The sequence below is a fragment of the Pseudomonas sp. TREG-RG-20F-10-E-6-01 genome (assembly GCF_022662455.1).
Taxonomy (GTDB): Bacteria; Pseudomonadota; Gammaproteobacteria; order Pseudomonadales; family Pseudomonadaceae; genus Aquipseudomonas.
In genome coordinates, this window is the sequence record NZ_JAKNQP010000006.1 from 57672 (window position 1) to 173014 (window position 115343).

93 protein-coding genes, 4 tRNA genes and 2 pseudogenes (2 of these 99 cut by a window edge) are annotated in these 115343 nt (G+C 61.7%); 47 read left to right on the forward strand and 52 right to left on the reverse strand.

Features of this window, described 5'->3' with window-relative positions; all coding sequences use genetic code 11:
* Positions 1 to 511, reverse strand: partial view of an aldo/keto reductase gene (locus L8K08_RS18380; RefSeq protein WP_242199235.1) — the 5' portion only. The gene continues 566 nt to the left of window position 1, outside the view; the window shows 511 of its 1077 coding nt (coding positions 1-511); it begins with the start codon at positions 509 to 511; the stop codon falls past the left edge of the window.
* A gap of 131 nt (positions 512 to 642) precedes the next feature.
* Here L8K08_RS18380 and L8K08_RS18385 point away from each other — a divergent pair, with 131 nt between their 5' ends.
* Both L8K08_RS18385 and fetB read left to right on the forward strand, forming a co-directional pair.
* Positions 643 to 1320 carry an ATP-binding cassette domain-containing protein gene (locus tag L8K08_RS18385; RefSeq protein ID WP_145165901.1) on the forward strand — a complete coding sequence of 226 codons (678 nt, stop codon included), beginning with the start codon at positions 643 to 645 and terminating at the stop codon, positions 1318 to 1320.
* Positions 1317 to 2108, forward strand: coding sequence for an iron export ABC transporter permease subunit FetB (gene fetB, locus L8K08_RS18390; protein ID WP_242199236.1), 792 nt, complete (start codon positions 1317 to 1319; stop codon positions 2106 to 2108). Before L8K08_RS18385 ends, fetB begins: the two co-directional genes overlap by 4 nt.
* Before the next feature lie 141 nt (positions 2109 to 2249).
* On the opposite strand, the gene L8K08_RS18395 is transcribed toward fetB, so the two are convergent.
* Positions 2250 to 2387 (reverse strand): hypothetical protein, encoded by a 138-nt coding sequence (locus tag L8K08_RS18395; RefSeq protein WP_242199534.1) that lies wholly within the window; start codon positions 2385 to 2387, stop codon positions 2250 to 2252.
* Here L8K08_RS18395 and L8K08_RS18400 point away from each other — a divergent pair.
* The 6 genes and pseudogenes from L8K08_RS18400 to L8K08_RS18425 all read left to right on the forward strand — a co-directional run.
* A pseudogene (locus L8K08_RS18400) lies at positions 2362 to 2589 on the forward strand (LysR family transcriptional regulator); the annotation flags it as partial. The gene L8K08_RS18395 and the pseudogene L8K08_RS18400 sit on opposite strands and share 26 nt — an antisense overlap.
* A gap of 104 nt (positions 2590 to 2693) precedes the next feature.
* On the forward strand, positions 2694 to 3326 hold the full coding sequence (locus L8K08_RS18405; RefSeq protein ID WP_242199237.1) for a glutathione S-transferase: 633 nt from the start codon (positions 2694 to 2696) through the stop codon (positions 3324 to 3326).
* 29 nt (positions 3327 to 3355) lie between these two features.
* The gene (locus L8K08_RS18410) at positions 3356 to 4276 is read left to right on the forward strand and encodes a LysR family transcriptional regulator (protein ID WP_242199238.1); all 921 of its coding nucleotides are present in this window, start codon (positions 3356 to 3358) and stop codon (positions 4274 to 4276) included.
* Positions 4276 to 5160, forward strand: a complete 885-nt coding sequence (locus L8K08_RS18415) for a LysR family transcriptional regulator (RefSeq protein WP_242199239.1) — start codon at positions 4276 to 4278, stop codon at positions 5158 to 5160. The genes L8K08_RS18410 and L8K08_RS18415 overlap by 1 nt, the downstream gene beginning before the upstream one ends.
* A gap of 80 nt (positions 5161 to 5240) precedes the next feature.
* Positions 5241 to 6176: a pyridoxamine 5'-phosphate oxidase family protein gene (locus tag L8K08_RS18420; protein WP_242199240.1), complete on the forward strand. Its 936-nt coding sequence runs from the start codon at positions 5241 to 5243 to the stop codon at positions 6174 to 6176.
* A 38-nt stretch (positions 6177 to 6214) separates the two neighbouring features.
* Positions 6215 to 6694: pseudogene (locus L8K08_RS18425) on the forward strand (sorbosone dehydrogenase family protein); the annotation flags it as partial.
* A gap of 42 nt (positions 6695 to 6736) precedes the next feature.
* Here the strand turns inward: L8K08_RS18425 and L8K08_RS18430 are convergent.
* Both L8K08_RS18430 and L8K08_RS18435 read right to left on the reverse strand, forming a co-directional pair.
* The gene (locus L8K08_RS18430) at positions 6737 to 8161 is read right to left on the reverse strand and encodes an efflux transporter outer membrane subunit (protein ID WP_242199242.1); all 1425 of its coding nucleotides are present in this window, start codon (positions 8159 to 8161) and stop codon (positions 6737 to 6739) included.
* The gene (locus L8K08_RS18435) at positions 8161 to 8955 is read right to left on the reverse strand and encodes a helix-turn-helix transcriptional regulator (protein ID WP_242199244.1); all 795 of its coding nucleotides are present in this window, start codon (positions 8953 to 8955) and stop codon (positions 8161 to 8163) included. Before L8K08_RS18435 ends, L8K08_RS18430 begins: the two co-directional genes overlap by 1 nt.
* 490 nt (positions 8956 to 9445) lie before the next feature.
* Between L8K08_RS18435 and L8K08_RS18440 the strand changes: the two genes are divergently transcribed.
* The gene (locus L8K08_RS18440; protein WP_242199245.1) at positions 9446 to 15715 is read left to right on the forward strand and encodes a non-ribosomal peptide synthetase; all 6270 of its coding nucleotides are present in this window, start codon (positions 9446 to 9448) and stop codon (positions 15713 to 15715) included.
* Between the two features lie 1059 nt (positions 15716 to 16774).
* On the opposite strand, the gene L8K08_RS18445 is transcribed toward L8K08_RS18440, so the two are convergent.
* From L8K08_RS18445 to L8K08_RS18455, 3 genes are all read right to left on the reverse strand, one after another.
* Positions 16775 to 18292: a glycosyltransferase family 39 protein gene (locus tag L8K08_RS18445; RefSeq protein WP_242199247.1), complete on the reverse strand. Its 1518-nt coding sequence runs from the start codon at positions 18290 to 18292 to the stop codon at positions 16775 to 16777.
* Positions 18293 to 18318: 26 nt separating this feature from the next.
* The gene (arnT, locus tag L8K08_RS18450) at positions 18319 to 19974 is read right to left on the reverse strand and encodes a lipid IV(A) 4-amino-4-deoxy-L-arabinosyltransferase (protein WP_242199250.1); all 1656 of its coding nucleotides are present in this window, start codon (positions 19972 to 19974) and stop codon (positions 18319 to 18321) included.
* Positions 19975 to 20161: 187 nt separating this feature from the next.
* On the reverse strand, positions 20162 to 20836 hold the full coding sequence (locus L8K08_RS18455) for a histidine phosphatase family protein (protein ID WP_242199521.1): 675 nt from the start codon (positions 20834 to 20836) through the stop codon (positions 20162 to 20164).
* Between the two features lie 277 nt (positions 20837 to 21113).
* Here L8K08_RS18455 and L8K08_RS18460 point away from each other — a divergent pair, with 277 nt between their 5' ends.
* From L8K08_RS18460 to L8K08_RS18475, 4 genes are all read left to right on the forward strand, one after another.
* The gene (locus tag L8K08_RS18460; RefSeq protein WP_145163684.1) at positions 21114 to 21782 is read left to right on the forward strand and encodes an ABC transporter ATP-binding protein; all 669 of its coding nucleotides are present in this window, start codon (positions 21114 to 21116) and stop codon (positions 21780 to 21782) included.
* A 1-nt stretch (position 21783) separates the two neighbouring features.
* Complete coding sequence (locus L8K08_RS18465; protein WP_242199251.1) at positions 21784 to 24246, forward strand: FtsX-like permease family protein; 2463 nt, start codon at positions 21784 to 21786, stop codon at positions 24244 to 24246.
* Complete coding sequence (locus L8K08_RS18470; protein ID WP_242199254.1) at positions 24236 to 25300, forward strand: lipocalin-like domain-containing protein; 1065 nt, start codon at positions 24236 to 24238, stop codon at positions 25298 to 25300. The genes L8K08_RS18465 and L8K08_RS18470 overlap by 11 nt, the downstream gene beginning before the upstream one ends.
* A 255-nt stretch (positions 25301 to 25555) precedes the next feature.
* Positions 25556 to 26998 (forward strand): hypothetical protein, encoded by a 1443-nt coding sequence (locus L8K08_RS18475; protein WP_242199256.1) that lies wholly within the window; start codon positions 25556 to 25558, stop codon positions 26996 to 26998.
* A gap of 46 nt (positions 26999 to 27044) precedes the next feature.
* On the opposite strand, the gene L8K08_RS18480 is transcribed toward L8K08_RS18475, so the two are convergent.
* Together L8K08_RS18480 and L8K08_RS18485 are read right to left on the reverse strand one after the other, a co-directional pair.
* Positions 27045 to 28145 carry an SMP-30/gluconolactonase/LRE family protein gene (locus L8K08_RS18480; RefSeq protein ID WP_242199257.1) on the reverse strand — a complete coding sequence of 367 codons (1101 nt, stop codon included), beginning with the start codon at positions 28143 to 28145 and terminating at the stop codon, positions 27045 to 27047.
* Positions 28142 to 28819: a sterol desaturase family protein gene (locus L8K08_RS18485; RefSeq protein ID WP_242199258.1), complete on the reverse strand. Its 678-nt coding sequence runs from the start codon at positions 28817 to 28819 to the stop codon at positions 28142 to 28144. The genes L8K08_RS18480 and L8K08_RS18485 overlap by 4 nt, the downstream gene beginning before the upstream one ends.
* A gap of 296 nt (positions 28820 to 29115) precedes the next feature.
* On the opposite strand from L8K08_RS18485, the gene L8K08_RS18490 reads away from it, so the two are divergent.
* The 6 genes from L8K08_RS18490 (at position 29116) to L8K08_RS18515 (ending at position 36074) form a co-directional block, all read left to right on the forward strand.
* Positions 29116 to 30039, forward strand: coding sequence for a substrate-binding domain-containing protein (locus tag L8K08_RS18490; protein WP_242199259.1), 924 nt, complete (start codon positions 29116 to 29118; stop codon positions 30037 to 30039).
* A 63-nt stretch (positions 30040 to 30102) separates the two neighbouring features.
* Positions 30103 to 31611: a sugar ABC transporter ATP-binding protein gene (locus L8K08_RS18495; protein ID WP_242199260.1), complete on the forward strand. Its 1509-nt coding sequence runs from the start codon at positions 30103 to 30105 to the stop codon at positions 31609 to 31611.
* Positions 31577 to 32569, forward strand: coding sequence for a ribose ABC transporter permease (locus L8K08_RS18500; protein WP_106578893.1), 993 nt, complete (start codon positions 31577 to 31579; stop codon positions 32567 to 32569). Before L8K08_RS18495 ends, L8K08_RS18500 begins: the two co-directional genes overlap by 35 nt.
* Before the next feature lie 26 nt (positions 32570 to 32595).
* Positions 32596 to 33675, forward strand: coding sequence for an alcohol dehydrogenase catalytic domain-containing protein (locus L8K08_RS18505; protein ID WP_242199261.1), 1080 nt, complete (start codon positions 32596 to 32598; stop codon positions 33673 to 33675).
* 3 nt (positions 33676 to 33678) lie between these two features.
* Entirely contained in the window at positions 33679 to 35211 is a 1533-nt protein-coding gene (locus L8K08_RS18510; RefSeq protein ID WP_242199262.1) for an FGGY-family carbohydrate kinase, read from the forward strand.
* Between the two features lie 137 nt (positions 35212 to 35348).
* On the forward strand, positions 35349 to 36074 hold the full coding sequence (locus tag L8K08_RS18515) for an SDR family oxidoreductase (protein WP_242199263.1): 726 nt from the start codon (positions 35349 to 35351) through the stop codon (positions 36072 to 36074).
* On the opposite strand, the gene L8K08_RS18520 is transcribed toward L8K08_RS18515, so the two are convergent.
* The 15 genes from L8K08_RS18520 to L8K08_RS18590 form a co-directional block, all read right to left on the reverse strand.
* A complete protein-coding gene (locus L8K08_RS18520; RefSeq protein WP_242199265.1) occupies positions 36071 to 37075 on the reverse strand; it encodes a LacI family DNA-binding transcriptional regulator in 1005 nt (334 codons plus the stop codon). The two genes, L8K08_RS18515 and L8K08_RS18520, sit on opposite strands and share 4 nt — an antisense overlap.
* A 58-nt stretch (positions 37076 to 37133) precedes the next feature.
* Positions 37134 to 37997, reverse strand: coding sequence for a LysR family transcriptional regulator (locus tag L8K08_RS18525; protein ID WP_106578889.1), 864 nt, complete (start codon positions 37995 to 37997; stop codon positions 37134 to 37136).
* Between the two features lie 964 nt (positions 37998 to 38961).
* Positions 38962 to 39237 carry a hypothetical protein gene (locus L8K08_RS18530; protein WP_242199268.1) on the reverse strand — a complete coding sequence of 92 codons (276 nt, stop codon included), beginning with the start codon at positions 39235 to 39237 and terminating at the stop codon, positions 38962 to 38964.
* Between the two features lie 92 nt (positions 39238 to 39329).
* Positions 39330 to 40730, reverse strand: coding sequence for an amidase (locus tag L8K08_RS18535; protein ID WP_242199270.1), 1401 nt, complete (start codon positions 40728 to 40730; stop codon positions 39330 to 39332).
* Positions 40727 to 41995, reverse strand: a complete 1269-nt coding sequence (locus L8K08_RS18540) for a Zn-dependent hydrolase (protein WP_242199271.1) — start codon at positions 41993 to 41995, stop codon at positions 40727 to 40729. The genes L8K08_RS18535 and L8K08_RS18540 overlap by 4 nt, the downstream gene beginning before the upstream one ends.
* A gap of 13 nt (positions 41996 to 42008) precedes the next feature.
* Positions 42009 to 42704 carry an ABC transporter ATP-binding protein gene (locus L8K08_RS18545; RefSeq protein WP_145163701.1) on the reverse strand — a complete coding sequence of 232 codons (696 nt, stop codon included), beginning with the start codon at positions 42702 to 42704 and terminating at the stop codon, positions 42009 to 42011.
* The gene (locus tag L8K08_RS18550; RefSeq protein ID WP_242199272.1) at positions 42704 to 43453 is read right to left on the reverse strand and encodes an ABC transporter ATP-binding protein; all 750 of its coding nucleotides are present in this window, start codon (positions 43451 to 43453) and stop codon (positions 42704 to 42706) included. Before L8K08_RS18550 ends, L8K08_RS18545 begins: the two co-directional genes overlap by 1 nt.
* Positions 43450 to 44460 carry a branched-chain amino acid ABC transporter permease gene (locus tag L8K08_RS18555; RefSeq protein WP_145163705.1) on the reverse strand — a complete coding sequence of 337 codons (1011 nt, stop codon included), beginning with the start codon at positions 44458 to 44460 and terminating at the stop codon, positions 43450 to 43452. The genes L8K08_RS18550 and L8K08_RS18555 overlap by 4 nt, the downstream gene beginning before the upstream one ends.
* Position 44461: 1 nt before the next feature.
* A complete protein-coding gene (locus L8K08_RS18560; protein WP_015884776.1) occupies positions 44462 to 45322 on the reverse strand; it encodes a branched-chain amino acid ABC transporter permease in 861 nt (286 codons plus the stop codon).
* Positions 45323 to 45390: 68 nt separating this feature from the next.
* Entirely contained in the window at positions 45391 to 46593 is a 1203-nt protein-coding gene (locus L8K08_RS18565) for an ABC transporter substrate-binding protein (protein WP_242199273.1), read from the reverse strand.
* Positions 46594 to 46832: 239 nt separating this feature from the next.
* On the reverse strand, positions 46833 to 47600 hold the full coding sequence (locus tag L8K08_RS18570; RefSeq protein WP_242199274.1) for an FCD domain-containing protein: 768 nt from the start codon (positions 47598 to 47600) through the stop codon (positions 46833 to 46835).
* 109 nt (positions 47601 to 47709) lie between these two features.
* The gene (locus L8K08_RS18575; RefSeq protein WP_242199275.1) at positions 47710 to 48471 is read right to left on the reverse strand and encodes an alpha/beta fold hydrolase; all 762 of its coding nucleotides are present in this window, start codon (positions 48469 to 48471) and stop codon (positions 47710 to 47712) included.
* Between the two features lie 103 nt (positions 48472 to 48574).
* On the reverse strand, positions 48575 to 49990 hold the full coding sequence (locus L8K08_RS18580; protein WP_242199276.1) for an efflux transporter outer membrane subunit: 1416 nt from the start codon (positions 49988 to 49990) through the stop codon (positions 48575 to 48577).
* Entirely contained in the window at positions 49983 to 51974 is a 1992-nt protein-coding gene (locus L8K08_RS18585) for a MacB family efflux pump subunit (protein WP_242199277.1), read from the reverse strand. Before L8K08_RS18585 ends, L8K08_RS18580 begins: the two co-directional genes overlap by 8 nt.
* Positions 51958 to 53130, reverse strand: a complete 1173-nt coding sequence (locus L8K08_RS18590) for an efflux RND transporter periplasmic adaptor subunit (RefSeq protein WP_242199278.1) — start codon at positions 53128 to 53130, stop codon at positions 51958 to 51960. The genes L8K08_RS18585 and L8K08_RS18590 overlap by 17 nt, the downstream gene beginning before the upstream one ends.
* 256 nt (positions 53131 to 53386) lie before the next feature.
* On the opposite strand from L8K08_RS18590, the gene L8K08_RS18595 reads away from it, so the two are divergent.
* The 5 genes from L8K08_RS18595 (at position 53387) to L8K08_RS18615 (ending at position 58588) form a co-directional block, all read left to right on the forward strand.
* The gene (locus L8K08_RS18595; RefSeq protein WP_277933685.1) at positions 53387 to 53869 is read left to right on the forward strand and encodes a sigma-70 family RNA polymerase sigma factor; all 483 of its coding nucleotides are present in this window, start codon (positions 53387 to 53389) and stop codon (positions 53867 to 53869) included.
* Between the two features lie 119 nt (positions 53870 to 53988).
* Complete coding sequence (locus L8K08_RS18600) at positions 53989 to 55326, forward strand: SidA/IucD/PvdA family monooxygenase (RefSeq protein ID WP_242199281.1); 1338 nt, start codon at positions 53989 to 53991, stop codon at positions 55324 to 55326.
* A gap of 81 nt (positions 55327 to 55407) precedes the next feature.
* The gene (locus L8K08_RS18605; RefSeq protein WP_242199283.1) at positions 55408 to 56628 is read left to right on the forward strand and encodes a putative DNA modification/repair radical SAM protein; all 1221 of its coding nucleotides are present in this window, start codon (positions 55408 to 55410) and stop codon (positions 56626 to 56628) included.
* A complete protein-coding gene (locus tag L8K08_RS18610; RefSeq protein ID WP_242199286.1) occupies positions 56625 to 57458 on the forward strand; it encodes a TIGR03915 family putative DNA repair protein in 834 nt (277 codons plus the stop codon). Before L8K08_RS18605 ends, L8K08_RS18610 begins: the two co-directional genes overlap by 4 nt.
* Positions 57459 to 57694: 236 nt before the next feature.
* Positions 57695 to 58588 (forward strand): GNAT family acetyltransferase, encoded by an 894-nt coding sequence (locus tag L8K08_RS18615; RefSeq protein WP_145163723.1) that lies wholly within the window; start codon positions 57695 to 57697, stop codon positions 58586 to 58588.
* Positions 58589 to 58725: 137 nt separating this feature from the next.
* Here the strand turns inward: L8K08_RS18615 and L8K08_RS18620 are convergent, their stop codons facing one another.
* From L8K08_RS18620 to L8K08_RS18640, 5 genes are all read right to left on the reverse strand, one after another.
* Entirely contained in the window at positions 58726 to 59745 is a 1020-nt protein-coding gene (locus tag L8K08_RS18620; RefSeq protein WP_242199289.1) for a branched-chain amino acid aminotransferase, read from the reverse strand.
* 225 nt (positions 59746 to 59970) lie between these two features.
* Positions 59971 to 61350, reverse strand: a complete 1380-nt coding sequence (gene lpdA / locus L8K08_RS18625) for a dihydrolipoyl dehydrogenase (RefSeq protein WP_145163727.1) — start codon at positions 61348 to 61350, stop codon at positions 59971 to 59973.
* A 3-nt stretch (positions 61351 to 61353) separates the two neighbouring features.
* On the reverse strand, positions 61354 to 62625 hold the full coding sequence (locus tag L8K08_RS18630) for a dihydrolipoamide acetyltransferase family protein (protein WP_242199291.1): 1272 nt from the start codon (positions 62623 to 62625) through the stop codon (positions 61354 to 61356).
* The gene (locus L8K08_RS18635; RefSeq protein WP_016974130.1) at positions 62626 to 63684 is read right to left on the reverse strand and encodes an alpha-ketoacid dehydrogenase subunit beta; all 1059 of its coding nucleotides are present in this window, start codon (positions 63682 to 63684) and stop codon (positions 62626 to 62628) included. It abuts the gene before it with no gap.
* Positions 63685 to 63686: 2 nt separating this feature from the next.
* Complete coding sequence (locus L8K08_RS18640) at positions 63687 to 64922, reverse strand: 3-methyl-2-oxobutanoate dehydrogenase (2-methylpropanoyl-transferring) subunit alpha (RefSeq protein ID WP_242199293.1); 1236 nt, start codon at positions 64920 to 64922, stop codon at positions 63687 to 63689.
* Positions 64923 to 65117: 195 nt separating this feature from the next.
* Between L8K08_RS18640 and bkdR the strand changes: the two genes are divergently transcribed.
* Positions 65118 to 65606 (forward strand): Bkd operon transcriptional regulator BkdR, encoded by a 489-nt coding sequence (bkdR, locus tag L8K08_RS18645; protein ID WP_078743488.1) that lies wholly within the window; start codon positions 65118 to 65120, stop codon positions 65604 to 65606.
* A gap of 126 nt (positions 65607 to 65732) precedes the next feature.
* Here the strand turns inward: bkdR and L8K08_RS18650 are convergent, their stop codons facing one another.
* Positions 65733 to 66596 (reverse strand): MBL fold metallo-hydrolase, encoded by an 864-nt coding sequence (locus L8K08_RS18650; protein WP_242199294.1) that lies wholly within the window; start codon positions 66594 to 66596, stop codon positions 65733 to 65735.
* Positions 66597 to 66706: 110 nt separating this feature from the next.
* On the opposite strand from L8K08_RS18650, the gene L8K08_RS18655 reads away from it, so the two are divergent.
* From L8K08_RS18655 to L8K08_RS18675, 5 genes are all read left to right on the forward strand, one after another.
* Positions 66707 to 67042, forward strand: coding sequence for a metalloregulator ArsR/SmtB family transcription factor (locus L8K08_RS18655; protein ID WP_016974127.1), 336 nt, complete (start codon positions 66707 to 66709; stop codon positions 67040 to 67042).
* A gap of 50 nt (positions 67043 to 67092) precedes the next feature.
* Positions 67093 to 68337, forward strand: a complete 1245-nt coding sequence (locus L8K08_RS18660) for an FAD/NAD(P)-binding oxidoreductase (protein WP_242199295.1) — start codon at positions 67093 to 67095, stop codon at positions 68335 to 68337.
* The gene (locus tag L8K08_RS18665; protein WP_242199296.1) at positions 68338 to 69144 is read left to right on the forward strand and encodes a sulfite exporter TauE/SafE family protein; all 807 of its coding nucleotides are present in this window, start codon (positions 68338 to 68340) and stop codon (positions 69142 to 69144) included.
* 314 nt (positions 69145 to 69458) lie between these two features.
* Positions 69459 to 71105 (forward strand): MFS transporter, encoded by a 1647-nt coding sequence (locus L8K08_RS18670; RefSeq protein ID WP_145163740.1) that lies wholly within the window; start codon positions 69459 to 69461, stop codon positions 71103 to 71105.
* Positions 71102 to 72247, forward strand: a complete 1146-nt coding sequence (locus L8K08_RS18675) for an HlyD family secretion protein (protein WP_242199297.1) — start codon at positions 71102 to 71104, stop codon at positions 72245 to 72247. The genes L8K08_RS18670 and L8K08_RS18675 overlap by 4 nt, the downstream gene beginning before the upstream one ends.
* 66 nt (positions 72248 to 72313) lie before the next feature.
* Here the strand turns inward: L8K08_RS18675 and L8K08_RS18680 are convergent, their stop codons facing one another.
* The 10 genes from L8K08_RS18680 to L8K08_RS18725 form a co-directional block, all read right to left on the reverse strand.
* Positions 72314 to 73219 (reverse strand): aldose 1-epimerase, encoded by a 906-nt coding sequence (locus tag L8K08_RS18680; protein ID WP_242199298.1) that lies wholly within the window; start codon positions 73217 to 73219, stop codon positions 72314 to 72316.
* Between the two features lie 94 nt (positions 73220 to 73313).
* Positions 73314 to 74594 (reverse strand): TRAP transporter large permease, encoded by a 1281-nt coding sequence (locus tag L8K08_RS18685; RefSeq protein WP_242199300.1) that lies wholly within the window; start codon positions 74592 to 74594, stop codon positions 73314 to 73316.
* 1 nt (position 74595) lies between these two features.
* Entirely contained in the window at positions 74596 to 75123 is a 528-nt protein-coding gene (locus L8K08_RS18690; RefSeq protein ID WP_145163746.1) for a TRAP transporter small permease, read from the reverse strand.
* 66 nt (positions 75124 to 75189) lie between these two features.
* Complete coding sequence (locus tag L8K08_RS18695; RefSeq protein ID WP_242199301.1) at positions 75190 to 76152, reverse strand: TRAP transporter substrate-binding protein; 963 nt, start codon at positions 76150 to 76152, stop codon at positions 75190 to 75192.
* Positions 76153 to 76203: 51 nt separating this feature from the next.
* Entirely contained in the window at positions 76204 to 77079 is an 876-nt protein-coding gene (locus L8K08_RS18700; protein ID WP_242199302.1) for an SMP-30/gluconolactonase/LRE family protein, read from the reverse strand.
* A 26-nt stretch (positions 77080 to 77105) separates the two neighbouring features.
* Entirely contained in the window at positions 77106 to 77930 is an 825-nt protein-coding gene (locus L8K08_RS18705) for an NAD(P)-dependent oxidoreductase (protein WP_145163752.1), read from the reverse strand.
* 197 nt (positions 77931 to 78127) lie between these two features.
* Positions 78128 to 79390: an OprD family porin gene (locus L8K08_RS18710; RefSeq protein WP_242199303.1), complete on the reverse strand. Its 1263-nt coding sequence runs from the start codon at positions 79388 to 79390 to the stop codon at positions 78128 to 78130.
* Between the two features lie 261 nt (positions 79391 to 79651).
* Positions 79652 to 80509, reverse strand: coding sequence for a copper homeostasis membrane protein CopD (gene copD, locus L8K08_RS18715; RefSeq protein ID WP_242199304.1), 858 nt, complete (start codon positions 80507 to 80509; stop codon positions 79652 to 79654).
* A gap of 3 nt (positions 80510 to 80512) precedes the next feature.
* Positions 80513 to 80878, reverse strand: coding sequence for a copper homeostasis periplasmic binding protein CopC (gene copC, locus L8K08_RS18720; RefSeq protein ID WP_242199305.1), 366 nt, complete (start codon positions 80876 to 80878; stop codon positions 80513 to 80515).
* Between the two features lie 18 nt (positions 80879 to 80896).
* Entirely contained in the window at positions 80897 to 81340 is a 444-nt protein-coding gene (locus L8K08_RS18725; RefSeq protein WP_242199306.1) for a GNAT family N-acetyltransferase, read from the reverse strand.
* Between the two features lie 143 nt (positions 81341 to 81483).
* Here L8K08_RS18725 and L8K08_RS18730 point away from each other — a divergent pair, with 143 nt between their 5' ends.
* Positions 81484 to 82104, forward strand: a complete 621-nt coding sequence (locus L8K08_RS18730; protein WP_145163765.1) for a TetR/AcrR family transcriptional regulator — start codon at positions 81484 to 81486, stop codon at positions 82102 to 82104.
* A 225-nt stretch (positions 82105 to 82329) separates the two neighbouring features.
* Here the strand turns inward: L8K08_RS18730 and preA are convergent, their stop codons facing one another.
* The 3 genes from preA to hydA all read right to left on the reverse strand — a co-directional run bounded on the left by preA (position 82330) and on the right by hydA (position 86557).
* Positions 82330 to 83604, reverse strand: coding sequence for an NAD-dependent dihydropyrimidine dehydrogenase subunit PreA (gene preA / locus L8K08_RS18735; RefSeq protein WP_145163767.1), 1275 nt, complete (start codon positions 83602 to 83604; stop codon positions 82330 to 82332).
* Positions 83604 to 84971, reverse strand: coding sequence for an NAD(P)-dependent oxidoreductase (locus L8K08_RS18740; protein ID WP_242199307.1), 1368 nt, complete (start codon positions 84969 to 84971; stop codon positions 83604 to 83606). The genes preA and L8K08_RS18740 overlap by 1 nt, the downstream gene beginning before the upstream one ends.
* A 146-nt stretch (positions 84972 to 85117) precedes the next feature.
* Positions 85118 to 86557 carry a dihydropyrimidinase gene (gene hydA / locus L8K08_RS18745; protein WP_242199309.1) on the reverse strand — a complete coding sequence of 480 codons (1440 nt, stop codon included), beginning with the start codon at positions 86555 to 86557 and terminating at the stop codon, positions 85118 to 85120.
* Positions 86558 to 87146: 589 nt separating this feature from the next.
* On the opposite strand from hydA, the gene L8K08_RS18750 reads away from it, so the two are divergent.
* Positions 87147 to 88634: an NCS1 family nucleobase:cation symporter-1 gene (locus tag L8K08_RS18750; protein ID WP_242199312.1), complete on the forward strand. Its 1488-nt coding sequence runs from the start codon at positions 87147 to 87149 to the stop codon at positions 88632 to 88634.
* A gap of 180 nt (positions 88635 to 88814) precedes the next feature.
* Complete coding sequence (locus L8K08_RS18755) at positions 88815 to 90098, forward strand: Zn-dependent hydrolase (protein WP_242199314.1); 1284 nt, start codon at positions 88815 to 88817, stop codon at positions 90096 to 90098.
* A 124-nt stretch (positions 90099 to 90222) separates the two neighbouring features.
* Here the strand turns inward: L8K08_RS18755 and L8K08_RS18760 are convergent, their stop codons facing one another.
* The 4 genes from L8K08_RS18760 to L8K08_RS18775 form a co-directional block, all read right to left on the reverse strand.
* Positions 90223 to 90681 carry a transposase gene (locus tag L8K08_RS18760; protein ID WP_242199316.1) on the reverse strand — a complete coding sequence of 153 codons (459 nt, stop codon included), beginning with the start codon at positions 90679 to 90681 and terminating at the stop codon, positions 90223 to 90225.
* 341 nt (positions 90682 to 91022) lie between these two features.
* Entirely contained in the window at positions 91023 to 92453 is a 1431-nt protein-coding gene (locus L8K08_RS18765) for an efflux transporter outer membrane subunit (protein WP_242199319.1), read from the reverse strand.
* Positions 92437 to 93603: an efflux RND transporter periplasmic adaptor subunit gene (locus L8K08_RS18770; RefSeq protein WP_242199321.1), complete on the reverse strand. Its 1167-nt coding sequence runs from the start codon at positions 93601 to 93603 to the stop codon at positions 92437 to 92439. Before L8K08_RS18770 ends, L8K08_RS18765 begins: the two co-directional genes overlap by 17 nt.
* Positions 93593 to 96814: an efflux RND transporter permease subunit gene (locus L8K08_RS18775; protein WP_242199324.1), complete on the reverse strand. Its 3222-nt coding sequence runs from the start codon at positions 96812 to 96814 to the stop codon at positions 93593 to 93595. The genes L8K08_RS18770 and L8K08_RS18775 overlap by 11 nt, the downstream gene beginning before the upstream one ends.
* Before the next feature lie 226 nt (positions 96815 to 97040).
* Here L8K08_RS18775 and L8K08_RS18780 point away from each other — a divergent pair, with 226 nt between their 5' ends.
* Positions 97041 to 97451, forward strand: a complete 411-nt coding sequence (locus L8K08_RS18780; RefSeq protein WP_106578850.1) for a hypothetical protein — start codon at positions 97041 to 97043, stop codon at positions 97449 to 97451.
* On the opposite strand, the gene L8K08_RS18785 is transcribed toward L8K08_RS18780, so the two are convergent.
* Positions 97448 to 97609, reverse strand: coding sequence for a hypothetical protein (locus L8K08_RS18785; protein WP_178119724.1), 162 nt, complete (start codon positions 97607 to 97609; stop codon positions 97448 to 97450). The genes L8K08_RS18780 and L8K08_RS18785 overlap by 4 nt on opposite strands.
* Before the next feature lie 211 nt (positions 97610 to 97820).
* On the opposite strand from L8K08_RS18785, the gene L8K08_RS18790 reads away from it, so the two are divergent.
* Positions 97821 to 98483 carry a peptidase C39 family protein gene (locus tag L8K08_RS18790; protein WP_145163786.1) on the forward strand — a complete coding sequence of 221 codons (663 nt, stop codon included), beginning with the start codon at positions 97821 to 97823 and terminating at the stop codon, positions 98481 to 98483.
* Between the two features lie 121 nt (positions 98484 to 98604).
* Here L8K08_RS18790 and pbpG read toward each other — a convergent pair whose 3' ends face one another.
* Complete coding sequence (pbpG, locus tag L8K08_RS18795) at positions 98605 to 99528, reverse strand: D-alanyl-D-alanine endopeptidase (protein WP_145163788.1); 924 nt, start codon at positions 99526 to 99528, stop codon at positions 98605 to 98607.
* 395 nt (positions 99529 to 99923) lie between these two features.
* Positions 99924 to 100778: a bifunctional methylenetetrahydrofolate dehydrogenase/methenyltetrahydrofolate cyclohydrolase FolD gene (gene folD / locus L8K08_RS18800; RefSeq protein WP_106578848.1), complete on the reverse strand. Its 855-nt coding sequence runs from the start codon at positions 100776 to 100778 to the stop codon at positions 99924 to 99926.
* Between the two features lie 275 nt (positions 100779 to 101053).
* Between folD and L8K08_RS18805 the strand changes: the two genes are divergently transcribed.
* From L8K08_RS18805 to L8K08_RS18850, 10 genes are all read left to right on the forward strand, one after another.
* A tRNA-Arg gene (locus L8K08_RS18805) sits at positions 101054 to 101130 on the forward strand.
* A gap of 32 nt (positions 101131 to 101162) precedes the next feature.
* Positions 101163 to 101238 (forward strand) — tRNA-His (locus L8K08_RS18810).
* Between the two features lie 56 nt (positions 101239 to 101294).
* A tRNA-Leu gene (locus L8K08_RS18815) sits at positions 101295 to 101379 on the forward strand.
* A 77-nt stretch (positions 101380 to 101456) separates the two neighbouring features.
* Positions 101457 to 101532: transfer RNA gene (locus L8K08_RS18820), tRNA-His, on the forward strand.
* Between the two features lie 567 nt (positions 101533 to 102099).
* Positions 102100 to 103410 carry a trigger factor gene (gene tig / locus L8K08_RS18825; RefSeq protein ID WP_106578847.1) on the forward strand — a complete coding sequence of 437 codons (1311 nt, stop codon included), beginning with the start codon at positions 102100 to 102102 and terminating at the stop codon, positions 103408 to 103410.
* A 91-nt stretch (positions 103411 to 103501) separates the two neighbouring features.
* Positions 103502 to 104137, forward strand: a complete 636-nt coding sequence (gene clpP, locus L8K08_RS18830; RefSeq protein ID WP_083357884.1) for an ATP-dependent Clp endopeptidase proteolytic subunit ClpP — start codon at positions 103502 to 103504, stop codon at positions 104135 to 104137.
* 112 nt (positions 104138 to 104249) lie between these two features.
* On the forward strand, positions 104250 to 105533 hold the full coding sequence (gene clpX, locus L8K08_RS18835) for an ATP-dependent Clp protease ATP-binding subunit ClpX (RefSeq protein WP_017136464.1): 1284 nt from the start codon (positions 104250 to 104252) through the stop codon (positions 105531 to 105533).
* Positions 105534 to 105722: 189 nt separating this feature from the next.
* Positions 105723 to 108119 (forward strand): endopeptidase La, encoded by a 2397-nt coding sequence (gene lon / locus L8K08_RS18840; protein WP_119739770.1) that lies wholly within the window; start codon positions 105723 to 105725, stop codon positions 108117 to 108119.
* 148 nt (positions 108120 to 108267) lie between these two features.
* Complete coding sequence (locus L8K08_RS18845; RefSeq protein ID WP_003174819.1) at positions 108268 to 108540, forward strand: HU family DNA-binding protein; 273 nt, start codon at positions 108268 to 108270, stop codon at positions 108538 to 108540.
* Positions 108541 to 108772: 232 nt separating this feature from the next.
* Entirely contained in the window at positions 108773 to 110647 is a 1875-nt protein-coding gene (locus L8K08_RS18850; protein ID WP_145163929.1) for a SurA N-terminal domain-containing protein, read from the forward strand.
* A 48-nt stretch (positions 110648 to 110695) separates the two neighbouring features.
* On the opposite strand, the gene L8K08_RS18855 is transcribed toward L8K08_RS18850, so the two are convergent.
* Positions 110696 to 111874 (reverse strand): MFS transporter, encoded by a 1179-nt coding sequence (locus L8K08_RS18855; RefSeq protein WP_242199326.1) that lies wholly within the window; start codon positions 111872 to 111874, stop codon positions 110696 to 110698.
* Positions 111875 to 111991: 117 nt separating this feature from the next.
* Between L8K08_RS18855 and L8K08_RS18860 the strand changes: the two genes are divergently transcribed.
* Positions 111992 to 112891, forward strand: a complete 900-nt coding sequence (locus L8K08_RS18860) for a LysR family transcriptional regulator (RefSeq protein ID WP_145163933.1) — start codon at positions 111992 to 111994, stop codon at positions 112889 to 112891.
* An 89-nt stretch (positions 112892 to 112980) separates the two neighbouring features.
* On the forward strand, positions 112981 to 113787 hold the full coding sequence (locus L8K08_RS18865) for a DUF2242 domain-containing protein (RefSeq protein ID WP_106578841.1): 807 nt from the start codon (positions 112981 to 112983) through the stop codon (positions 113785 to 113787).
* Between the two features lies 1 nt (position 113788).
* Here L8K08_RS18865 and aceE read toward each other — a convergent pair whose 3' ends face one another.
* Positions 113789 to 115343, reverse strand: the 3' portion of a protein-coding gene (aceE, locus tag L8K08_RS18870; RefSeq protein WP_242199327.1) for a pyruvate dehydrogenase (acetyl-transferring), homodimeric type. The gene runs 1106 nt beyond the window's last position; only the last 1555 of its 2661 coding nucleotides appear in the window; its start codon lies off the right edge, out of view — the gene reads right to left on this strand; its stop codon occupies positions 113789 to 113791.

Consider the following 115343-nt stretch of genomic DNA (forward strand, 5'->3'; position numbering starts at 1 on the left):
CCTTGCCCAGGGTTTTCATCATTTGCCAGGCCGTGAAGTTGCTGGTGCCGAAGTAGCGGATCTTCCCCGAACCGACCAGCAGTCGCAGCGCTTCGAGGGTTTCCTCGATGGGCGTCATGCCGTCCCAATTGTGCAATTGGTACAGGTCGATGTGGTCGGTGCCCAGGCGCTTCAAGCTGGCTTCGCAGGCGCGGATCAAGTGGTAGCGCGAGGAACCGGAGTTGTTCGGGTTCTTGTCCACCGGGCTGCGGCCCTTGGTGGCCAACAGGATGTCGTGGCGCTTGTCGCCCAAGGCCTTGCCCACCACTTCTTCGGCCAGGCCGTGGGAGTAGAGGTCGGCGGTGTCGACCATATTCACGCCGGCGTCGAACGCGATGTCGAACATGCGCTTGGCCTGCGGCACGTCCACCGCGCCGCACTTTTCAAACTCGGCGCGGCCGCCGAAGGGCACGGTGCCCAGGATGATTTCGGACACCAGCAGGCCTGAATGGCCCAGTTGTCGGTATTGCATGTCGCCTCCTGTTTACATTGCACGTGAAGGTGTGAACGACATGAACGGCGATAGTTTGAATTTTTTCATGAAATCTTCGTGCACCTGCCGCACCATTGCGCCCAACAGGATTTAAGAGGAACACCGCGTCCATGAGCGCACTGATAGAAACCCGCGCCCTCACGCGCGTGGACGAGCGTCGCCAAGTGGCCTTGCTTGAGCCGACAGACTTCACCCTGAACAGCGCCGACCGCGTGTCGATCACCGGTTCTTCCGGCTCCGGCAAAAGTGTGTTCCTGCGTGCGCTGGCGCTGCTGGATGCGCCCACCTCAGGGCAGATTCTGTGGAATGGCCAGCCCGTTGCCAATGCCGAAATTCCCCACTACCGCAGCCACATCAGCTACCTGTCGCAACGCCCTGCGCTGCTTGAGGGCACCGTGCAAGACAACCTGCGTTTCCCGTTCAGCCTCAAGACGTTGCGCAAGCGCCGCTTTGACCTGCAGGCGGTCACCACGCTGCTCGGGCATGCCGGGAAGACGGCGGACTTTCTGCACAAAAATGCCGGTGACCTGTCGGGCGGTGAAGCCCAGGTGGTCGCGTTGATCCGCACGCTGCAACTCAACCCCGAGGTGCTGTTGCTCGACGAACCCACAGCGGCCCTCGATCCCACGTCTTCCCGTGATGTGGAAGCGCTGATCGACGCCTGGTTTGCCGGCGACACCTCGCGTGCTTTCATCTGGGTGTCCCACGACCTTGACCAGGCCCAACGCATGAGCGCCATCCACCTGCAGATGAGCGCCGGCGTGCTGAGCGCAGTGGCCCAACCATGAATTATCAAAACCTCACCGCGCTGGACATGGGCATCGCCGCCTCGCTGATCCTGATCAACGGCGCGCTGTCTTTGCTGTTGCGCCTGGGCCTGGGTCGCCAGTTGCTGTGGGCGGCGGTGCGCACGGTGGTGCAGTTGTTGGCCATCGGTTATCTGCTGGGCTGGGTGTTCGAGTTTGCCTACTGGTACGTGGTGCTGCCGCTGATGTGCGCGATGACCTTGATCGCCGGCCTGTCGGCGGCCGGGCGTGGGCGCAGAACCTATCGCGGGCAACGGGTCGACAGCATCCTGTCGGTGTGGGGCAGCTCCTGGCTGGTCACGGCGGTGGGTTTGTTTGCGGTGATCCGCATCCACCCGTGGTACGAGCCGCAGTATGCGATCCCGATTCTGGGGATGATCCTTGGCAATACCCTGACCGGCGTGTCGCTGGGCATCGAGCGCATGACTCAGGAACTGACCTCGGGGCGCAACACCATCGAGATGATCCTGGCGTTGGGCGGTTCGCGCTGGGAAGCCGCGCAGGAAGCCATCCGCCAGGCAATACGCGCCGGGATGATCCCGACGCTGAACCAGATGACGGTGGTTGGCATCGTCAGCCTGCCCGGCATGATGACCGGCCAGGTACTGGCGGGAGAGAGCCCGGTGGACGCGGTGCGGTATCAGATCGTGATCATGTTTCTGATTGCCGCGTCGTCGGCGCTGGGCACGGTAGGTGCGGTGTTGCTCACCTATAGGCGGCTGTTTTCCACCCACCACCGGTTTTTGCGCGACCGGCTGCAAGAGCGCTGACACAGCAGCCAGCACCGCCCAAATGTGGGCGCTGGCTTGCCTGCGATAACGGTGTATCAGTCGCCGAATAAGCTGACTGAACCACCGCTATCACAGCCTCGCTGAAGCCCGACAGCGCCCACAGTGTTTGGCGGGAAGGCCTCAATCCAGATCCGCCACACCAAAGTCCAGCACCACCTTCATCGCCTGGGTCTTGTCCGCCGCCAGCTCAAATGCTTGCACCGCATCACCGAACGGCACGGTGTGGGAGAACATCGCCTCGGAGCTGGGCGAGTTCACCACCATGCTCGCGCTGGTGTCTGCCGGGTTGGGCGTGGGGGTGTTGCCACAACAGGCGGCGCGCGCGCTGCCGGCCAATTGCGTGTCGCGTCACCTCGAGCTGGGGGCGTATGAGGCCAGCACCGGACTGGCCTGGACCGAGCTGGACAGCGCGGTGAAGATCACGCTGTTCAGCCTGATCCTGGAATTATTCGCGCAGTGATTGTTTCGTCCGCTGAAATGCTGGATTGTAAATCCTGATGATTGCCTCGATCAGCGCAGCGGTGGAACATGCGGGGCGTCGATACCTCATCCTTGGAGCCTTTCATGTCCCAGCCTGCAATCAAACTGTATGGTTTCCCACTGTCCGGCCACTCCCACCGAGTGGAGCTGATGTTGTCGCTGTTGGGGCTGCGCCATGAATTTATTCTGGTTGACCTCAAGCAAGGCGCGCAGAAAGCCCCGGACTTTATGGCCCGCCTCAACCACTTCGGCCAGGTGCCGGTGATCGATGACAGTGGCACGGTGTTGGCCGATTCCAATGCGATCCTGGTTTACCTCGCCAACACCTACGGCGACGGGCAATGGCTGCCGAGTGATCCTGCCGGCCAGGCGCGCGTGCAGCGCTGGCTGTCGGCCGCCGCCGGTCAACTTCACGCCGGGCCGGCGGCCGCGCGACTGGCCGTGGTGTTTGGCGCCGAGGTCGACACCGTCAGCGCCATCAGTCGCTCGCACGCCCTGCTGAGGCTGGTGGAGCAGCAACTGGGCCAGAGCCGCTTCCTGGCCAGCGAGCAGCCGAGTATTGCCGATATTGCCTTCTACACCTACGTCGCCCACGCGCCGGAAGGCAATGTGTCGCTGGCCGACTACCCTCAGGTACGCGCCTGGCTCGCCAGCATCGAGGCCTTGCCAGGCTTTGTCGGCATGCCGCGCACGGCAGTGGGGCTGCAAGCGCCGTAAATGATCTGTGGCCAGAAGAGTGAGCGCCGATGGACCGATTTCATGAAATGCAGGTATTTCTCGCGGTCGCCGAGGAGGCGGGCTTCGCCGCTGCCGCACGCCGCCTGAAAACCTCGCCGCCCAGCGTGACCCGGGCCATTGCCGCCATGGAGCAACGCATCGGCACGCAACTGCTGGCGCGCACCACGCGCAGCCTGCACCTGACCGAAGCCGGCCAGCGCTACCTGGAAGATTGCCGACGCATCCTCGCCGAACTGAACGAGGCCGAGGACGCGGCGGCAGGCAGTTATTCCATCCCGCGCGGTCACCTGACGCTCACCGCGCCCGTGCTGTTTGGCGAGTTGTATGTGGCGCCGGTGCTGGGCGATTACCTGGACCGTTTTCCGCAGGTGAGCATCAACGCCTTGCTGGTCGACCGCGTGGTGAACATGGTCGATGAAGGCGTGGAGGTGGCCGTGCGCATCGGCCATCTGCACGAGCCGGGGCAGCAGGCAATCAAGGTGGGTGAAGTGCGCCGCGTAGTGTGTGCTGCGCCAGGGTATCTCGACCAGCACGGCAGGCCGGCGCGGCCAGAGCAACTGCGTGAAGCGAAGATTGTCACGTCGTCCTCCAGCCAGTTGGTGAGCGAGTGGCGGTTTATCGAGGGCGGCCAACCGCTGACCGTGCCTATCGAGCCGCGTCTGGTGGTCACGGCCAATAACGCGGCGATCAACCTGGCGCGGTTGGGTTGGGGCATGACGCGGGTGCTGTCCTATCAAGTCGCAGCGGCGGTGGCGGCGGGAGAACTGGAGATAGTGCTGGAGGATTTCGAGCCGGCGCCGCTGCCGATCCAGGTGGTGTTCCAGAAGAGCGCGCGGGTACCGGCCAAAATTCATACCTTTGTCGACTTTCTCACTCAGCGCCTCGGGCAGGACGCGGCCCTGAACCCGGCGCTGAAGCGGCGCAGCTGATGCAGCGTTATCGCGACATGCAGCTGTTTGCGGCGCTGGCCGGGCAACCGAGCCTGGCCTCGGCGGCCCGTCACGCACACGTCTCCAGCCCGACCCTGATGCGTGCGATTGCGCGTGTGGAGGCGCGCCTGCACGCGCAGTTGCTGCAACGCAGTACGCGAGGTGTGAGCCTGACCGACGCGGGCAGCGCCTACCTGGCCGACTGCCTGCGCCTGCTGGCCGCGGTGGACGCCGCCGAAGCCTCGGCCCAGGGTTTGCACGCGCAGCCTCAGGGCAACCTGCAAGTTTTTCTGCCGTTTCTGTTCAGCCGCTACGTCATGGCGCCGGTGTTGGCTGGCTATATGGAGCGTTACCCCGACGTGCGTCTCGTTGCCCGCTATCACGACTATTACCCCAACCTGCATGAAGAGGGGCTGGACGTGGCAATCCTGGTCGGTGAACTGCCCAGTTCGTCACTGATCGCCCGCAGGGTAGGGCAGGTGCGCCCGATTCTCTGCGCCAGCCCCGACTACCTGGCCGCTCACGGCGAGCCGGCGCATCCCGACGACCTCAAGCAGCATCGCCTGATCGCCAGTGCCGATCAGGTTGACTGGGGCTTCAAAGGCGGCTCATTGAAGGCGCGCGCACGCTTGAGTTGCACCACGGTGCAAGGCGCGATCAATGCCGCTGTACACGGTGCGGGGCTGATTCGCTGCCTCAGCTACCCGGTGCATGACCAGTTGGCGAGCGGCCAGTTGCGTCGCCTGCTACCGGCCTTTGAACCGCCGGCGCTGGCGGTGCACGTGGTGTACCGCGAAGGCCGCAACGCGCCGATGCGCGTGCGCAGTTTTGTCGATCACTGCGTGGCAGCGCTGCGTGACCATCCGGCGTTTCAGTTGGCGTAATGCTGGATTGCCAAGCGTGGGCATTCTCTCGATGGGCGACAGAGCGCAGCATTCACCCATCCAACACTGAGGTGTGCGCCATGAACCTGATCGAACCCTCCCCCTGGCATGCCGGCGAACGGCAGATGCAGCAAAGCGCCGGCGTTGCCGAGCGCATGGCAGTCGTGGGGCCCAAGGTGATCCGCGACCATTTGCCGGAGCAGCATCGGGATTTTTATCCGCTGTTGCCCTACTTGATGCTCGCGGTGGTGGATGCGCAAGGCATCCCTTGGGCGACGCTGCTCGAAGGCGCGCCGGGGTTTGCCCATTCACCCGACCCGCACACCTTGCAGATCGACAGCTTGCCGTCCAAGGGCGACCCGGCGCTGGCTGCGTTACACCGCGGTGCGTCCGTGGGCCTGCTGGGCATCGACCTCACAACCCGCCGCCGCAACCGCATGAACGGGCGCGTGGGCAGCCTTGGTCACGCTGGCTTTTCGGTCGAGGTGGTGCACACGTTCGGCAACTGCCCCAAGTACATTCAACAACGCCCGGTCGAGGGCATCGCGCGCCAACCCGGCACCTTGGTCGAGCCTCTGGACGGGCTGGATGACGCCGCGCAACACCTGATCCGCAACGCTGACACCTTCTTTGTCGCAAGCTACGTTGACGAGGAGGGCGCACGCTCGGTAGACGTCTCCCATCGCGGCGGCAACACCGGCTTCGTGCGCGTCGACGGCAATGTGCTGACCATTCCCGACTTCGCCGGCAATCTGTTCTTCAACACCTTGGGCAACCTGTCGGCCAACCCGGTGGCGGGGCTGTTGTTTATCGACTTCGAATCGGGCGACGTGCTGCAGATTGCCGGGCGCACCGCGCTGATCCTCAGCGGCCCCGAAGTGGCCATGTTCGACGGTGCGCAGCGTTTATGGACGCTGACCGTGGAGCATGCGGTACGGCGCCCGGCAGCGCTGGCGTTGCGCTGGCAGTTTGCCGAGTTCTCGCCGTTCAGCCTGGCGATGGGCCGTTGGCCGTGATTTGCAGCGCGGCCGGAGTGGTTGTCACAAGCCGGCCAAGCGCATGCTTCGGCATGGCGCTGGTGGGTGATGAGCTGTACATCGGCAACGCTGACGCGGTGGTCAAGGTGGCGTTACCTCGGGCCAGACCCACATAGACGCCACGCCGGTAAAGGTCACCGGGCTGCCGGCCGGGATCAACCATTACTGGACCAAAAACCTGCTGGCCAACCCGGACGGCACGCGGCTCTATGTGACGGTGGGCTCCAACAACAATGTCGGTGAAAACGGCCTCGACGCCGAAGAAGGCCGCGCCGCCATCTGGAAGCCTGGCTCCACCCAACTGTGGACAGTGGTCAACGAGCGTGACGAAATCGGCAGCCACCAGGTGCCCGATTACCAACGGCGTTCGCCGATGGCGTGTTTGTCGGTGAACAGGATTCGTGGAACCGCAACCCGTAGGCCGGTTACAAGGCGCGTTGCTGGTGGCAGACGATGTGGGCAACAAGGTGTGGCGGGTGGCACAGCGCACCCCTTGAACGCTGCACAAAGGATGTGGCTAGCCCACATCCAAACCCGCTTTATTTTGCCGTCGCCAGCACCGGCGTATCCCCCCACGCGCCACCCAGCGCCGTATACAGATTTACCTCCGCCACCAACTGTGCCAGCCGGTCGACAATCAGCGCTTGTTGCGAACTGAACAACGAGCGCTGTGCATCGAGAAACGTCAGGTTGCTGTCCACGCCGCTGCGGTAGCGGTGTTGGGCCAGGTCGTAATAGGCCTGGTTGGACGCTACGAAATCGCGTTGTGCATCCAGCTGGTCATTAAAGGTCTGGCGGGCGGCGAGGCCGTCGGCGACTTCCTGAAAAGCCGTCTGGATCGACTTTTCGTATTGGGCCACGGTGATGTCCTTTTGCAGTTTTGCGTAGTCGAGACTGGCGCGCAGGCTGCCGGCGTTGAAGATCGGCAGGTTGATCTGCGGCTGGAAGGTCCAGGTGCCCGAGCCGCCCTTGAACAACCCCGACAGCTGCGTGCTGGTGCTACCGGCGTTGGCCGTGAGGGTCACCGATGGAAAGAACGCCGCGCGCGCCGCGCCGATATTGGCGTTGGCGGCCTGCAACTGATATTCGGCCTGGAGGATATCCGGGCGCCGCTGCAGCAAGTCGGACGGCAACCCGGCGGGCACGCGCGCCACCAGCTCATCGGCGAGTGGCCGCGCGGGCAAACGCTCATCCACCGGCGCGCCCACCAGCAGGGCGAGGTTGTTCAGGTCCTGGGCAACCTGGCGTTCATAACGGGCCACGCTCGCGCGCGTGCTTTGCACTGCGGTGCGCGCTTGCACCACGTCCAGCGCCGAGGCCTTGCCCGCACTTTTGCTGCGGCTGGTGAGCTGCCAGCTGTGGTCGTCGGCTTCCAGGGTTTGCTGGGCCAGGGCCAGCAGTTCCTGGTCGGCGCGCCAGGTCAGGTACGCATTGGCGACGTTGGCCACCAGGCTCAACTGCGCGCTGCGTCGCGCCTCTTCGGTGCCCAGGTACGTGAGCATCGCCTGTTCGCTGAGGCTGCGCACACGGCCGAACAAATCCAGTTCATAAGCGCTGAGCCCCAACGTGGCGGAATAATTGGAAGTAATCGCAGACTTGCCGGTGCCGGTCACATCGCCCGGCAACTTTTGGCGTTTGCCGGCGGCTGTGGCGGATAGGGCCGGGAACAGGTCCGCACGCTGGATGCGGTACTGCGCCTGGAACGCCTCGACATTCAGCGCCGCAACGCGCAGGTCGCGGTTGTTGAGCAGCGCATTGGCGATCAACTGCTGCAAGGCCGGGTCGTGGAACACGTGCAGCCAGTCCTGGGTTATCGCCACCGTGCCCGAGTGCGCCAGGCGGTAAACCCCGCTTTGCGGGTACTGCGCAGGCACAGGCGGCGCTGGCCGCTGGTACTCGGGGATCAGCGAGCAACCGCCGAGCATCCAGGCCACGCCTAGCGTTGTGAGCATCCCTTTGTTCATCAGGCGCCAACCATCCATTTGGCCAGGCCATGCCGGCCACTGACGCCCAACTTGGCAGCGGCGCGTTTGAGGTAGGTTTCGATCGAGCTGTTTTTCACGCTGAGTTTTTCCGCCATTTGCGGCACGGTGCCGCCGGTCAACAGGCCCAGGCACACTTCCTGCTCACGCGCCGAGAGGGTGATATCGCTTAAGGACAAACGCTTGTAGAACTCGCGCTGCAGCTGCGACTGCTCCTGCGGGTTGTGCGCCGGCTCGATCTCGGTGTGCGGTGCCTGGCGCAGGATCTGCGCGTGCCGTTCCATCAACGGCAGCAGGGTGTCCGACAGGCATTTGAGAAACGACAACTGCGCCAGGGAAAACCCCGGCTGCGTCGGCGGGCGATAGAACGAAATCACGCAGCGTCGATTGCCCTGGCGCGACACCAGGTTGCACTGGTGTGAGCTGCCGCGTGGGTGCGCGCTGTTGGCCTTGGCCTTCATTTGAATCAGCAGCGGGTCTTGCATGCGCAGCATTTGCCGCAGCAGCGGGTGGTCCTTGATGGGGTGCAGCGTCTGCGGCGCAGACAGGTCATTTTTAACGCCGGCGCTGCCCAAGAGTTTGATCTCGCGCACGCTGTCGCGCAGCTCGTCGAGGGTCCATTCACTGAGGTCCACCAGATGAATCGGCACCCACTTGTCCACGAGGTGCAACATGTTGGCGGCGAAGTGCTGGTGGCCGCTGCTTGAAATCAACTCACCCATTTCGGCGTAGAAATGCGGGCTCTGTGTGTCGCCAATACTGCGGGTCAGACTCATAGCCATCTCATCCTTGATGTCGAAAACCGTCGACGGGGCGCCCTGGGTTTGTGAGGCGCGGTCCGTGCTCCTTGAACGTAATTCGGCGTTCGAGATTTTATTTAGCCATAGGGATTTGTCCTACGTATGCAGCGGAAACGAGGGACACAACCTGCCATAAAAACCACGTCATTAATTCGACGTTTCTGACAGCGCATTCCGCCCACGAAAAACCGCCTACGCTTTTTAGATTTAATTAACGTGCTGATTTATATGGAAAATATGTTTATTTAAAAGATTTTTTTAAGCATTGGTAGCGGTCACAAATAGCCAATTTCCTACAAGCGTTTAATCGATTCAGCAATGAACCCTCAGTCAAGGCCGTTTTGCGCCTTTGTGGTGTCCGGGTTTCGGGTGACAGACAGGCCCGAACCCCCATGCTCAAATCCGGCAATTTCGGCGAAATGGGCCCTCGCGCGGCCAGTGCCTGACCTCCCATGAGAAGGATCTTATGACGCATCTCACCCGCCAGCCGGCCAGCTTCCCCCTCACCGCTGCCCAACAAGACATTTGGCTCGACCAACTGCGTGTGGGCGACTCACCGCTGTACAACATCGGCGGCTATGTCGATTTCGCCGGGCCGGTGGTCCCCGAGTTGATCCAGCGCGCCGTCGAGCGGCTGGTGACCAAACACGATGCATTGCGCACCCAGCTGCATAGCGACGACCAGGGTCTGCCTCGGCAAATCTTCGTCCCTGCGATGGCCGTGGAAGTGGGCCAGTACGATTACTCTGCGCTGCCCGACCCGCAGGCCGCGACCCAGGCATTGATGCAGGCGCAAATGGCCCGCCCGTATGCCATGAGCGGTGAACCGTTGTTTCGTTTTTTCCTGGTCAAACTCGACGATGATCACTACCGCCTGGGAACCCAGGCTCACCACCTGATCCTCGACGGCTGGGGCTTTGGCCAGATGCTGCAATCCCTGGCGCGGCTGTACAGCGACCTGGAGCAAGGTCGGCAACCGGAGCCACTTGCGCCGTCCTATATCGACTTTATCGACACCGACCAGCGCTACCTGCAATCGGCGCGTTATGCCCGTGACCGTGCCTATTGGCTGGACAAATACCAGGTGCTGCCCGCGCCGCTGTTGACGCCTCGGCATAACGCGCAGGCGCCGAGCAATACGCTGGTGCAAGCGTTTCCGGTGGCGCTGCTCAACCGCATGGAACAAGTGGCCAACCGCTATCAGGCCTCGGCCTTTCATGTGTTGCTGGCGGCGATGTACGTGTATTTCACCCGCACCAGCCAACGCGAAGAGTGGGTAGTGGGGTTGCCGATTCTCAACCGCTCCAACGCGCGTTTTCGGTCTACCGTGGGTTTGTTCACCCAGGTGAGTGCGGTGCGTTTTCAGTTCAGCGAGCAATTGCCATTCAGCGCCTTGGTGCGTGGCATACGTGACCAGCTCAAGCAGGATTTCCGCCATCAACGCTTCCCCTTGAGCGAGATGAACCGTGAGCTGGGCCTGCGGCGTACAGATCGCGGCCAGTTGTTCGACCTGTCGGTGTCCTTCGAGCAGGACGACCACGACCTGCGTTACGGTCAGGTCCAGGCCCGCGCGGTCAAGGTTTCCAACCATCATGAGCCGCTGCCGATTGCCATCCACCTGCGCAGCAACCGTTACCAGGACACCGCGTGCCTGCACTGCGTTTACAACGAGGCGTATTTCCAGCACGACGACGTGAAAGCGATGGCGCAGCGCTTTACCTGGCTGCTGGAACAAGGCCTGGAAGACACCGCGCTGAGCGTGGGTGAGTTGTCGCTGGTCACGCCGGCCGAACAGGCCCAATTACTGCGTTGGAATGCCACCGCACAACCCGCCACCGAGCCGCAAACCCTGCACGCGCGCATAGAGGCGCAAGCCGCACGCACACCGCAGGCCATCGCGGCGGTGCACCAGGGCCAGCAGCTGACTTACGCCCAGCTCGATCAACAGGCCAATGCGCTGGCCTGGCAGTTGCTCGAACACGGTGTGCAGTTGGACGATCGCGTGGCGATTGTGGCCCGGCGTGGCCTGGACACCCTGGTGGGGTTGTTGGCGATCCTCAAATCCGGCGCCTGTTATGTCCCCGTGGACCCGGCCCATCCTGCCGAACGCCTGAACTACCTGTTGCACGACAGTGCGCCCGTGGCGGTGCTGACTCAGCAGGATTTGCTGCATCGCCTGCCTTTGCTGGACGTGCCGGTCATCCGCCTGGAGCACCCGGCCGTGCACCTGGGCGACAGTCCGCGGGTCGCCGTCACGCCTTCGAACCTGGCCTACGTGATTTACACCTCCGGCTCCACCGGGCAGCCCAAGGGCGTAATGGTCGAGCACCATACGGTGGCGAACCTGGTGGACTGGCATTGCCGGGCGTTCGACCTGCGCGCCGGCAGCCACACGGCCAGCGTGGCCGGCTTCGGGTTTGATGCGATGGCCTGGGAAGTCTGGCCCGCGCTGTGTGTGGGCGCGACGCTGCACTTGCCGCCGGCACAGGATGACGCGCAGGACATCGATGCGTTGCTCAACTGGTGGCGCGCGCAGCCGTTGCAGGTGTGCTTTTTGCCGACGCCGGTGGCCGAGTACGCCTTCAGTCAGCGCCTGGAACACCCTACATTGCGTACATTGCTGATCGGCGGCGACCGGCTGCGCTCGTTCAGCCGAACGCAGACTTTCGAGGTGATCAACAACTACGGGCCCACCGAAGCCACGGTGGTCGCCACCTCCGGGCGTGTCGAAGTGGGCCGGCCACTGCATATCGGCGCACCGGTCGCCAACGCCTGCGTTTACTTGCTTGATGAGCAGCAACGCGCGGTGCCCATCGGTGTGGCGGGGGAGTTGTACGTCGGCGGCAAGGGCGTGGCGCGCGGTTATCTCAACCGTCCGCAACTGACTGCCGAACGCTTTCTCGATGACCCCTTCAGCAACGGCCGGATGTACCGCACTGGCGACCTGGCCCGTTGGCTGCCCGACGGCAATCTCGAGTACCTGGGCCGCAATGACGATCAGGTGAAAATCCGCGGCGTGCGTATCGAGCTGGGGGAAATCGAATCCGCGCTGGCCACGCACCCGGCCGTGATGGAAGCCGCGGTGCTGTTCCGTGAGGGGCAACTGCTGGCGTGGTATGTCGAACGCGCCAGCGTCACTGTCGAATCGCTGCGCGCCCATTTGCAAGCGTCGCTGCCTGACTACATGCTGCCGGCGGCCTACGTGAAGCTGGAGGTTTTCCCGCTTACCGCCAACGGCAAGCTCGACCGCAAGGCTTTGCCGGCGCCCACACACGCGGCTTTCGTGACGCGGTTGTTTGAGGCGCCACGCGAGGGCGTGGAAACCACCCTGGCGCAGATCTGGACGCAATTGCTGCATGTGCAGCAGGTAGGGCGCCATGATCATTTCTTCGAGTTGGGCGGGCACTCGCTGCTGGCGGTGCAACTGGTGCAACGCATGCGCGATGCCGGGTTGCGCGCCGACGTGCAGGTGTTGTTCGGCCAACCCACCCTGGCAGCGTTGGCGGCGGCCAGTGCCGGCAGCGACAGACAGGTGCCGGCTAACCGCATCCCGTCGGGCTGCACGCACATCACGCCAGACATGCTCGCGCTGGCCGATCTGGATCAGCCCGGCATTGATCGCATCGTCGCCGGCATTCCTGGAGGGGCGGCCAATGTGCAGGAAATCTACCCGCTGGCGCCGTTGCAGGAAGGCTTGCTTTACCACCACCTCACCGACGAACGCGATCCCTATCAGCAACATGCGCTGTTCAGTTTCGCCAGTCGCGCGCAGCTCGACGCGTTTGCCCAGGCGTTGCAACAGGTGATCAACCGTCACGATATCCTGCGTACCAGCCTGGCTTGGGATGCCCTGGAACAGCCCATGCAAGTGGTGTGGCGCGACGCACAATTGCGGGTTCAACCCCTGCGCGAACAGCATCAGCCGCTGGACTTGCGCCAGGCGCCGCTGATGGCCCTGGATTACGCCGAAGAGCCGCATAACCGGCGCTGGGTGGCCAAGCTGCGTTTCCATCACTTGGTCAACGACGCCACCTCGACCACCGTGCTGGTGGACGAAATCCGCGCGCACCTGCTTGGGGAGCAGGCGCAACTGCCGGTGCCGGTGCCGTATCGCAATGTGGTCGCACAGACCCGGGCGCCGGAACGACAGGCCGCCCACGAGGCGTTCTTCGGCGAGCGCCTGGCGGATGTCGACGAGCCGACCCTGGCGTTCGGCTTGCAGGAGCGGCAGGCAGACCGCGCTGAAATCGAGGAGTCCGAACAGCCCCTCGGCGACGCGCTCAACCAACGCCTGCGGGCCCAGGCGCGTGCCCTTGGCGTCAGCGCTGCCAGCCTGTTTCATCTGGCTTGGGCGCATGTGCTCAGCCGTGTCGCGGGCCGCGATGACGTGGTGTTCGGCACCGTGCTGCTCGGCCGTTTGCAAGCCGGCGAGGGCGCCGATCGCGCGCTGGGCATGTTCATCAATACCTTGCCGTTGCGCGTGCGCCTGGCCGGGCAAACCGTGCTCGATGCGCTCAATGACACCCACACCCAGCTCAGCGCCTTGTTGGCCCATGAACAGGCCTCGCTCGCCTTGGCCCAGCGTTGCAGCAGTGCGTCGCCGCTGTTCAACAGCCTGCTCAACTACCGTCACACCGACGCTGACCCACGCCTGAACCTGGTGCCGGGCATTGCGTTGCTCAGCAGTGAAGACATCCTCAGTTACCCGTTGATGCTCACCGTTGACGACGTTGCCAGCGGCTTTCGGCTCAAGGCCAAGGCGCCGCGCAAGGTCGGCGCCCAGCGGCTGTTGGCATACCTCGACACGACCCTGCACGGCTTGGCCGACGCACTCGAACACGCACCGGCCACGCCATTGCGCACGGTGCCGGTGCTGCCTGCCAGCGAGCTGCACCGGCTGTTGGTGGACCTCAACGCCACCGAAACCGGCTACCCCGAAACCCTTACCGTGCAGGCGCTGTTTGAAGCCCACGCGCGGCACATTCCCCATGCCATCGCGGTACAGGCCGGCGAGCGGCAACTGACCTACCGCGAGCTCAATGAGCGCGCGAATCAGCTGGCCTTCCACCTGCGTGAACGCGGGGTTGAGCCGGATTCGCGGGTGGCGCTGTGTGTCGAGCGCGGGCTGGACCTGGTGGTGGGTTTGCTGGCGATTCTCAAGGCGGGCGGCGCCTATGTGCCACTCGACCCGGGCTATCCGCGCGAGCGCCTGGCCTACATGCTCAACGACAGCCAACCGGTGGCCCTGCTGGTGCACGCCGCCACCCGCGACTTGCCGGGCGCGGTGTCTGTCCCGGTGATCGACTTTGACCAGAACGCCTGGAGCCAGGCGCCCAGCGGCAATCCGTCGGTGCCCGGCTTGAGCGTCGCCAACCTGGCCTACGTGATGTACACCTCGGGTTCCACCGGCACGCCCAAAGGCGTGATGATCGAACATCGCGGCCTGGGCAACCTGATGCACTGGGGCTCCCGGCTGTGCCCGAATACCGAAGGCGGCGCGTTGCTGCAACGTGCGCCGTTCAGCTTCGACGGCTCGGTGTGGGAGTTGTTCTGGCCGCTGGCCAACGGCATGCGCCTGGTACTTGCGCGGCCCGACGGCCACCGTGAACCGGCTTATCTGGCGCAAGTGATTCGCGAGCAGCAGATCACGGTGATCAAGTTCGTGCCGGCGATGTTGCAGCAGTTTCTCGAGCTGGAAGAGTCGGCATTGTGCGCCAGCCTCACCGACGTGCTCTGCGGCGGTGGCGAACTCACCGAAGCCCTGGCCCGTGGCGTGCAAGCGCGCCTGCCCAAGGTGCGTTTGCATAACGTCTACGGGCCCACCGAAGCCACGGTGGACAGCAGCGCGTGGACGTTGGAACCCGGCGATCCGGTGCCGGCCGTGCAGTTGCCGATTGGCCGTGCGATCAACAACACGCGGCTGTATGTGCTGGACGAACACGATGCGCCGGTGCCGATGGGCGTCAGCGGCCAGCTGCATATCGGCGGCGTTGGCGTAGCGCGGGGTTATCTGGGGCTGGAGCAGATGACGGCCGAGCGCTTTATCGACAGCCCGTTCGTGGCGGGTGACCGGCTGTACCGCACGGGCGATCTGGTGCGTTACTTGCCGGACGGCAATCTGGAATTTCTGGGGCGCAATGACTTTCAGGTCAAGCTGCGCGGGGTGCGCCTGGAGCTGGGGGAGATCGAGTCACGCCTGGCGGCGCATCCGGCGTTGCGCGAAGTGGCGGTGCTGATTCGCGATGAGCGGCTGGTGGCCTACTTCACCCTGCGCGCTCAGGCGCCGAGCCTGGAGGCCTTGCGTGCCTACGTGCTGGAGCAATTGCCGGAGTACATGGTGCCGGCGGCTTTTGTGCAGCTTGAGGTATTGCCGCTTAATCCCGCCGGTAAGCTTGACCGCAAGGCGCTGCCTGAGCCGGGGCTGGAGGCGGTGGTCAGCCGTGCGTATGAAGCGCCGGTGGGTGAGGTGGAAACCTTGATGGCGGGGATTTGGGCGCAGGTCTTGAAGCTGGAGCGGGTAGGGCGGCATGACCATTTCTTCGAGCTGGGCGGGCATTCGTTGCTGGCGGTGAGTTTGGTGGCGCGTATGCGCAAGGCGGGGTTGGATGTGGATGCGCGGACGTTGTTCAGTCAGCCGACTTTGGCGCAGCTTGCAGCGTGCACTGCGACACGGGTGGAGTGTGTGGATGTTGTGCAGACGGCTATTCCGCAGCTTGGGCGGCGTCGGCGGATTTGAGGGGTTGGTTTTTTTTGGGGGGGAGTACATATCCGTTGCTGCGGTAACGGCTTCGTATGGTTCCGCTCTTACAGCGGGTCACTTTTGGCAAACGCCCCAAAAGTAACCAAAAGGTCTTTGCCCCACCACTCGGTGCCTCGCTTAGGCTCGGCATGCCCTTACTCCGGCTTGAATCCGTGGGCCGCCGCGACGGGCCATCCATGGCCCAACGCGGCTAACCCGGCGTCCTGCCGGGTTACCCACGGATTCAAGCCTGCGTTCGGCCAGCGTGGTTGACGGGGCCTGTCAGATCACACGCAAGATCAAAAGCAAAGCACGGCGGCCTAGTAGCCGACCTGAGTGGTAGAAGCAAAAGCGGATCAAAAGCACAGCGACACATGATCCATCTGATCCACTGAGATCCAAATGTGGGAGCGGGCTTGCCCGCGAATGCGGTGTGTCAGTGACACATAAGCTGACTGACCCACCGCATTCGCGAGCAAGCCCGCTCCCACAATTTGACCGAGTTCAACTGCCAGCACCGCACTGCTTTGCTTTTCTGTGGGAGCTGGCTTGCCTGCGATGCAGGCACCTCGGTCCATCAGGTACACCGGGTTGATGCCATCGCAGGCAAGCCAGCTCCCACATTTGATTGAGTTCAGGTTCGAGAATCAGGTCGGCTGTCAGGCCGCCGTGCTGTAGATCTTGATCTTGATCTTAGGCGCCCCGTTAAACCACGCTGGCCGAACGCAGGTTTTGGAGCGTGGGTAAACCGGCAGGACGCCGGTTTAGCCGTGTTGGGCCATGGATGGCCCATCGCGGCGGCCCACGCTCCAAAGCCTGCGTGAGGGCACACCGAGCCTAGGCGAGGTGCCGAGTGGTGGGGCAAGAGCCCTTTGGTTACTTTGGGGCTTTTCCAAAGTGACTCGCCGTAAGGGCGAAACCAACCTCAGCCATCACCCAATAACGGATATACACGCCAGCTCAGCCAACTCACTGACTCACCACCAAGCGCACCAAGCCCGTCGCCTGTCCATGTTCAACGCACAGCTGAAGACCCGCAACGCCTGAGTGGGCCTGTCAGCGTGGCACAGGAATAAACGCCACGCTGCCGCCCGAACGTTTCTGGAACAGCCGCTCGCCATTGTCCGGCTGCGTGGTGATCACCTGATGATCCGTGCCCAGGTAGGCCAACGGCGTCGGGTCTTCCTTTGAGTATTGCGCGACGATGATCGTGTGTTGCGGGTCGAACCCCTGGCCGCTGGTTTTTTCCAGCCAGGCCATCAGGGCGGCGCTGTCGCCCTGGCGTGGGAAGTCCTGGGTTTCACTCACGTAGTAAAACGGCTTGCCGCCGTTTTGCAGGTACATCGGCACCTTGTTGTCGACTTCCACCAGCACCATCTGCCACTGATTCCACGGCGCGCTTTTCACCGCCTGGGCGTGCACATCCTCGGCGAATCGGGTGACGCCGCCGTTGCCGGTGGTCCAGGGGTAGACCACGCCCAGCACCAGCAGCAATACGCCGGCGGTGATGCCAAAAGCCTTCTGCCAGCGCGGCCAACGGGCCGGTTGTTGCTGCAGGCGCTCACTCAGCCACCAGGCGGCCAGCAACTGGGCGAAAGGCACCAGGGGCAACACGTAATAGCTTCGGCGGCTGCCGCTGGCGGTAAAGAACACAAACAGCAGGCCCAGGCCCCACACCAGCCAGCGCACGTTGGGCGGCGTTTGGCGCCAATGGCGCAGCGCCAGCCACAGGCCAAGCAACCAGCACGGCGCCCAGGGCAGGGTGTAGGCGCGCAGGTAGATCAGGTAGGTATAGATCGGCCCCATGTGGTCGAAGGGGTCGAAAAAGCGCACCACGTTTTCCTTGAACACCAGTTCAAGGCCGCTCTCGCCATAGGTGGGGGCCCCGTAAAAGTGGGACAACACGAAGGGAATCGAATAGAACGCCGCCGCGATCAGCATGGCCAGCAGCAGGCGCAGGTTGAGGTGGCGCCGGTAGCGGTGTTCGCTAAGCAAGTGCGGCAACAGCACCAGGCCCGGCAACACGAAGCCGATCAAGCCTTTGAACAACGACGTTGCCGCCAGCAGCAGGAAAAATACCGTGTAGCGTCCCTGTCGCGTGTCATCCGGCCCACGCCAATACCACCAGACCGCCGACAGCACGCCACACACGGTCAGCACATCGGCTGTGGCCACGCGGGCCCAGAACAGAAAGTAGAAGGTGGTCGCCAGCATCCAGCCGGCAATCAGCCCGGTGCCTTTACGAAACAGGCGCTCGCCGATCAGGTAGACCAGCCAGATGCTCAGCCAGGCCGCGATCACGGACGACAGGCGCAGCGACCACGGGCCGAGCCCGCCCATCAGGTTGGCGCACGCGGTAATCAGCCAATAAGAGGGCAGCGGTTTGTCGTAATACGGTGCGCCCTTGAGGTAGGGGTCGAAGTAGTCACCGCTTTGCAGCATCTGCAGGGCGATGTTGGCCCAACGGGTCTCCGGCCCCCACAAATCGCGACTGCCCAGACCCAGCAGCAGGAGTAACGCCGAGACGCCCAGCAGCAGCACCAGCGCGCCGCGATCGGTTTTCCAGAAATTCATCGGCGGCTCTCACGGTGGGCATGACGTCAAGGAAGTTTGGGATAGATGATCAGCAGCATGGCGCCCTTGCGATAGCGCTGGCCTCCGGGTGGCAGTTGCCCTTCTTCGCGATGTTCACTGGTGCTTCTGACGCGCATCAATACGCCGACCGAGCCTTGTTGGCGGGCTTCGCTCAGCCAGGGCTGAACATTTTCAAAGCTGACTTTGCGGTGCACCGAATCTGCGTATTTGAGGCCATAGCGCAGCTCGCCCTCTGTGTCGTAGAACGCCACATCAGGGCGGCGCAAGCGCCAGGACAAAGCCGAGGCCGAACCCAGTTCATTGCTGATCAAAGCATGGGTTTGTTGCAGTTCATCCAGATGCTCAAGCACGAACTGGTCGGGCATTTCGGTATCGGTGATCTCTTGCGGCATGCCGGCAGGCAGCAGCGCCACCAGCACGCCGATGGCCAGCGCAGGCATGGCCCACAGCGTCAGCGGGCGGAAGGCTTGCAGCAGATTCGCCAGGATCCAGCCCAGCAACACGATGAAGGTCAGCGACAGGCTGTACATCTCGGCGTGGCTGTTGCTGTACAGCGGTTTGTCGATTTGCAGGTAAATCAGGGTCGCCATCGCGCCGAGGCCGATGGCGAAATTGAACAGGCCGTTGATGCGCAGGCTGCGCGTTTTGCCGCGGTTGATCAGGTCGATCAACGCATGCCCCATCAGCAACGCCAGCGGCAGCAGGCACGGCATGATGTAGGTCGGTAGCTTGCCGTTGCTCAGGCTGAAAAAACCCAGCGGCAGCAGCAGCCACAAGGCCAGAAAAATAATCGCCGGCTGGCCTTTGTCTTTCCAGGCGTTGACCACGGTCGCGGGCAACAGCGCCGCCCATGGCAGGCACGCCACCACCATGATCGGCAGGAAGAACCACCAGGCCCTGGCGTGCTGGGCATTGTTGGAGGAGAAGCGGCGGATGTGCTCGTGCCAGAAGAAGAAGCGCCAGTAGTCCGGCTCCTGCAGATGAATCGCCCACACCCACGGCAGGCACAGCACCACCGCCACCAGAACCGCCAGCGGGCCATAGCGCAACAGTTCACCCAGGCGTCGCTGCCAAAGCATGTACGGCACGGCGATCAGCACCGGCAACAGCCAGGCCAGAAAGCCCTTGGTCATGAACCCCATGGCGCAGGCCACGCCCAGCATTGCCCAGGCGCCGAGCCGGCCGCGTGGGGTACGGCTGTCGAGCGCGAACCAAAGTGCAACCAGGCTGAGGTTGACCCACAGGGTGAATTGCGGATCGAGGTTGGAGTAACCCGCTTGCCCCGCCACCAGCCCGAAGCTCATGTAGAGCAGGGCACAGGCGAAGCTCTTGCGCTGGTCGTTCCACAGGCGGCGGGCGATAAGGTACGCGAGCAGAACGCTCAGGCCCGTGGTCAAGGCCGAGGCAGTGCGCACCCCGAAGAGGTTTTCGCCAAACACCCACTGGCCGATGGCGATCAGCCAATAGCCGGCGGCAGGCTTTTCGAAGTAACGCACGCCCATGAAATGAGGCGCCACCCAGTTGCCGCTCAGCAGCATTTCCTGGCTGATCTGGGCGTAGCGGGTTTCATCCGGGATCCATAAACCGTGCAGGCCCAAGGGCAGCAGGTAGAACACGGCGAAGGCCAGCAACAATAGCGGCAGAGGTTTCAAACGGGTCATCAAAACGTCGCTCCTTGACGTTTAACGGTGGAGTACTGAGGCATGTAAGTAATAGTAGAAAGAGTCACTAAGTTCACTAAGTCACTGAAAATATTCATGACGTCCTGAAGTAACAGGCGCAGTTAAACATGCCAGAAGAGGGCTGTCGGTTTGCTGAACATACAGGTGGGTATATGTAAAAAAGTGTCTAGAGTTGTTTCAGGACGGCGGGCCACGCGGAGTTGTTCATGATGCCCAGGGTCTCGAATTTGCCGTTGGCCTTGACCCGAACGAACAGGGCACTGCCGTACTCGGGAAACGCTGCGCGCGGGTAACCCAGAGTCTTTTCGAAGTCGGCAATACAGCCGCTGTGGGTGACAAATACGAGGTTGCGTCCGGGCTGCTTGTGGCTGAGCAGTTCTTCGCCAATGGCCGCGCCGCAGATCGCCTGCTGCCCGGAGGTCAGCTCTGCATTGCCGAACATGAAGTGTGAGGTCTGGGCCGTGCGCAATGCTGGGCTGGCGAGCACGTCGCTGCCTTCCATGCCCAGTTTGAGGAAGGCCTTGCCCAGTTCCTGCGCGCGTTGGGTGCCGACGATTGTCAGGCCTTCGGGGCCGCCGAAACAGGGGTTTGTCGAGCGGTCGCAGCGCTCTTCATGGCGCACCAGCACGATCAGGTCACCATCGCGCCAGCTGGGCAGCACTTGCGAGCTCAGCAAGCGATTGCCCACGCTCAGGTCACGCGGTGATGAGGGCCACAGCAGGAAGCCGGCGAGCAGCAGCGCGATGACTGCAAGGCCCGCCCACCACTTTCGCAACCACTTGATATAGCCGCGGCGCGAGCGCGGTTTGGTCAGGGTAAGGTCAACCACATCATTCACCATGGGCACTGTACTGCACTGTTTTTATTGAAGTAGGCGCAACGCTTCGACGGATGCCCGAAGTTAAGCAAGAGGCTGTCATAGGGCTGCTGTCTTTTCGCTGAACATCCAGCGGTTAAAAGTGGCCACGGCCGGCAACTAACGAGTTGCCGGCCCTTGGCGTGTGGTGGGCAATTTAGTGGGGCGAGGGTAGGCGGGCGGTGAAATCAATGTGAAAAAATTGCGTGGGCGCGACTATGAGCCGTTATTCTCGTTTGCAGTCTTTCACGTGAGCGCTCTTATGTTGCAGGTGCACGGTGTCCTTAAAAGCTACGCCACCCCACAGGGCCCGCTGACGGTGTTGGCGGGCGTCGATTTGCACCTGGGCGAACGCAGTAGCCTTGCGCTGATGGGCGAGTCGGGCAGCGGCAAAAGCACGCTGCTGCATCTGGTGGCCGGGCTCGACCGCGTGGACGGCGGCAGCATCCAGGTTGGCACACAGCGCCTGGATCAACTGACCGAGGCGCAGCTGGCTCACTGGCGGCGCACCGAAATCGGCCTGGTGTTCCAGCAATTCAACCTGATCGGCAGTTTGCGCGTCGAGGACAACCTGGCGTTCCAGGCGCGGCTGGCAGGGCGCTTTGATCCGCAGTGGCAGGCACAGTTGGTGGAGCGCCTGGGGCTGGGCGACTTGCTCAAGCGCTACCCCGAGCAACTGTCCGGCGGCCAGCAGCAACGGGTGGCGGTGGGGCGCGCGCTGGCCTCGCGCCCCGGCTTGCTGCTGGCCGATGAGCCGACCGGCAATCTGGACGAAGCCACCAGCGATGAAGTGTTGCAGTTGCTGTTGGACCTGCTGCGTGACAGCGCCACCAGCCTGTTGATGGTCACCCACAGCCCGCGCATCGCAGCGCGCCTGGACCAGCAAGTGATACTGCATCGCGGCCGTGTCGTGCCCGCGGACGCGCGTTGAGATGAGCGTTTTTTATTGGACGTTGCGCGCACTGCTGAGCCATTGGCGGCGTCACCCGGTGCAGTTTTTTAGCGTGTTGACCGGCCTGTGGCTGGCCACCGCACTGTTGACCGGGGTGCAGGCGCTGAACAGCCAGGCGCGGGACAGTTATGCACGCGCCAGTCAATTGATCGGCGGTGAGCCGCAAGCCAGCCTCAGTGCGCCGGATGCTGCCAGCTTCCCCCAGGCGCTGTTTGCCGAGCTGCGCCGTGCCGGGTGGCCGGTATCACCCGTGGTGCAGGGCCGCTTGCAGCTCAAGGGGCATGAGGACCTGCGCCTGCAACTGATGGGCATCGACCCGCTGTCGTTGCCCGGCGGCGGCGCAGTGGCGGGGCAGCGGTTGAGCCAGGCGCAAATGATCGCGTTTTTCAACCCGCCGGGGCGTACCTGGATCGCACCGCAAACCCTGGCGGCCCTGGGGTTGCATGAGGGCGAGCAACCGCTGACCGCGAGCGGGCAAGCCTTGCCACCGTTGCAGGTTCAGCAGGACATGGCTCCGGGCCTGTTGCTGACCGATATCGGTTTTGCCCAACCGCTGCTGGGCATGCCGGGGCAACTGTCGCGCCTGCTGCTGGACAAGGCCTTTGCCGCCGGTCATCCCACGCCACCGGCTGCGCTGCAACTCAAGCAGGGTGAAGACAACAACCTCGCGCGCCTCACCGAAAGCTTTCACTTGAACCTCGACGCCCTGGGCTTTTTATCCTTTGTGGTGGGGCTGTTTATTGTCCACGCCGCGATCGGCCTGGCGCTGGAACAACGGCGCGGGTTATTGCGTACGTTGCGCGCCTGCGGGGTCAGCGCGCGCATGCTGATCCTCAGCCTGGGCGTCGAACTCGGCGTGTTGTCGTTGCTCGGCGGCGTGCTCGGTGTCGCCAGCGGGTATCTGTTGGCGAGCCTGCTGCTGCCGGATGTCGCCGCAAGTTTACGTGGGCTTTACGGCGCCGAGGTGCCGGGCCAGTTGAGCCTCAGCCCGTGGTGGTGGATGGCCGGGCTGGGCCTGAGCCTCGTCGGCGCGCTGCTGGCCGGCGGCAGCAGCCTGTGGCGGGCGGCGCGCTTGCCGCTGCTGGCACTGGCCAATGCCCAGGCCTGGCATGACGCGCACGCGCGCTGGTTGCGACGCCAGGGTTGGGTGGCGGCTACCGCGCTGGTCATCGCACTGCTGGCGCTAGGGTTGGGCGACAGCCTGGCGGCCGGTTTTGTGTTGATGGCCGCCTTGTTGCTGGGCGCGGCACTCGGTTTGCCGGTGGTGCTCAATGGGCTGCTGACGGCGGTGCTCGGGCGTAGCCGGTCTGTGCTCGGCCAGTGGTTTCTTGCCGACTGCCGCCAGCAGTTGCCAGCCTTGAGCCTGGCGCTGATGGCTTTGCTGCTGGCTCTGGCGGCGAATATCGGCGCGGGTTCCATGACCTCGGGCTTTCGCCAGACCTTCAATAACTGGTTGGAGCAGCGCCTAACGGCGGAGCTGTACCTCAACCCGCAAAACCCGGCTCAGGCCGAGCAACTCGCGACGTGGTTGGCGCAGCAACCCTTGGTGCAGGCGGTGCTACCGACCTGGCAGGTTGCCGTGCAACTGCAGGGCTGGCCGGCGGATGTGTTCGGCGTGGTCGACGACCCGACCTACCGCCAGCACTGGCCGTTGCTGGAGGCGGCAAGCACGCCTTGGGACCAGTTGCTGCGGGGCGACACGGTCATGCTCAGCGAACAATTGGCGAGGCGCTTGAAGGTGCAGTTGGGCGATGCCGTCGCGATTCCCACGCCTCAGGGTGTCTGGTCGCCCAAGGTGGTGGGGATTTACGCCGACTACGGCAACCCCAAAGGCCATCTGCTGGTCAATTCACACCACCTGCTGGCGCATTGGCCAACGCTGACACCGGCTCGCTTCAACCTGCGGGTGCAGCCGCAAAAGGTGCCACCGCTGGTGCGCGAGGTGCAGCGCACGTTTGCCCTGGATGACAGCCGCATCGTCGATCAGCAGCAACTCAAAGGCTGGTCGAGCCAGGTGTTTGAGCGCACTTTCGCCGCCACCGCCGCCTTGAACAGCCTGACCCTCGGCGTGGCCGGCGTGGCGCTGTTTATCAGCTTGCTCACCCAGAGCCAGAGCCGACTGGGCCAACTCGCGCCCCTGTGGGCGCTGGGCGTGACGCGTCGCCAATTGATGTTGCTCAACCTGGGCCAGACCTGGCTGTTGGCGGTGCTGACCCTGGTGCTGGCGTTGCCGCTGGGCCTGCTGCTGGCGTGGTGCCTGGACGCGGTGATCAACGTGCAGGCATTCGGCTGGCGCCTGCCATTGCAGGTGTTCCCGTGGCAGCTTGCTCAGTTGTTGGGGTTGGCGCTGCTGGCCACCTTGTTGGCCTCGGCCTGGCCGTTGTGGCAGTTGTACCGCAGTCGCCCGGCGGATTTGCTGAGGACGTTTGCCAATGAAGATTAAAGCGTGGTTGTGGGCCGCCTTGCTGTTGCTGGCCGCGTGCGACAAAGCCCCCGCGCCGCCGGAAAGCTTCGCCGGCCTGGGCAGCGATGCGGCGGACTTTGCTCAGGTGGTGCCCGGCAAGGTCTTCAGTTTTCCCGAGGACCACGGCCCCCATGACGGTTTTCGCATTGAATGGTGGTACGTCACCGCCAACCTCAAGGACGCCCAGGGCAATGTGTTCGGCGTGCAATGGACGCTGTTTCGCAACGCGTTGAAGGCGGGGCCGACGCAACCCGGCTGGCACGACTCCACGATCTGGCTCGGCCACGCCGCCGTGACCTCCGCCACTCACCATTACGCTGCCGAACGCTACGCGCGTGGCGGGATCGGCCAGGCCGGCGCACAGGCGGTGCCGTTCAACGCCTGGATCGACGACTGGAATTTCGCGACCCGCCCCGGCGCCGCAAGCCCTCTGGCGCAGATGCAACTCAAGGCCGGCGGCGCGCAATTTGCCTACGACCTGCACCTGACCTCCAGCCGCCCACTGGTGCTGCAAGGTGACAACGGCTACAGCCGCAAATCCGATCAGGGCCAGGCGTCGTACTATTACAGCCAGCCGTTTTTCAACGCGGCCGGCACTGTCAGCATCGACGGCATCACCTATCAGGTCAGCGGCCCGGCGTGGCTCGACCGTGAATGGAGCAGCCAACCACTGGCGGCCAGTCAGACCGGCTGGGACTGGTTTTCCCTGCACCTGGATCGCGGCGAGCAGTTGATGCTGTTTCGCGTTCGGCAAACAGACGGCGCGGGCTATCTCACCGGCACCTGGATTGATCAACAGGGCCGCACCGAGACGCTGCACAACGCCGATATCCAGCTCACGCCACTGACCACCACCGCAATCGACGGGCGCCACATTCCGACGCGCTGGTCACTGAAAATCCCCGGCAAGCACCTGGATATCACCCCCCAGGCCGTCAACTCGAAGGCCTGGATGAACCTGAGCATTCCGTACTGGGAAGGGCCGGTGCAGTTTGAGGGCGGGGTGGGGTATCTGGAAATGACGGGGTATTGACGCGCCTTTGTGCAGGCGCTTTTTCTCTGCCGGGTAGGCAAGTTCCCAATGTGAGTGCGCGCCCCTGGACTTGTGCCCGGGCCGTATTGGTGTGCCTGGTAAGCCGACGGCCTGTGTTGGATCGGTTCAAACCGAGCGTGAAAAAACCCGTAAAAATACTGTACATGCATACAGTCATGTTCTACATTCCATCCCAGGTGACCGGATGTCACCGATCACCTGAGCTTCAATTTTTTAACTATGGATGGATAAAAAATGAAACCGACAAAAGCCCTTATGCTGGGCGCGGCCCTGATGGCCTCCTGCTTTATTTCGGCCTCTGCCCTGGCCGAGCCAACCCTTTCGATACTCACCCCCGGTACGGTCAACCAAGGCGTGATCGATGCGCTGAAACCGGGTGGCACGCTGACGCCCGTACCGATCCCGGACGAGCTTCTGCAAAAGCTGCTGGACGCCAAAAACGCCAAGGTAAAACCCGCTGGCAAGGCGGCCAAGTCCGCACCGTTCAACACTGCCATCGGCGAGTTGAAAAAGCCGAGCCAGGCCAACCTGAAAAGTGCTGCCGTCGCCGCCTTTGAGCCGCTGTTCCCGACCCTGGATATCAACACCCTCTACACCATCGACCAAGTGCAAACAGGCCAGGAGTTTCCGTACCACTTCAACCTGCCGCACAACGCCCGTGTATTGGTGCAGTTGATCAACCAGAGCGCGGGCGCCGATATGTCGCTGAGCCTGTTCCGCGATGACGGCCAGGGCAACCCGCAACTGATCGATACGTCCGATAACCCAGGCAATGCCGATGAATACCTGGGCGGCATCCTGCCGGCGGGTGATTACTACTGGTTCATGGTGGCCAAGACCGCCACCAACGCGCAGTTCAGTTTTGGCGTGGCGGTGGACACCAACATCGACGCCTTTGAGCCCAACGACACACCGGAAAATGCCTTTGCGCTGCCGGACTCGATGAACAAGGTGACCGGCAACCTCGACAACGCCAGTGACGTTGATTACTTCGACTTCAAGGCGGTGCGCGGCCAAAGCGTGAGCATGTACCTGGCGGGTGATGAAAATGGCAGCCGCAACCAGTGGCTCTTCGAGCGTTTCGACGGTGCCAACTGGGTCACCGTGCCGGCCGGTTCCACGTCGACCTACCCGAGCGTCACGCCGGGCACCACCGTCAAGGTGCGCGTACGTGCCAACCCGGGCGTGGCACAAGACCCGACCAAGCAGTACGCCTTGAGCCTTGGCTCTACGCCACGGTTGAATGCGTCGGATGTGAAGGGCGACAACATCGTGCGGGTGCCGGCCTCGATATTCTGGATGGCGACCCAGGCCGCGCGCACGTTGAACTGGACCACCAACTGGTCCGACTCCACGGGCGCGCCTCTGTTGGGGGTGACGCCAGTGCTGCGCGTGGACAAGCGCTTTGTGGGCGCCGAGTACCACTGGACCGACTTCAAGGCCAGCACCAACAGCGCCGGCACCTCCCTGGCCAGCGCCGCGCTCGGTGAATGCTTCGGCGATTACCGCGTGCAATACCCGGACAGCAGCACCGGCGTGAAATACAACTGGGACACCACCTTCAACTTCGGCGGCTGGCGTATCGAGCTGGACGAGTTCCCCGGTGTGGGGGTGGGCGGTGACAATGTGGCGTACGTGACCTTCGGGCACATCTGCACCCAGGACATCATCCACTGATCCATTGACGCAAGCATGAAGGGGCAGTCCATCCGGGCTGCCCTTTTCATTCGCGGGCCAGTGCCTGCTTCAGTGGCAGGCGCGCCATGCTCGTGCTCTTCAACGAGCCCAGGTACAACCAGTCGCCGTATTCACGCGCGGTGGTGATGGGCGAGTAATTGCCCGAGCTGCCATCCTGCAAGTTGGCGATGACCTTGCCGTCGGTGTCCAGCCCCAGCACAAAAGCCTTACGCTCGATGGGCTTGGGCACCACCATCAACGCCCGTACCATCACCTTGCGCAGCAACGGATAGCCGGCGAAGCCATCCAGCAACGGGTTGCGCGGCGAATACAGCGCGACCCAGAAGCGATCGCTGCCGTTGAAGCTGAGGTTGTCCGGCAGGCCTGGCAGATTGTCGATAAACAGGTCGTGGCTACCCACGTGCTCACCCTTGAGCCAGTAGCGGCTGATGCGGTAGGCGCCGGTTTCGTTCACCAGCACATAGTTCTCATCCGGCCCCAGCGCCACACCGTTGGCAAATTGCAGCTGGTCAAGCAACACCTCGGTGGTGCCGGTGGCAAAGTCATAGCGCAACAGCCGACCATCGCCGCCATGTTCAATCACGGCTTCACCATCCTGGCCATAGCCCCAGCGACTTGACGCGTCACTGAAATAGGCAAAGCGCCCGCTGGCGTCAACCGTCACGTCATTGGTAAAGCCAAACGGCAAGCCATTCGCGCTGTTGCTCAGCAGCGTGAGTTGGCGATTGGTATCCAGCGCGAGCAAGCCCTTGACCCCATCGGCAATGATCAAGCGCCCATCCGGGTGCAACGCCAGGCCGAGCGGGCGTCCGCCGGTGTTGGCCAACACTTCCAGGGTGTGGCTGTCGGGCGATGTTCGGATGATGCGCCCGTCCTGCAGGCCACTGATCAGAAACCCCTGGGCATCCAGCAACAAGGCCTCGGGCCCGGCGATGTCCGAGGCGCCGATTCTTTGCACCGCCTTGAGCCGCTGATTCTCGGCGTAGGTGCCGTCCGTCATCGAGGGCGCCTTGGGCGGGGCCCAGTTCACCGGTTGTACCTGGGTGGGCATCAACAGCAGAAAGGCGATCAGCGCAAGCGATACAACGAACAGCCCATGACGAAGATGTTGACGGCGGTGGCTCATGACTGTTCCTGGTTGTCGTGGGCGTTCGGTTCCCAGTGCAGAGTGCCGAACAGGTAATCCATCAGCGGCAGGACGATATTGAAATTACGCCTTTGCATCAGTTCGCGGCGGTGGTGCAGCGCGTGCAATTGGTGCATCTGGCGGATCCACGGCAGGCGTGCCACGCGGTGGTTGGCAGGCAGGTGTTCGCAGGCGTGGAACACCTCGTAGAGCAAGTAACCGAGGATCATGCAGCCGGCAAACAGCCCGGCGATGTTGGGGCTCAGGTGCTTGAGCAACAACCAGGCGGGGAGGGTGATGGCCAGGCTGTGCAGCACGATCAGCCACGCCGGGAACAGGATCACGCGCCAGTCCCGAGGGCTGTCGTAGGTCATGTGGCCGGGCGTGAAGAAACTGTGATGGTCGCCGGTGTGCCGCGCATAAAACAGTCGGGCGAGCGTGTGTTTGTGATGGCCGAGGTGGCGGTGCACGAGGTAGATGCACAGGTTGAAGAACACCAGGGTCAGGGGCACCGTCAGCCACTGCAGCGGAGTGATGCGTTCGGTGGAGGACCAGGCGAGGGTGATGCAGAAAATGCCATAGCCGAGGACGAAACCGGCGTGCAGCCATGGGTGGTAATGGCGGCTTATGGCCGCGCGATAACGGGTGCGGAAGGTCTCGGTAGGGTGGGCCATGGCGGTTAGCTCGGTATTTTTTTGTTGGAGGCTGAGCTTAGTTGGTGGTGGGGAATGTGCGAGTTTTTGCGCTGTGCAGGAAACCCATGTGGGAGCTGGCTTGCCTGCGCGGGCATCCACTCGGTGTGCCTGACACACCGAGGTGTCTGCATCGCAGGCAAGCCAGCTCCCACATGGACCGCGAACCCGAAGCGACCAGTGGGGGCTTGCACAGCCCTGATTTACTTGCTAGCTTCTCGCAAAATGTTAACGATAACATTTGCTCTAACAATAAAAACAAAACAGAGAATCACGCCATGAAAATGCTCCCCAAAACCCTGTGTTTACTGGCTGTCAGCATCACCCTCGGCAGCGCGGCTCCAGCCTTTGCCGACGCCGCCAAACCGATCCGCATCGGCGCCTCCTTCCAGGAGATCAACAACCCCTATTTTGTCACCATGAAAAACGCCCTCGAAGAAGCCGGCGCGACCATCGGTGCAAAACTGATCATCACCGACGCCCGTCACGACGTGTCCAAGCAGGTCAGCGACGTTGAGGACATGCTGCAAAAGGGCATCGACATTCTGTTGATCAACCCCACCGACTCGGTCGGCGTGCAATCGGCGGTCAAATCCGCCCACGCCGCCGGTGTCGTGGTGGTTGCGGTAGACGCGCAAGCCGACGGCCCACTGGATTCCTTTGTCGGCTCGAAAAACTTCGATGCCGGTTTCCAGGCCTGTGAATACCTGGCCAAGAACATCGGCGACAAAGGCAACATCGCGATCCTCGACGGCATCGCCGTGGTGCCGATCCTCGAGCGTGTGCGCGGCTGCAAAGAGGCGGTGGCCAAGCACCCGGACATCAAGATCGTGAGCATCCAGAACGGCAAGCAGGAACGTGACCAGGCGCTGACCGTCACCGAAAACATGCTGCAGGCCCAACCTACGCTCAAGGGCATTTTCAGCGTCAACGACAACGGCTCGCTCGGCGCCTTGTCGGCCATCGAAGCCAGTGGCCTGGACGTAAAACTGGTCAGCGTCGACGGCGCGCCGGAAGCGATCAAGGCGATCCAGAAGCCCGGCAGCAAGTTCATCGCCACCTCGGCGCAGTACCCACGCGATCAGATCCGCTTGGCCCTTGGCATCGCGCTGGCCAAGAAGTGGGGCTCGCAAGTGCCTGCCACCATTCCGGTGGACATCACCCTGATCGATCAGGCCAAGGCCAAGGACTTCAGCTGGTAAATCGCCCGGGCCCCACGTCACACGTGGGGCTTGAGGTCTCCTTCTGAATACGAGGTCGGCGGTATGAGCAGTCTTCTGAAGCTGGAAAATATCTGTAAGCGTTACCCGGGCGTGCAGGCCCTCAAGGGCATCAACCTGCAAGTGGAGCGCGGCGAGATTCATGCCTTGCTCGGGGAAAACGGCGCGGGCAAATCAACCCTGATGAAGATTCTCGGCGGTGTCGAGCATCAGGACGAAGGGCAGATCCTGATCGACGGCCAGGCGCAGCAGTTCGCGACCTACCGCGATGCGATCGCTGCTGGTATCGGCATTGTGTTCCAGGAATTCAGCCTGATTCCCTACCTCACGGCGGTGGAAAATATCTTTCTGGGCCACGAGTTGAGTAACCGCTTCGGCCTGCTGCGCAAGCGCGAGATGGTCGAGGCATCGCAAGCATTGTTCAAGCGCCTGGGCGTGAGCATCGACCTGCAGTGCGCGGTCAAGCACCTGAGCGTGGCCGAGCAGCAGTTTGTCGAAATCGCCAAGGCCCTGGCCCTGGATGCACGTTTGCTGGTGCTCGATGAGCCGACCGCCACGCTCACGCCCAGCGAAGCCGAGCTGCTGTTCGAGATCATGCGCGAACTCAAACGCCAGGGCGTGGCGGTGATTTTTATCTCCCATCACCTGGAGGAAATCTTCCAGGTGTGCGATCGCATCAGCGTATTGCGCGACGGCGGCAATGTCGGCGTGACCGAGGTGGCCGACAGTGACATTGATCGGCTCGTCGAGATGATGGTCGGCCGTCGCCTGGAATGCAGTTTTCCGCCCAAGCCGACCGATGCACGCGGCCCGCTGTTACTGGAGGTCAAGGACATCCAGCTGGTGCGCAACGGTCCGCATAACCACTTCCAGCTGCACAAGGGCGAGATCCTCGGCTTTGCCGGGCTGGTGGGTTCGGGCCGTACCGAACTGGCGCTGGGCATGATGGGAGCGCTGCCGTCGGTGAGCAAAGAGGTGTGGTTGCGCGGGGAGAAAATCACCCTCGACGACCCGGCGCAAGCCTTGGCCCACGGCATCGGCCTGCTGCCCGAAAGCCGCAAGAGCGAAGGCTTGATCACTGACTTCAGCATTCGCGAAAACATCTCCCTGAACAACCTGCCCAAGTACCAGAACGCCTCCGGGCTGATCGACAAGGCCAGGGAATGCGCCAGTGTTGAAGACCTGATGCGCCAACTGTCGATCAAAGCGCCCAGCGGCGAAAGCCGAGTGTTCAACCTCAGCGGCGGCAACCAGCAAAAGGTCGTGATCGCGCGCTGGATCAACCACCACTGCGACGTGCTGGTGTTCGACGAACCCACTCGCGGCATCGACGTTGGCGCCAAGGCGCAGATCTACGCGCTGATGCGCAGCCTCACCGAGCAGGGCTACGCAATCATCATGATTTCCTCCGAACTGCCCGAAGTCATCGGCATGTGCGACCGCGTCGCCGTGTTCCACAAGGGCGCCATCGTCAAGGTACTCGAAGCGTCCGCCGTCAACCCACAAGAGGTCATGCGCCATGCAACAGGGGGCACAAGTGAATATGTCCATTAACACCGGCGACACCGGCCGGCTGCGCCTGAACCTGGCGCGGCTGGTGCGTTCGCCGGCGTTTTATCCGTTCGTGGGGCTGGTGGTGGTGACCCTGGTGATGATCCTCGCCAGCGACACGTTCCTGACCGCCAGCAACCTGTCGAACATCGCCCGCCAAGTGTCGATCAACGCGATCATCGCCGTGGGCATGACCTGCGTGATTCTCACCGGCGGGATCGACCTGTCGGTGGGGCCGGTGATGGCGCTGTCCGGCACGTTGACCGCCGGCTTGATGGTCGCGGGCTTGCCGCCAGGCCTGGCGATAGGCGCGGGGATGCTGATCGGCGTGGCCTTTGGTATCGGCAACGGGCTGTTCGTCGCGTACCTGCACATGCCGCCGATCATCGTCACCCTGGCAACCATGGGCATCGCCCGTGGCCTGGGCCTGATGTACACCGACGGCTACCCGATTTCCGGGTTGCCGGAATGGTTCGGTTTCTTTGGCCGTCAAAGCCTGTTCGGCATCGAAGTGCCGATCCTGATCATGCTGATGACCTATGCAGCCGCCTACGTGTTGCTGCAACACACGCGCATCGGCCGCTACATCTACGCCATCGGCGGCAATGAAGAAGCGGTGCGGTTGTCTGGCGTGCGGGCGGCGCGCTTCAAGTTGCTGGTGTACGGCATCAGCGGCCTGACCGCCGCGATTGCCGGGCTGGTGCTGACGTCACGCTTGATGAGCGGCCAGCCGAATGCCGGCGTGTCGTTTGAACTCGATGCGATTGCCGCGGTGGTACTCGGCGGCGCGTCGATTGCCGGCGGGCGCGGGGTCATCGTTGGCACCTTGCTCGGCGCCATGCTCCTGGGCGTGTTGAACAACGGCCTGAACATGCTCGGCGTTTCGCCCTACGTCCAGAGCGTGATCAAAGGCGCAATCATTTTGCTGGCGATCTTTATCAGCCGTCAGCGGCATAAATAACTTCCTACCAGACAGGACCGAACACCATGGACAAGCACACCCAAATGCAAGCCGTCGTCTGCCACGGCCCGAAAGACTACCGCCTGGAGCGCATCGGCAAACCCAAGGCGCGCGCCCATGAACTGGTGATCCGCATTGCCGCGTGCGGCATCTGCGCCAGTGACTGCAAATGTCACTCCGGCGCGGCGATGTTCTGGGGCGGCGACAACCCGTGGGTCAAGGCGCCGGTGGTGCCGGGCCACGAATTTTTCGGCTATGTGGAGGAAGTGGGTGAGGGCGCCGAGGAACATTTTGAAGTCGCCGTCGGCGACAAAGTGATTGCCGAGCAGATCGTGCCGTGCGCCAAGTGCCGCTTCTGCAAGTCGGGCAAGTACTGGATGTGCGAAGTGCACAACATCTTCGGCTTTCAGCGTGAAGTGGCCGAAGGCGGCATGGCCCAGTACATGCGCATCCCCAAGACCGCCATCGTGCACAAGATTCCGGAGTCGGTGTCGCTGGAAGACTCGGCGCTGGTGGAGCCGATGGCCTGCTCGATCCACACCGTCAACCGCGGTGAAATCCAGCTCGATGACGTGGTGGTGATTGCCGGTGCCGGCACGCTCGGGCTATGCATGGTCCAGGTCGCCGCGTTGAAGACGCCGAAAAAACTGGTGGTGATCGACATGGTCGACGCGCGCCTGGAGCTGGCCAAGCAATTCGGCGCCGACGTAGTGATCAACCCATCGCGCGACAACGCTCGCGAGATCATCAACGGCCTCACCGATAACTATGGTTGCGACGTGTACATCGAAACCACCGGCGTACCGGCCGGCGTGACCCAGGGCCTGGACCTGATTCGCAAGCTCGGGCGCTTTGTCGAGTTCAGCGTGTTTGGCGCCGAGACCAGCGTCGACTGGTCGATCATTGGCGACCGCAAAGAACTGGACGTACGCGGCGCGCACCTGGGCCCGTATTGCTACCCGATTGCCATCGACCTGTTCGAGCGCGGGCTGGTCACCTCCAAAGGCATCGTCACCCATGACTTCCCGCTGGATAACTTTGCCGAAGCGTTCGAGCTGGCCAACTCGACCAAGTCGATCAAGGTGCTGTTGAAGCCGGTGGTCTGAACGATGGAGTACGTCATAGGAGTCGATATAGGAACCCAGAGCACCAAGGCGCTGCTGGTGGATGGCCAAGGTACGATCATCGCCCAGCACAGCCAGGGGTATCGCGTGGATACCCCGAAAGTGCGCTGGGCCGAGCAATGGCCGCAGGTGTGGCTGGGTGCTGTTGAAGCCTGCGTGGCGCAGTGCATGGCCAAGGCCGGCGTGGCGCCAGCGCAGGTCAAGGCGCTGTGCATCAGCAGCCTGTACGGCGGCTCGGGGATTGCCGTGGATGCGCAGATCACACCGCTGCACCCGTGCCTGATCTGGATGGACCGCCGCGCCGGTGAGCAGGTGGCGTGGGTGCGTGAGCAGGTGGATTTGCAGCGTTTGTTCGCGGTCACCGGCAACTCGGTGGACAGTTACTACGGCTTCACCAAGATGCTCTGGCTCAAGCAGCACCAGCCGCAGGTGTGGGCGCAAACGCGTTACCTGCTGCCGCCCAACAGTTACATCAACTGGTGCTTGACCGGCGAGTTGGCGGTGGACCACAGCAGCGCTGGCAACATTGGCGGCGTCTACGATGTGGCGCAGCGCGGCTGGTCTGAAGAGATGCTCGCGGCATTGGGCATTCCCCTGGCGATGATGCCCGAGCGGCTGGTGTATTCCGGTGAAGTCGTGGGCGGTCTGTTGGACGCGTGGGCTGCGCGCCTGGGTTTGCACGCGGGTACGCCGATCCTCGCCGGAGGTGTGGACGCTGCCATGGCGACGTTGGCCGCCGGTGTCACGCAACCGGGCAACCACGTGGCGATGATCGGCACCAGCATGTGCTGGGGCTACTTGAACCAGCAAGTGGACGCGCGCCACGGGTTGGTGAGCATGCCGCATGTCTACAACGGCCATCGAGACCTGTACATCTTTGGCGGCGCGATCACCGCCGGGGCGTCAGTCAGTTGGTTTCGCGAACAGTTCTGTCAGGCCGAAGAGCTGCAGGCCAAGGCCACTGGGCAGGACAGCCTGGCGCTGCTGGAGCAGAGCGCGATGAAGGTTCCGGCAGGCAGCGAAGGCTTGCTGTTCCTGCCGTACTTGATGGGCGAGCGCAGCCCGGTGTGGGACGACCGCGCCAGCGGCAGTTTTGTCGGGCTGAACCTGTACCACAGCCGCATCCACCTGTACCGCGCGGTGCTTGAAGGCGTGAGTTTCGCCCTGCGCCACAACATCGAGGCCGGCACGCAGGGCGCGCACTCACTGGACCCGCGCCTGATTGTGGTGGGTGGGGCGAGTCATTCGGATTTGTGGATGCAGATCATCGCGGACGTCACGCGGTACCCGGTCTACACCATTGTGCAAGAGGTGGAAGCTGCGCTGGGCGCAGCGTTGCTGGCGGCGCACACGGTGGGGTTGGTGAGTGATGGGGCGATGGAGAAGGGCTGGGTGCAACTGGAGCTGCGGGCGCAGCCCAAGCGCGAAAATGTCGCGGTTTATGACCAGGCGTTTGGGGAGTACTTGAAGCTGTATCCGGCTTTAAAACCCATCATGCACAGCCTGCAAGCCAACTGATTCAACGCGGTCCAAATGTGGGAGCTGGCTTGCCTGCGATAACGGTGCATCAGTGACAAATAGGTTAACTGAGCCACCGCTATCGCAGGCAAGCCAGCTCCCACAGGGGATCTTCATTGTTTTTGAGATTTGTACTCATGACGACGACCTTCAACTTCACCCACCAGCGCATCCTCGTCACCGGTGCCACCAGCGGTATCGGCCACGAAATCGCCCTGCAACTGATCGCCAGCGGGGCCGAGGTCTTTGCGCTTGGGCGTGACGCCGAGGCCCTGGCAGCCCTGGGCTGCCACAGCGTATGCGTGGACATCGCCGACAGCGTCGCCCTCGACCAGGCCCTGCAAGACCTGCCGGCCATGCACGGCCTGGTCAATTGCGCCGGCATCTCCCGACTGGAACCCGCTGCCGCGATCAGCGTCGATGCGTTCGATCTGGTGATGCAGGTCAACGCGCGTGGCGCCGCTCAGGTTGCCAGCCGTGTCGCGGCAAAAATGATCGAGGCGAAAGTCGCCGGCAGCATCGTCAACGTCTCTAGCCAAGCTTCGTTGGTCGCGCTGGACGATCACCTGGCCTACTGCGCTTCCAAAGCCGCACTGGACGCAATCACCCGCGTGCAATGCGCCGAATGGGGCCGCTTCGGCATTCGCGTCAACAGCGTCAACCCCACGGTCACGCTCACGCCCATGGCGACCATGGCCTGGTCCGAACCAGCCAAGCGCGACCCGGCGCTGGCGGTGATTCCGCTGGGGCGTTTTGCTCAAACCGTCGAAGTGGCCTTGCCGGTGCTGTTCCTGCTGAGCAGCGCCGCCAGCATGATCAGCGGCGTGAGCCTGCCGATCGATGGCGGCTACACCAGCCGCTAGCCGTTTTCCAATACGCCGGCGATCACCACTTTGTCCCGAGGCTTGTACGGGTCTTGCAGGCGGTCGAGCAGCAGGCGTACCGCGCTGCTGCCGGCCAGGGACGCGTCATGGGCCACGCAGGCGATGGGCACGCCGAAGATATCGGCGAAGGGCAGGCGGTCGATGCCGCAGATGGTCAGGCTGTCGTGCGGGATGTTGTGCATGCGCAACGCACGCAATGCGCCGAGGGTGATCAACTGGTTGAAGCCCATGATCGCGTCCGGCGCCGTGTGTTCGGCCAGGTAGTCGAGGGTGTGCAGGTACGACGGCATCAGCGTGTAGTCGCCGGCCTGCACTTCAACTTGAATATGTGGATGGTCGGCAAGCACTTCGCGCAGGCCCTTGAGGCGTTCCACGGTGATACGTGAATGCGCAGGCCCGGTCAGCACCAGCAGGCGCTTGAGCTCGGGCGTCTGGCGCAGCAGGTAGTGCGCGGCCTGGATGCCGCTGTGGTAGTTGTCGAGCACCACGCGGCTGAACGGGCTGTCGTGGAGCGTGCGGTCGAGCAGCACCACCGGGGTTTTGCCATTGCCCAGGCGCTCCAGGTAATCGGGCTGGTAGCTTGGCTCGTCGGAGACCGGCGACAGGATGATCCCCGCTACGCGGTAGCCCAGCAGGGTGTCCACGGCCTTGCTTTCCAGCTCTTCCAGTTCGTCGGTGTCCACCAGCATGATGGTGTAGCCGTGCTGTTTGGCCTCGCGGGAAATCGCCTTGATCATTTCGCTGTAGAACGGGTTGTCCACCGAGGCGGTGATCACGCCGATGATCAGGCTTTCACTGCGCTTGAGCCCACGGGCGAAAGCGTTCGGCACGTAATCCAGCTCCCGCGCCACCTCGAGGATGCGCGCCAGGGTGGCGGGTTTGACCAGGTCGGGTTTGCTCAGCGCGCGGGACACGGTGATGGTGGTCATGCCGACCTGTTTGGCGATGTCGCTGATGGTGACGGACTTTTTCTTGTTCATCGGTCAGGCTGCAAAAGGAAACACCCGCAGGCTAGCACGCGCGCAGGCTCAGGGTGATTCAAATCAGCGGGTCCCAGCGTTGCGACCAGTCACTTTCGGCCTTGACCACGCCGCGCAGCAATTCCAGGGCCTGTTGCAACACGGCTGAATCGCGCGCGCGTGAATAGACCAGGTAGGTTGGAAAGCTGAACTCCGGCGCTTTCGGCACGCGCTGCATCACGCCGCTGTCCAGGTAGCTTTGCACCACACGCGTGCGGAAATACCCGGCGCCGCCGTTTTCCAGGATGTACTGCAGCGCCAGCGGGCCGAGGTTGAAGCTCAGCGCGGCGCGGGCCTTATCGGGCAGGGCGGTGTCATGTTGCTGGCGAAAGCCCGGGCCCCAATCGATGTAGACGTAAGGGTCTGGCTTGCTCACCAGTTGCACCAGGATCAGTTTTTCTTCCAGCACCTGTTCTACCTGCAGGCCCGGCCAATACTGGGGTTGGAACACGAGGGCGGCATCGAGTACGCCCAGTTCCAGTTGGCGCAGCAGGTATTCGCCTTCACGCACTTCGGTGCGCAGGGCGTGCCCCGGGATGTGTTCGCGCAGGGCTTGGGCCCAGCCGAGCATCAGTGGGTTGCACAGGCTGACTTCGCCGCCGATGTGCAGGACATTGCGGTAACCGTCGGGCAACGGCAGGTCGCGTTTTGCGGCTTCCCAGGTTTGCAGCAGCTGGTTGGCGTATGTCACGAAGGCCTCACCGTCGGCGGTCAGGCGGGCGCCAGCGCGGTTGCGGATGAACAGCGTGCTGCCGAGCTGGCTTTCGAGGTTTTTCACGCGTGCGGTGATGGCGGTCTGGGTGACGTGCAGTTTCTCGGCGGCAGCGGCCAGGCTGCCGCAGCGGGTGATTTCGAGGAAGGTGCGTGCCAGTTCGATGTCCATGAAGCCCCCGGGGATGAATGGCGGGGATTGTAGTGGATGGGGGTGGGGCTTGTTTAGGTAGATGGGGGGCATATCCGTTGCTGCGGTAACGGCGGCTGGCGGTTCCGCTCTTACAGCGGGTCACTTTTGGCAAACGCCCGGAATGCCGGCCCAGCCAAAAGTAACCAAAAGGTCTTTGCCCCACCACTCGGCACCTCGCCTAGGCTCGGTGTGCCCGAACGCAGGCTTGAATCCGTGGGCCGCCGCGATGGGCCATCCATGGCCCAACACGGCTAACCCGGCGTCCTGCCGGGTTACCCACGGATTCAAGCCTGCGTTCGGCCAGCGTGGTTGACGGGGCCTGTCAGATCAAAAGCAAGATCAACAACAGCACGGCGGCCTGAAAGCCGACCTGAGTGGTAGAAGCAAAAGCACAGCAACACACCTCTATCTGATGCACAGAGATCCAAATGTGGGAGCGGGCTTGCTCGCGAATGCTGTGTGTCAGTCAGCTCATGTGTAACTGACCCACCGCCTTCGCGAGCAAGCCCGCTCCCACAATTTGATCGAGTTCAACCGCCAGCACATCACTGCTTTGCTTTTCTGTGGGAGCTGGCTTGCCTGCGATGCAGGCACCTCGGTGTGTCAGGCATAACCAGTAGATGCCATCGCAGGCAAGCCAGCTCCCACATTTGATTGAGTTCAGCCTTCAAAGATCAGGTCGGCTGTCAGGCCGCCTCGGTTTTGTTTCTACCACTCAGGTCGGCTACTAGGCCGCCGTGCTCTGCTTTTGATCTTGATCTTAGGCGCCCGTTTAAACCACGCTGGCCGAGTGGTGGGGCAAGAGCTCTTTGGTTACCTTGGGGCTTTTTTTCCAAAGTGACTCGCCGTAAGGGCGAAACCCCTATCAGCCATCACCCAATAACGGATACGCCCCCAAAACCCCCCATCGCTAATAGCATCCCAGCAAAAAGCCGCCTGATCGTTATTGAATACCGATGGACCAGCTCTGTGTGGTCTGGTCCTCGTGGCGCGGCTCCAGGTCATCTTCATACTGGCAACGCGGGCCCTTGCAGTGGTAGTCGAAGGTCACCGGCGCTTGGGTCTTGATGGGAAACAACGATTTGGCCGTCGCCGGTGCAGCCTGTGGCGCGGCCTCGGTGACGGGCGCTTCGTAGGTCAAATCCAGCGTTGCAGCGTGGGCCACGATGGGCAGGAGGGCGAGCGCTGCACTCGCCAGAACGGTCCTTGTAAATAGCATCTGAAACAACCCGCGCAACAAAAATGAAGCGCGAATTATAAGCCAGGCGCAATCGCCGATGCACACCGCAGTCCGCGGTCGAACGCCGCAGTTCAGAACACCCGAGGTGCCTCAAGGTGTTCCGTGGGGAACGCATGGGCATAGGCCTGACACACCCGCAGCACCTGCTCATCGGCAAACCGCGCGCCCACCACATGCAGCCCCACCGGCATGCCATTCGCCGCCAACCCGCACGGCACCGACGCCGCCGGTTGCTGGGTGAGATTGAAGGGATAGGTAAACGGCGTCCACTCCATCCATTCGTTCAGGCCCGAACCCGGTGGTACGTTGTGCCCCGCCTCGAACGCAGTGATGGGCATCATCGGCGACACCAGCACGTCGTAATGCTCATGAAACGCCGCCATCCGCGCCACCAGTGCCGCGCGGGCTTCGAGGGCGTCATTGAAGTCGCGCAGGCTCAGCTGTTCGCCGCGTTGCGCGATACGCAGCAGGCCGGGGTCGAGCAGCTGTTTTTGCGCCTCGCTCATCGTGCTGGTCAGGCGGGCGGCGCCGGCGGCCCATAAGGTGCTGAACACCTCCAGCGGGTCAGTGAAACCCGGGTCGATCTGCTCGACATGCGCGCCCAGTTGCACCAACCCTTGCACGGCTTGGGCGACGACGCTGGCCACCTGCGGGTCGACATCCACATAACCGAAGGTCGGGCTGTAGGCCACACGCAAGCCTTGCAAATCCGCACCCGGCTTGAGCCACGGCGTGGTCCGTGGCGCACCGATCAGGCCATCGCGCGCATCCGGCTGCGCGACGGTTTGCAGCATCAGCACGGTGTCTTCCACCGTGCGCGTCATCGGCCCCAGGTGCGACAGAATCGTCATCGAACTGGCCGGCCACTGCGGTATGTAGCCGAAGGTCGGCTTGATGCCAAAGGTACCGGTGAACGCACACGGAATGCGGATCGAGCCACCGGCATCGCTGCCCTGGTGCAGCACGCCCAGGTTCAACGCCGCCGCCGCGCCCGCGCCACCGGACGAGCCGCCTGCGGTGGTGCGGGTGTCCCACGGGTTGCGGGTGATGCCGTACAACGGGTTGTCGGTGACGCCTTTCCAGCCGAATTCCGGGGTGGTGGTTTTGCCCAGCAGCACCGCACCGGCCTTGCGCATCAGGGCCGAGAAGGGCGCATCCACGTCCCACGGCCCGTCGGCGGAGGTGGTGCGTGAACCCTTGCGGGTGGGCATGCCGAGGGTCAGCGTCAGGTCTTTGATCGAAGCGGGCACGCCGTCCAGCGCGCCGCAGGGTTGGCCTTTGAGCCAGCGTTGTTCCGAGGCGCGCGCGGCGCGCAAGGCACCCTGCGGGTCGACATGGCAGTAGGCGTTCACCACCGGGTTGTAGCGCTCGATACGCAGCAAGGCATCTTCGGTGACCTCCACCGGCGACAGGCTTTTGTCGCGAAAATGCTGCAGCAGTTGCACCGCTGTCAGTTGGCCCATCTCACTCATGCCAGGTCCCCCTGCGCCGCGTTGACCATGGCGCGCAGCAGCACCGCGCAGCCTGCTGCCAGGTCATCCGGCGCGGCGTTTTCGATTTCGTTATGGCTGATGCCGCCTTCGCACGGCACAAAAATCATCCCGGCCGGGCCGAGTTCGGCGACGAAAATCGCGTCATGCCCGGCGCCGCTGACGATGTCCATATGGCTCAAGCCCAAGGCCGTTGCGCCGTCACGCACGGCGTTGACGCAGGCCGGGGCGAAATCCAGCGGCGGGAAGTCGGCGGTGGGCGTCAGCGCAAACGTCAATCCGTGGCGTGCAGCCGTGGCTTCAATCACGCCGCGCACTTCATCGACCATGGCTTGCAACCTGTCGGCGTGCAGGTGGCGCAGGTCGATGGTCATGTGCACCTGGCCGGGAATCACATTGCGCGAGCCTGGGTGCACGCTCAGGCAACCGACCGTGCCGCAGGCGTGTGGCTGTTGCTGATGGGCGATACGGTTGATCGCGCTGACGACTTCGGCGGCGCCGACCAGGGCGTCCTTGCGCAGGTGCATGGGCGTGGGGCCGGCGTGGGCTTCGACACCAGTGAGGGTCAAGTCGAACCACTTCTGGCCCAGGCAACCCATGACCACGCCAATGGTGGTGGCCTGGTCTTCCAGCACCGGGCCTTGTTCGATATGCGCCTCGAAATACGCGCCTACCGGGTGGCCAAGCACCGCGCGCGAACCGGCGTAGCCGATGCGCTGCAGTTCAGCGCCTACCGACAGGCCGTGCTCGTCCTGTTTGTCGAGGGTTTCCTGCAAGTCGAACTGACCGGCAAACACCCCGGAGCCCATCATGCACGGCGGAAAACGCGAGCCTTCTTCGTTGGTCCACACCACCACCTCGATCGGCGCTTGGGTCTCAATGCCAAGGTCATTCAAGGTGCGGATCACTTCCAGCCCGGCCATCACGCCGTAGCAGCCGTCGAACTTGCCACCCGTGGGCTGGGTGTCGATATGGCTGCCGGTCATCACCGGGGGCAGGGCGGGATTGCGCCCGGCACGCCGGGCAAAAATATTGCCGATGGCGTCAACACTGACGCTGCACCCAGCCGCCTCGCACCAGTGCACGAACAGGTCGCGGGCCTGGCGGTCGAGGTCGGTGAGCGCCAGGCGGCACACGCCGCCTTTGACGGTGGCGCCCAGTTGGGCCAGGTCCATCAGCGATTGCCACAGGCGGTCGCGGTTGATCAGCGGGGCGTTGCTCTTGAGCGGTTGCGCAAAACTATTCATGGGCACTCTCCGGTCAGGCACTCAGGGCCAAATAACGGTTCTTGATGCTTGGGTCGGCGCGGAAGGCAGCGGCGCTGCCCTCGTACACCACGCGGCCCTGTTCGAGCACGTAATGGCGGTCGGCGAGCTTGTCGCAGACCATCAGGTTCTGTTCCACCAGCAGCACGGGCAGGCCGTCGTCCTTGACCTTGCGCAGGATTTTCACCAGTTCGTCGACGATCACCGGCGCGAGGCCTTCGGTGGGTTCATCGAGGATCAGCAGCTTGGGATCGTTGAGCAGCGCGCGGGCGATGGCGAGCATCTGTTGCTCACCGCCGGATAACGCGTGGCCGGCGTTTTTGCGCCGCTCCTTGAGGCGCGGGAACATGCCGTACACGTCGTCCAGCTGCCAGCGGCTGGTCTTGCGCACGGCGATGCGCAGGTTTTCTTCGACGCTCAGCAGGCGGAAAATCCCGCGGTTTTCCGGCACCAGCGCCAAGCCCTGGCGGGCGATTTCGAAGATCTTCTGGCCCACCAGCGCCTGGCCGTTGAAGTGAATCTGGCCCTGGCGCGGGCAGATAATCCCGAGGATGCTGCGCAGCGTGGTGGTCTTGCCGGCGCCATTGCGGCCCAGCAGGGTCACCAGCTCGCCGGGGTTGACGGTCAGCGACACGCCTTCGAGTACGTGGCTTTTGTCGTAGTAGGAATGGATATTCTCGACGATCAGCATCAGGCGGCCTCTCCCAGGTAAGCAGTGCGCACACGTTCATCGGCGCGCACGAAGTCCGGCGTGCCTTCCACCAGGATCTGCCCGTGGCTCATCACGGTGATGCGTTGGCTGATGGACATGACGATGCTCATGTTGTGTTCGATCAACAGCACCGTGTGGTCGCGGCCGAGGTCGCTGATCAACTGGGTCATGATCGGGATGTCATCGATGCCCATGCCCGAGGTGGGTTCGTCGAGCATCAACAGTTTTGGCTTGGAGCAGATCGACATGCCGACTTCCAGCACACGCTGCTGGCCGTGGGACAACTCGCCGGCCAGGGTGTCGGCGCGGCTTGTGAGTTGCAGGCGTTCGAGTACCTGGTCGGCCATTTCCAGGTGCTCGCGCTTGCTGTCGACGCGGCGCCAGAAGTTCAGCGCACGCGCGCCGTCGCGGCCCTGGGCGGCCAGGCGCAGGTTCTCGCGCACGCTGAGGTTCTGGAACAGGCTGGTGAGCTGAAACGAACGCGCCATGCCCAGGCCGACGCGGGCGTGGGCAGGTTTGCGCATCAGGTTCTGGCCATCGAAATGAATCGCCCCGCCAGTGGCCTGGCGTTCGCCGGTCAGGCAGTGAAACAGGCTGGTCTTGCCGGCGCCGTTGGGGCCGATGATGGTGTGGATGGTGCCGGCTTCGACCTTGAGGTTGACGCCGTTCACCGCGTGGAACGCACCGTAGGCCAGTTCCAGGTTCTGGGTTTCCAGCAGGATGCTCATGACAGCTTCTCCTTGGTCACAACGTCGGCCTTGCGGCTGCCGCGTACGCGTTCGAACAGTGACGACAGCCCGCCCCACAGACCGCCGCGCATGAAGATCACCACCAGAATCAGGATGATGCCCAGCAGCATCAGCCAGCGCGGCCATAGGTCGGAGAGAAAGTCGCCCAGCAGCACGATGGAACCGGCGCCCAGCAACGAGCCGAACAGCGAACCGGTGCCGCCGACGATGGTCATGATCAGGATGTTCTCGGACATCGCCAGGTCGATGTTCGACAGTGGCACAAAGTGCAGCAGCATCGCGTACAGCGCCCCGGCGATGCCGGTGACGGCGCCGGACAGCACAAACACCAGGATCTTGAAGTGGCGCGTGTCGTAGCCGATGGCCGAGGCGCGGGTTTCGTTTTCGCGGATGGCCATCAAGGTGCTGCCGAACGGCGAGGCGATGACCCGGCGTGCGCCGATGAAGATCAACAGGAACAGCACCGCGACAAAGCCATAGAACGCGCGGGCGTCGGCCAGCGACAGCAGCACGGTGTCACCGAGGCGGATTTCCGGGCGCGGCACGCTGAGCAGACCGTTGTCACCGCCGGTCCAGTCGCTCAGGGTGTAGGCGACGAAGTAGGCCATCTGGCTAAACGCCAGGGTCAGCATCACGAAGTAGATGCCGGTGCGCCGGATTGCCAGGGCGCCCACCAGCAGCGCGAGGAAACCACCGGCCACGGCGGCGCCGAGCAGGGCAGGGAACAGGCCCAGTTGCAGGTGGATCATCAACAGTGCAGCGCAATAGGCGCCGGCGCCGAAAAAGATGCCTTGGCCGAACGACAACAGCCCGGTGTAGCCCAGCAGCAGGTTGCAGGCCAGGGCGGCCATGGCAAAGATCAGGATCTCGGTGGCCAGGGTCGCCGAAGGCAATATCAACGGCAAACCGATCAGTACCGCCAGAACCCACAGCAACATCGCTTTTGATTGGGTCTTGGCAAACGGCAGGGGATTTTTCTCGCTCATGTCAGGCTCTCCCAAACAGGCCGTAAGGGCGTACCAGAATCACCACGGCCATCGCGCCGTAGATCATCAGGCTCGCGCCTTGGGGCCAAAGTGTGGTCATCAGGCTTTGCACCACGCCCACCAGCAGACCGCCGACCAGCGCACCACTGAACGAGCCCATGCCGCCGATCACCACCACGACGAACGCCACGCCGAGAATCTCCGGGCCGACGAAGGGCTGGGCGCCGCGCAAGGGCGCAAACAGCACACCGGCGACGCCGGCCAGGGCTACGCCGAGGGCGAAGGTCATCGAGAACAGGCGGAAGATATTGGTGCCCAGCAGCGACACGGTTTCGGTGCTTTCACTGCCGGCGCGCACCAGGGCGCCGAAGCGTGTGCGCTCCAGCAGCAGCCACAGGCCCAGGCCGACCAGCCCGGAAAACACAATGAGAAACAGGCGGTAGTAGGGGTAGACGAAGTCGCCGACCACCAGCACGCCGCGCAGCAGTTCCGGCACGGCGACGCTTTTGCCCACCGGGCCCCAGATCATCACGCTGGCTTCCTGGATGATCAGCGCGATCCCTAAGGTCACCAGAATCTGGAACATGTGCGGCAAGTGATAAATGCGCTGGATCAACAGTCGCTCGATCACCCAGGCCAGCGCGGCCACCACCAGTGGCGCGATCAGCAGCGCCAGCCAGAAGTTGCCGGTGAGGCTCACGGCGGTGTAGCAGATGTAGGCGCCCAGCAGGAAGAACGCGCCGTGGGCGAAGTTGACGAAGTTGAGCAGGCCGAAAATGATTGTCAGCCCGACCGCGATCAGAAAGTAGATCATCCCCAGCCCAAGGCCGTTGAGGATCTGGAACAGGTAAAGGTTAAGCATGCAGGAACCCTCGGACAGGCGGCCGCGCGGGCGGCCCTGTCGTGTACAACCGGTGATGGTTTAGCGGATCAGCCGAGCACGCAGCCCGTGGCTTGCACCGGCGGGAACGACTGGCCGGCACTGAGCACTTTGGCCAGGTCGTCTTTGTCGGCCATGTCGCCGGCGGCTTTGCCGATCATCAGGTAGTAATCCTTGATCACCTGATGGTCGCCGGCGCGGATCGATTCCTTACCGGTGGGGCCTTCAAAACTCAGGCCCTGCATGGCCTTGGCTACCGTCGGCCCGTCAAAGCTGCCGGTGGCAATGATGGTGTCGAGCATGACCTTGGTGCTGATGTAGTCGGCGGCCAGCGGGTAGGTGGGGTTGATGTCGTATTTGGCCTGGGTCAGCTTGACTAGTTCACGGTTGAGCGGGCTGTCGACCTGGTGCCAGTACTGCGCGCCGAGGTACACACCTTCGAGCAAATCGCTGCCCAGTTCCTGGAATTGGTCGAGGCCGGCGGACCACACCAGCAGCACTTTCATGCGCTCCTTGATGCCGAAGTTCACCGCCTGGCGCAGGGTGTTGGATGACTGGCTGCCGAAGTTGAGCAGCACCAGCACGTCGGGTTTGGCGGCGATGGCGTTGGTCAGGTAGCCGGAGAATTCCTGCTCCTGCAAGGAGTGATAGCTGTTGCCGACGTGTTCCAGGCCGTTTTCCTTGAGCACGTTTTTGGCGCCTTCGAGCAAGGCTTCGCCAAACACGTACTGCGGGGTGATGGTGTACCAGCGCTTGGCGTCCGGCAGCAGCTTGATCAGCGGCACCAGGGTTTCGCGGATCGCGCCGTAGGTGGGCACCGACCAGCGGAAAGTCGCACTGTTGCAGTCCTTGCCGGTCACCTCATCGGCGCCCACCGGGGTCACGAACACGCCGCCGACCTTGCTGACTTCCTTGGCCACCGCCAGGGCCGATGACGACAGCGTGCAGCCCTGGAAGAACCGTGCGCCGTCCTGCTGGATCGCCTCTTGGACCTTGCGCACCGCCTTGCCGGCGTTGCCTTCGGTGTCGATGAGCTTGTAGTTGAGCGGGCGGCCGAGGATCTCGGGGTGTTGTTCCACCGCGAGCCGCGAACCCATGTCGGCAAACTTGCCATAGCTGGCAAAGGCGCCAGACATGGACTTGAGGCCGTAAAAGGTGAAGGGTTCGGCGGCGAATGCAGAACGCACGCCCAGCGGAAGGCTGAGGGCGGCGGCTGCGGTAAGACTGGCTTTCAACAACGTACGACGCTGCATGGGGTGACTCCCTGGTTTAGTTATTGGCAGGAGCGGCAATGGCGATACGGTGGAGCAAGGGCCTGTGGGCAGGCCTGTTATTGGATGATTGGCTTCAACGGGTTTAACTCGGTCAACGGTGGGCGCTGGCTTGCCTGCGATAGCATCGACTCAGTTCAACTGATCCACCGAGGTGCCTGCATCGCAGGCAAGCCAGCTCCCACTTTGATTGGGTTTGCACAGGTGGATCTGAGGTGTTTTTAAGAGTGATCGAACTCCAATAAAAAGTGCGGGCTGACCTCGCCTTCAAGGGCGGTCATATGGTGTTCGGCGTCGCACATGTGTTCATGCATCAAGCTGCGCACCGCACGTTCATCGCCGGCACGAAAGGCAATCAGCAACTGCTTGTGATAGTCGAGGTTGGCGGCGTCGAACTGCTTGCGCTTGGGCTTGTAGGCTTTTTTCAGCACCACCAGATCGCGCAGCAAATCGTTGAGAAACTGCGCCATGAAACTCAGCAACGGGTTGGGGCAGGCCTTGGCCAGCAGGTTGTGGAACTCCAGCTCCGCCAGGCGCTGTTCGCGCTGGCCGGCCTCGCTGTCCTCCGGCGCGCTGCACAAATCCACGTTGTCTTGCAGGGCTTGATAGTCGTCCTCGCTCAAGCGTCCGAGCACCGACACTGCCAGTTCCACTTCGATGACCTTGCGCAGCTGGTACACCTGCTCGCCGTCCAGGTGCTGAAAATGCAGGTAGTTGCGCAACGCACGGCTGGCGGGCTCGGTGCCGGCCTGGTTCAGATACGCGCCGCCGCTGGGACCGGTGCGCGTACTCACCAGGCCTTCCACTTCCAGCGCTTTGAGCGCTTCACGGGCCGAGCCTTTGGAGCACTGGAAGCTTTCCATCAACTCGCGCTCGGTGGGCAGGCGGTCGCCGGGTTTCAAGGCATCGGTGACGATAGAGCGCTTGACCGACTCGACAATCACATCGGAGAGCTTCTGGCGTTTGCGTCGCAACGGGCGGCTGAGCATGGGCGTCTATTGATCCTATTAATGCGGATTAATAGCACTTAATAACGATTGGTCGAGAGCGTCAACGCAGGGTGTCGTTTTCGGCGCGAAGAGGTCGTAATCGCAGTGATTATTCCCAGCGGCCGGGGTCGAGACAGCGCGTAGAGGGAGGCGGCTGTTGGCCGTTGACCAGAAAATCCGCGACCCAGCGGTTGACGCACCCGGCTGCGACGGCGTCGGACCGGGATGACTCCTTGAGCAACAATTGCTCGACGCCAGAGGTGGCGGGTTCCGCGTGCCCGGCGTTGACCAAGACCATGCGCGCGACGCGTTCGGTAAACAGCGCGGCGTACCGACTGCCAAGTCGGGTGGCCTGGGCATTGCCGAGGAAGTTGAGCCGCGCCTCGCCGAGTTGTTCGCGCACAAACTCCATATCGCGTGCGGCCTGTTCCACACCGGTTTCCTGGCTCAGGTCGCGGGGGCTCAGTTCGATCACGTCATAACGGTTGGTCAGGGTGCGATAGGCCGCCGTGGCGTAGGACTCCCAGCGGCTGACCAGTTTGAGAACGAAGGTTGCGCCCTGGCCCTTTTGCGGCTCGCCGGCCTGAATGAACACCACACCCTCGCGGCTCAGCGGTTGCCGGGCGCCGACACGGGTCAGGGCCAGGCGCACAGTGCCACGCTTGGGCGCGGCGTGGTCACGGGGCACGCTGACGCTGCCGCATTGGGTGCGCTCCAGCACCTCAGGGTCCGGCCGTTCAAAGGCGGGGAAGGGACAATCCAGCAGCCAGTCGATCGCCGTGGGTGCGATCAGAGGCTCGGCAAAAGCCCGGCTTGCCATCAGCCAGAGGCAGACGCACGCCAGGCTTTTTACAACAACGCTGGGTTTCATCAAGAGGGTCCGGGCAGCCGTTTGAAGACGGCTTTTTTACCAAGGACCTCGGGTCAAAGAATGTAGGTTTGTTAAACGGTTTGTGTAGGACAACGGAGTTTCGTTATCGGAAACCGGCGTTCCACCCGCCACCCAATGCCTTGTACAGCGCAATGCTGGCTTGAAGACGCGATAACCGCAGTTGCACAGTCAACTCTTGCGCCGCGTACAGTGTGCGTTGGGTTTCGAGCACCGTCAGCAAATCCTCCGCACCGGCCTGGTAACGGCTTTCGGCGATCCGGAAGGCGGTCTGGGCCTGTTGCAGTTCTTCGCTTTGCCAATCGCGCTGCTGATCCAGGCGCGTGATGTTGCTCAGGGACTTTTCCACGTCGGCAAAGCCGTTGATGATTGCGCCGCGATAAGTCTGCAGCAGCTCATCCTGACGGGCGCGGGCCTTGTCGCGTTCGGCGCTTAAACGGCCATTGTTGAAGATCGGCGCCACCAGGCCCGAGGTCAGGCTGTAGTACGGGCTGCGCAGGAGTTCCTCGGCCTTGTAGGACCCCGAGCCCAGCGTGGCGCCCAAGGTCACTGTGGGCAGCATCGCCGCACGGGCCACCGTGACATCGGCACTGGCCGCCGCAAGCTGCGCTTCGGCCTGTGCCAGGTCGGGGCGGCGGCTCAGCAGTTGGCTGGGCACGCCCGGGCCAATGGTCGGCCAGGTCAGCGCCTGGAACGACTCGGCGCCCAGGTTCAACGCTTGCACGGGCTGGCCGAGGAGGGCAGCGAGGGTGATCAGCGATTCTTCGGCCACTTGCTGAATCAGCGGCAGTTGCCGTTGCTGGCTCGCCACCAGACTCTTCTGTTGCGCCAGTTCCAGGGCCGTGGCGGAGCCGGCGTCGTAGCGGGTCTGGACCAAATCGAGCACATTGCGCGCGTTCGCCAGGTTCAGCTCGGCGATCTGTTGGCGCTGGCGCGCGGCGAGGGTTTGCGCATAGCGGTCGGCGACGTTGCTGAGCAGCGTCAGCTCCACTGTTGCCTGGTCGAACTCACTGGCACGCAGGCTCTGCAGAGCACTGTCACGGGCGGCAGCACGGCCGCCCCAGAAATCCACTTCGTAGCTGGCGGTGAGGTCGGCGTCGAAGCTGTCGACGGTTTTATTACTTTCTGTAGCGTCCAGGGAAGAATTGCCGCTGCCGCGCAGCAGCTTTTCGCGGCTGGCGGAGAGGTTGAAATTCACCTCGGGCAACAACGGCGCACCGGCAATCACCGCGCTGGCCTGGGCCTGGCGCACGCGCGCCATCGCGGCCGCCACGTCATAACTGTCACGCCGGGCCTGGTCGATCAGGCGGTTGAGTTGCGGGCTGCCAAATTGCGTCCACCAGCGCTGGTTGGTCGCTTGCGTGGCCTGTCGCTCGGCGTATTGCCACGCGGCGGGCGGCGCGATGCCGCTGTCGACCTGGGGCGGGTTGCCGGTACAGGCGTTGAGCAGCAGGCACAGGCTGAGCAAGGACAGGTGCGGTGGAATGCATCGTTTATTCACTGGTCAACGCCTTAACCGGATCGAGCCGGGCAGCTTTACGGGCCGGCATAAAGCCGAATACGACACCGGTGACCAACGCACAGCCAAACGCGCCAAACACCGCCAACAAGGAAAATTGCACCGCCACCTCGGCCAGCACCAGCACGCCGCCGACCAGCAGCGCCAGAGCGATGCCGAACAGCCCGCCGACCACCGAGAGCATCACCGCCTCGGTGAGGAACTGGCGCAGGATGTCGCGCTGGCGCGCACCGGTGGCCATGCGGATACCAATTTCGCGCGTCCGTTCGCGCACGGTCATCAGCATGATGTTCATCACGCCGATACCGCCCACCAGCAGGGAAATCGCGGCAATCGAGCCGAGCATCAACGACAAGGTGTTCTGCGTGCGCGCCTCGGCCTGGATCATTGCCGCGTTATTGGTCAACTGGTATTCGCGCTTGCCGTTGTGCAGCTTGAGCATCAACTGGTCGATGGCCAGTTCGGCCTCATGCACCTTGCGCGCATCGGCGGCGGCAATCGCCACGTATTCGGGGTTGTAGGTGCCGAACAGGCGCACGCTGGCGGCGGTGTAGGGAATGGCGACACGGTCATCGCTGTCTTTGTTGCCGGAACTGGAGCCTTTTTCAGCCAGCACACCGATGACCTGGAAAGGCACGTTCTCGATCAGGATGTATTGGCCGATCGGGGTGGCGACGTTCTTGAACAGCTTCTCGCGGATACGGTGGCCGATCACTGCGACGGTGGCCCCGGCGCGCTCGTCAGCCTCGGTGAAGTAGCTGCCCTCGACCACCGGCCAGTTGAAGATCTCCGGGAAGTTGACGTCGTTGCCGCCCACGTAGGCGAGGTAATCCAGATTGCCGAAGCGTACACCCGCGTCGCTGCCATTGACCGGCATGATGCGCTTGACCTGGGGCAGCGCCGCCAGGGCCGCGACATCGTTGAGGGTGACGATGCCCAGCGGCGTGCGCGGGTTGGGCGAGGAACCACTCAGGTAGATGATGTTGGAGCCGAACGCGCCCATCTGCGCCATGACCTGGCGCTTGCTGCCTTCGCCCACCGCCAGCATCACCACCACCGACGCCACGCCGATGATGATGCCCAGCAGTGTCAGCGCGGTGCGGAAGCGGTTGATCCACATCACCCGCCAGGCCGCTTGCACGGCGTCCACCAGTTCGGCTTTCCAGGCACCGTTGTGTTCGGCACCGTCGGCCAGGCGCTGGCGCAGGTCCACGGCTTGCAGCGCGCCGCTGTGGGCGGTGGCGGGCACGTGGGTATCGCGGGTTGCCGAGTCACTGATGATCAGGCCATCACGGATCTCGATGATGCGGTTGGCACGCGCCGCCACTTCGCGGTCGTGGGTAATCAGAATGACCACGTGGCCCTGGCCCGCCAGTTCATCCAGCAGCGCCATCACCTCGGCGCCGCTGTGGCTGTCGAGGGCGCCGGTGGGTTCGTCGGCGAGGATGATATGCCCGCCGTTCATCAGGGCGCGGGCAATGGACACGCGTTGTTGCTGGCCACCGGAGAGCTGGTGCGGGCGGTTGCCGGTGCGGTCGGCCAGGCCCAGGCGGGTCAGCAGCGCCTTGGCGCGGGCGTGCCGTTCGGCGGCGCTGATGCCGGCATAGATCGCCGGCATTTCGACGTTTTCCTGAGCCGAGCCCGACGGGATCAGGTGGTAGCCCTGGAACACGAAACCAAAGGCTTCGCGGCGCAGCCAGGCCAGTTCGTCGCTGTCCAGGTGCGCGACGTTTTCGCCGGCGAACAGATAGTCGCCCTCGGTGGGGCGATCAAGGCAGCCGAGAATGTTCATCAGCGTGGATTTGCCGGAGCCCGACGCGCCGACGATGGCGACGAATTCCCCGGCATGGATCGACAGGTCGATCCCGCGCAACACGTCGACCTGTGGGCTGTCGCCGCCGCCGTAGGATTTGCGGATGTTCTTGAGTTCGATCAGCGGCGTGGTCAAGTCAACCCCCGTTGCCATCGACCGGGCCGATCAGCAGGTGATCGCCTTCGTTCAAGCCCTCAAGCACTTCGACCCGCAGGCGGTCGCTGATACCCAGGCGCACCGGGCGCTCCTCGATGTCGCCGTTTTTGGCCACCACCCGCGCGAACGGCCGGTCGGGGCCGTGGCTGCCCAGCAAGGCCGCCACGGGGGCGGTGAGTACGTCCTTGACCTGACTGGCAACGAAAAACACCTGGGTGGTCATTTCGGCCATCAGTGCATTGTCGGCGTTGTCCACATCCAGCAGCACGGTGTAGAGCACCACGCGGCCACTGCCGCTTTTGCTGGCGCTGCTGGGACTGCCACTGCCCTGGCTGGTTTCATTCAGCGGCTTGGGCGGTATCGGCAAGATCTGGCGCACGGTGCTGGTCCAGCGTCGGCTGCCACCGGCGAGGGTGGTGAAATAGGCGGTCATGCCCGGTTTGACGTGACCTATGTCGGCTTCGGAGACTTCGGCCCACACGGTCATCGGCGATAACTTGGCGATGCGCAGGATCAGCGGCGTCTGTTGCTGGGCGTTGAGGGTCTGGCCGACCCGTGCGTCCACCGCCACCACGGTGCCGCTCATGGGCGCGTAGATGCGGGTATAGCCCAATTCCGCCTCGTCGCTGCGCAGGCTGGCCTGGGCCTGGCGGATCTGTGCCTGGAACATCTCGACCCGGGCCTGGGTGGCACTCAGTTCGGCCTTGGCGGTTTGCACGTCTTCCTCGCGGGTGGCGTTGCCGGCGGCCAGGCGCTGTTGACGCTGGTATTTCTGGCGCGCGAGTTCGTGCTGGGCCTTCTGTTCCTGCAGCTGGGCCTTGAGGTTTTCGATGGAATAACGGCTGGCGTCGAGTTTGGCTTGTTGCGTGGAAGGGTCGATTTCCACCAGCAACTGGCCTTCCTTGACCTGATCCCCGGCCTCCACATGAATCTCGCGGATCTGCCCGGATGCCTGGGCGCCGACGTCGACATACCGGCGCGGTTGCAGCGTACCCAGCGCCGTGACGCTGTTTTCAATATTGCCGCGGGTGACGGTGACAGTGGACAGCGTATCGCGGCCGGGCGGCAGCACCTGCCAGGCGGCCACCGCAAGGAGGGGGATCAGGCACGCGACAACGAGCAGGGCGCGTCGAGCGGGGCGAGGGCGTTTCATGCGTTGGTTCCAGCCAGGAAGTGAGGGCCGCAGTTGCGGGGGGCTGAGTGTTATACGAGAAAATTGCTCGCAGATTTAGGCGTTTACATACACGGAAACAGCTCTATGGAATAAAAAACTCGCGCATTGATGCAAGACTTCTTTAAAAGTAGATGAGAATTACTATAAATTGCACGCACTCAAACTGCCATCATCCATGGCCTGTCTTCTTTAGTACTCAAGGATTTGATGCCGTCGCCCCTGACGGCCGGGAGTCATGGTGGAAAACTACTATCGCGAGCTGGTGTGTTTCCTCAACGCCAAGCTGGGCAACCGTCAGGTGGCCGAGGATGTGGTGCATGACGCTTATGTCCGAGTGCTGGAGCGCTCCAGTGACACGCCGATCGAACAACCGCGTGCGTTTTTGTATCGCACCGCGCTGAACCTGGTAATCGACGGTCATCGGCGTAACGCCTTGCGCCAGTCCGAACCCCTGGACGTACTGGATACCGAAGAGCGTTTCGCCACCAGTTCGCCGCATGCCTGCCACGATCAGGACTTGCGCTTGGAAATGCTCGAGCGTGCCCTGGCCGAGCTGCCGGCCACGTGCCGTGACAGCTTCCTGCTGCGCAAACTTGACGGCCTGTCCCACCCGCAAATCGCTGAACGCCTGAGTATTTCCCGCAGCCTGGTGGAAAAACACATCGTCAACGCCATGAAGCATTGCCGGGTGCGCATGCGCGAGTGGGACGCGCACTGATCAATGATCAGTTAAATTTTATTTCACTGTCCTCGTTTCCTATCAACACATGACCTGTTGTGCAGGTCTTGAAGGTATTCCCGCCCCACCGCCAAGGGGCTTATCCAGAGGACACTGGAATGACACAGGCAATTGCTTCGCCCGCGGTTCACGACCTGATCGGTATCGGTTTCGGCCCTTCGAACCTGGCGTTGGCCATCGCCCTGCAGGAGCGCGAAAAAGCCCAGGGCAAACTGGACGTGCTGTTTCTCGACAAACAGGCCGATTACCGTTGGCACGGCAATACCCTGGTGACCCAGAGCGAACTGCAGATTTCGTTCCTCAAGGACCTGGTGACCTTGCGCAACCCCACCAGCCCCTATTCCTTCGTCAACTACCTCAAGGCCCACGACCGCCTGGTGGACTTCATCAACCTGGGCACTTTTTACCCGTGCCGCATGGAGTACAACGACTACCTGCGCTGGGTCGCGGGGCAGTTCCAGGCCCAGGCGCGCTACGGCGAGGAAGTGTTGGCCATCGAGCCGATCCTGCAACAGCAACACGTTGAAGCACTGCGCGTGATCTCCCGTGACGCGCTGGGCGAACAGCATGTGCGTACCACCCGTTCGGTGGTGGTCAGTGCCGGTGGCACGCCGCGTGTGCCTGAGGCGTTCAAGGCTCTCAAGGATGATGGCCGCGTGTTCCACCACTCCCAATACCTGGCACGCATGGCCCAGCAGCCGTGTCTTGAAGGCAAGGCGATGCGCATTGCGATCATCGGCGGTGGGCAAAGCGCGGCTGAAGCCTTTATCGACTTGAACGACAGTTTCCCGTCGGTGCAGGTCGACATGATCCTGCGCGGTTCGGCGCTCAAGCCCGCCGACGACAGCCCGTTCGTCAACGAAGTGTTCTCACCGGCGTTTACCGACCTGGTGTTCCAGCAGGTCGGCGCCGAGCGCGAACGCCTGGTGGCCGAGTACCAGAACACCAACTATTCGGTGGTTGACCTGGACCTGATCGAGCGCATCTATGGCATTTTCTATCGCCAGAAAGTCTCCGGTGTCGCCCGCCAGGCGTTCCGCACCATGACCGTGGTCGAGAAAGCCAGCGCCAGCCCGCTGGGCATCGAACTGTCCTTGCGCAACAACGCCAGCGGCGAAACCAGCGTCGGCCATTACGACGCGGTGATCCTGGCCACCGGTTACGAGCGCCAGATGCACCGCGAACTGCTCGCGCCGCTGGAAGCCTATATGGGCGACTTCGAGGTGGCGCGCGACTACCGCATCGTCACCGACGAGCGCTGCAAGGCCGGCATCTATATCCAGGGCTTCAGCCAGGCCAGCCATGGCTTGAGCGATACCTTGCTGTCGGTACTGCCGATTCGGGCGGACGAGATCGCGGCGTCGTTGTATGAAAACGATCGCCATCGGGGCAAAGCACGCTCGGTGCAGGACCTGCTCCTTGCGACTGCGAGCTGATCGAGCACAGTCCTACAGACGGCACTGGCGCCAAGGTTGAGCTACTGGTACTGTACAAAAAACCAGTATCGGTAGCTCTCCATGCAGTTGATCGAAAAACTCAGTATCCTCGCCGACGCCGCAAAGTACGACGCTTCCTGCGCCAGCAGTGGCGCGCCCAAGCGCAGTTCCGAGGGCAAGGCCGGGCTGGGTTCCACCGACGGCATGGGCATCTGCCACAGTTACACCCCGGACGGCCGTTGCGTGTCGTTGCTCAAGGTGTTGCTGACCAATTTCTGTCTGTACGACTGCCAATACTGCGTCAACCGCCGCTCCAGCGACGTGCCCCGTGCGCGTTTCAGCCCGGAGGAGGTGGTCACCCTGACCCTGGATTTCTACCGGCGCAATTGCGTCAGCGGGCTGTTTCTCAGTTCCGGCATCATTCGCTCGGCCGACTACACCATGGAGCAACTGGTCAGGGTCGCCAAGCTGTTGCGCGAAGAGCATGACTTTCGCGGCTATATACACCTCAAGACCATTCCCGAAGCCGACCCTGCGTTGATCGCCGAGGCCGGGCGCTATGCCGATCGGCTCAGCGTGAACATCGAGTTGCCCACCGATGCCAGCCTGCAAACCCTGGCTCCGGAGAAGCAGATCGTTTCGATCAAACAGGCGATGCAAACCATCTACACCGGTGAACAAACCGTGCTTAACGAGCCGCGCGCGCCGCGTTTCGCGCCGGCCGGGCAGAGCACGCAGATGATCGTCGGCGCCGATGAAACCGACGACAGCACCATCCTGCACGGCGCCGAGGCGCTGTACGGAAACTTCAAGTTGCGCCGCGTCTATTATTCGGCGTTCAGCCCCATTCCCAACAGCCCGAAAAGCGTGCCCCTGGCGGCGCCGCCGCTGATGCGCGAGCACCGTTTGTATCAGGCAGATTTTCTGTTGCGCAGTTACGGTTTCAGCGCCAACGAGCTGTTTGAAGGCCCCGGTCACCTGGCGCTGGACATCGACCCCAAGCTGGCCTGGGCGCTGGAGCATCGCGAGGTGTTTCCGCTGGACTTGAATCGCGCCGAACCCACGTTGATTGCGCGCATCCCCGGTATCGGCTTGCGCACCACCCAGCGCCTGGTGGACCTGCGCCGCGAACGCAAGATCCGTTTTGAAGACCTGGCGCGCATGCGCTGCGTGCTGGCCAAGGCCAAGCCGTTTTTCATCACCAGCGACTACCACCCACAACAGGCCGACACCACCAGCGTGTTGTTGCGCGAGCAACTGCGCGACCGCCCGCAGCCTCAGCAAATGGGGCTGTGGGGATGATCAGCCTGGAATGCGACAACTTGTTCAGCATCTGGCGCGAACAGGCGCGCTGGCTGCTCAGCCATCAGGTCGACCCCAGTCAGGTGAGCTGGGGCGAGGCCGAGGTGGCGGACCTGTTTGCCACCGACGAGCCGATTCCTGAGCAGCTTGGGCCGTTCCAGGCGCGAATTCCCAAGGCGCTGTTGGCGCTGTTGGAATCGGCCGCCTGCTATCACGGCGATCAGCGTTGGAGCTTGCTCTACGAAGTGCTGTGGCGTGTCAGCCATGGCGACCGTACCGCCATGCTGGCGGGGGACAAGCTGGGCAGTGAGTTGCAACGGCGGATCAAGCAGGTCAGTCGCGAAGCTCACCACCTGCACGCATTTGTGCGGTTTATCGCGCTGCCCCCGGAGGCCGGGCCAGAGTTGCCGGAGTACGTGGCCTGGCATGAGCCGGCCCATGACATATTGAAATCAGCCAGTCAGCACTTTATCGGGCGCATGGGCCGCCATCGCTGGATGATCGCCACGCCGCTGGATGGGGTCTATTACGACGGTCAGCAGTTGATTCATCAACGTGAATGCCCTGAAGCCTGGCAGCAACTGGCGCAAAAGATCGAAGACCCTCACAGCGCCATGTGGCTGACCTACTACAGCCATATCTTCAACCCGGCGCGCTTGAACCCCAAGGTGATGGAAGGGCATTTACCCAGTCGATTCTGGAAGAACCTGCCGGAGGGCAAGTTGATTCCAGGGTTGATCAGCGAGGCGCGGACGGGCAAGCAGCGCGATGGGCAGGCAAAGCTGATTGGGACCAAGCCGGGCAAGCGGATTTCCAGCGGGCACGGTTAAAAATGCCAGAGAGGGCTGGTTCCCGATAGCGGTGTGTCAGTCACCGAATGCATCGCCAGACACGCCCTTATCGGGAGCAAGCTCCCTCCCACTGTTGATTTCGTGGGCGCTGGCTTGCCGGCGATAGCCGTGTATCAGTGCCAACTGCACTAACAGATAGATCGCTATCGCAGGCAAGCCAGCTCCCACATTAGTATGGCGGTGCTAATGAAATCTGTTTTCAGCCAGGAGCAATCATGTCTACCGCCGTTCGTCTCGCCCAGGCAGCCGATGCCGAGGGGATCAGCCAGGTCATCCTGGCGGCCTTACACAGCAGCAATGCGCGGGATTACCCGGCGGATGTGATCGCTCGCGTGGCGAGCAATTTTACCCCTGACGCCGTGCTGGCCTTGCTCCAGCGTCGGGTTGTGCTGGTGGCGGTGCAGGGGCAGGTGATCGTCGCCACTGCGGCGCTGGATGCCAATGTGGTGCGCTCGGTATTCGTCAACCCGGCATTGCAGGGGCAGGGCATTGGCCGGTTGCTGATGATTGAGATCGAACTGCGTGCGCGAGAGGCCGGTGTGACGGTCTTGAGCGTGCCGTCTTCGCTGACCGCCGAGCCGTTCTACACCAAGATGGGTTTCCACACCGTGCGCGACGTCTACCACGGTAACGAGCGCACGCTGGTGATGGAGAAAGCATTGTTATCCCGCCACCCCATCGGGCCGTATCGCGACCGTCAGCACCGTGCGCAAGTGGTGGCTTTGTGGCAGCAGGCGTTCGGGTACGACACCGCGCACAACCTGCCGACGTTGGCGATTGATAAGAAGCTGGCGGTCAACGATGGATTGTTTTTTGTGGCCACGGATAAAAAGGCTGTGATCGGCAGCATTCTCGCCGGTTACGACGGGCATCGTGGTTGGCTGTATTCGGTGGCGGTGCACAGCGATTATCGCCGGCAGGGCCTGGGGGCTTCGTTGGTGCGGTATGCCGAACAGGCGCTGACTGCACTGGGGTGCATGAAGATCAATTTGCAGATTACGGGCGGCAATGATGCGGTGGTGGGGTTTTATGAGGCGCTGGGGTATGGGGTGGAGCCGAGGATCAGTATGGGCAAGAAGGTCGCCGTGAATATTCCGCCGCAATCCTGAAAACACCGTAACGCAAATGTGGGAGCGGGCTTGCCCGCCATGGCGGTCTATCAGTCAACTTATTCAGTCACTGATAGACCACTATCGCAGGCAAGCCAGCTCCCACATGGGTTTTGTGGTGTTGCTGGCTTTTGGGCTTAGACCTTGACGATCCAGCCTTCTGGCGCCTCGACGTCGCCGGTTTGCACGCCGGTCAGCTCTTTGTAGAGCCGCTGGGTGATCGGGCCGACTTCGGTTTCGCTGTGGAACACGTGCAGCTTGCCGTTGTACTGGATGCCGCCGATCGGCGAGATCACGGCGGCTGTGCCGCAGGCACCGGCTTCCTTGAACTGATCCAGTTTGTCGATGAACACTTCGCCCTCAACCACTTTCAGGCCCAGGCGCGACTGGGCCAGCTCGATCAGCGACAGGCGGGTAATGCCTGGCAGCACCGAAGGCGACTTCGGCGTGATGAACTGGTTGTCGTGGGTAATCCCGAAGAAGTTGGCCGAGCCGACTTCTTCGATCTTCGAGTGGGTCATCGGGTCCAGGTAGATCGCATCGGCGAAACCGGATTTTTTCGCTTCGGCACCCGGCATCAGGCTGGCAGCGTAGTTGCCACCTACTTTGGCGGCGCCGGTGCCTTGTGGGGCGGCGCGGTCGAAAGTGGAGATTTGGAAGTTGTGCGGCACCAGGCCGCCTTTGAAGTAGGCACCGACCGGGATCGCGAAGACCGAGAAGATGAACTCCGGCGCGGTACGCACGCCGATGTTGTCACCGGTACCGATCACGAACGGGCGCAGGTACAGCGCGCCGCCGCTGCCGTACGGCGGGATGAACCGCTCGTTGGCCTTGACCACTTGTTTGCACGCTTCGATGAAGTCTTCGGTCGACACGTGCGGCATCAGCAGGCGTGCACAGCTGCGCTGCATGCGCGCGGCATTCTGGTCAGGGCGGAACAGGTTGATCGAACCGTCCTTGCAACGATAGGCCTTGAGGCCTTCAAAGCATTGCTGGCCATAGTGCAGGGCGGTGGAGCCCTCGCTGATGTGCAGCACGTTGTCGTCGGTCAGGGTGCCTTCTTGCCATTCGCCGTTTTTCCAGACCTGGAGAAACCGCTTGTCGGTCTTGATGTAGTCAAAACCCAGCTTGTCCCAATTGATGCTTTCGTTACCCATGACACCCTCTATCTCTGGTCAACCGCCTGGTCGAAGGCAGGCTTGTCGGTTTTTTTCTGGATGGGCGCAACAATACTGCATTATTGGCCGGTGTGGGAGCAGGTGGGTGGGCTGTTCAGCATGTGTGTGGGCTGATCCACCGTTATCGCAGGCAAGCCAGCTCCCACATTTGGAATGCATTCCCCTGTGGGAGCCGGGCTTGCCCGCGATAGCCTCACCGCGGATTTACAGGTGCAGCGCGTGGCCCAAGGCTCTTAAAGCCGCCTCTTGTACAGCTTCGCCGAGCGTCGGGTGAGCATGGATGGTGCCGGCCACATCTTCCAGACGCGCGCCCATTTCCAGGCTCAGGCCGAAGGCGGTGGACAGCTCGGAGACGCCCACGCCTACCGCTTGCCAGCCCACAATCAGGTGGTTGTCACGCCGCGCGACCACACGCACAAAGCCGGTTTTCGACTCCAGCGTCATCGCCCGGCCATTGGCCGCAAACGGGAAGCTCGACACGATGCAGTCCAGGCCCGCGGCCTTGGCTTCATCCGGGGTCTTGCCGACCACCACCAGTTCCGGGTCGGTAAAGCACACGGCCGGGATCGCCGCCGGGTTGAACTCGCGGGATTTACCGCTGATCAGTTCGGCCACCATCTCGCCCTGAGCCATGGCGCGGTGGGCCAGCATCGGCTCGCCGCTCAGGTCGCCGATCGCCCAGACATTGCGCATGCTGGTCTGGCAACGGCTGTCGATCCTGATTGCCGAACCGTTCATGTCCAGGTTCAGCGCTTCCAGGTTCCAGCCCTGGGTATTGGGTTTGCGGCCCACAGCCACCAGCACCTGATCGGTCTCCAGCGACAAGGTGTCGCCATTTGGATCGCGCACTTGCAGGCACTGGTTCTCAAAACCGGTGACGCTGTGCTTGAGGTACAGCTTCACGCCCAGTTGCTTGAGGGATTCGGCCACTGGCAATGTCAGCTCGGCGTCATAGGCAGGCAGGATATGTTCCTGCGCCTCGACCACACTGACCTCGGCGCCAAGCTTGCGGTAGGCAATGCCCAGCTCCAGACCGATATAGCCGCCACCCACCACAATCAGGCGCTTGGGCACATGCGTGGGCGCCAGGGCTTCGGTGGAGGAGATGATCGGCCCGCCAATCGGCAGCATCGGCAGGTTGACGCTCTTCGAGCCGGTGGCCAGCAGCAGGTGTTCGCAGTGGATACGCTGGTCACCGACGTCAATGGTCTTGCCGTCGACCACCTTGGCCCAGCCGTGAATCACCTGCACTTTGTGCTTTTTCAGCAGCGCGGCGACGCCCGTGGTCAGGCGATCGACAATGCCGTCTTTCCATTCCACGCTCTTGCGAATATCCAGCGTCGGCACGTCGACTTCGATGCCCAACTGCGAACCCTGGCTGTGGTGCACGGTTTGCTGAAATTGCTCAGCCACGTGAATCAAGGCTTTGGACGGAATGCAGCCGATGTTCAGGCAAGTGCCGCCCAACGCCTGGCCTTCGACCAGAATGGTCGGGATGCCCAACTGGCCCGCGCGAATCGCCGCCACGTAACCGCCAGGGCCGCCACCGATGATCAGCAGCGTGGTGTGTAATGTCTGAGACATGCCTTACTCCAAAAACAGGCTGGCGGGTTGTTCGAGCAGGCTGCGAATGGCCTGGATGAATTGCGCCGCGTCCATGCCGTCGACCACGCGGTGATCAAAGGAGCTGGAGAGGTTCATCATCTTGCGAATCACGATCTGGCCCTTGATCACCATCGGCCGCTCGACGATGCGGTTGACGCCGACGATGGCCACTTCCGGCAGGTTCAGCACCGGCGTGCTGACGATACCGCCCAGCGCGCCCAGGCTGGTCAGGGTGATCGTCGAACCCGACAGCTCGTCACGACTGGCCTTGCCATTGCGTGCGGCGGTGGCCAAACGCGCGATTTCCTCGGCATTGCCCCACAGGCTGCGCGCTTCGGCGTGACGTACCACTGGCACCATCAGGCCGACGTCGCTCTGGGTGGCGACGCCCACATGCACCGCGCCAAGGCGGGTGATGACTTGGGCTTCGTCGTCATACCGCGCGTTGATCTGCGGAAAATCGCGCAACGCCACGACCATGGCGCGCACGATAAACGGCAACAGGGTCAGCTTGCCGCGCGTGGCACCGTACTTCTCGTTGAGGTGCACGCGCAGCTCGTCGAGGGCGGTGACGTCGATTTCTTCCACGTAGCTGAAATGCGCGGCGCGCCGGGTGGCGTCTTGCATGCGCTGGGCAATCTTGCGGCGCATGCCGATCACCGGGATTTGTTCTTCGTCGGTGCGTTCGGCGTAGGGGTTGGCAACGGCTTTATTTTGCGCCGGACGCTGGAGCAAGAAAGCCTCCAAATCTTCGTGCAGAATCCGGCCCGCCGGACCAGAGCCCTGCACCAGGCGTAGCTGGATGCCAGCATCCAGGGCATGTTTGCGCACGGCAGGCGAGGCCAGTGGGCGTTCGTCAGCTTCACGGGCCACGTGTGCCTGAGCCGCAACCACGGGCGCGGGCTTGCTTGGCGCTGGCGCGGGTTTGGCTTCAGCAACCGGCGCAGGTGCGGGTGCAGGTGCAGCGTCAGCCGGTGCAGCCACCGCCGGTACATCCTTGGCGTTACCCGCGCCTTCCACTTCAATGCTGATCAAGATACTGCCCACGGCCATGACTTCACCCGGCTCGCCGCCGAGGGAAATCACCTTGCCGTGCACCGGCGAGGGAATGTCCACCATCGCCTTATCGGTCATCACATCCGCCAGCACCTGGTCTTCAACCACCAGGTCGCCGACCTTCACGTGCCATACCGACAGTTCAACTTCTGCGATGCCTTCGCCGATGTCCGGCATCTTGATAACGTGCGTGCCCATTCAGACCTCCATGACCCGTTTCAACGCCGCGCCCACGCGGGACGGCCCTGGGAAATACGCCCACTCCTGCGCGTGCGGGTAGGGGGTGTCCCAGCCGGTGACGCGTTCGATCGGCGCTTCCAGGTGATGGAAGCAATGCTCTTGCACCAGCGACACCAGCTCGGCACCAAAACCGCAGGTGCGGGTGGCTTCGTGCACCACCACGCAACGGCCGGTCTTTTTCACCGACTTGACGATGGTTTCCAAATCCAGCGGCCACAGGCTGCGCAGGTCGATAACCTCAGCGTCGATGCCGGTTTCTTCGGCGGCCACTTGCGACACATACACGGTGGTGCCGTAGGTCAGCACGGTGACGGCCGAGCCTGGACGCACGATGGCGGCCACGTCCAGTGGCACGGTGTAGTACCCGTCCGGGACCTGCGCTTGCGGGTGTTTCGACCACGGCGTTACCGGGCGGTCGTGGTGGCCGTCGAACGGGCCGTTGTACAGGCGTTTGGGCTCAAGGAAGATCACCGGGTCGTCGTTTTCGATCGAGGCAATCAGCAGGCCTTTGGCGTCATACGGGTTGGACGGCATCACCGTGCGCAGGCCGCAGACCTGGGTGAACACCGCTTCGATACTCTGGCTGTGGGTCTGGCCGCCGTAGATGCCGCCGCCGCAGGGCATGCGCATGGTCAGCGGCGCAGTGAACTGGCCGGCCGAGCGATAACGCAGGCGTGCAGCTTCGGAGATGATCTGGTCGGTCGCGGGGTAGACGTAGTCGGCGAACTGGATTTCTGCCACCGGGCGCAGCCCGTAGGCCCCCATGCCCACCGCGACGCCGACGATGCCGCTTTCGGAGATCGGCGCGTCGAATACCCGCGAGCTGCCGTACTTGTTCTGCAAGCCTTCGGTGCAACGGAACACACCGCCGAAGTAACCGACGTCCTGGCCGAACACCACCACGTTATCGTCACGCTCAAGCATCACATCCATGGCCGAGCGCAAGGCCTGGATCATGGTCATGGTGGTGGTGGTCATGGCGGTTTCCACTTCGATACTGTTGTTGTGATCGTTCATGGTCAGATCCCCAACGCTTGACGCTGGCGCTTCAAGTGCTCCGGCATCTCTTTATAAACGTCTTCGAACATGGTCGCGGCGCTTGGAATCTGGCCACCGGCCAGGGTGCCGTACTGTTCGGCTTCTTTTTGCGCCTTGACCACTTCGGCCTCAAGTTCGGCACTGACCGCCGCGTGCTCCTCTTCGGACCACTGGCCAATCTTGATCAGGTGCTGCTTGAGGCGGGCAATCGGGTCGCCCAGCGGGAAGTGGCTCCAGTCGTCGGCGGGACGGTATTTGGACGGATCATCGGAAGTCGAGTGCGGGCCGGCGCGGTAGGTAACCCACTCGATCAGCGTTGGCCCCAGGTTGCGGCGCGCACGCTCGGCCGCCCAGGCGGAGGCGGCGTACACCGCGATAAAGTCGTTGCCGTCCACGCGCAGGGAGGCGATACCGCAACCGACGCCGCGTCCGGCGAAGGTGGTGGCTTCACCGCCGGCGATGGCCTGGAAGGTGGAGATGGCCCACTGGTTGTTGACCACGTTGAGAATCACCGGCGCACGGTAGACGTGGGCAAAGGTGAGGGCGGTGTGGAAGTCGGATTCGGCGGTGGCGCCGTCGCCGATCCAGGCCGAGGCAATTTTGGTGTCGCCCTTGATCGCCGAGGCCATGCCCCAGCCCACACCTTGTACGAATTGGGTGGCGAGGTTGCCGGAAATAGTGAAAAAGCCTGCGTCCTTGACCGAGTACATGATGGGCAACTGGCGGCCCTTGAGCGGGTCGCGCTCGTTGGACAGCAGTTGGCAGATCAGGTCCACCAGCGGCACTTCGCGCGCCATCAGGATGCTTTGCTGGCGATAGGTGGGGAAGCACATGTCGTCGATGTTCAAGGCCAGGGCCTGAGCGCTGCCGATGGCTTCTTCGCCAAGGCTTTGCATGTAGAACGACATTTTTTTCTGGCGCTGGGCGACGACCATGCGGTTGTCGAAGATCCGCGTCTTGAGCATGGCGCGCATGCCTTTGCGCAGGATCTCGACGGGAACGCCTTCGGCCCACGGGCCAAGGGCCTGGCCCTGGTCGTCGAGCACGCGAATCAGGCCCTTGGCCAGGTCGGCGGTGTCGGCGGGTTCTACGTCGATGGCGGGTTTGCGCACCAGGCCGGCGTCGGTCAGACGCAGGTAGGTAAAGTCGGTCTTGCAGCCTGGGCGACCCGAGGGTTCGGGCACGTGCAGGCGCAGTGGTTCGTACTGCTGGGTCATGGCTTTCTACGCTCTATCTTGTGAATTTCTTGTAGTGGGCGCGCTAGCTGACAGTCCGTCTCCGGGTAGGAGAAATCTTGTCCTACAACAATCATAGGCGTGGCGTAGAAGAATATTTATCTCTGTTTCGTTGCGCTCGTGATCATTTGCGGATAAAAAAACTGCATAAACATAATAAACAGGTGATTTTGTCTCATGCGCAAACTGGACCGTACCGATATCGGCATTCTCAACGCCCTGCAGGAGAACGCGCGCATCACGAACGCCGACCTGGCCCGCTCGGTCAACCTGTCACCCACACCGTGTTTCAACCGGGTCAAGGCGATGGAAGAGTTGGGCCTGATTCGCGATCAGGTCACGCTGCTGGATGCCGATTTGCTTGGGCTGCACGTCAACGTGTTTATTCATGTGAGCCTGGAAAAGCAGAACGAGCTGGCGCTGCAGCAGTTCGAAGGCGCGATCTCGGACCGCCCGGAAGTGATGGAGTGTTACCTGATGGCCGGCGACCCGGACTACCTGATCCGCGTGCTGGTGCCGACGATCCAGTCGCTGGAGCGCTTCATGATGGACTTTCTGACCAAAGTGCCCGGCGTCGCGAATATCCGCTCAAGCTTTGCGCTCAAGCAAGTGCGCTACAAGACCGCGCTGCCTTTACCCGCCAATGGCATCAACCTCGGCACATAACCTCAGCCACGCCGCTGTAAAAGTGTGGGAGCTGGCTTGCCTGCGATAGCGGTGGGTCAGCTGACAAATGGGTGTCAGCAATACCGCCATCGCAGGCAAGCCAGCTCCCACAGGGGGTTCGCGTCCTTACAGTTGGTTGAGTGGGATCTTCAGATAAACCACCCCATTCTCTTCGGCCGGCGGCATATGCCCCGCCCGCACATTCACCTGGATCGCCGGCAGCAACAACGTCGGCATGCCCAACCCCGCATCACGTTTCGTACGCATCGCTACAAACGCCGCCTCATCCACCCCGTCATGCACATGAATATTGCCCGCGCGCTGCTCGGCCACCGTAGTCAGGCATTTCGCCTGCCGCCCCTCAGGCGGGTAGTCATGACAGACGTACAACTGGGTTTCAGGTGCAAATGCCAAGAGCTTGCGCATCGACCCATACAACTGCCGCGCATCGCCACCCGGGAAATCGCAGCGTGCCGTACCCACATCGGGCATGAACAGCGTGTCACCCACCAGAATCAAGCGGTCGTCGATCAAGTAGGCCATGTCCGCGGGGGTATGCCCGGGCACATGCAGCGCCTGCGCTTTCAGGTTGCCGATATGAAAGACTTCATCCGGCGCAAACAAATGGTCGAACTGCGAGCCATCGACGCGAAATTCCGGCTCCAGGTTGAACAGGTTCTTGAACACATCCTGGACCTTGCTGATCGACTGACCAATGGCGATCTTGCCGCCCAGCGTGCGGCGCAGGTACGGCGCGGCAGACAGGTGATCGGCATGCGCATGGGTTTCTAGCAGCCATTGCACCTGCAGGCCGTGCTCACGCACAAACGCGATGACTTTGTCGGCCTGGGCCGTGTCGGTGCGCCCGGACGCCGGGTCGTAATTGAGCACCGAGTCGACGATGGCACACGGGCCGCCGTCCGTTTCATGGATGACGTAGGTGAAGGTCGACGATGCCTCGTCCAGAAAAGCGTGAATCAACGCTGGCATGGCGGCTGTCCCTGTTGAGGAAGAAGAACGGTGAAGAAAAAAGTCGTTACAATCAGTTTACGTTTACACATAATGTTTTTAGCTTAAGTGACGTAAAGGACCCGAAGCAAATGGAATCTACTCTGAGTGAGGGCGAAGTCGCCCAGTTGCGCGCATCGGCGTCCAAGGCCTGCTCCTTGCTCAAGGCGTTGGCCAACGAGGACCGTTTGTTGATCCTGTGCCAGTTGACCCAGGGCGAGCGCAACGTGGGTGAACTGGAAGCGCTGACCGGCGTGCGCCAGCCCACGCTGTCTCAACAATTGGGCATCCTGCGTGACGAAGGGTTGGTCGCCACCCGTCGGGAAGGCAAATACATTTTCTACGGGCTGGCCAGCCATGAAGTGATTCAAGTGATGAAAACCCTGTCCGGGCTGTACTGCGGCGCGGTCATGAAAAGCTGGGCGTGACGCCATCCGGCAGCGACCCTTGTGTGCATGTAAAAGAAAGGCGATTGACCATGAATGACCAACACTGTGGCCCTACCATCAGTGGCGATATCGTAGTCATCGGCGGCGGTTCGGCGGGCATCGGCCTGCTGGCCAGCCTGCTCAAACGTGACCCGCACCTGAACATCACCCTGATCGAACCGAGCGAATTTCACTGCTACCAGCCGGCCTGGACCCTGGTGGGCGGCGGCGCCTACGACGTCAAAAAGACCCGGCGCTCACTCGCCGACGTACTGCCCAATGGCGTCACCTGGGTGCAGGCCGCGGTCACCGAACTGCTGCCCGAGGCGCAGACCCTGGTGCTCGACAGCGGCCAGCGCGTCACCTGGAACAACCTGATCGTGTGCCCCGGCCTGCGCCTGGCCTGGGAAAAGATCGAAGGCCTGCAAGACACCTTGGGCCAAAACGGCGTGACCTCCAATTACAGCTACGAGCACGCCGCCTACACCTGGCAACTGGTGCAGCAGCTCAAGGGCGGCAAGGCGATCTTTACCCAGCCGGCCATGCCGATCAAATGCGCGGGGGCGCCGCAAAAGGCGATGTACCTGTCCTGCGATCACTGGCTCAAACAAGGCCACCTGAAAAACATCGACGTCGAATTCGATCTCGCGGGCGCCGCGCTGTTTGGCGTCGCGACCTTTGTGCCGCCGTTGATGAAATACGTCGAAAAATACCGTGCGCGCCTGGCGTTCAACTCCAACCTGGTCAAGGTTGATGGCCCGGCACGCAAGGCCTGGTTCGAGGTAAAAGACGCGGCGGGCACGCTCACGGTTGAAGAGAAATCCTTCGACCTGTTGCACGTGGTCCCGCCGCAAGTCTCCCCGGACTTTATCCGCCAAAGCCCGCTGGCCGACGCCGCCGGCTGGTGTGAAGTGAACCCCCACAGCCTGCAACACCTGCGTTACCCACACGTCTTTGGCCTGGGCGATGTGTGCGGCACCACCAATGCCAAGACCGCTGCCGCTGTGCGCAAACAGATCGTGGTGGTCGCTGAAAACCTGCTGGCCCTGCGCAAACAGGCGCCGCTGCCGCTCAAGTACGACGGCTATGGTTCCTGCCCGCTGACGGTGGAGAAGGGCAAGGTGGTGCTGGCCGAGTTCGGCTACGGCGGCAAACTGCTGCCGACCTTCCCACTGGACCCGACCCGGGCGCGCCGTTCGATGTGGTTTCTCAAGGCCACGCTGCTGCCGTGGTTCTACTGGAACGGCATGCTCAAGGGCCGCGAGTGGCTGACCCGTCTGAGCAAGGTGGATTAAATGCTGCTGGCAAGCGTGTTGGGCATGTTGATGGGCCTGGTCATGGGCCTCACGGGCGCGGGCGGCGGCATCCTTGGGGTGCCGGCGCTGGTATTGGGGTTGGGCTTGACGATGACCCAGGCGGCGCCGGTGTCATTGCTCGCGGTGGGCGCGGCGGCGGCGGTCGGCGCAATCGACGGCTTGCGCCATGGTCTGGTGCGTTACCGCGCGGCCTTATTGATCGCCTTGCTCGGCGCAGTGTTTTCGCCCCTGGGTGTATTTTTCGCCCATCAACTGCCGGAGCCCGTGCTGATGGGGCTGTTCAGCGCATTGATGGTGCTGGTCGCCTGGCGCATGTTGCAGCGCGAAAAGGTCGAGGCCGGGCCCAGCGATCATGGCGCCGCATCGTGGGGCCAGAAGAACTGCATGCTTGATCAGCAGACAGGCCGCTTGGCCTGGACGGCCAAGTGCAGCGCCACGTTGGCCGCCCTCGGCGCGGTGACCGGTGCCGTGTCGGGTTTGCTCGGCGTGGGTGGCGGCTTTCTGATCGTGCCGGCGTTCAAGCAGCTCACCGATGTGCAAATGCGCGGCATCGTCGCCACCTCGTTGATGGTGATCAGCCTGATCTCGCTGATCGGCGTCGCGGGTGCGTTTCATGCTGGGGTGAGCATCGAGCCTGTGGGCTGGGTGTTTATCGGCGCGAGCATCGTCGGCATGCTGATTGGGCGGCGCCTGTGTTCGGTGATCAAGGCGCGCACCCTGCAAGTCGGCTTTGCCAGCCTGTGTGTGGTAGTGGCCGCCGGCATGCTGCTCAAGGCCGCGCTCTGACCTGAAGTTGAAACTGTCCAGAGACGCCACAATCCTGCGTGGCGAGCGGGCTTGCCCCGCGTTGGGCTGCGCAGCAGCCCCAGAAAGTCACCCCAGTTCTCAAAAAAATCGCGTCGTCAGCATCAAGGGCCGCTTCGCGCCCCTACGCGGGGCAAGCCCGCTCGCCACAACAAGCCTGCTTCCCACCGTTTTGAGCGTGCCCGTTCAAGCGTTCAATTGCTGCCCTGACATGGCAAGATGCACGTCTCTCAGGTTTACTACTCCCTGAGTAATGGATTCACCGACCTTGCACGTCGGCTTATCAAGGCCACCGAATGGACAAATACACCCCCCACACCTGGCAGCCCCACGAGCGACCGAGCCTGCCCGGCTCGCCGTCGACGCCGCTGCACTCCACGCCCAAGCGCTGGCTGTTTGCAATGGTCGGCGTGCTGGTGGCAATCACTGGTGGGCTGGGCAACGCGCTGGTGATCGCCAACCTGCAATACCTGCAAGGCGCCTTGGGCGCGACCACCGCTGAGATGGCCTGGCTGCCCGCCGCCTATGTGATGACCAACGTGTGCATGAACCTGCTGCTGGTGAAGTTTCGCCAGCAGTTCGGCCTGCGCGCGTTTACCGAAGTGTTTCTGGTGCTGTATGCGCTGGTCACCTTTGGCCACTTGTTCGTCAACGACCTCAGCTCCGCCATCGCGGTGCGGGCGGCTCACGGTATGGTGGGCGCGGCGCTGAGTTCGCTGGGTTTGTACTACATGATCCAGGCGTTCCCGGCCAAGTGGCGCATGAAAGCCCTGGTGCTCGGCCTGGGCACCGCACAGCTGGCACTGCCGCTGGCGCGGTTGTTTTCTGAAGACCTGCTGCAAATTGCCGAGTGGCGCGGGCTGTACCTGTTCGAACTGGGCATGGCGCTGATCTGCCTGGGTTGCGTCTTCCTGCTCAAACTGCCGCCGGGCGATCGCTTCAAGACCTTTGAAAAACTCGACTTCCTCACCTTCGGCATCCTCGCCACCGGCGTGGCGCTGCTGTGCGCGGTGCTGTCGCTGGGGCGTATCGACTGGTGGCTGGAAGCCCCGTGGATCGGCGTGGCGTCGGCCTGTTCCCTGGTGCTGATCATGGCCGGCCTGGCCATCGAGCATAACCGCACCAATCCGTTGCTGATGACCCGTTGGCTGGGCAGTGGGGTGATGATTCGCCTGGCCCTGGCCGTGGTATTGATTCGCATGGTGTTGTCGGAGCAATCCACTGGCGCCGTGGGCTTCATGCAAATGTTGAACATGAGCTACCAGCAGATGCACACGCTGTACGTGGTGATGTTGGCCGGGGCGATTGCCGGGCTGGTGGTCAGTGCGCTGACGATCAACCCGGCGCACTTGTTGATGCCCTTGATCATCTCCCTGGCGCTGATGGCCACCGGCTCGGTGATGGACAGCTTCTCAAGCAACCTGACCCGTCCACAGAACCTGTATATCAGCCAGTTCCTGCTAGGCTTTGGCGGCACCTTCTTTCTGGGGCCGACCATGGTACTGGGCACGCGCAACGTGCTGACCAACCCGCGCAACCTGGTGAGTTTTTCGGTGATGTTCGGCATCTGCCAGAACCTCGGCGGCCTGATAGGCGCAGCGTTGCTGGGCACTTTCCAGATCGTGCGCGAGAAGTATCACTCCAGCATGATCGTCGAACACCTGACCTTACTGGACCCGCGTGTGGCTGCGCGGGTGCAGAGCGGCGGTTCGGCGTATGGCGGTGTCATCGCCGACCCGCAATTGCGCAACCTGATGGGCATTCGCAGCCTGGCCACGGCGGCCACGCGTGAGGCGAATGTGATGGCCTACAACGATGTGTTCATGTTGATTGCGATCATCGCGATTCTCACCATGCTCTGGATCTTCATCCGCAGTCTGTGGCTGATGAGCACCACCAAGGCAGCAGCCCCTCCCGTTCAACCCAGCGGCGTTACTTCATGACCGAAACAACCACGACCACCACCAACGCCATCGCCTCCACCCCGGAAGGCACTGCTCCACCGGGAGCAACCGCAACTGAGCCACGCTCACTGCGGGTGCGCATCATCTCATCGTTGGGCTTTGCCGCGATTGCCATCGTCGGCGTGCTGATCGTGTTGTATGCCTGGCAATTGCCGCCCTTCAGCAGCGCCGTGGAGAGCACTGAAAACGCACTGGTGCGCGGCCAGGTGACGATTATCGGCCCGCAACTGAGCGGCTATGTGTATGAAGTGCCGGTGCAGGACTTCCAGTTCGTCAAGGCCGGCGACCTGCTGGTGCGCCTGGATGATCGCATCTACAAGCAGCGCCTCGACCAGGCGCTGGCGCAACTGGCGGTGCAGAAAGCCTCGTTGGCCAACGTGGTGCAGCAACGCAACAGCGCCGAAGCCACCATCAAGCTGCGCCAGGCCGCGCTGGTCGACAGCCAGGCCCAGGCGCGTAAAAGTACCGCTGACTTGCGCCGTAACGAGGAGCTGATCAGCGATGGCTCGGTGTCCAAGCGTGAACTGGACGTGACGCGCGCCGCCAACGCGCAGACCATCGCCGCCGTGGCCCAGGCCCAGGCCAGCCTGGAAATCGCCCGGCAGGACCTGCAAACCGTGATCGTCAACCGCGGTTCACTGGAGGCCGCCGTGGCCAGCGCCGACGCCGCAGTGGAGCTGGCGCGCATTGACCTGTCCAACACCCGCATCCTCGCGCCGCGTGACGGCCAGCTCGGGCAGATCGGCGTGCGCCTGGGCGCCTTCGTCAACTCCGGTGCGCAGTTGATGGCATTGGTGCCGCCCCAGCTGTGGGTGATCGCCAACATGAAAGAAACCCAGATGGACAATGTGCAGGTGGGCCAGCCGGTAACCTTCACGGTGGATGCGCTGAACCACCGCAAGTTTCACGGCACGGTGCAGCATATTTCCCCGGCGACCGGCTCGGAATTCAGCCTGTTGCAGGCGGACAACGCCACTGGCAACTTTGTGAAGATCGCCCAGCGCGTGCCGGTGCGGATCACCGTTGACCCGGGTCAGGCCGAGAGCGAGCGCCTGCGGCCGGGGTTATCGGTGGTGGTGAGTATCGACACGGCGGGGCGCCTGAAAAACACTCCGCCCTGACACAGCACAGATCACCCTGTGGACGCGGCCGCGCTCGCAAAAGCGCAGTGCCAGAAAAGCGCGTGGTTACCGACCCACCGCTTTCGCGAGCAAGCCCGCGTCCCCATGGGCACTGTATGTGAGGGTGAAATCGAGTTGGGTCGACTGGCCTTGCTCCAATAACCTCAGCCCCGGCCTGCCGGGCAGGTGATGCGCATTCACCGGATGGCTCACCGGCTCAATGCAAAAGAATGCCAACCCCGGCGGGCAATACAGCAGGAAGTAATCCGCCCCGGTCGCCCGGCATTCCAGGGTATAGCCCAACGCCGGCTGCTCGATCCGGCAATGCCCGTCCCACTGGCAGAACCCATTGTCCACCAGGCCTTCGGGCAGGGTGTTCAATGTACTGAAATCCCAGGCCTGCGGCACCGGCGCCAATCCTGTGGGCAGCTTTGAGGCATCGCTCATCCACACCTGCCCAGCCTTGGCCTGCAACCGCGTGCCCGGCGTACGCGGCAAGTAAGGGTGCAACCCCAAGCCATGCCACGCCGCCTGTTCGGCCAGATGCGTCACGCGCAACCCAATGCTCAGCTCACCGTCGCGCAAGGCAAAGCGCTGTTCGGCGCGATAAGCGAATGGTGTGTCGCACCGCAGCGCCAGCACCACTTCATCCGCCGCCTGACTGACCACGTGCCACGCCTGTTGCCAGGCCGAGCCGTGAATCGGCAACGGATCGGTCAGGCTGTTGGCTGTCAGCGCCAGCCAGCCGTCGGGGTTATCGAAACCGCCTTGGGCGATTCGGTTGGACCAGGGCGCCAACGGGTAGCACCCCAACTTGCCGGGTAAACCGGTATTTACCGCGTGCTCGTCACTGTGTCGCAACAACGGCTGCCCGGTGGCGCGCACTGTCCAATTGACGATGCTGCCACCCAGGGCCGGGGCCAGGGTGAGGTGGGTGAGTGGGTCGCTGAGCTCGATCAAGTCTGAAGGCATGGGTGTCCCGCCGCATGAATGAACCAACACAGAGGTGATTTGTGGACGCTGGCAAGCCTGCGCCCACAGTTGAACCTCGGCCTCGGAGAAAGGGTTACAGCACCAGGGCCGGCAGCCACAGCGACAGCGCCGGGATGTAGGTGACGGCCATCAGCACCAGAAACAGCACGCCATAAAACGGCAGCAGGGCCTTCACGGTTTTCTCGATGCTGACCTTGCCCACCGCCGCGCCGACAAACAGCACCGCGCCCACTGGCGGGGTAATCAGGCCGATGCCCAGGTTCACCAGCATGATCATGCCGAAGTGCACCGGGTCGACGCCGATGCCCAGAATCACCGGCAGCAGGATGGGCGTAAGGATGAGGATCAGCGGCGCCATGTCCATCACAGTGCCGAGCAACAACAGCATCATGTTGATGCACATCAGGATCACGTAGCGGTTGTCCGACAGGGTCAGGAACATCGTGGTGATCTTCGCCGGGATCTGCATCAGGGTCATGATGTAGCCGAAGCTGGCGGCGAAGGCGATCAGGATCATCACGATGGAGATGGTGCGCACCGTGCGGTGCATCAGCTTGGGCAGCTCGCGCCATTTGTAGTCGCGGTAAATGAACATGGTCACGAAAAACGCCCACAGCACGGCAATCGCGGCGGACTCGGTGGCGGTGAAAATGCCCGAGAGGATGCCGCCAAGAATGATCACCATCGCCATCAGGCCCCACAGCGCGTCGGCGCAGATTTTCAGCGCCTGCTTGAGCGGGATGACTTCACCTTTGGGGTAGTCGCGTTTCTTCGCGAAGATCAGGCACAGCACCATCAGGCACGCGCTCATCAGCAGGCCCGGGACCACGCCGGCCATGAACAGCGAAGCGATCGACACCGTGCCGCCGGCCGCCAGGGAATAGAGCACCGAGTTGTGGCTGGGCGGGGTCAGCAGCGCCTGCACCGAGCCGCTGATGGTCACTGCCGTGGCGAACTCCCTGGGGTATCCGCGCCGTTCCATTTCCGGAATCAGCACCGACCCGACCGAGGCGGTGTCTGCCACTGATGAGCCGGAAATGGCGCCGAAAAACGTCGAGGCCATGATGTTGACCAACGACAGGCCGCCGCGCACAAAGCCCACCAGCACGCCGGCAAACGCCACCAGCCGGCGCGACATGCCGCCTTCGGCCATGATCGCCCCGGCGAGCACGAAGAACGGAATCGCCATCAGCGAAAACTTGTTCACCCCGCCGGCCACCTGAATCATCAAGGCCTGGAACGGAATGTCGATCCACCACGCGCCGATCAGCGCCGACAGCCCCAGGGCGTAAGCGACCGGCATGCCGATCAGGATCAACGCGATAAAGCTGCCCAACAGAATCAATGCGTCCATGTCAGGCAGCCCCTTCGCTTTCTTCAACCAGGTCAAAGCGCACCACGCGTCGGTGGCTCTGGTCGCCGAGCAGGAGTTTCTCCAGCACGAACACCAGAGTCAGCAAGCCGCCAATCGGGATCGGCATATAGGTGATGCCCACGCGCAGCGTGGGGATGGCGCTCATGAACTGGTTCCAGGTGGACAGGCATAACTTGCTGCCCCAAATGGTCATGAACAGGCAGATGGTCGCCATCAACAGTTGCGAGACGATGCCGACGAGTTGGCGTTGGCGCGGCGGCAGGCGGTCGGTGATCATGGCCACCGACATATGCGCCCCGGCGCGGTAGCTGGCGGCGGCGCCGATAAAGGTAAACACCAGCATCAGCAGGATGGCGCTGGGCTCTGGCCAGCTTGCGCCTGTGCCGAGAATGTAGCGGGCGAAAATGCCCCAGGGGATGATCAGCGCGACGCCTAATACCGAGAGGCCGGCGACCCAGATGCAGGTCATGTAGAGGCGGTCGTTGAAGCGCAGCAGTCGATTCTTCATGGCGTTCACCGTAACCGGGCACGTCAGTGCGGACCGCGCCGGGCCTAGCTAAGAGGAGGAGGGGGCTTACTCGACGGCGTCGATGCGCTCGATGATGTCGGCGTAAGCTGCGCCGTACTTCGCGCGAACGGGCGCGGTGGCCTCATAGAAGGGCTTTTTGTCGACGGTGATGAACTCGACGCCGGCGGCCTTGAGCTTGGTTTCGCTGCTGGCGGACTTGGCGTCCCACAGCACGCGCTCATCGGCCTGGGCAACCTTGGCGGCGTTTTTCACCATGTCCTGTTGCGCGGGGGTGAGTTTGTTCCAGGTGATTTTCGACATCACGATGGGTTCGGGCAGGATCAGGTGTTCGGTGAGGGTGTAGAACTTGGCGTTCTGGAAGTGGTTGTGCTCCAGCAGGGTTGGCGGGTTGTTTTCCGCGCCGTCAATCACGCCGGTCTGCAATGCGCTGAAAATCTCGCCGGTGTCCATGGCAATGCCGTTGGCGCCCATTTCATTGAAGGCGTCGATAAACAGCGGGTTGCCTTGCACGCGAATCTTCATGCCCTTGAGGTCTGCGATCGAACGCACCGGTTTCTTGGTGTAGATATTGCGCGTGCCGCCGTCCATCCAGGCCAAGGCTACCAGGCCGAATTCGGAGTCGGTGATCTTGGCGAGGATCTCGTCGCCGATCGGGCCATCAATGACCTTACGCATGTGCGCCTGGTCGCGGAACACGAACGGCAGGTTGAACACGTTCACGTCCGGCACCACCGGGCCGACGATGCCGAGGCTGACCCGGGTCATCTGGATCGCGCCGACCTGGGCCTGTTCGACGACTTCTTTTTCAGAGCCCAGGACGCCGCCTGGGAAGTACTTGAAGGTCAGTTCGCCGTTGCTTTGCTGGGTCAGGGCTTTGCCCATGTTCTCTTCAGCGACGACGGTGGGGTAGCCGGCGGGATGGATGTCGGCGAACTTGATTTCCAGCGCGTGGGCGGCGCTGCTGAGGGCAACGAGTGTGGCGGCGAGCAAGGTGCGTTTGAAGTCCATGGAATGTCACTCCTGTGTTGTTATTTTTGTATTCAAGGCACAGCAATGCAGCTAGAGGGTGAAGCGCGGTTCGGGCAGTCCTTGGACGCCGGGGTTGAGGGCGAATACGCCGCCGGACAGCGACTGTTCACTCTGGTCATCACGGATCGAGGTGACAAACAAGGTGTCCAGGCGGCTGCCGCCAAAGGCGCACATGGTGGGTTTTTTCACCGGCACGGCGAGGGAACGGTCCAGGCGACCGTCGGGGGTAAAGCGATGAATCAGCCCCGCGTCGTTGGCGCAGATCCAGTAGCAGCCGTCGGCGTCGACGGCCGCGCCGTCGGGGCGACCGAGAAACTGCTGCATGTCGACAAACACGCGACGATTGGAGGGCGTGCCGGTCTCGGTGTCGTAATCGAAGGCCCAGATCTGCTGCACCAGCGGGTGTGAGTCCGAGGCATACATCGTGCGGCCGTCCGGGCTGAACGCCAGGCCGTTGAGGGTGATAAAGCCGTCCAACTGGGCATGCGGCGCGGCGCCGCAGGCGTAACGGTAGAGCGTGCCCTGGGGCGCATTCAGGCCCATGTTCAACACCATGCTGCCGGCCCAGAAGCGACCCTGGCGGTCACAGCGGCCGTCGTTGAGGCGCATGTCGGGGCGCGGGTGCTCGACACTCGCCAGCGCGGTGGTGTCCAGGCTGCCGTCATTGTGTGGCGTGAGTTGGAAAAACCCGGTTTCCATGCCGGCGACCCAGTTGCCCGCCGTGGTGCGCGCAATGCAGGCGAGCATCTGCGGGGCTTTCCAGGCGGCACTGTGGCCGCTGGCAGCGCTCCAGCGCTGCAGGCCGCCGTTGGGGATGTCCACCCAGTACAGCGCGTTTTCCTCAGGCACCCACACCGGGCATTCGCCCACGGCATTGCGGGCGTCAACAATCAGTTCAGCAGTCATGGCAACTCATTCCCTTGGGTGTGCAGTCAGTCACCGAACGGCCCCGCCGCGCAGAAGGCGCCGCCCTGATAGACCTTGGCCGGGTCATCGGCGGCGACTGGTGGCTGGGTTTCGACTTGCGCGCGGAACACTTCGGAGCTGTCCTTGGGGGTGAAACCCAAGTGTGCGGCGTAGCGGTTGTCCCACCAGGTATCGAGGTTATCCGACATGCCGTAGACCACCGTGTGACCGACGTTCGGCGTGTACAGTGCGCGTTCGAGCAACTGAGTGAGGTCATCGAAGCTCAGCCAGGTGTGCATCATCCGGCGGTTTTGTGGTTCGGGGAACGAGGAGCCGATGCGGATGCTCACGGTCTCGATGCCGTAGCGGTCGAAGTAGAAACTTGCCATGTCTTCGCCATAGGACTTGGACAAACCGTAGTAACTGTCCGGACGGCGAGGCGAGCGGGCGTCAAGGGTTTCGCCTTGCTTGTAGAAGCCGATCACGTGGTTGGAGCTGGCGAAGATCACACGCTTCACACCGTGGCGGCGAGCGGCTTCGTAGATGTGGAACACGCCGCTGATATTGGCGCCGAGGACTTCTTCGAACGAGCGCTCCACTGAAACGCCCCCGAAGTGCAGGATGGCGTCGACGCCTTCCACCAGGTGGTGCACGGCTTGTTTATCGGCAAGGTCGCAGGGTTGCACTTCTTCGGATGCGTCGGCCGCCGGCGCCATGTTGGCGATGTCCGACAGGCGCAGGACTTGGGCGTAAGGGCGCAGGCGTTCGCGCAAGACTTTGCCCAGGCCGCCGGCAGCACCGGTGAGCAACAGGCGGTTGAATGGAACAGGCGTGGTGGTAGAGGTGGTCATGAGGGTTCCATTGTTGTTGTAGGTTGTCGTATGACTTGCCAAAAGTATCGTTAGGTCGTCCCTGGCTTGTCAACGCCCTTGCTGACGAGTGCGATCAAACGTGGGAACTGGCTTGCCTGCGATAGCAGTCTGTCAGTTGACAGATGTTTTGCTGATACACCGCTATCGCAGGCAAGCCAGCTCCCACATTCATCGCCTTACAGCAGCGAAATCGGATAGCTGATAAAAATCCGATTCTCATCGAATTCATTGTTGCTGAAGTCCCGACGCAGGGTCGAGTTCCTCCACCGCACGTTCAAGTCCCTCAGTGCGCCGCTCTGCACGGTGTAGGCCAGTTCCGATTCGCGCCCCCATTCCTTGCCGTCGGTGATCGCCCCGGTGTGCACATTACTGCCGCTGATATAGCGGTTCATCATGGTCAGCCCCGGAATGCCGAGCACCACAAAGTTGAAGTCATGGCGCACCTGCCAGGATTTTTCCTTGGCGTTATCGTAGCTGGCGTTGTAACTGTCGTTGGCGAGCGTGCCGCCGCTGGTGCCGTTGACCCGCATCCACAGGCTGTCACCGGTGAGTTTTTGCAGGCCGACATAAAACGTGTTGCCGTTGTAGCGCGCCGAGAGCAGGGCGGACACGGTCTTGTTGTCGAGGTCGCCGGCCAGGGCGCTGCCGTCTTCCTTGCCGGTGAAATAACCGAGGTTGGCGCCCAGGGTCCAGTTGCCTACCGGCTGGCTGTGGGTCAGGTTGAAATACTGCTGCTGGTAGATATCTGCCAGCTCGGCATACCAGACGCCCACCTGGGTGCGCTTGTCGTTGAAGCTGTACTCGCCGCCGCCAAAGTTGAAACGGTCGGAGGTGAACGCGGCCTTACCGTTCATGAACATGTCTTCCATGCTCGCGTCATTACGGGGGCTGTTACCGCGAAACTGCCCGCCGTAGAGCGTCAAGCCGGCAATTTCATTGGACGTGACCTGACCGCCGCGAAAGGTCTGGGGCAGCGAGCGGCCGTCGTCCGAACGCAGGATCGGCAGCACCGGCATCCATTCGCCGACTTTCAGTTCGGTCTTCGACAGTTTGGTTTTCAGGGCCACGCCCAGACGGCCGAAATTGTCAGCCGGCCGGCCGTCGCTGTGGATCGGCAGCAACTGAGTGCCCCCCGTGCCTTTGCCGCCATCGAGCTTTTGCGAATACAGGCCCAGCACGTCGAGCCCAAAGCCCACGGTGCCCTGGGTGAAGCCGGATTTGGCATCGAGGATGAAGTTTTGCGTCCATTCCTCGGCCTTGGCTTGCGGGTAAGTGGGGTTGGTGAAGTTGCGGTTGAAGTAGGCGTTGCGCAGGTTCAGCGAGGCTTTGGCGTCTTCGAGAAAACCATCGGCATGTGCGCTGAGGGGCAGGGTGAACGCCAGGCTGCCGAGACCGATAAGGCCGATACGCGAGGAGGAATTGCGGGCGAATTGACTCACAGAGAAGCTCCCTTTTTCTTTTGTTGTTTTTATTATTTGTTATACGTCGTCGTACAACATTGGGCGGAATATTTACGGGGTTTCCGTGGGGTGTCAAGCGGAAGTTGTACGATGACGTCGCGTGTGCCGATCAAAAGCGGGCACGGTCAATGTGGGCGCTGGCTTGCCTTCGATGCAAACGCCTCGGTGTATCAGGTACCCCGAGTGGATGCCACCGCAGGCAAGCCAGCGCCCACAGGGATTGCATTTCAAAAGCGATGTTCAGTTGGCCATGACCATCGGCGGCAGTGTGCCCAGCAGCGAAACGGCGGCTACAGCTGAAACACCCAGTAACCATTCCAGCATGACGCTGGCCTTCAAACTGCCCTGGCGTTCTTCGCAGCGCTCAATGCGCAACCGGTTCAGCAACGCCAGCGCCAACATGCCCAGCACCAGCAGCACTTTGATCAACAGAATCAGCGCGAACCCGTTGAACAGCGGTGTGGGCCACAGTTGCCCGGTCAGTGCGCGCACGTTGATCAAGCCCGTCACCAGCAACCCGGCGACCAGGCCATAACCCATGCCGCTGAAGCGTTTGAGGATCGGCTCCAGCGCATAGCCCTGCGGCTGCCTGAAGATCAGCACCAGCACGAGCAGCCCACCGAGCCAGGCGCCGACGCACACCAGGTGCACCACCTGGTTGAGGATCAGCAATTGCCCGCTCAAGCCATTGAGCATGGCGCCATGGCCGACCGGCGCCAGCGTTGCCAACAGCAGCGCAGTCAATGGCAGGCGCAGGGCCGGCCAGGGTTTGATCAGCGCGATCACCAGTAACAGGTTCAGCAACAGATGCCAGACCCACACCTGGCCGAAAAAGGTCTTGCCCAGCACCAACTGCACGGTGGCCGGTTGCAAGGCCGCGTCCCAGCTGCCGGCCATGCTGGCGGTGATCAGCAGCAGCCAGGCCACGCCAGAGCCCAGCCCCAGCCAGGCCAGCGCGCGGGTGATGCGCAGCAGTTGCCGGTCCAGCGCCGGCTGCGGTTCAGCGCCCAACAGCCAGGGCCTGAACACACAGGCCCCGAACATCAACAGCACGACGATGAAATGCAGGAAGCGGCACAGCACCAGCAGGGTCGCCATGGGTTATTGGCCGACCTTGAAGCTGTAACTGCCTTCACTCTTGTGGGTGTCCACGGACACGGCGTGCCATTCCACTTTGTAGGTGCCGGCGGCCAGCGGTGCCGCCGGCGTGACCACCAGGACTTTCTTGTCGGCGTCCGGGGTTTCCAGGCCTTTGATCGCGACTTCGGTGCCGTCCTTGCTCAGGGACACTTTGGTGAACGTCGCTTCGACGCCTTCGGTGAAGGTCAGGCGCAGGTCAGCGGGCGCGGCGACGGAGCTGTCAGCCGCCGGTGTCGAACTCTCGAGGTGGGCATGGGCAAAGGCCGCCGAGGCGCCCAGCAAGGAGGCGAGCAGGGCGACGGTGGTCAGGGTTTTCTTGATCAACATTGTTCAATACCTTCAGGTTTAAAGAGTCGGTAAGGCCATGTGCAGCAAGGGAAAGGGTTTGCCTTCGCCATCCAGCGGCGAGCGCGCGACCTGGATGAAACCATAGTGGAGGTAGAAGCCCACGGCCTGCGGGTTTTGTTCGTTTACATCCACCGTCAGCGTGTCGTGGCGCGCGCGGGCGTGGTCGAGCAATTGGCGGCCGATACCCTGGCCACGGCGATCGGGGTCGATAAACAGCATTTCTACATTGTGCCCGCCGGTGCCGATAAAACCGGCGATGCCGTTCTGGTCTTCATAGACCCAAACGTCGAGGGCCGGCATCGGCAGGTAAGCGTCGCGTACCAGCGGCAGTAAACGCTGGATGTCATCCTCGGGGAGGAAGTCATGGGTGGCCCGCACCGAGCGTTCCCACAGTGCTCCCAGCACAGGGTCGTCGGCGGCCACGCGAGGTCGGATAGTCATGGCAATGATCCTTCATGGGGATCGCGATCCTAACCAATCCGTTTTGCAGGGGAAAGGTTCGCGTAAGAAGTTTCATTATGCCTTGTCGCCGCGATCTAGAGCCGATGGTAGTCTTGAGGCCATGTTGTTGTCGGGGAGCCCTTATGGGCAATCACAAGATCGGAATTCGGCGGGTCAACGTCGAAAAAATCCTGCTGGCGGCGGAGAAAATCTTCGCTGAAAAAGGCTACGGCAGCACCGCCATGGCTGACATCGCTGAAGAAGTGCAACTGCCACGCTCCAACCTGCATTACTACTTCACCACCAAAAGCGAACTGTACAGCGCGGTGCTGTTCGACCTGCTGGAGGTGTGGAAGCAGGATGCCCTGAGCTTTGAAACCTTCGATGACCCGCGGGTGGTGCTCAGCAGCTACATCCGCGCCAAGATGCAGCGCTCGCGTACGCGGCCGTATGGCTCGAAAGTCTGGGCCAACGAAATTATCCACGGCGCGCCGACGCTCGGTGAGGCGCTGGACGAAAGCCTGTACGACTGGGCCAAGATGAAAGAAGCGAAAATTCGCCAGTGGGTGGAGGACAAACGCATCCTGCCGGTGGAACCGTCGAGCCTGCTGTACATGATCTGGGCATCGACCCAGCACTATGCCGACTTTGACCACCAGGTGAAGATTCTGAATGATCACCAGCCGTTGTCGGACATGCAGTTCGAGAAGGCGATTCAGACGGTGACCGCGGTGATATTGCGCGGGATTGGGTTGGAGCCTTAAGCCTTGTGCGAAGGCTGAAGGCCCTATCGCAGGCAAGCCAGCTCCCACAGTTGACCGCATTTTGCCTGAAGGAATGCAGTGGGCTGTAAGGCGGTCCAGTTGGGTTGGAGCCTTGAGCTTGTGTGAAGGCTGATGGCCCTATCGCAGGCAAGCCAGCTCCCACAGTTGAATATGTTCACCGATCAAATGTGGGAGCTGGCTTGCCTGCGATAGCGGTTTAAAGGACTACACAGCCTCCCGATACGGATTACGTGGGTCCTGCGTCCAATTCAAAAACGGCTTGCCCGTGTCCATCGGCACCATCTCGATGCAATCGGCCACCGGGCAGGTGATCTGGCACAGATTGCAGCCCACGCACTCATCATCGATCACCTCGTATTTATGCGTGCCATCCACTTGCTTCAAGCTCGCGATAGCCTGGTGCGACGTGTCCTCACAGGCAATGTGGCAACGCCCACAGCCAATGCAGGCTTCCTGGTCAATCTTGGCGATCACCTGATAATTGATATCCAGGTACTTCCAATCGGTGGTATTGCCCACCGCGCGCCCGGAAAATTCCTGCAGGCTTTTGTAGCCTTGGCTGTCCATCCACCGCGACAGCCCGTCCTTCATCTCTTCCACAATCCGAAACCCATGCAACATGGCCGCCGTGCACACCTGCACCGCGCCGCAACCCAGCGCGACGAATTCCGCCGCGTCGCGCCAGTTGCCGATGCCGCCAATCCCGCAAATCGGCAGGCCTTGGGTCTGCGGGTCGCGGGCGATTTCCGCGACCATGTTCAACGCGATCGGCTTGACGGCCGAGCCGCAATACCCGCCATGGGTACTTTGGGTGCCGACCACCGGCAGGGCGACCATGCGCTCAAGGTCGACACTGGTGATGGAGTTGATGGTATTGATCAGCGACACCGCGTCCGCACCGCCGCGATACGCCGCACGCGCCGCCACGCGGATGTCGGTGATATTTGGCGTGAGCTTGACGATCACCGGCAGCGAGCAATACGTCTTGCACCAGCGCGTCACCTGTTCCACGTACTCCGGCACCTGGCCGACCGCTGCGCCCATGCCTCGCTCGGGCATGCCGTGGGGGCAACCGAAGTTCAGCTCGATGCCGTCGCAGCCCGTGGCTTCCACCAGCGGCAGGATGTTTTTCCAGGATTCTTCAACACAGGGCACCATCAGCGACACAATCAGCGCGCGGTCCGGCCAGTCCTTTTTCACCTGGGTGATTTCGCGCAGGTTGATCTCCAGCGAGCGGTCGGTGATCAACTCGATATTGTTGATGCCCAATACTTCACGGTTGGCGCCGTAGTGCGCGGAATAGCGTGACGACACGTTGACCGCCGCCGGGTCTTCACCGAGGGTTTTCCAGACCACGCCGCCCCAGCCGGCTTCAAAGGCGCGGACCACGTTGTAGGCCTTGTCGGTGGGCGGTGCGGAGGCCAGCCAGAACGGGTTGGGGGCTTTGATACCGGCGAACACAATCGAGAGATCGGCCATTACGCAGCCTCCACATTCAGCATGAGTTGGGCGTGCATGGCTTCAGCCGCCAGCTTGCCGTGTTGTACCGCCTGCACGGTGAGGTCCTGGCCCAGGCTGACGCAATCGCCGCCGGCGTACACCCCGGGAATGCTGGTGCGCAGGTGTTCGTCAACAAAGATGCGTTCGCCCACGCGGTGCAGTTGCTGGGCCAGCGGATCGTGCAATGCCTCATTGTCGAAGCCCTGACCGATGGCTTTGAAAATCGCATCGGCAGCCAGTTCAAAGGTCTCGCCGGTAGGGTGCAGGCGGCCGTTGTCCATACGTGTGCGAGCGAAGCGCATGCCGCGCACGTGGCCTTGATCATCCAGCAACACTTCTTCGGGTTGGGCCCAGGTCAGCAGGCGCACCTGATTGGCCTTGGCGATGTCCTGCTCATGGTGGGTGGCGCCCATGTCCGCCAAGCCACGCCGGTACACCAGGTTCACATCGCGGGCGCCGAGGCGGGCCATTTGCACGGCCATGTCGATGGCGGTGTTGCCCGCGCCAAGCACGATGCAGCGGTCGGCCAGCGGCAGTTGGCTAAGGTCGTCGGCCTGGCGCAGTTCGCGGATGTAGTCGGTGGCGGCAAGCAGGCCCGGAGCGTCCTCGTGTGGCAGGCCGAGCTGTTTGCTGGCGGCGAGGCCGAGGCCAAGAAACACGGAGTCGAATTGCTGGTGCAGTTCGCTCAAGGTCAGGTTGTCACCCAGGCGCTGGCCGTGGCGGATTTCGATGCCGCCAATCTCGAGCAGGAAATCCAGCTCCTTCTGGGCAAAGTCATCCACCAGTTTGTACTTGGCGATCCCGTATTCATTCAGGCCGCCGGCCTTTTCTCGCGCTTCGAAAATCACCACATCATGGCCGTGCAGGGCGGCGCGATGGGCACAGGCCAACCCCGCAGGCCCGGCGCCGACCACGGCGATGCGCTTGCCGGTCGGTGCGGCGCGCTGGAAGGGGTGTTCGCTGAAGTGCGCGTTGTCGATGGCGTAGCGTTGCAACAGGCCGATCAGCACCGGCGCGCATTCTTCGGCGTTGTTACGCACGCAGGCTTGCTGGCACAGAATTTCGGTGGGGCAAACCCGTGCGCAGCTGCCGCCGAGGATGTTGGCCGAAAGAATCTTCTGCGCGGCGCCCTGGACGTTTTCAGTGTGGATATTGCGGATGAACGACGGGATGTCGATCTCGCTGGGGCACGCATTTACGCACGGCGCGTCGTAGCAATACAGGCAGCGCGAGGCTTCAAGTGCAGCCTGGCGGGCATTGAGGGGCGGCGCCAGGTCGGTGAAATGGCTGGCGAGTGTCGGCCCATCTTCATGGGGATGGGGGAGGTGGGTCAGGGTCTGGATCACTGTATTGGCCTCACGGTTTTTTGCCTCTGGCGGGCATTGATTTTTTTGTCGCTTGGACTGGCCTCATCGCAGGCAAGCCAGCTCCCACAGTTGAATTGTGTGAACCCGATCAAATGTGGGAGCGGGCTTGCCCGCGATTGGCGGTATCAGCGTTTCACAGCTACAGGCCTGGAATGCTCCGCCCGCTTGCTCAACTGCTCAAACACCGACGGATACGCCGGGCGTTCTACATACCGCCCGGCACCGCGTTCGGCGCGCAGGTCGCCATCGGCCCAGACCAGCTTGCCCTGGCTGATGGTGTGGCTCGGCACGCCGCGTACGGTCTTGCCTTCGAAGATGTTGAAATCGACTTTCTGATGGTGGGTCTTCGCCGAAATCGTGCGCGTACCCGCCGGGTCCCACAGCACCAGATCCGCATCGGCACCCACGCGAATCGCACCTTTGCGTGGGTAAAGATTGAAGATCTTCGCGGTGTTGGTGGAGGTCAGCGCGACAAACTCCTGCATCGACAGACGCCCAGTGTTGACGCCTTCGTGCCACAGCAACGCCATGCGGTCTTCGATACCGGCAGTGCCGTTGGGGATTTTGCTGAAATCGTCACGGCCGGCGGCTTTTTGCTCGGCGCAGAAGCAGCAATGGTCGGTGGCGGTGGTGTGCAGGTTGCCCGATTGCAGACCATGCCACAGCGCCTCTTGATGCCCGCGCGGGCGGAAGGGCGGGCTCATCACGTAGCCGGCGGCGGTTTGCCAGTCAGGGTGTTGGTAAACGCTGTCGTCGAGCAGCAGGTGGCCGGCGAGCACTTCGCCGTACACCGCCTGGCCCTTGCCACGGGCGTAGGTGATTTCATCCAGCGCCTCCTTGGTCGATACGTGCACCAGGTACAGCGGCGTGCCGATGGTTTCGGCGATACGAATCGCCCGGCTGGCGGCCTCGCCTTCGACCTGGGACGGGCGCGACAGCGGGTGCGCTTCCGGCCCGGTGATGCCCTGGGCCATCAGCTTGCGTTGCAGGTGATACACCAGCTCACCGTTTTCTGCGTGCACCGTCGGCACTGCGCCGAGTTCCAGGCAGCGCTCGAAGCTGGCGACCAGGGTGTCATCAGCCGCCATGATCGCGTTCTTGTAGGCCATGAAATGCTTGAAGCTGTTGATGCCGTGGTGGCTGACCAGCTCGGCCATTTCCTCGCGCACCTGCTCGCTCCACCAAGTGATCGCCACGTGAAAGCCGTAGTCGGAGGCAGACTTTTGCGCCCAGCCGCGCCACTGGTGGAAAGCTTCCATCAAGGATTGCTGCGGGTTGGGAATCACAAAGTCGATGATCGAGGTGGTGCCGCCCGCCAGACCTGCCGCGGTGCCACTGAAAAAGTCTTCACTGGCCACGGTGCCCATGAAGGGCAATTGCATGTGCGTATGCGGATCGATGCCGCCGGGCATCAAGTATTGGCCACTGCCATCGAGTGTTTCAGTGCCGGCGGGAATATCCAGATCCGTGCCAATAGCGCGAATTAGACCGCCTGCGCAAAACACATCGGCGCGGTAACTTTCATCATGGGTAATAACGGTGGCGCCACGGATCAACAGCGACATGTCGAGTTCCTCACAGGCTTGACCGGCTTGTGCCAGTTCTAAGTGTTGTAATGCTGCTTGCCGATGATCAATTAAATCCTGTCATCGGTGACAGGAATAGAAACTAGCCCGAGTTTTTCGAATGAGCAAGAAGATTTTTTATAAGCTTATATCGCGTTTAACTAATTGATTTATAAAGATAAAAATATAAATTCACCAAAATGTGGCGGCCGTTCACCATTTTGACGCACTTGACAGGTTCTTAATGTGAGCAACATTTCTTATTGCAAATCAGACGCTTGAGACATGCCCCTTGACGGCGACAGGAAATAAAAATAATTGTGTTGCACCAGATTGAGTCCTGACAGTTCGGCAACTTCGCATTATTTAGCCTGAGTGATGCGGCAAGTTCCGAGGGCGCAATCGGAAAGCTGATTAACATCAGCACGTTATATAAGCGGTGCGGGTTCAAGGTGGCAGGTCGGCACGGTTATTGAGTGCAGTGGCGGCTGGCCGGACCCGTGATGTCATGTTGTTTACGAGGTACTCCGGCCACCCTGCGCTCAGCGTTGGGTGAGCAACAATAATTCGAAAAAACCGTGGAGCGGCCATGCAACAGAACAGATCGCAAGTCATTGAACGCAACGGCCTGTACGAACTCGACGCCGGCGCCGACGTCCTCGACAGCCCCCGCTACAACCACGACATGGCACCGACCAAGGTGCACGAACGCACCTGGAACAAGTGGCACATCACCGCGCTGTGGGTCGGCATGTCGATCTGCGTGCCCACTTACACGCTCGGCGGGGTGCTCACCGCCTACTTCGGCTTGTCGGTGGGCGAGGCGCTGATGGCGATTTTGCTGGCCAATATCGTGGTGCTGATCCCGCTGACCCTTAACGCGTTTCCCGGCACCAAGTACGGCATTCCGTTTCCCGTCTTGTTGCGTTCGTCGTTTGGCATCCTGGGTTCCAACGTGCCGTGTCTGATTCGCGCGCTGGTGGCGTGCGGCTGGTTTGGTATCCAGACGATGTTCGGCGGGCTGGCGATTCACCTTTTTCTGGGCTCGATTTTCGAGGGCTGGAAATCCCTTGGCGGTACGGGTGAAGTCATCGGCTTCATGATTTTCTGGTGCCTGAACCTGTGGGTGGTGCTGCGCGGCGCCGAGTCGATCAAACGCCTCGAAACCCTGTCTGCGCCGTTGCTGGTGGCGGTGGGGATCGGCCTGCTGGTGTGGGCGATGCCGAATGTGTCACTCAGCGAGCTGATGGCGATTCCACCCAAGCGCCCCGAAGGCGCGAGCCTCACCGGTTACTTCATGGCGGGGCTTACGGCGATGGTGGGTTTCTGGGCGACGTTGTCGCTGAATATTCCCGACTTCAGCCGCTACGCCAAAAGTCAGAAGGACCAGATTCTCGGTCAGATTTTCGGTCTGCCGCTGACCATGTTCCTGTTCGCGGCCCTTGGCGTGATCATGACCGCCGCGTCAGTGAAACTGGTGGGCGTCAGCGTCTCCGACCCGGTGACCTTGATCGGGCACATCCAAAGCCCGGTGTGGGTGGCCATCGCGATGCTGCTGATCATCATCGCCACCTTGTCCACCAACACCGCGGCGAACATCGTCTCACCGACCAACGACTTCCAGAACATCGCGCCCAAGCTGATCAACCGCACCACTGCGGTGATCCTCACTGGCCTGGTGGGGCTTGCGTTGATGGGCCACGAGCTGCTGAAAAAACTCGGGCTGATCGTCTCGGACGTGAGCCTGGAAACCGTGTATTCGAACTGGTTGCTGGGCTATTCAAGCCTGCTGGGGCCGATCGCCGGGATCATGGTGGTGGACTACTTCATCACCCGCAAACAGCAGCTCGACCTGGCCGGTTTGTACCGTGACGACGTGTACCCGGCGTGGAACTGGAGCGGTTTTACCGCCTTCGGCGTGCCGGTGGTGCTGACCCTGCTGTCGCTGGGCAGTGATGCGTTCAGCTGGTTCTACAGCTATGGCTGGTTTACCGGATCGGCGTTGGGCGGCGTGTTGTATTACGGGCTGAATGCCAAGCGCAGAGCCTTGCCGCTCGCAGTAAAAACACCCCTGTAAAAGGTTGAAATGCAATCCATATGTGGGAGCGGGCTTGCCCGCGAATGCGGTCTTCCAGCCGACATTTGCAGCGACTGACACGGCCCCTTCGCGAGCAAGCCCGCTCCCACATTTTCAGACCCCATTTCCAACCGTTGGAATCGCGTCAATTCATAAGAAATGTAGCCTGAGGAGACCCCCATGAACGCTGCCATCGACGTTCTGCAATCCACCCATCAGCACATCAACCGCGACCGCTTGTGGCAGTCGCTGATGGACCTGGCCAAGTTCGGCGCCACACCCAAGGGCGGCGTGTGCCGACTGGCCCTCACCGACCTCGATCGCAAAGCCCGTGACCTGTTTGTTCAGTGGTGCGAGGAAGCTGGTTGCACCGTGACCATCGACGGAATCGGCAACATCTTCGCCCGTCGCCCGGGTCGCAATCCCGACTTGCCGCCAGTGATGACGGGCAGCCATATCGACACCCAGCCCACGGGTGGCAAGTTCGACGGTTGCTTCGGCGTGTTGGCGGGCGTGGAAGTGTTGCGCACCCTCAATGACCTCAAGATCGAAACCGAAGCACCGCTGGAAGTGGTGGTGTGGACCAACGAAGAAGGCTCGCGCTTTCCACCGTGCATGATGGGTTCGGGCGTGTTTGCCGAGAAATTTACCCTGGCCGAGACCTTGGCCAAGGTGGATGTGGAGGGCGTGAGTGTGGGGGATGCGCTCAATGCAATTGGCTATGCGGGCACGCGGCCGGTCAGTGGGCATAAGGTCGGGGCTTACTTCGAGGCGCATATTGAACAAGGGCCGATTCTTGAGGATGAAAAGAAAACCATCGGCGTGGTGTTGGGGGCTCTGGGGCAAAAGTGGTTCGACCTGAAACTGCGCGGTGTGGAGGCGCATGCGGGGCCGACGCCGATGCACTTGCGCAAAGATGCGTTGGTGGGCGCGGCAGCCGTGGTGGCGGCGGTGAATGCGGCGGCGCTGGGGCATCAGCCGCATGCGTGTGGCACTGTCGGGTGCCTGCAGGCTTATCCTGGATCGCGCAACGTCATCCCCGGTGAAGTGCGCATGACCCTGGACTTCCGTCACCTGGAGCCGGCACGCCTGGATTCGATGATTGCCCAGGTGCGCAAGGTGATCGACGAAACCTGTGCCAAGCATGGGCTGACGTTTGAGCTGGAACCCACCGCCGATTTCCCGCCGTTGTATTTCGATAAAGGCTGCGTGGACGCTGTGCGGGATGCGGCGAATGGGCTGGGGTTGTCGAACATGGACATCGTCAGCGGGGCAGGGCACGACGCGATCTTCGTCGCCGAACTCGGCCCGGCCGGGATGATCTTTGTGCCGTGCGAAGGCGGCATCAGCCATAACGAAATCGAGAACGCCGCACCGGATGACTTGGCGGCGGGGTGTGCGGTGTTGTTGAGGGCGATGGTGGCCGCTTCGGCAGCGATCGCCAGCGGCAAACTCGCTGCCTGACAGGCGGTTGAAAAATGTGGGAGGGGCTTGCCCCCGATGGCAGTGGGTCATTTAGCTGAGCTGGCTCTGATACACCGCGATCGGGGGCAAGCCCCCTCCCACATTTGAACGGGTTTGCTGGATGCTAGACCCAAATTGCGTCCCATAACGGGTAGTCGCCAATCCGTTGCACCAACCCGGCCCGCAGTGGATTGGCCACCACATACCTGGCCATTTGCACCAAGTCATCCTCCTTGCGCAGCGCGCGGTCATGGAAACTTTCCTGCCAGAGCCTTCCCTTGCGCCCACTTGCGCCATTGACCGACCGCGTGCTCTTGGATTTCACATGCCGCATCAAGTCTGCCAGCGAGCCTTTTTGCAGTTCGATAATCCAGTGGAAATGGTCCGGCATGATCACCCACGCCAGGGAGTTGGCGAGCCCTTGGTATTGGGCCAGCCGAAATTGCCAGACCACCAGGCGACCCAGGTGGAAGTTGCTAAAGATGGGAAGACGTTCGTGAGTGTTGGTGGTGATGAGGTAGATGCGGTTGGGTTCGCTGAAGCGTCCAATACGCAGGCGGTGTGAAGCGGGTAAGTCAGGCATTCCTTGGCCTCTCTCTGGGTGGGTGTTGAGAGGCTAGATCGGGTAATCCAGGAGTGATCGACAGGCTTTTGGCAGGATGTGTCTGGAGGGCCGCCATCGGGGGCAAGCCCCCTCCCACATTGGATCTGAGGTGTTCATACATTGTGTGTCTGGCGCAGAACCCCTGTGAGAGGGCAAGCCCCCACCCACATTGGATCTGAGGTGTTAATACATTGTGTATCTGACGCAGAACCCCTGTGGGAGGGGGCTTGCCCCCGATAGCGGTGTATCAGATACAAATAAGCCTTATGGCACACCACCATCGAGGGCAAGCCCCCTCTCACATTGGAACCGAGCTGAACCTACGAGCGATCTGAGGCGCCCGGTTGCCATCCACCGCCGAGCGCCGTCACCAACCCCACACTCGCCTGCAACTGCCGCGTCTGCACCGCCTGCAAGGTCCTTTGCGCCTGCAACGCCGCTGTCTGCGCCGTCACCACATCCAGGTAACTCACGGCTCCCGCCTGATAGCTGTTCATCGCCAGTGACTGCGTATGCTCTGCCGCATCCGCCGCCGCTTGTTCGTCCTGCGCTTCCTGCTGCAAATCCCTTAGCTGCGCCAGGTTGTCTTCCACCTCGCGCACGGCTTTGAGCACATGGCTGCGGTATTGCGCCGACGCCTCTTCAAACTCGGCTTTGGCCTGACGTTCATTGGCACTCAAGCGTCCGCCATCAAAGATCGGCAAGTTCACCAACGGCCCCAGCGCCCAGTAGCGGTTATCGGCGGACAGCAGGTTGCCAACCCCCTGAGTTTGCCCGCCAATCAACCCGGTCAAGCTGAAGTCCGGGTACCACGCGGCCTTCGCCACGCCGATGTTGGCATTGGCAGCAAACACTCGGCGTTCCGCCGCCGCGATGTCCGGGCGCCGTTGCAACAGGTGGCTGGGCAACTGCGATGGAATCCCTGGCAGCGCAATCAATTGCTGGCTGGGTGGCAAGCTGAAGTTACTGGCCGCCACGCCCACCAATTCGCCAATCGCGTGTTCGGTCAGGTTGCGTTGCCCGCGCACTTCGTCCAGTTGCGCCTTGGCTTCGGCCAGTTGGTTTTGCGCACGGGTGAGGTCCAGCTCCGAGGCAATCTGGCCTTCGTAACGGCTGCGCGTGAGTTGCAACGCCTGGCTGAAATCGTCCAGTGAGCTGTTCAGAATCCGGCTCTGCGCATCCAGCCCGTTGAGCTGCACATACAGCGTCGCCAACTGGTGCTGCAGGCTCAGGCGCGCCACCGCCAAATCATCGCCGGATGCTTGCGCCTGGGCATCGCCGGCCGCGACCTGGTTGCGAATCTTGCCCCACAGGTCCAGGTCGTAGCTCAGCGAGAAACCCGCCGTATTGCTGTTGTACACCGACGGCTGCGTATCCCCGCGCAGTGGTCGTGTGTCCGATTGCCGCTGACGCAGCGGCTGCGCACTGGCGGTAATTTGCGGGAACAACCCGGCGTGCAACTGGCTGGCATACGCCTGGGACGCATCGAAATGCGCCAATGCCGCCGCCAGATCCGGGTTGGCCTTGAGCAGTTGCTGTTGCAGGTCGGTCAGGCGCGGGTCGTTGTAGAGCTTCCACCACTCGGGCGCCAGTTGGTCGGACGGCTGCGCGCTGTGCCACGGGCCATCGCTGGTCTGTTCGCGATAGCCGGCCGGCAGGTCCACCGACGGCACCTGGTAGGTGGGCGCCATCGAGCAGCCCTGCAACAGCAGCAGCATCAACGCCGCCAGGGGTTTAAGCCTTGGGCGCATGCGCACCTCCGGCGTCGGCCAGTTGCACGGGGTCGCCTTCGCGCAGGGCATCGGGCGGGTTGTCGACCACGCGGTCGGCGGGTTTCAAACCTTGGTCGATCACCAGCCGTTCGCCGAGGTCGAGGCCGATGTGGATGCCTTGCAGGTGCACGTGATTTTGCGCGTCCAGCACCGCAACCTGGGTACCTTGGGCGCGGAAGATCAGTGCGCTGGCCGGGATGCTCACGCCGTGGGTGTCCGCCGGAATGGGCAGCGTGGCTTCGGCGTAATCACCGGGCAGCAATTCGCCGTTGGGGTTGTCGGCGACGAACTGCGCAAGCAGGGTGCCGGAGCGGCGGTCGATGGCCGTGGAGTCGCCGATCAGGCGCGCCTTGAAGTGCTCGCCGGGGTGCTCGGGCACCGTCAGCTCGGCTTCTAACCCTGGATGAATCACGGCTGCATAGTTCTGCGGCACGGGCACGTAAAGTCTGAGTTGATGGGTATCGGCAATGTTGAACAGCTCCGGGTCGCTGTCGGTATCAGCCTTGATCAACTGGCCAATATCGGTGTTGCGCGCGGTGATGGTGCCGGCGAACGGCGCGCGGATGGTCTTGTAGCTTTCCAGTGCCGACAGGCGTGCGTAGTCGGCGGCGGCCGCCTCGGCGTTGGCTTTGGCGGCGGCAGCGTTGGAGGTTTTTTCATCGGCCTCCTGACGCGACACCGAATGGCTGGCCAACAGGTTCTGCCAGCGCGTGGCGGTGGTTTCGGCCAGGCGTGCGTTGGCTTGCTCCTGCACCAGCCGCGCGTGGGTCTGCGCCATTTGCTGGTCGAGGTCGGGGCTGTCGATTTCGGCGAGCACTTGCCCGGCTTTGACCTGGGTGCCGATGTCGGCTTTCCAGTCCTTCAAGTAGCCGCTGACGCGTGCATGGATCGGCGCCTTGCTCCAGGCCTCAAGGTGCGCGGGCAGGCGCAAGGTGTCGCCGGCCACGTTTTGTTTGGGCTGGAACACCATCACTTCCGGGATGGCGGCGGTTTCGGTCCAGGCACTCACCGATTGTTCGTGTATCGTGCGGGCGTGCAGGCCGTTGGCGACCAACAGGGCGGCCAGTGTCAGGCCGCCGACACCCATGAGCATCAGACGCTTGCGCGAGGGTTTGTGATCAGACGACATGTGAAGTTTCTCCAGCAGCAGCGCGAGTAGGGTGACGACCGTGGACCAGGCTGAAGACCACGGGTACAAACAACAGGGTGGCGACGGTGGCGAAGATCAAGCCGCCGATCACCGCCCGGCCAAGGGGCGAGTTCTGATCTTCGGACAACGCCAGCGGCAACATGCCGATGATCATCGCCAGAGCCGTCATGCACACCGGCCGGAAGCGCGTGTAACCGGCCTCCATCGCGGCCTTCAACGCATCGCCATGTTCGGCCAGGCGTTCACGGCAGAAGCTCACCACCAGGATCGAGTTGGCGGTGGCCACGCCCATGCACAAGATGGCCCCGGTCAACGCCGGCACCGACAGCGAAGTGCCGCTGAGGAACAGCATCCACACGATGCCCGCCAGCGCGGCCGGCAAGGCGGTGATGATCACGAACGGGTCGGCCCACGACTGGAAGTTGACCACGATCAGCAAGTAGATCAGCACCACGGCGCCAAGCAGGCCGAAGCTCAAACCACTGAAGGCTTCGTGCAGCGCATCGATCTGCCCATGCAGGCTGATCACCGCGCCTTTGGGGCGCATGGAGGCAGTGTCATCCAGCACTTTTTGCACATCGCGCGCCACGCCGCCGAGGTCGCGGCCTTGCACGTTGGCATACAGGTCCAGGGTGGGTTCGATGTTGTAGTGGGTCACCACTGCCGGGCTTTGCACGCGTTCGATGGTGGCTACGCCGCCGAGAATTTGTGACTGGCCATCGGCCCCGGTGACCGGCAAGGCTTCCAGGGACGGCAGGCTGTCGAGGCGGTATTGCGGCGTTGCCGCCACGATAGAGTATGACACGCCGTTGGCCGGGTTGAGCCAGAAGGTCGGCGCGGTTTGCGAGCTGCCGGCGAGGGAGGCGACCATGCTGTTGGTCACGTCACGCTCGGTGATGCCCAGGCCATTGGCGCGCATGCGATCAACATTGACTTGCAGCGACGGATAGCCGGTGGACTGCTGGATGCGCAGGTCGGCGATGCCCGGAATGTGCGAAAGGCGACGTTCGAGTTCGACCGCGTAGGTGCGGTTTTCTTCATCGCTGCGCCCGGAGATTTTCACGTCCAGCGGGGCCGGTGCGCCGAAGTTGAGGATTTGGCTGCTGATGTCCGCCGGCAGGAACGCGAAGTGGCTGCCGGGGAAGCTTTCCGGCAAGGCTTCACGCAGTTTTTTCACGTAGTCGGCGGTGGGCGCGTGGTCTTTTTTCAGCGTGACCTGGATGTCGCCATCCTGCGGGCCGATGGTGCCGCTGCTGCTGTAGGCCATGTCGATGCCGCTGAGCGGAATGCCGATGTTGTCGACGATGGTGTCGAGTTCTTCGGCGGGTATCACTTCGCGAATCCGCGCTTCAATCCGGTCGAACGCCGCCGCGCTTTCTTCAATCCGCGTGCCCAGCGGCAAACGCACGTGAAGGGCGAGGGCGCCGGCGTCGGTGGCCGGGAAGAAGTCCTGGCCCAGGCTGGGCAGCAGCAGAAACGAGGCAAGCACGCAGGCCAGGAAGCCGACGATAAAGCGCTTGCGGTTGCCCAGCGCGAGAATCAGCAAGCCGTGGTAAGTGTCGCGGATATTCGAGAAGTGGCGCTCGAAGCCTTGCTGAAAATTGAGCACCGATTGCAGCACGGCGTTGCGCGGTTTTTTGTGCTGATCGCCTTCGTGGTGGTTGATGAATGCATCTTCGGGGTGATGCCCGGCGCCTTGTTCCGGTGTGTGCGGCTTGAGCAGGAACATCGCCAGGGTCGGCACCAGGGTGCGCGAAAGGATGAACGAGCTGGCCATGGCGAAAATCACCGCCAGCGCCATTGGCCGGAACAGGTAGCCGGCGATGCCTTGCAGCAGGAACATCGGCACGAACACGATGCAGATACACAGCAGCGAGACGAACGCCGGGCCGACGATTTGTGCGGCGCCGTCGAGGATCGCGGTCTTCACCGCCTTGCCTTGTTCCAGGTGCCAGTTGATGTTTTCGATGGTGACCGTGGCGTCGTCCACCAGAATCCCCACCGCCAACGCCAGTCCGCCCAGGGTCATGACGTTGAGGGTTTGCCCGGTGACCGCCAGCAGTGCGATCGCCGACAGCACGGCCAAGGGAATCGACGCGGCGATGATCAGCGTCGAACGCCAGCTGCCGAGGAACAGCAGGATCATCGCGCTGGTCAGCAGTGCGGCGATAATGCCTTCCTGGGCCACGCTGCCCACCGATTGCTTGACGAACACCGAGGCGTCGCCCAGCAGCGAGGTCTTCAGCGACGGCGGCAGGGTTTCGTTGATGCGCGGCAACATCTGGCGGATGCCGTCGATGATCGACAAGGTCGAGATGCTGCCGTTTTTCAACGCCGGCATCAGCACCGCGCGGTGGCCGTCGACGCGTACGATGTTGGTCTGCGGCGGCGAGCCGTCACGCACGTGGGCCACTTGGCCGATGGTGATCAGCGCGCCATCGACCGTCTTGATCGGCAGATCGTTGAGTTCATCAATCGCCTTGGGGCTGTTGTTGAGCAGGATCGTGTATTCGTTGGGCCCGAGTTTGGCGGTGCCCACCGGGATGATCTGGTTCTGCAGCGCCAGGGCGTTGCCCACGTCCTGCGCCGACAGGCCTTTGGCCGCCAGGGCTTGCGGGTCGAGGTCGAGGGTGATCTGGCGCTGCTTGCCGCCCATTGGCGTGGGCATGGCCAGGCCGGGCAGGGCGCTCAGCGGCAGGCGAATGTTGTTCTGCACCAGGTCACGGATCTTGGCTTCCGAAAGGCTGGGGCTGGAGAACGCCATTTGCAGGATCGGCACCGTGGAGGCGCTGTAGTTGAGGATCAGCGGTGGCGTGATGCCCGGTGGCATCTGCTTGAGCACGGTTTGTGACACCGCGGTCACTTGCGCGTTGGCGGTGCGGATGTCGACCCCAGGCTGGAAGAAGATCTTGACGATGCCCATGCCGGGCAGCGATTGCGATTCTATGTGTTCGATGTCGTTGACGGTGGTGCTCAGGGAGCGTTCGTAGGTGTAGATCACCCGGCCGGCCATGGCGTCCGGCGACAGGCCGTTGTACTGCCAGACCACCGCGACGACGGGGATGCCGATATCGGGGAAAACATCCGTAGGGGTTTTCAGGGCCGCCATCGGCCCGACGATACAGATGAATATGGCCAACACGATAAACGTGTACGGCTTTTGCAGTGCGGTCTTTACCAGCCCGAGCATGCGTGAACCTCCGAGGGAGCAGAATTGCAAACCCCGGCAGTCTTGCCCGACCCACCTAACACGCACCTTTCAGCCAGGTGAAGGAACATTTAGTTAACGGCTGAAGATCGTTTCATATGTATTCATTTGTTCTACAAAGGGCAGCTCTCCAAGCTTGTCTCCCATCGGACGCGACACATTTTGACGCCGTCCAACGTTTTTTTCTGATGTCCTTTGGAGCCCTGCCATGTCACTTAAACCATTGTTGTTGATCCCAGCCCTTGGTGCTGTTTTGTTGTTGTCGGCCTGCGCCGGCCCGATTCCCAAGGCTGACCCGAGCGAAGCCTGGATTGGTTTGAAAGAAGAGGCGCCGAATGACCTGATGGCCGAGCGTGTCGACGGCAAGCGCGTGGACGACGGGCGCTTTTTTGAGGTGACACCGGGTGACCATCGCCTGGATGTGACCTTATTCGAGGAGGAGGCGGGCGATGACAATCAGCAGGATTGCCAGGGCCGGGTCGAGTACAAGCATTTTCAGGCGGGTGAGCACTACACCCTGACTGAATCGAGCCTGGGCACCACCGTGCGTGCCGTCCTCAAGGACGGGCACGGCAAGGAAGTCGCAGCGACTCAAGACTTCAATTGCATGCCCGGCTAGGCGTGATGCACCGCGGCCTTGGGGTGTTTGGCCGGTGCAGCGGGTTTGACGTGGGGGTGATGATGCCGGCGAGTCACGCGCATGACCCCCCACAACATGGCGCTGGCTACCGCCAGCCAACCGCAGATCAACAGGAAAATCGTTGTTGCAAGGCTCATTCGGGCCTCCTTTCGCCCCGCAGGGGGCACACACAGTCTTCTCAATGGACAGTCTAGCTACCTGACGGTTGCCTGCTATTGACCAATGGTCGAGTCCATCCAACTTGTTTGCTCTATCCAGCGCATTTTACTGACGCCTCGGGCTATACCCGCCGTGCGGAGCATCCTATGATCAGGGCCCTTACCGGCAGTTGATCAAGAGAGTAAAAAATTGCGGTTACGGTCGAACGTTAAAACATCCTTGCTGCTGGCCTGCGCCCTGGGGCTCGCGGCCTGTTCCGGGCACCCGTCGAGGTTGGCGGGCCTGCCGGAGCGTGTCGAACTCAACGGCGTGCCGACCTTTCGCAGCGAGGCTTACCTGAGTGGCCCCTCGGCTTTAGCCAGCATGCTGTCGCAACAAGGCATTGTCATGACACCCGGCTTGCTGGATAAGCCCCTGCACTTGCCAGGCGGCGAGGCGGACCTGGAGCGCAACATGCAGGTGCTGGCGCGTGAATACGGGCTGATGGTGTATCCGCTGGACAACCAGCTGACGGCCGTGCTGGCGCAGGTGGCGGCGGGTTACCCGGTGATGGCGCGGATCAACCCGAGCTTTTGGTCCGGCACACGCTATGTCGTGGTGGTGGGGTTCAACCAACAGAAGAGCACGGTGCTGTTGCGCTCGGGCATGGACCGGCGTTTGGTGATGAGCTTCAGCGACTTTGAGTCAGCGTGGAAGAGCGCAGGCAACTGGGCCATCCTGACTCAGCGTCCGAGCCAGCTTCCGGCGAATGTGGATGAGCAGCGCTGGCGGGCGGCGGCGAACGCGACCGCCCAAGCCGGCCAGGAGCAGGCGGCGGCGCAGGCGCTCAAGGTGTTGGCGCAAAGGAAGTAAAAATACGCTGAACCCCACGTGGGAGCGGGCTTGCTCGCGAAAGCCGAGTGTCAGTCGATACATTCATGACTGACCCACCGCCTTCGCGAGCAAGCCCGCTCCCACATTGGAACTGCGGTGCTTAGCGACGCACTTCTGCGGCGTTAGGGCGGTTCTTCAGGTTCTTGTCGGCCTTGTAGCGCAGCGCTACGTCCGGCACCGAACCGCTCTTGCCAGTCTCGACCCAGTTGCGAATGCGGCCGGCATCGGCAAAGTGGGTGAATTTGCCAAAGGCATCCAGAATCACCAGCGACACTGGGCGGTTACTCATGCTGGTGACCAGCACCAGGCAGTGGCCAGCCTGATTGGTGAAACCGGTCTTGGTCAATTTGATGTCCCAGTTGGCGCGGTTGATCAGGTGGTCAGTGTTGGAGAAACCCAGGGTGTAGTTGGGTTTGCGAAACGACACGGTCTTTTCCTTGGTGGTGCTCAACTGACTCAGCATCGGAAACTTGCGCGCATAGGCCAGCAGCTTGCTCAAGTCGCGCGCGGTGGAGACGTTGTGAATCGACAGCCCGGTGGGTTCGACATAGTGCGTGCTGGTCATGCCCAGGGCCTTGGCCTTGGCGTTCATTGCAGCAATAAAGGCTGGGTAGCCGCCTGGGTAGTGGTGGGCCAGGCTGGCGGCAGCGCGGTTTTCCGACGACATCAGGGCAATCAGCAGCATTTCCTTGCGCGGCATTTCGCTGCCGATTTTCACGCGCGAGAACACGCCTTTCATTTCTGGCGTGTCTTTGATGTTGATGTCGATGTATTCGTCCATGTTCTGCTTGGCTTCAAGCACGATCAGGCCGGTCATCAGTTTGCTGACGGAGGCGATGGGCACGACGACATCGGGGTTGCTGGAATAGATGACTTTGTTGGTCTGCAGGTCAACCAGCATGGCGCTGCCGGAAGCGATCTGCAGTTTGGAGGTGTCGCGCGGGGCCAAGGTGGTTTCGGCTGCGTGCGCGAAGGTGCCTGTAAATGCAAAAAATAGGCTGACAATAGAGAGACGAATTTTCACGCGGGTGAACTCGCTAAAAAGTAAGGAAATACCGTTCAGGAACGGGTTATATGACAAATGCCGTTACATTTTAGGAGTATGGATCAGAAAGCGATAGAGAGCCTTTAAAGAAAGGCTGTAAGCCGATGATTGGTCAGGGTTGTACCGATTTTTTAAAAAACCTGGTCACCGCGCCAGGTTTTTTTTAAGGCGGCTTAGGCCGACGGTTTTACCCGCGTGCGCCGGGTGAAGTTGCCCACATAGTCAGGGCAGGGTGCTTACAGGCAAATAGCCCACTTTCAGTGTTGTAAACGAGGCAGGCCAGGCGGGTAGCGCAGCCACCGGCAGGTCCTCGGTTAATTGCGCCCAATAAAAAAGCCCCGCTGTCAGGCGGGGCTTTTCATGGCAGTCACTTATCAGTCGTGCAGTGTTTCTGCCGCGTACAAGGTGTTTTCCAGCAGGCATGCTCGAGTCATCGGGCCAACGCCGCCTGGCACTGGTGTAATCCAGCCGGCGCGGGGCAGGGCGGTTTCGTACACCACATCGCCGACGAGCTTGCCGTCTTCCTGGCGGTTGATGCCCACGTCGATGACGATGGCGCCTTCTTTGATCCACTCACCTTTGACCAGGCCGGGTTTGCCGGCAGCCACGACTACCAGGTCGGCGCGGCCGACATGGCCAGCGAGGTCTTTGGTGAAACGGTGAGTGACGGTCACGGTGCAGCCAGCCAGCAGCAACTCCATGGCCATCGGGCGACCGACAATGTTGGACGCGCCGACGACGACGGCATCGAGGCCGTACAGATCTACACCGGTGCTTTCCAGCAGGGTCATGATGCCTTTCGGGGTGCACGGGCGCAGCAGCGGGATACGCTGGGCCAGGCGGCCGACGTTATACGGGTGGAAACCGTCGACGTCTTTGTCGGGACGGATGCGCTCCAGCAGTTTGGAAGCATCCAGGTGCTCGGGCAGTGGCAGCTGCAGCAGGATGCCGTCGATACCCGGGTCGTCATTGAGGCTGTCGATCAGGTCGGTCAGGGCCTGCTGGGTGGTGTCTTCCGGCAGGTCGTAGGCCTTGGAAATAAAGCCGACCTCTTCACAGTCTTTACGCTTGTGCGAGACATAAACCTGAGAGGCAGGATCGCTGCCGACCAGGATCACCGCGAGGCCAGGCGTGCGCAGGCCTTGCTGGCTACGCTCGGTGACTCGTTTGGCGATCTGCTGGCGCAGGCTGGCGGCGATTGATTTGCCGTCGATAAGTTGTGCAGTCATTACGCGTGATTAACCATCGAGAGGGGGAAGAAAAGTGCGCGCATTCTCGCATGCCAAGACGTGAGGGCAAAGGCGCTTGGTCTGCAAATTGCCCTAACCCCTTAAATAAAATGAATTTTTTTCAAAAAAGATTTGACGGGTTTCCGAGGCGTCTATACTATTCGTCGCACTTGTCGGGCACAGCCTAGCACTGGTTAAGAAGGTCGAGCACAATTGTTGTCGTGCAAGGCTGGAAGCATTTAGTTTGTAATCCTCCAAGAGTACAGATTAATCAGGCGCCCGTAGCTCAGCTGGATAGAGCATCCGCCTTCTAAGCGGATGGTCGCAGGTTCGAGTCCTGCCGGGTGCGCCATTAGGCAGCTTTGGCACAAGTAGCGCTATATGGTGGGCGTAGCTCAGTTGGTAGAGCACGGGATTGTGACTCCCGTTGTCGAGGGTTCGATCCCCTTCGTCCACCCCATATTTTAAAAGGCGCCAGATTAATCATCTGGCGCCTTTGCTTTAAGAGCTTCAAGCGCGGATGTGGTGGAATTGGTAGACACACTGGATTTAGGTTCCAGCGCCGCGAGGCGTAAGAGTTCGAGTCTCTTCATCCGCACCAATTAAAGCTTTGCACCGCCGTCAGGGGATGCGAGGTTCGACAAAGAAGATGTTTGAGTTCTTTGTTTATGCAATATGGTGGGCGTAGCTCAGTTGGTAGAGCACGGGATTGTGACTCCCGTTGTCGAGGGTTCGATCCCCTTCGTCCACCCCATATTCAGAAAAAGCGCCAGATCAATGATCTGGCGCTTTTTTTTTGCGCCGAAAATTTCCATCTGCCACGAGCGGTGTCTTGACGCCAAGAAAAAGCAAGCATTCTCAATGCCTTGGCGTTAGAATCGTTGCCGGTTTTGAGCGTGTAGAACTGATTCCCGGCTATATCAGGGTCAGTGCAGCTATTTAATAGCGAATAACGGCGCAGTACCTGAAAAGGGCTGTGCCGTTTTTGTTTAAGTGTCTTGAGTTTCCGGGGTGGGGCGTTTCGTCGTATTTGTGTGTCTCGATGCTGCTGCCGCGCCCTTCGGCCTTGCACGCAAGGTCGGTCGCCAAGGGTGCGCATCTACGCTCTTCTATATATAGAAGGCTGATGCAGAGCCCTGGCGTGATGAGCTGTATTTGCTAACGGGATAAAGTGCATGCGTGCACTTGAACCTATAAATGGCCTGCTGTTTTTCTACCCGTTTTCAGTAGGGTGACTTCTTGAGTTTGACCCACTAGAATGCATGCCCTTGATTCTGGGGTCGGAAACGGCCGGCTAACGTCTGTGCAACGAGGAATATCCATGCAAGTTTCTGTTGAAAATACTACTGCTATCGAGCGCCGCCTGAGCATCACCGTGCCGGCAGAGCGTATTGAGACTGCGGTCAACAAGCGTCTGCAGCAGACTGCCCAAAAGGCCAAGATCGCTGGTTTCCGTCCAGGCAAAGTGCCAATGAGCGAAATCAAGCGTCGTTTTGGCGCCGATGCGCGTCAGGAAGCTGTAGGTGACGTGATCCAGGCTTCGTTCTACGAAGCTGTTGTCGAGCACAAGCTGAACCCGGCTGGCTCGCCTTCGATCGAACCTAAATCCCTGGAAGCCGGCAAAGACCTGGAATACGTTGCCGTATTCGAAGTGTTCCCGGAGTTCACCGTTGCCGGTTTCGAAGACATCGCCGTAGAGCGCCTGAGCGCTGAAGTGGCCGATGCCGACCTGGACAACATGCTGGAGATCCTGCGCAAGCAGAACACCCGTTTCGAAGCGGTCGATCGCGCTGCTCAGAACGAAGACCAGTTGAACATCGATTTCGTTGGCAAGGTTGACGGCGAAGTATTCGCTGGCGGCTCCGCCAAGGGCACTCAGCTGGTGCTGGGTTCCAACCGCATGATCCCTGGCTTCGAAGACGGCCTGGTTGGCGCCAAAGCTGGCGAAGAGCGCGTTCTGAACCTGACGTTCCCTGCTGACTACCAGAACCTGGACCTGGCCGGCAAAGCCGCCGAGTTCACCGTGACCGTCAACAGTGTTTCCGAGCCTAAGCTGCCAGAGCTGAACGAAGAGTTCTTCGCTCAATTCGGTATCAAGGAAACCGGTATCGACGGCTTCCGCACCGAAGTTCGCAAGAACATGGAGCGTGAACTGCGTCAGGCCATCAAGTCCAAGGTCAAGAACCAGGTCATGGACGGTCTGCTGGCCGCCAACCCGATCGAAGTGCCTAAGGCCCTGCTGTCCAACGAAGTGGATCGCCTGCGCGTTCAAGCGGTTCAGCAGTTCGGTGGCAACATCAAGCCTGACCAACTGCCGGCCGAGCTGTTCGAAGAGCAAGCCAAGCGCCGCGTTGTGCTGGGTCTGGTCGTGGCTGAAGTGGTCAAGCAATTCGACCTCAAGCCTGACGAAGATCGCGTTCGCGAAATGATCCAGGAAATGGCTTCCGCCTACCAGGAGCCAGAGCAGGTCGTGGCTTGGTACTACAAGAACGACCAGCAGCTGAACGAAGTACGTTCGGTTGTGCTGGAAGAACAAGTTGTGGATACTGTTCTGCAGAAGGCTAAGGTGACCGACAAAGCGGTCTCTTACGAAGAAGCAGTCAAACCGGCGGAAGCAGCACAAGCCGACTGATTGTCCAACTCGTTCGAAATACAACCATAAGCCAGCCTCGCGCTGGCTTATGCGTTTTCAAGACATGACTATTTGGGAGTAACTGCAGAGCATGTTCCGTAATTCCTATATTCAGCAGAACTCTGATATCCAGGCCGCAGGCGGCCTGGTCCCGATGGTTGTCGAGCAATCTGCTCGTGGCGAACGCGCCTATGACATCTACTCGCGCCTGCTCAAGGAACGAGTGATCTTTCTGGTCGGCCCTGTAGAGGACTACATGGCCAACTTGATCTGCGCGCAACTGCTGTTCCTTGAAGCGGAAAACCCGGACAAGGACATCCATCTTTACATCAACTCCCCGGGCGGTTCGGTGACGGCGGGTATGTCGATCTACGACACCATGCAGTTCATCAAGCCAAACGTGTCGACGACCTGCATCGGTCAGGCCTGCAGCATGGGCGCGTTCCTGCTCACCGCGGGTGCCGAGGGCAAGCGCTACTGCCTGCCTAACTCGCGCGTGATGATTCACCAGCCGCTGGGCGGCTTCCAGGGCCAGGCGTCGGACATCGAAATTCACGCCAAGGAAATCCTGTTTATTCGTGAGCGCCTCAACACGTTGATGGCCAAGCACAGCGGGCACACCCTGGAAGAAATCGAGCGTGACACCAATCGCGACAACTTCATGAGCGCGGAAGCTGCACGCGCCTATGGGTTGATCGACGCAGTGATCGAAAAGCGCCCCGCTTAATATAAGCACCTCAAAATAGGGCTGGTCGGCATGTCCGACCACCGGCGGGCTTGAAAAAGCCCGCATAAGCCTTCATCTTGTGTTGCAAGCCTATCGGATTTGGATCGAACGAATGACTGACACCCGCAACGGCGAGGACAACGGCAAGCTGCTCTATTGCTCCTTCTGCGGCAAAAGCCAGCATGAAGTACGCAAATTGATTGCCGGCCCCTCGGTGTTTATCTGCGACGAGTGCGTCGACCTGTGCAATGACATCATCCGCGAGGAGGTGCAGGAAGCTCAGGCCGAAAGCAGCGCGCATAAATTGCCTTCGCCTAAAGAAATCAGCGGCATCCTTGATCAGTATGTGATTGGTCAAGAGCGTGCAAAGAAGGTTCTGGCCGTAGCGGTGTACAACCACTACAAGCGCTTGAACCAGCGTGACAAGAAAGGTGACGAAGTCGAACTCGGCAAGAGCAACATCTTGCTGATCGGCCCTACAGGCTCGGGTAAAACCTTGCTTGCAGAAACCCTCGCTCGCCTGTTGAACGTTCCGTTCACCATCGCCGACGCCACCACCCTCACCGAGGCTGGCTACGTGGGTGAGGACGTCGAGAACATCATTCAGAAACTGCTGCAGAAGTGCGACTACGACGTAGAGAAGGCCCAGATGGGTATTGTCTACATCGACGAAATCGACAAGATTTCGCGCAAGTCCGACAACCCGTCGATCACCCGCGATGTTTCCGGTGAAGGCGTGCAGCAGGCCCTGTTGAAACTGATCGAAGGCACGGTTGCTTCCGTTCCGCCTCAAGGTGGTCGCAAGCACCCGCAGCAGGAATTCCTTCAGGTTGATACGCGCAACATCCTGTTCATCTGTGGCGGTGCGTTTTCCGGTCTGGAAAAGGTTATTCAGCAACGTTCCACGCGTGGCGGCATCGGTTTCGGTGCGGAAGTGCGCAGCAAGGAAGAAGGCAAGAAGGTGGGCGAGTCCCTGCGTGAAGTCGAGCCTGACGATCTGGTCAAGTTCGGTCTGATCCCGGAATTCGTTGGCCGTCTGCCGGTCCTGGCCACGTTGGACGAGCTGGATGAGGCTGCTTTGATTCAGATTCTCACCGAGCCGAAAAACGCCCTGACCAAGCAATACGCCAAGCTGTTCGAGATGGAAGGTGTAGACCTCGAGTTCCGTACCGACGCACTCAAATCAGTGGCCAAGCGGGCACTGGAGCGCAAGACTGGTGCACGTGGTTTGCGCTCGATTCTCGAAGGCGTTTTGCTCGACACCATGTACGAAATCCCCTCGCAGTCCGAGGTGAGTAAAGTGGTGATCGACGAAAGCGTTATCGAAGGCAAATCCAAGCCACTGTATATCTACGAAAACAGTGAGCCGGCTGCCAAGGCTGCACCAGACGCTTAAGCGTTTTGCAGTTGCAGTACAAGCAAGGGGCCTTTCGGGGCCCCTTCTTTTTTGGGGCTGTTTTTTGCAGCAGTTTTTTTAATTCGCGTTTATTCATGCGTTTAACTGCTGGCATTGAGCTTGTTTTTTTTGCATGCAGCCCCCATCTTGTTTTCAAGCTTACTTTTCAACTGTCATAGAGGCGAAATCATGAAGACAACCATCGAATTGCCTCTCCTGCCGTTGCGTGATGTCGTCGTCTATCCGCACATGGTTATCCCGCTGTTCGTGGGGCGCGAGAAGTCTATCGAAGCCCTCGAGGCCGCGATGACGGGCGACAAGCAGATCCTGCTGTTGGCCCAGAAAAATCCTGCTGATGATGATCCAGGCGAAGACGCCCTGTATCGCGTCGGTACCGTTGCTACCGTCCTGCAATTGCTCAAGCTGCCCGATGGCACCGTCAAGGTGCTGGTGGAAGGTGAGCAACGTGGCGCGGTCGAGCGTTTCATGGAGGTGGACGGCCACCTGCGCGCCGAAGTGGCGCTGATCGACGAAGTCGAAGCCCCTGAGCGTGAATCCGAAGTGTTTGTGCGCAGCCTGCTCTCGCAGTTCGAGCAGTATGTGCAGTTGGGCAAAAAAGTCCCGGCTGAAGTCCTGTCCTCTCTCAACAGCATTGATGAGCCAAGCCGCCTGGTCGATACCATGGCCGCGCACATGGCGCTGAAAATCGAGCAGAAGCAAGACATCCTCGAAATTATCGACTTGCCGGCTCGTGTCGAGCACGTACTGGCGCTGCTGGATGGCGAGATCGACCTGCTGCAGGTTGAGAAACGCATTCGCGGTCGCGTGAAAAAACAAATGGAGCGCAGCCAGCGCGAGTACTACCTGAATGAGCAGATGAAGGCCATTCAGAAAGAACTCGGCGACAGCGAGGACGGCCACAACGAAATCGAAGAGCTGAAAAAGCGCATCGATGCTGCCGGCCTGCCAAAAGACGCGTTGACCAAGGCCACTGCTGAGCTGAACAAGCTCAAGCAAATGTCGCCAATGTCTGCCGAAGCCACCGTGGTGCGTTCCTACATCGACTGGCTGGTGCAGGTGCCGTGGAAGGCTCAGACCAAAGTGCGTCTGGACCTGGCGCGCGCTGAAGACATCCTCGACGCCGACCACTACGGCCTCGAAGAGGTCAAAGAACGCATCCTCGAATACCTCGCCGTGCAAAAGCGCGTGAAGAAAATTCGTGGTCCGGTGTTGTGCCTGGTGGGGCCTCCGGGGGTCGGTAAAACGTCCCTGGCTGAGTCCATCGCCAACGCTACCAACCGCAAATTCGTGCGCATGGCCCTCGGTGGTGTGCGTGATGAAGCGGAAATTCGTGGCCATCGCCGTACTTACATCGGTTCGATGCCAGGAAGATTGATTCAAAAGATGACAAAGGTGGGCGTGCGCAACCCGCTGTTCCTGCTCGATGAAATCGACAAAATGGGCAGCGACATGCGCGGCGATCCAGCCTCTGCATTGCTCGAAGTGCTCGACCCCGAGCAGAACCACAATTTCAACGACCATTACCTGGAAGTCGACTACGACCTGTCCGATGTAATGTTCCTGTGCACCTCCAACTCCATGAATATTCCGCCAGCGCTGTTGGACCGGATGGAGGTGATTCGTCTGCCGGGTTACACCGAAGACGAGAAGATCAACATCGCCGTCAAATACCTCGCGCCTAAACAGATTTCAGCCAACGGCTTGAAAAAAGGCGAGATCGAGTTTGAGGTCGAAGCGATTCGCGACATCGTGCGTTATTACACGCGCGAGGCGGGTGTACGCGGCCTTGAGCGTCAGATTGCGAAGATTTGCCGCAAGGCGGTCAAAGAACACGCGCTGGAAAAACGCTTCTCTGTGAAGGTTGTCGCCGACTCCCTTGAACACTTCCTGGGCGTGAAGAAATTCCGTTACGGCCTGGCCGAGCAGCAAGACCAGGTAGGGCAGGTGACCGGTCTGGCGTGGACTCAGGTGGGTGGCGAATTGCTGACCATCGAAGCCGCTGTGATTCCGGGCAAAGGCCAGTTGATCAAGACCGGTTCGCTGGGTGATGTGATGGTCGAATCCATCACTGCCGCGCAGACCGTGGTGCGCAGCCGCGCCAAGAGCCTGGGGATTCCCCTGGACTTCCACGAGAAGCACGACACCCACATCCACATGCCGGAAGGGGCGACGCCCAAAGACGGTCCTAGCGCTGGCGTAGGCATGTGCACGGCACTGGTATCGGCATTGACCGGCATACCTGTGCGAGCCGATGTGGCAATGACAGGGGAAATTACCCTGCGTGGCCAGGTATTGGCCATTGGTGGTCTGAAAGAGAAATTGCTCGCTGCACACCGGGGTGGTATCAAGACGGTGATCATTCCTGAAGAGAATGTTCGCGACTTGAAGGAAATTCCAGACAATATCAAGCAGGATCTTCAGATTAAACCGGTTAAATGGATTGACGAGGTCCTGCAAATTGCGCTGCAATACGCGCCGGAGCCCTTGCCGGATGTGGCTCCGGAGATAGTCTCGAAGGATGAAAAACGCGAGTCTGATTCCAAGGAAAGAATTAGCACGCATTAATGCGATTAAGCCGGGTGGCTTCCTTGACAGCTTTTTAGAGCCCTTGTTATAAAGCGGCTCTTAAGTGTCTGTAGGCCATTCAGCACTGGTTTTTGCTTTCACCAAAAAACTTAGAATCATACTCAATAGATATATAAGGGGACTTAGAGTGAACAAGTCGGAACTGATTGATGCTATCGCCGCATCCGCTGATATCCCGAAAGCTGCTGCTGGCCGTGCGCTGGACGCAGTAATCGAATCCGTCACTGGCGCTCTGAAGGCCGGCGACTCTGTAGTACTGGTAGGCTTCGGTACTTTTTCTGTGACCGACCGCCCAGCTCGCACTGGCCGTAACCCACAGACTGGCAAAGCACTGCAAATCGCTGCTGCCAAGAAACCAGGTTTCAAAGCCGGTAAAGCCCTGAAAGAAGCCGTTAACTAAGCTTCGCTCAAGCCTTACCTACCCGGGTCAGACGCAGGTCTGGCCTGGCAGCGGAGCGGCAGCTGACCCAAGTATCCATCGGGTCGCCAGGGCTTGGGGTGTTGGTTCAAACCCCCGTCCGCTCCGCCAGTTACGAGAAGGCGCATCCTCGGATGCGCCTTTCTTCTATCCGGACTCTACCCACGCTCCACGGTTGCCTAATTTTTGAAGATCAACCGTTTCTGGGGGACGCATGCTGCAAAATATCAGGGACAATTCACAAGGCTGGATTGCCAAGACCATTATCGGGATCATCGTCGCATTGATGGCGTTCACCGGTATCGAGGCCATTTTCCAGGCTTCGACCAACAACAAGCAGGACGTGGCCAAGGTCAACGGTGAAGAGATCACCCAAACCGAATTGAGCCAGGCCGTCGACATGCAACGTCGCCAGCTGATGCAACAGCTGGGCAAGGATTTCGATGCTTCCCTGCTGGACGAAAAACTGCTGCGCGATGCGGCCCTCAAGGGGCTGATCGATCGCAAACTGCTGCTGCAAGGTGCTGCCGATTCCAAGTTCGGCTTCTCTGAAGCGGCGCTTGACCAAGTGATCCTGCAGACGCCGGAATTCCAGGTGGACGGCCAGTTCAACGCCGAACGCTTTGACCAGGTGATCCGTCAACTGGGCTACAGCCGTCTGCAATTCCGTCAGATGCTGACCCAGGAAATGCTGATCGGCCAGGTTCGCGCAGGTCTTGCCGGCAGCGGCTTTGTCACCGACGCTGAAGTGCTGGCATTCGCCCGTCTGGAAAAACAGACCCGCGACTTCGCCACCGTCAACATCAAGGCCGACCCTACGGCGGTGAAGCTCACCGACGATGAGGTCAAGGCTTACTACGACCAGCACGCCAAAGAGTTCATGACCCCGGACCAGGTGGTTATCGACTATCTGGAATTGAAGAAGTCTTCGTTCTTCGACCAGGTCACTGTCAAGGACGATGAGCTGCAGGCTGCCTATCAGAAAGAAACCGCCAACCTCGCTGAACAGCGTCGTGCCGCGCACATCCTGATTGAAGTCAACGACAAGACAACCGACGCGCAAGCCAAGGCCAAGATCGAAGAAATCCAGGCACGCCTGGCCAAGGGTGAGAAGTTTGACGCCCTGGCCAAGGAGTTCTCCCAGGACCCAGGTTCGGCCGCCAATGGCGGTGACCTCGGCTTCGCGGGTCCTGGCGTCTACGATCCGGACTTCGAAACTGCCCTGTACGCCTTGAACAAGGACCAGGTGTCAGCGCCGGTACGCACCACCTTCGGTTGGCACCTGATCAAGCTGTTGGGCGTTGAAGCACCGCAAGTGCCGTCGTTCGCCAGCCTGAAAGACAAGCTGACGCGCGAGCTCAAAACTCAGCAGGTTGAGCAACGTTTTGTCGAGGCTACCAAGCAATTGGAAGATGCGGCATTCGAAGCCTCCGACCTGGCTCAGCCGGCGTCTGACCTGAAGCTCACCGTGCACACCTCGGCGCCGTTTGGCCGTGAAGGTGGCGAAGGTGTTGCCGCCAACCGTGCCGTGGTCACTGCTGCATTCAGCCCGGAAGTGCTGGATGAAGGTGCCAACAGCACCGCCATTGAGCTGGACCCGGAAACCATCATTGTGCTGCGGGCCAAAGAGCATCTGAAGCCTACGCAATTGCCACTGGAAAGCGTCTCTGCCGCTATCCGTGCGCAGATGACCAAGGAGCGCGCCAGCGCGGCTGCCAAGGCTCATGCTGACGAGTTGATCGCCAGCCTGCGTGATGGCAAAACTGCGCTGAACCAGCCGATCGACGGCCAGGCCTGGAAAGTCACTGAAGCGGCTACCCGTAGCCAGGAAGCGATCGACCCGGCCGTGCTGCAAGCCCTGTTCCGCATGCCCAAGCCTGCAAGCAAGGACAAGCCGACCTTCACTACCGTGACCCTGGCGGACGGTAGCCTGGTGATCGTGCGCTTGAACGGCGTCAACGAAGCCGCTGCGCCTACGGACGAAGAAAAGGCGCAATACCGCCGCTTCCTCGCTTCCCGTATCGGCCAGCAAGACTTTGCTGCCTACCGCAAGCAGTTGGAAACCAAGGCTGACATCAAGAAATTCTGATGTCGGTTTGAAGTAAAAAGCCCCCGCTCTGAAAGGACCGGGGGCTTTTTATTGGCTGCTCTTCAGGCTGGCGATCACAGCCAATAGCATCAGCAGCACAACCGCCCACGCGAAGGTGCCGACGCCCCAGCCTTGAAGTAATACGCCACCGACCAACCCGCCGCCGGCAATGCCAAGGTTCCATACAGTGACCAGCATCGACTGCGCTGCATCCGCCGATGCACCGGCCGCCTTGGCCAGTGCGGTTTGCAGCAACGCTGGCAGGCCGCCGAACGCCAGGCCCCATAACGCCACGGCGCCGTAGACAACCACTGGCGACTCGATCCAGAACGCCAGCGCCAGGGCGATCAAGCCAAACAGCGCACAGCTGGCCACGAGCAACACCCGCAACCATCGATCAATCAGTACGCCCGCCAACCAGATGCTCAGCAGCGCGGCAAGGCCAAATACCAGCAGCACACGATCAATCTCGGCGGCGATTCCGGCGGGCCCCAGCAGGGGCGCCACGTAGGTATAGAGAATGTTGTGGGCCAGCACGTAGGTAAAGGTCACCCACAGCACCGGACGAATGCCTGGCAAATTCAGGACCTGGCGCAGCCCCAGACGTTTTCCCGCAGGTTCGCCTGCAAAATCCGGCAGCTGCCAGCGCGCCCAAATCAGCAGCAACAGCGTCAGCCCGGTCATGATTGCGAAACTCAAGCGCCAGCCAACGGTGGTGCCCAGGAACGTGCCCGCCGGCACACCCAGAGACAAGGCCAAGGGCGCGCCGAGCATCGCCACGGCAATCGCCCGCCCTTGCAGGTGCGGCGCAACCATGCGGCTGGCATATCCCGCCAGCAGCGCCCAGAGCAGCCCGGCGAAAACACCGGCGAAGAAACGTGCCACCAAGGTCACCCCGTAATGGCTGGAAAACGCTGTCACGCTGTTGACCAAGGCAAAGCCGCCGATCGCAATCAGCAGCAATGGCCGTCGGCGCCAGCCTCGGGTCAGCAGCGTGAGAGGAATGGCTGCGAGCAATGAGCCGAGGGCATACAGGGTGACCAACTGGCCCACCAGTGCCGGCGAGACGCCCAGGCCGTCGCTCATCTGCGGCAGGAGCCCGGCGGGCATTGCCTCGGTGAGAATGGTGATAAACCCGGCCGAAGCCAACGCCAGCAAGCCACCCAGTGGCAGGGCCTGACGTTGGTTGGCGGGGGCCGAATCGGTTATTGCAGGGCTGTTGCTCATCGCACGCTATCCATGGAAAAAGGCCAGGAAGCAGGGTAGGGGGCTGTGAGCTGCGGAAAAACAGGCTAAGGTTCCGAACTTATCGGACACCTACGTCCGCAATTGGTAGGTAAGCCCATGGACAGCCTGAGCAGTCTCTCGGTATTCGTGCATGTCGCGGAAACCCGCAGCTTCACCGCCGCTGGCCGCGTGCTTGGCGTGTCTTCCTCGGCGGTGGGCAAAAGCATCGCACGCACCGAGGAGCGCCTGGGTGTGCGCCTGTTTCACCGCAGTACGCGCAGCATCACCTTGACCAGCGAGGGGGCGTTGTTTCTCGAGCGTTCGCGACGGATTCTCGCCGAAGTCGAGGCCGCGGAGCAGGAGCTGACCGAGGCCACCCTCACGCCGCGCGGCAAGTTGCGGATCAGCGTGCCGCAGGTGCGTGGGCTGTTGATGCCGGTGCTCAGCGATTTCATGCGCGCGTACCCGGACATCGAACTGGATGTGGATTTTTCCGACCGCATGGTGGATGTGATCGAAGAAGGCTTCGACGCGGTGATTCGTACAGGCCGGCCGGAAGATTCGCGCTTGATGGCGCGTCATCTGGGGCATTACCGTCTGGTGCTGGTGGGGACGCCAGCCTATTTCGAGCAACATGGCACCCCGCAGCAGCCCCGGGACTTGAGCGGCCACGCTTGCCTGCGCCACAAATTCTGCGCCACCGGCAAATTGGAACCATGGCCATTGCGTCCTGTGCCAGGCGCTGCAGAACCTGTTTTGCGCACACCGTTGGTCAGCACGACCATTGAATCGCTCAACCATGTGGTGCACGAAGGCTTGGGCATCGCTTGCCTGCCTGATTACATGGTCAGGGATGCGGTGCAGCAAGGGCATTTGCAGCGGGTGCTGGATGACTTTCTCGAGCACCGCGGCAGCTTCTGGATGTTATGGCCAGCAAGTCGCCATGCTTCAGCCAAACTGCGTGTGTTTATCGACCATATGGGCGCCGGGCTTTTTCCTGCAGGCACCGTCCTGTAGGCCTGTGACGTTTTACCGACAGGAATGCGCGCGCCAGGACCCCGTTCTGTTGCACAATACCGCCCGGACTGTTTTCCTCAGGATTTTCGATGTCGACATCATTTCACTTGCGTAGCCTCGGGTTGGCGCTGGTGCTGGCGGGCGCCGCGGGCTGCTCGTCACCCAAGACCGCTATTTATGAACATGAGAATTTCGACGACTCCGGTACATTCTCCCGTGATTACCCGGTCAGCGATGTGGCGGCCTGCGAAGCGGCGCGGCGTGCCCTGCTGAGCCAGGGCTACATCATCACCAGCAGCGATCCTAAGCTGGTCGTGGGTAACAAGAGCTTTCAGCAGACCGGCGAGACGCACCTGCAGATCAGCTTCAACGTGGTGTGTGCCGATGACGGCAAGGGCAATAACCACTCGACGATGTTTGCCAACGCCTTGCAGGATCGCTATGCGCTGAAGAAGGTCAACAATTCCGCAAGCCTCGGTGTGGGTGTGTTGGGCTCGGTGTCGATGCCGATCGGCTCCACCGATGACTCGATGGTCAAGGTGGCGAGCGAGACGGTCTCGGCGCCCAAGTTCTACGACCGTTATTTCGCGCTGGTGGATGTATTCCTGCCGCAGGAAGTGAAGAAGGCCGAGCATATTCCCGAGAAGCCCAAGGCTGACCTCGGTGTGCCGGAACCCAAGGCGGCGCCGGTAGCCGAGAAGGTCGAGGCACCGAAGGAAGAACCGGCAGCGCCAGCTGCTTCGCAAACGGTGACGCCGCCTGCCGAGACGGCACCGATTGCACCCAAGGAAGAGCCAGCCCCAACCCCGGCAAGCGAGCCGGCGCCGGCGCCGACCAATCCGAGCCTGCCGGCGCCAACAGAGGCGATTCCGCCGCTGCCCACGCCCGCGCAGTAACTCAGACTGCTACGGGATCCGCCTTGTCGACGTTGATCCCGTAGCGGCTGATGGCCTGAGTGATGGTGTCCCGGCCGAGCACGCCATCATCGGCCAGTGCCTTCAAGGCCGCCAGCACGATAAAGTGCCGGTCCACTTCGAAAAACTCACGCAAGGTTTCGCGGGTGTCCGATTGCCCGAACCCATCGGTGCCCAGCGCTACAAAGCGACGGCCGTGGACGAAGGGGCGAACCTGATCGGCGAATAATTTCATGTAGTCCGTGGCCACCACCACCGGCCCGGCTTGCCCGGCGAGGCATTCCTCAACGTAACTCGCGCGTGGCTCGCTTTCCGGGTGCAGCAGGTTCCAGCGCTGCGCCGCGTGCCCGTCACGGCGCAGCTCGGTCAGGCTGGTGACGCTCCACACGTTGCTGTGCACGGCGAAGTCCGTTTCGAGCAAGTCGGCCGCGGCGATCACTTCGCGCAAAATTGACCCGCTGCCCATCAATTGCACCTGCGCTTGCGGGTGGCTGCTCAGTGGATACATGCCCTTGAGAATCCCGTGCTCCACGCCATCGGGCATGGCCGGGTGTGGGTAGTTCTCGTTGAGCAGGGTGATGTAGTAGTAAATGTCCTCTTGCTCGACGTACATGCGCCGCATACCTTCGCGAATGATCACCGCCAGCTCGTAGGCAAACGTCGGGTCATACGACACGCAGCACGGGATCACCGACGACAGGATATGGCTGTGGCCGTCGTCATGCTGCAAGCCTTCGCCCATCAACGTGGTGCGCCCCGCCGTGGCCCCCAGCAGAAACCCACGCGCCCGCGCATCGCCCGCCGCCCAGGCCAGGTCGCCGACGCGCTGGAAACCGAACATCGAATAGAAAATGTAGAACGGCACGGTCATCAGGCCGTGGTTGCTGTAGGACGTACTGGCTGCGATCCACGAGGAAATGGCGCCGGATTCGTTCAGGCCTTCCTGCATAATCTGTCCGTCCTTGCTCTCCTTGTAGTAGCTCAGTTGCCCGGCATCCTGTGGGGTGTAAAGCTGACCCACCGCTGAATGGATGCCGATCTGACGGAACAGGCTTTCCATGCCGAAGGTGCGCGATTCATCCGGCACGATTGGCACGATCAGCTTGCCCAGGTGCGGGTCCTTGAGCAGCGTGCCAAGGATGCGCACAAAGGCCATGGTGGTGGAAATGGCGCGCTCGCCCGTGTCTTTGAGTTGGGTCGCAAATGCGCTCAGTTCGGGGATTTGCAATGACTCGATGGCACTGTGGCGCGCGGGCACATAGCCGCCCAAGGCCTGGCGACGTGCGGCGAAGTAGCGGGCTTCTTCGCTGTCGGCAGCGGGCTTGAGGTAGGGGATGTCGTCGAGCTGGTCATCCGCCACTTCCAGGCCGAAGCGGTCGCGGAAGGCTTTTACCGCCTCGGCGCCCATTTTCTTCAGCTGGTGGTTGATGTTCTGGCCTTCGCCGGCTTCACCCATGCCGAAGCCCTTGACGGTTTTGGCCAGGATCACCGTCGGTTGGCCCTGGTGGCGCACGGCGGCTGCATAGGCGTTGTAGACC

Excerpts from the sequence above, each read along its gene's own strand:
- L8K08_RS18385 (WP_145165901.1), top strand. The coding sequence starts at position 643 with ATGAGCGCACTGATAGAAACCCGCGCCCTCACGCGCGTGGACGAGCGT.
- fetB (WP_242199236.1), top strand. The coding sequence starts at position 1,317 with ATGAATTATCAAAACCTCACCGCGCTGGACATGGGCATCGCCGCCTCG.
- L8K08_RS18405 (WP_242199237.1), top strand. The coding sequence starts at position 2,694 with ATGTCCCAGCCTGCAATCAAACTGTATGGTTTCCCACTGTCCGGCCAC.
- L8K08_RS18410 (WP_242199238.1), top strand. The coding sequence starts at position 3,356 with ATGGACCGATTTCATGAAATGCAGGTATTTCTCGCGGTCGCCGAGGAG.
- L8K08_RS18415 (WP_242199239.1), top strand. The coding sequence starts at position 4,276 with ATGCAGCGTTATCGCGACATGCAGCTGTTTGCGGCGCTGGCCGGGCAA.
- L8K08_RS18420 (WP_242199240.1), top strand. The coding sequence starts at position 5,241 with ATGAACCTGATCGAACCCTCCCCCTGGCATGCCGGCGAACGGCAGATG.
- L8K08_RS18430 (WP_242199242.1), bottom strand. The coding sequence starts at position 8,161 with ATGAACAAAGGGATGCTCACAACGCTAGGCGTGGCCTGGATGCTCGGC.
- L8K08_RS18435 (WP_242199244.1), bottom strand. The coding sequence starts at position 8,955 with ATGAGTCTGACCCGCAGTATTGGCGACACACAGAGCCCGCATTTCTAC.
- L8K08_RS18440 (WP_242199245.1), top strand. The coding sequence starts at position 9,446 with ATGACGCATCTCACCCGCCAGCCGGCCAGCTTCCCCCTCACCGCTGCC.
- L8K08_RS18445 (WP_242199247.1), bottom strand. The coding sequence starts at position 18,292 with ATGAATTTCTGGAAAACCGATCGCGGCGCGCTGGTGCTGCTGCTGGGC.
- arnT (WP_242199250.1), bottom strand. The coding sequence starts at position 19,974 with ATGACCCGTTTGAAACCTCTGCCGCTATTGTTGCTGGCCTTCGCCGTG.
- L8K08_RS18455 (WP_242199521.1), bottom strand. The coding sequence starts at position 20,836 with ATGGTGAATGATGTGGTTGACCTTACCCTGACCAAACCGCGCTCGCGC.
- L8K08_RS18460 (WP_145163684.1), top strand. The coding sequence starts at position 21,114 with ATGTTGCAGGTGCACGGTGTCCTTAAAAGCTACGCCACCCCACAGGGC.
- L8K08_RS18465 (WP_242199251.1), top strand. The coding sequence starts at position 21,784 with ATGAGCGTTTTTTATTGGACGTTGCGCGCACTGCTGAGCCATTGGCGG.
- L8K08_RS18470 (WP_242199254.1), top strand. The coding sequence starts at position 24,236 with ATGAAGATTAAAGCGTGGTTGTGGGCCGCCTTGCTGTTGCTGGCCGCG.
- L8K08_RS18475 (WP_242199256.1), top strand. The coding sequence starts at position 25,556 with ATGAAACCGACAAAAGCCCTTATGCTGGGCGCGGCCCTGATGGCCTCC.
- L8K08_RS18480 (WP_242199257.1), bottom strand. The coding sequence starts at position 28,145 with ATGAGCCACCGCCGTCAACATCTTCGTCATGGGCTGTTCGTTGTATCG.
- L8K08_RS18485 (WP_242199258.1), bottom strand. The coding sequence starts at position 28,819 with ATGGCCCACCCTACCGAGACCTTCCGCACCCGTTATCGCGCGGCCATA.
- L8K08_RS18490 (WP_242199259.1), top strand. The coding sequence starts at position 29,116 with ATGAAAATGCTCCCCAAAACCCTGTGTTTACTGGCTGTCAGCATCACC.
- L8K08_RS18495 (WP_242199260.1), top strand. The coding sequence starts at position 30,103 with ATGAGCAGTCTTCTGAAGCTGGAAAATATCTGTAAGCGTTACCCGGGC.
- L8K08_RS18500 (WP_106578893.1), top strand. The coding sequence starts at position 31,577 with ATGCAACAGGGGGCACAAGTGAATATGTCCATTAACACCGGCGACACC.
- L8K08_RS18505 (WP_242199261.1), top strand. The coding sequence starts at position 32,596 with ATGGACAAGCACACCCAAATGCAAGCCGTCGTCTGCCACGGCCCGAAA.
- L8K08_RS18510 (WP_242199262.1), top strand. The coding sequence starts at position 33,679 with ATGGAGTACGTCATAGGAGTCGATATAGGAACCCAGAGCACCAAGGCG.
- L8K08_RS18515 (WP_242199263.1), top strand. The coding sequence starts at position 35,349 with ATGACGACGACCTTCAACTTCACCCACCAGCGCATCCTCGTCACCGGT.
- L8K08_RS18520 (WP_242199265.1), bottom strand. The coding sequence starts at position 37,075 with ATGAACAAGAAAAAGTCCGTCACCATCAGCGACATCGCCAAACAGGTC.
- L8K08_RS18525 (WP_106578889.1), bottom strand. The coding sequence starts at position 37,997 with ATGGACATCGAACTGGCACGCACCTTCCTCGAAATCACCCGCTGCGGC.
- L8K08_RS18530 (WP_242199268.1), bottom strand. The coding sequence starts at position 39,237 with ATGCTATTTACAAGGACCGTTCTGGCGAGTGCAGCGCTCGCCCTCCTG.
- L8K08_RS18535 (WP_242199270.1), bottom strand. The coding sequence starts at position 40,730 with ATGAGTGAGATGGGCCAACTGACAGCGGTGCAACTGCTGCAGCATTTT.
- L8K08_RS18540 (WP_242199271.1), bottom strand. The coding sequence starts at position 41,995 with ATGAATAGTTTTGCGCAACCGCTCAAGAGCAACGCCCCGCTGATCAAC.
- L8K08_RS18545 (WP_145163701.1), bottom strand. The coding sequence starts at position 42,704 with ATGCTGATCGTCGAGAATATCCATTCCTACTACGACAAAAGCCACGTA.
- L8K08_RS18550 (WP_242199272.1), bottom strand. The coding sequence starts at position 43,453 with ATGAGCATCCTGCTGGAAACCCAGAACCTGGAACTGGCCTACGGTGCG.
- L8K08_RS18555 (WP_145163705.1), bottom strand. The coding sequence starts at position 44,460 with ATGAGCGAGAAAAATCCCCTGCCGTTTGCCAAGACCCAATCAAAAGCG.
- L8K08_RS18560 (WP_015884776.1), bottom strand. The coding sequence starts at position 45,322 with ATGCTTAACCTTTACCTGTTCCAGATCCTCAACGGCCTTGGGCTGGGG.
- L8K08_RS18565 (WP_242199273.1), bottom strand. The coding sequence starts at position 46,593 with ATGCAGCGTCGTACGTTGTTGAAAGCCAGTCTTACCGCAGCCGCCGCC.
- L8K08_RS18570 (WP_242199274.1), bottom strand. The coding sequence starts at position 47,600 with ATGCTCAGCCGCCCGTTGCGACGCAAACGCCAGAAGCTCTCCGATGTG.
- L8K08_RS18575 (WP_242199275.1), bottom strand. The coding sequence starts at position 48,471 with ATGAAACCCAGCGTTGTTGTAAAAAGCCTGGCGTGCGTCTGCCTCTGG.
- L8K08_RS18585 (WP_242199277.1), bottom strand. The coding sequence starts at position 51,974 with ATGGCAACGGGGGTTGACTTGACCACGCCGCTGATCGAACTCAAGAAC.
- L8K08_RS18590 (WP_242199278.1), bottom strand. The coding sequence starts at position 53,130 with ATGAAACGCCCTCGCCCCGCTCGACGCGCCCTGCTCGTTGTCGCGTGC.
- L8K08_RS18595 (WP_277933685.1), top strand. The coding sequence starts at position 53,387 with ATGGTGGAAAACTACTATCGCGAGCTGGTGTGTTTCCTCAACGCCAAG.
- L8K08_RS18600 (WP_242199281.1), top strand. The coding sequence starts at position 53,989 with ATGACACAGGCAATTGCTTCGCCCGCGGTTCACGACCTGATCGGTATC.
- L8K08_RS18605 (WP_242199283.1), top strand. The coding sequence starts at position 55,408 with ATGCAGTTGATCGAAAAACTCAGTATCCTCGCCGACGCCGCAAAGTAC.
- L8K08_RS18610 (WP_242199286.1), top strand. The coding sequence starts at position 56,625 with ATGATCAGCCTGGAATGCGACAACTTGTTCAGCATCTGGCGCGAACAG.
- L8K08_RS18615 (WP_145163723.1), top strand. The coding sequence starts at position 57,695 with ATGTCTACCGCCGTTCGTCTCGCCCAGGCAGCCGATGCCGAGGGGATC.
- L8K08_RS18620 (WP_242199289.1), bottom strand. The coding sequence starts at position 59,745 with ATGGGTAACGAAAGCATCAATTGGGACAAGCTGGGTTTTGACTACATC.
- lpdA (WP_145163727.1), bottom strand. The coding sequence starts at position 61,350 with ATGTCTCAGACATTACACACCACGCTGCTGATCATCGGTGGCGGCCCT.
- L8K08_RS18630 (WP_242199291.1), bottom strand. The coding sequence starts at position 62,625 with ATGGGCACGCACGTTATCAAGATGCCGGACATCGGCGAAGGCATCGCA.
- L8K08_RS18635 (WP_016974130.1), bottom strand. The coding sequence starts at position 63,684 with ATGAACGATCACAACAACAGTATCGAAGTGGAAACCGCCATGACCACC.
- L8K08_RS18640 (WP_242199293.1), bottom strand. The coding sequence starts at position 64,922 with ATGACCCAGCAGTACGAACCACTGCGCCTGCACGTGCCCGAACCCTCG.
- bkdR (WP_078743488.1), top strand. The coding sequence starts at position 65,118 with ATGCGCAAACTGGACCGTACCGATATCGGCATTCTCAACGCCCTGCAG.
- L8K08_RS18650 (WP_242199294.1), bottom strand. The coding sequence starts at position 66,596 with ATGCCAGCGTTGATTCACGCTTTTCTGGACGAGGCATCGTCGACCTTC.
- L8K08_RS18655 (WP_016974127.1), top strand. The coding sequence starts at position 66,707 with ATGGAATCTACTCTGAGTGAGGGCGAAGTCGCCCAGTTGCGCGCATCG.
- L8K08_RS18660 (WP_242199295.1), top strand. The coding sequence starts at position 67,093 with ATGAATGACCAACACTGTGGCCCTACCATCAGTGGCGATATCGTAGTC.
- L8K08_RS18665 (WP_242199296.1), top strand. The coding sequence starts at position 68,338 with ATGCTGCTGGCAAGCGTGTTGGGCATGTTGATGGGCCTGGTCATGGGC.
- L8K08_RS18670 (WP_145163740.1), top strand. The coding sequence starts at position 69,459 with ATGGACAAATACACCCCCCACACCTGGCAGCCCCACGAGCGACCGAGC.
- L8K08_RS18675 (WP_242199297.1), top strand. The coding sequence starts at position 71,102 with ATGACCGAAACAACCACGACCACCACCAACGCCATCGCCTCCACCCCG.
- L8K08_RS18680 (WP_242199298.1), bottom strand. The coding sequence starts at position 73,219 with ATGCCTTCAGACTTGATCGAGCTCAGCGACCCACTCACCCACCTCACC.
- L8K08_RS18685 (WP_242199300.1), bottom strand. The coding sequence starts at position 74,594 with ATGGACGCATTGATTCTGTTGGGCAGCTTTATCGCGTTGATCCTGATC.
- L8K08_RS18690 (WP_145163746.1), bottom strand. The coding sequence starts at position 75,123 with ATGAAGAATCGACTGCTGCGCTTCAACGACCGCCTCTACATGACCTGC.
- L8K08_RS18695 (WP_242199301.1), bottom strand. The coding sequence starts at position 76,152 with ATGGACTTCAAACGCACCTTGCTCGCCGCCACACTCGTTGCCCTCAGC.
- L8K08_RS18700 (WP_242199302.1), bottom strand. The coding sequence starts at position 77,079 with ATGACTGCTGAACTGATTGTTGACGCCCGCAATGCCGTGGGCGAATGC.
- L8K08_RS18705 (WP_145163752.1), bottom strand. The coding sequence starts at position 77,930 with ATGACCACCTCTACCACCACGCCTGTTCCATTCAACCGCCTGTTGCTC.
- copD (WP_242199304.1), bottom strand. The coding sequence starts at position 80,509 with ATGGCGACCCTGCTGGTGCTGTGCCGCTTCCTGCATTTCATCGTCGTG.
- copC (WP_242199305.1), bottom strand. The coding sequence starts at position 80,878 with ATGTTGATCAAGAAAACCCTGACCACCGTCGCCCTGCTCGCCTCCTTG.
- L8K08_RS18725 (WP_242199306.1), bottom strand. The coding sequence starts at position 81,340 with ATGACTATCCGACCTCGCGTGGCCGCCGACGACCCTGTGCTGGGAGCA.
- L8K08_RS18730 (WP_145163765.1), top strand. The coding sequence starts at position 81,484 with ATGGGCAATCACAAGATCGGAATTCGGCGGGTCAACGTCGAAAAAATC.
- preA (WP_145163767.1), bottom strand. The coding sequence starts at position 83,604 with ATGGCCGATCTCTCGATTGTGTTCGCCGGTATCAAAGCCCCCAACCCG.
- hydA (WP_242199309.1), bottom strand. The coding sequence starts at position 86,557 with ATGTCGCTGTTGATCCGTGGCGCCACCGTTATTACCCATGATGAAAGT.
- L8K08_RS18750 (WP_242199312.1), top strand. The coding sequence starts at position 87,147 with ATGCAACAGAACAGATCGCAAGTCATTGAACGCAACGGCCTGTACGAA.
- L8K08_RS18755 (WP_242199314.1), top strand. The coding sequence starts at position 88,815 with ATGAACGCTGCCATCGACGTTCTGCAATCCACCCATCAGCACATCAAC.
- L8K08_RS18760 (WP_242199316.1), bottom strand. The coding sequence starts at position 90,681 with ATGCCTGACTTACCCGCTTCACACCGCCTGCGTATTGGACGCTTCAGC.
- L8K08_RS18765 (WP_242199319.1), bottom strand. The coding sequence starts at position 92,453 with ATGCGCCCAAGGCTTAAACCCCTGGCGGCGTTGATGCTGCTGCTGTTG.
- L8K08_RS18770 (WP_242199321.1), bottom strand. The coding sequence starts at position 93,603 with ATGTCGTCTGATCACAAACCCTCGCGCAAGCGTCTGATGCTCATGGGT.
- L8K08_RS18775 (WP_242199324.1), bottom strand. The coding sequence starts at position 96,814 with ATGCTCGGGCTGGTAAAGACCGCACTGCAAAAGCCGTACACGTTTATC.
- L8K08_RS18780 (WP_106578850.1), top strand. The coding sequence starts at position 97,041 with ATGTCACTTAAACCATTGTTGTTGATCCCAGCCCTTGGTGCTGTTTTG.
- L8K08_RS18785 (WP_178119724.1), bottom strand. The coding sequence starts at position 97,609 with ATGAGCCTTGCAACAACGATTTTCCTGTTGATCTGCGGTTGGCTGGCG.
- folD (WP_106578848.1), bottom strand. The coding sequence starts at position 100,778 with ATGACTGCACAACTTATCGACGGCAAATCAATCGCCGCCAGCCTGCGC.
- tig (WP_106578847.1), top strand. The coding sequence starts at position 102,100 with ATGCAAGTTTCTGTTGAAAATACTACTGCTATCGAGCGCCGCCTGAGC.
- clpP (WP_083357884.1), top strand. The coding sequence starts at position 103,502 with ATGTTCCGTAATTCCTATATTCAGCAGAACTCTGATATCCAGGCCGCA.
- clpX (WP_017136464.1), top strand. The coding sequence starts at position 104,250 with ATGACTGACACCCGCAACGGCGAGGACAACGGCAAGCTGCTCTATTGC.
- lon (WP_119739770.1), top strand. The coding sequence starts at position 105,723 with ATGAAGACAACCATCGAATTGCCTCTCCTGCCGTTGCGTGATGTCGTC.
- L8K08_RS18850 (WP_145163929.1), top strand. The coding sequence starts at position 108,773 with ATGCTGCAAAATATCAGGGACAATTCACAAGGCTGGATTGCCAAGACC.
- L8K08_RS18855 (WP_242199326.1), bottom strand. The coding sequence starts at position 111,874 with ATGAGCAACAGCCCTGCAATAACCGATTCGGCCCCCGCCAACCAACGT.
- L8K08_RS18860 (WP_145163933.1), top strand. The coding sequence starts at position 111,992 with ATGGACAGCCTGAGCAGTCTCTCGGTATTCGTGCATGTCGCGGAAACC.
- L8K08_RS18865 (WP_106578841.1), top strand. The coding sequence starts at position 112,981 with ATGTCGACATCATTTCACTTGCGTAGCCTCGGGTTGGCGCTGGTGCTG.